This is a genomic window from Sphingobacterium allocomposti, assembly GCF_008124885.1.
GTDB lineage: Bacteria > Bacteroidota > Bacteroidia > Sphingobacteriales > Sphingobacteriaceae > Sphingobacterium > Sphingobacterium allocomposti.
The window spans coordinates 1-115,343 of record NZ_VNHX01000013.1; the positions used below are offsets into that span (position 1 = coordinate 1).

Here is a 115,343-nt window from a genome sequence, read left to right on the forward strand (position 1 = left end):
AAAACTAAATTTCAATATGACAAAGAACGAACGGACCTTAATGGGCCAAATTTATTTAATTTTTAAAACGTCCCGATTTTAATGGGACACTAATGCGCCCATGTAAAAAATAAATACCAGGTACAGATAAAGTAATTTCTATTCGAAAAAACGAAATTCCATTTTCCACGGTTACTATAATAATTAGATATTGTTAACGCTTAAATATGAAGTATCCTCTGCAGCGATGCACAGGATACTTCTCTTTTAGATTATACCCAGCCGCGCCGTCACCCTGAACTCAATACTTCCCTTCGGAAACAATTTCCATATACCGCCGTTATTAGACCAGTAAGTTCATATTACATTCATATTTAACACTGAAAAACTCCTCTGCAGGGATGCATGGGAGTTTTCTTTTTCACGCGTTCCATACGCAGACGATAGTTCTAAAAAAGCAGACTGTATATAGCCTGCTTTTGTTGATCAACTAAAACTAAATCCAGCTAGGTTAATAGCTATATAAATATATAGCCACTGATCTACATAAAAGCGAACCATCCGCCTCCTTTTTTAGAAATGTAGCCATATCACTACAAGAAAATGCCAGGTCCTTCTTCGCTCGTCGATCCAATGCTTCCCCGTTCGCCGGCTTTTTCCTTGTATTCGCCGAATATTTTCCGTGTCCGATCTAAACGCTGTTTTACAGCATTCGTTTCTACCATACCTTTGAATCATCAACAAAGCAAGTAAGAAAGAAAAACATAAAACTAAAAAGTTAAAAATCTAAAAAACAATTATAAAGATGAAAAAGACATTAACTACCCTCGCCGCTGCATTGATCATGATCACTTCGTTCAGTTCGTTCGCAGCAGGAAACGCCAATCCACTTAAGAACGTCGCGTCGGCCAAAGTTGTCACGGTTTATTTAGAGGCTATTACGTTAGGAAGCGTAGAGCTGAACAAATTCCTTTTCTCCGACGATTTTGAATACCGAAACACGGCGAACAACGACAGTTTCACGAAAAAGCAGTATACCGATTTTCTGAAGTCTCACAAAGGCGTAAAGTTCGACTGCGAAACGCGATATGAGATCCTCGATCAGACCGGTCAGACCTGCATAGCTAAAGCCACCATGACATTCAGCAACTTTACACGCGTCGATTATATCACATTAAATCAAAGTGCAGATGGCTGGAAAGTCAGCAAAGTGGTTACGACTTACCCCGATAAGATTGCACGTTAACGTATCCCAATTTTTGTTTCAATGTTCAGTTTAGTGAGCCCGCAGTGATGCGGGTTTCTTGTTGTTTGAACCCTGCCCGTCCGTAGCCTCATTGTCTATCCTTCGACAATGGAAGGAGTAGTCAGTATGGAGAAGTTAGAAATCAGAAATGAGAAGTTAGACATTAGATATTAGAAGTGAGTATTGAGTATCGTAGGCTTATTTTAGCTTATGGTTGTTGGCTAATAGTTTATAGCCATCTGCTATTAGCTTCTCACTTTACATCTCCACGACTTTACGATTTAACGGCTTTAGCTTATGGCTGTTGGCTTGTAGCCATCTGCCATTTGCTATCTGCTATTAGCTTGCAACTGCACCTCGCTATGCCTATCGCGAAGATATTCGACCCCGATGGGGTCGTGTAAATTCTTGCACGGTTTCTATAGGGATGTGACCTCTACGAGGTCAATCGTTGTGCTTAGACATAGCAACCTACAAATCCACGACTTTACGAATCCACGACTTTACGGCTTATAGCCATTTGCTATCTGCCATCTGCCATTAGCCATCTGCCATTAGCCATCTGCCATCTGCTATTAGCTTCTCACTTTACATCTTCACGACTTTACGATTTAACGGCTTTAGCTTATGGCTGTTGGCTTGTAGCCATCTGCCATTTGCTATCTGCTATTAGCTTGCAACTGCACCTTGCTATGCCTATCGCGAAGATATTCGACCCCGATGGGGTCGTGTAAATTCTTGCACGGTTTCTATAGGGATGTGACCTCTACGAGGTCAATCGTTGTGCTTAGCACCACAACCTACAAATCCACGACTTTACGAATCCACGACTTTACGGCTTATAGCTATCTGCTATCTGCCATTTGCTATCTGCTATCTGCCATCTGCTATCTGCCATCCGCTATTAGCTTCTCACTTTACATCTTCACGACTTTACGATTTAACGACTTTAGCTTATGGCTGTTGGCTTGTAGCCATTTGCCATCTGCTATTTGCCATCTGCTATCTGCCAATAGAACGCGATATTTATAACTTTTTTTGAACCAAAATGACAAGGGGCGTGTTCTACAATTGAACAGAAAAATCTCTTCAAAGTCTAAATGGTAAAAATCCTTCGACGCCTGTCGAAGGATTTTTACTTTTTTTGAACTTTATGTTCTGCGGATTGTTTAATAGATAGCAATTAAAAAAATCTCTCTACAAATGTGTACAAAATCCCCTGTCGTGAGACATGGGATTTATTTTTTCCGCCCACTCAGTTATTATCGGGATAGGTCGTTACTACCCTGCTGACCTTCCAGCCATCTTCATCCTGACGCAACGTGACAACGTCTACACGCGTAAAGTTTTCAAACTTCATGATCGCCTTCGCAATACAGGCCTGCCCACTCTGGTCTAAGATCTCGTACTTGGTTTCACAATCAAACTTTGCCCCTTCGCTCTGTTTCAAGAACCTCATGTACTGCTTCTTGTTAAAGCTGTCGTTGTTCGCTGAATTGGAGTACTCGAAATCGTCGGTGAAGATATACTTATTAAGCGACGGATTACCTAACGCCGCCGATTCCAGATAAACGGCGACGATGCTAGCGGAATCAAATTTCTTTAATGGGTTGGCGTTTCCGGCTGCAAAGGAGCTAAACGAAGCAATCATCATTAGTGCTGTTACGGCAGTAGTTATTATCTTTTTCATCTGTATAATTTTTTAAGTTTTTATTTTAATTTCTTATTTGATAGCTCAAAGGAAGGACAGGAACGGCGCTGCAGGAATAGCAATTAGACTGAATAGGGAAAATACTCGGCAAACGCCTAAAAAAAACCGGCGAACGTAAATGGCAGACAGGGGCCGCGCTGCGGCTCTCCCTCGCGCGGAGGCAGAGCGCCAACCGAAACCAGCCGCAGCGCTCCTCAGATTACCCCACCCCTTCCCCTACGGAGGCGAGGTCCATGTTCTTACAAAGCGCCCCAAAACAAAGAAGACGTCCTATAGACGCCTTCTTCCTAAACTAATTAAAAACTCCGGAAATCGAATCTTGACATAAGGACACCTATCGGCTTAAAAAGTTCATGTAAATATAAATTTTTCCAAGCCCTACACCGAAGACCGGAAATAGCGTTGGGTGCTCCAGCATCGGCGTAAAAAGTTAAAATCTGTTAATCTCTGTCACCCTCTACAACATCGGTATGCGAATTGCCGTTTTTATAGTGATTCATAATTTCATAGGTTAGTTAATTTGGTTAGTAAATAAGCTCCTGAAGTTCCCCGCTTCGGGAGCTTATTTTTTAAGCCGGCGGATATCGCCCGCAGCTGTGTGCTCCAATCCGACGCAAATGCCATTGAACTTTATTACTTCCTACGTTGTTGTATACTAGGAAATACTGTATAAAAGACCTACATGAAGAAAGTCTGGATCTGGATCATAGCCATCGTGGCCTTATTTATTATCGTCCTCGCCGGAGTAAGCGTCTATTACTCCCTGCACTATAAGCCCATATTGAAAAAAAAGCTGACGCAGTATGTTGCCGGATCATCAGATAGCCTCTATCGCCTATCCTATGACGATCTCCGTATCAATCTGCTGACAGGTACCGCGACCTTAGCGAATGCCAAGCTCGAATCCGACTCGCTGATTTACAAAAACCTTGTCCGCCGCCGCAAAGCGCCGAAGAGCCGCTTCGATATCGGCATAAGCGCCCTTACCTTCAATGGGTTTAGCTGGTGGGATTTTCTTATCAGACGTCAACTGCATATTAGCGAACTGCGGATCGACACGGCTCACATCCACCTCTTTACTTCGGCGATCACTCCGCGTGATACCGATCGCCAGCCGAAAACACTCTATCAAACAATAAAGGGCACATTCAAAGCTGTTCATGTAGAGCGGATCGACATGGTCGATGTAAACTTTCAATCATCAAAAACGCAGGACAACGGACAAAGGGAAAGTATTAAGATAAGGAATGTCCGTCTACGGGCCACGGATTTCCTTGTAAACGCCACAACCGAAAGCGACACCAACCGCACGTACTATGCAAAGGAGATCGATGTCCGGATTCCGAAATGGTACCACCAAATATCCGGCAGCGTGTATGCTGTCTCCTTCGATAATGTCCATGTCAACACGAAAGAGGAAACGGCTAGCCTCACCAACCTTAAAATTGCTCCGACAATTAGCAAACAGGCCTACTTTAAAAACGACAAGGAAAACAAGGCGCTCATCTTTCTACGTATGGACAGCGTTGCAGTGGGCGGTTTTAAGGCGCAGCAGCTCATCCGCCATAAACGACTGTACAGTAAAGAGATATATCTTAAGAAAGGAATAGCATCGTTCCACAAGGATAAAAGATTCCAAAAAGACAACGTATCCAAAATCGGGCAGGCGCCTCATCAGCAGATCATGAAAATGAGTCAGTCTATACTTTTTGACACCGTTTTCGTAAAAGGTGTAGACATCGTATACAACCAGTTCAGCGATAAGTACCTAAAAGAAGGCTCCATCGCGTTTAACAACGTAAGGGGCGAGATTACCAATGTCACGAATGATACAACGTGTCTCGTCAAAAACAGGTATATGCGTGCGGATTTAGACGCCGACCTGATGGGAACCGGCCTGTTGCAGGCCAGACTGTACTTCGACATGCTAAGTAAGACCGGACATCACGGTTACAAAGGCACGCTAGGCCCCATGGAAGCGCCAGCGTTCAATAGGATCCTAAGGCCGCTACTCAACATAGAAATCGGGAGCGGACACATCCGTAACATACGTTTCGACATGGAGGGGACGGATCACAAGAACTGGGGTACGTTCTATTTTGACTACGACAACCTAAAAGTGAACCTGTTTCATCCGCCCGCGGCCGGAAAAAACAGGAAAAAAAAGAAAATACTGACCTTCCTTGTAAATCAGGTGCTGGTTAACGACAGCAACCCCGATGCCAACGAAGTATACCATGTAGGTAAGGTGGACTACACCCGTGTGCCGGAATATTCCCACTTTAAGACAATATGGAAAAGCCTCTTCGAAGGCATCGCACAATGCGTTGGCCTCAATCCGAAGTACATACCGGACAGCGGCTAGCATCCACGTCTTCCGTCTTAAATGGTCCGGTTTTGTTAAAAAATGTTAACACAGCATCGACAGTGCAACATTTGCCACATGCACGTCGTTATATAGACAAATTCATAATTTCATAATTTAGGTTAATAATTGGTTAGTTTGAAAACTCCTAAAGCTCCCCGCTTTAGGAGTTTCTTCTTTAGCGGAACCGACTTTCACAATTTAAAAACTATCTGGAGTAAAGTTTGTTTCTTTATCGAACTACTTAATTGTCAACTATGAACCGTTCTCGTCGCGAATTCCTTCAGAAATTAACAATGTCTTCCATGGTGCTACCTATTGTTTCTACCTATACACCACAATGGTATGGGCCTTTGCATACTGACGTACAGGGGCCTGTCCTTCGCGTGGCCCTCATGGGGCTGGGCGGTTATGCCCAACGTGTTGCCGATGCCATGAAAGACTGCAAAAGAGCAAAAGTAACAGGCCTCGTCAGTGGTACGCCGGCCAAGCTGAAGGAATGGGGAAGTAAATACAACGTCCCCGAGCGGAACCGCTATAGCTATGAAACGTTCGACGACATCAAGAATAATCCGGACATTGATGCAGTGTACGTCATTACGCCTAACGCCTTACACCATGACAATGTCATCCGTGCCGCCCGAGCAGGTAAACATGTGATTTGCGAGAAGCCTATGGCCGTGAGCGTACAGGAGGGACAGGAAATGGTCGACGCCTGCGCAGCGGCCGGAGTGCAGCTGCTCATCGGATACCGTATGCGGTTCGAGCCCAATACGCTTGAAATCGTGAACAGGAGAAACGCCGGCGAATTCGGAAAGATAAACTTCTTTCAGGGACAGTGCGGATTTAAAATCGGCGATCCGAATCAATGGCGGCTTAATAAAGAGCTCGCTGGAGGGGGCGCATTGTTTGACATCGGCATCTACGCCATTAATGGCACCCGGTATATGGTCGGAGAAGAACCGGTATGGGTTACCGCACAGGAAACGAAAACAGATCCCACGAAATTTAAAGAAGGCGTCGACGAAACCATACAGTTCCAGCTGGGATTTGCGTCCGGAGCGGTAGCATCTTGCCTTTCAACCTACAACATGAACTACCTCGACCGCTTTTATTTAAATGGTGATAAAGGATTCGCGGAGCTGTGGCCCTCTACAGGATATGGCCCTATTAAGGGGAGGACGCACCAACAGCCGTTAAACCACCCACATATTGCGCACCAGACGATACAGATGGACGAGATGGCTGCAATCATCCTCGATGGAAAAAAACCGGTTCTCCCTGTCGACGGCACAACCGGACTGCAGGATCTGAAGATCATCGAAGCGATTTACCGCGCCTGCGCTACAGGCGCCCGGCAGGAGCTCAAACTGGTATAGGCCAGCCCTGGGCGACGCTCTCTCCTACCCATCATACAGGAGAACGGTCAACTCAGGTGATAGCCTTGATTTTTAAACTCCATCGAGCTGTAGTACGTATATTTTTGTTTGTCCAACGGGTAATCCCAGCAGCCCATTCGGTGGAATTTATCACCGCCGAAGCCTACCTTAAACCGATACAGCCCATATAGAGGGTGGGCAGGATCGGCATGTGGGGCGATGCCAAAGAAATCGTATTCCGTACACCCTTTTTCCCGCGCAAGCTGTATTGCCCGCCACTGCAGCGCATACGTCGCCATATAGTTTCTTTTCCGCGAAGCTGAAGCGCCGTACAGATACGTTGCGCGGCTGGCGGAGACAACTAAGAACATAGCGGCCAACGGTTCGTCGTCGACTTCCGCCACCAACAGATATACGTCTGCCGGCGACGAGGTATTATTAGCCTTCGCGGTCAGCACAATCCGGAAATAACTGATGTCGTGGAGAAAAAAGTTGTTGCGCGCCGCGGTCTGGCGATACAGCTCATACCATATAGCTAAGCTCTCGAGCCCCAAAGCACGTATGCTTACACCTTTACGCTTGGCAAGGTGTATATTATAACGCGTCTTTGCTTTCATGCCGGACAACAGACTATCTTCATCCCGCTTCAGGTCCATGAAAATAGTATTCGACGGGAGGATATCCGTGTTCGCTTTCCGTAAATTCCAATGTTCTGTATTGAAGTTAAACCGGATTTCCTGAATTTTCCTGTCCGGACCGCCGGTCCAATTACCGTGTATATCGTAACAATCTTCCTCCTTCGCCCAATGCGACTCCCAAGCCAGGTCGTACCGGATCATAATACAGTTTGCGGGCAGAAAAGGACGCAGGCTCTCCGACAACTGTTCTAAAAAATAACCTTGGTTTTCGGCGGATGGCTCCACCTCCGGCCCATATGGAACGTAAGCCAGACAGTGATCCCGATCCACCATCTGCAGGATGACCAGCAGATCGCCGACAAAATAGGTATGATCATCCGTCCCTGTAAATAAGTCGGACCGCTTAACCTTGAAATCAAAGGCTTTAGAGTCCATCCCCTGCATACTTTTAACGGCAGACCAGTACGCGGTCTGCTGGACAATAGATGTTTTGTAAATCTCTCTAACGTGCTTGTGTTCTACGTCTGCAATCATAACGAAATAAATGTGTTTTACTGGCGCCTGATATGTCTGCGCCGTTTGGACAAAGTGGCAAACTTAGCCAAAATATTCATCATAGCTACAGGCGTTTGTCAGCAGGATGTTATAAATCCCCTCCAGCAGTGTCGCGGAGCACCTTTGTAAAGTCGTCCGAATGTGGACAGAAGCTGTCCGTAACCGGACATAGAGGCATACGAATTAAAAACACAACACATTAATATACAGGATATTAAATAAATGGCAACACGGTTGATCAATAGCGGATATGCGTAAGAATATATCCGACAGAATTTACCGACGCCTTGCGGGTATTTACCGAGAAAACGGCGACATCCATCGAATTTATGTTCGGCTCAAAACAAGGGCACACTACCTTTGGATCAACAAATTACAATTAGAAAAGAAAAAAAGCCAACAGTAAAAACATAAAAGTCATGAAAAGAGTATTAACAACCCTCGCTGCAACCCTGATTTTAATCACATCATTCAGCTCGATGGCAGCAGAAAAAATGGATCCGCTAAAAGACTATTCATCGGTCAACATTGTCAACGCCTATCTCGAAGCGACAACATTAGGTAGTGTGGATATGAATAAATTCCTCTTCGCGGAAGATTTTGAATACCACAACACAGCCAGCAACCTTCGTTACGGTAAGAAAGCGTACACAAACTTCCTCAAACAGCACAAAGGCATTAAGTTCAATTGCGAGACCACCTACGAGATTCTCGACGAAAGCGGAGAGGCCTGTATCGCTAAGGCCATTATGAAGTTTTCGCATTTTACGCGCGTCGATTATATCACATTAAACCACAGTAAAGAGGGCTGGAAGGTCAGCAAGGTCGTCACCACCTACCCACCCCGCGTATAACAATTTTTAGATTTGAGTTTGTTTCAATGTTTAGTTTAGTCGAGGGGGCCACATATCGTGGCCCTTTTTTGCTGCCTTCGGCGGATTTGTAAAATGGTGAAGTCGTTGATTTGTGAAGATGTAAAGTGAGAAGCTAACGGCAGGTGGCGAATGGCAGATAGCAGATGGCGAATGGCAAATGGCAGATGGCAGATGGCTATAAGCTGTAAAGTCGTTGAGTTGCTGATTCGTAAAGTTAAGATCTAACACTTAACCCTTAACTCCTAATTTCTGACTTCTAACTTCTAAAATGTAAAGTCGTTGAGTTGCTGATTCGTAAAGTTAAGATCTAACACTTAACCCTTAACTCCTAGTTTCTGACTTCTAACTTCTCAGTTCTAACTTCTAAAATGTAAAGTTGTTGATTTGTAAGGTCGTGAAGTCGTGAAGATGTAAAGTGAGAGCTAATAGCGGATGGCAGATGGCAGATGGCGAATGGCGAATGGCGGATGGCGAATGGCAGATAGCGAATGGCAGATGGCAGATGGCGAATGGCAGATGGCGAATGGCAGATGGCAGATGGCAGATGACCGATAGCGAATGGCAGATGGCAGATGGCTATAAGCTGTAAAGTCGTTGAGTTGCTGATTCGTAAAGTTAAGATCTAACACTTAACCCTTAACTCCTAATTTCTGACTTCTAACTTCTCAGTTCTAACTTCTAAAATGTAAAGTTGTTGATTTGTAAGGTCGTGAAGTCGTGAAGAAGTAAAGTGAGAAGCTAATGGCAGATAGCAGATGGCGGATGGCAGATGGCGGATGGCTATAAGCTGTAAAGTCGTTGAGTTGCTGATTCGTAAAGTTAAGATCTAACACTTAACCCTTAACTCCTAATTTCTGACTTCTAACTTCTCAGTTCTAACTTCTAAAATGTAAAGTTGTTGATTTGTAAGGTCGTGAAGTCGTGAAGAAGTAAAGTGAGAAGCTAATGGCAGATAGCAGATGGCGGATGGCAGATGGCGGATGGCAGATGGCAGATGGCAGATGGCAGATGACCGATAGCGAATGGCAGATAGCAGATGGCAGATGGCAGATGGCAGATGACCGATAGCGAATGGCAGATAGCAGATGGCAGATGGCAGATGGCTATAAGCTATAAGCCAACACCCATAAGCTAAAATAAGCCTACGATACTCAATACTCACTTCTAATATCTAATGTCTCACGTCTAATGTCTAACTTCTTTATACCCAAGTAAACAAGGTCCTTCGGCGCGAACGAAACGAAGAAAATACAAACAAACTCCCCTCTAAGTGGGTTATCTCATACAAAAGAGATAATGAAAATGAAGAAACTGAAGATCCTAGCACTGTTAAGCTTAACAGTAAGTGTACTTGTCAGCTGTTTTCCGAAAGCCAGCCAAGTCATCCGATCCCTACCCGTAGAAAGCAAAGAGCAGATACTATCCCAGTATAGCAGCGAAGAAATCGCTGAAGGCAAGGTGCTATACACGAATCACTGCGGAACGTGCCACGACCTCAAGGAGCCGGAATCCCGTACTGCTGAACAGTGGAACCGCATTGTGAAACGCATGATTCCGCGGGCAAAGCTCAACGATCGTGACGGACAGCTGGTACGCGCCTATGTCATCGTAAACGCCAAATCTAGCTAAACCGCATCCTTTGTATTCGTATCGCATTCAGTATAGCCAACAACGCGACGCCGACGTCGGCAAACACGGCTTCCCACATCGTGGCTAGCCCTCCTGCGCCCAATAGCAGCACAGCTGCTTTGACCATAAACGCCAACATAATATTCTGCCAGACGATGCGCCGTGTTTGCCTGCCTATTTCTATAGCGGTTGCGATCCTCGACGGCTTATCATCCTGAATGACCACATCGGCTGTTTCAATGGTGGCGTCGCTTCCCAGACCGCCCATGGCGATACCCACATCACTAAGGGCGACCACCGGCGCATCGTTCACCCCGTCCCCGACAAAGGCGACACGCTCTCCGCGGTCTTTAATATCCCGCAATTTATCAACCTTATCTTCCGGAAGCAGGTCGCCAAAAGCACTATCTATTCCCAGTTTATCCGCGACATGCGCAACGACAGCTCCCTTGTCCCCACTCAACATGGTTGTTTTAACCCCAAGCTTATGCAGCCGGCGGATTGCCTGCACGCTGTCGTCTTTAATGCGATCGGCAATGGTAATATGTCCCATAAATTTACCACCCCACGCCACCGCTATCGTCGTAAGCCTCGTCTCTACCGAATCCAACGTATACGGAACCCCAAACTTGTCCAATAGCTTGAAGTTACCGACCAATAGGAGCTGGTCCTCGAAAGTAGCCTGAAGACCATAGCCAGCAACCTCCTCAACGTCACGCAGCTTAATATCGTTCTTAGGTACGCCTCCGTACGCACGTATGGCCGTCGCCACGGGGTGCGTGCTATGGCTCTCCAATACATTGACCATGTCCAACAATCGATCGGCGTCCACACCTTCCGCCCACCACACATCTTTCACCTCAAACACACCTTCCGTCATCGTTCCGGTTTTGTCCATCACGACGTGCCGGATGTTAGCCAATGCGTCCAGATAGTTGCTGCCCTTAAACAAAATTCCGTTCCGGCTGGCGGCGCCGATTCCTCCAAAGTAGCCCAGCGGGATAGAGATGACCAGCGCGCATGGACAGGAGATCACCAAAAAGACCAGCGCCCGATAGAGCCAGTCGCTGAAGCTATAGCTATCCACTATGAAATAAGGAAGCAGCCAGATGCTAATGGCAAGAAACACCACGATAGGCGTATATACCTTGGCAAATTTCCGTATGAACAGCTCGGTGGGCGCCTTCTGCGAAGTCGCCTGCTGCACCATTTCCAATATCCTGCTCAGCTTGCTGTCGCTGTACGCCGCCGTCACCTTCACCCGGCTCACCGACCGCAGGTTGATCATGCCCGCCAGCACGGATTCTCCTTTAGCCTTGCGATCCGGTACGCTCTCTCCGGTCAGCGCTGCCGTATCGAACGATGCATGTTCCGATATCAGTTCGCCGTCCAGTCCTAGTTTTTCCCCCGGCTTCAGCTGTATAATGTCGCCAATTTTAGCTTCCTCCGCTCGTATGGACGTTAATCTATCCCCGTCTACTACCGTTACCTCATCAGGCCGCTGGTCAAGCAATGCCTTGATATTACCTTTCGCGCGGGCTACCGCCAGCCCCTGAAAAGTTTCCCCAACGGCATAAAAGAGCATCACAGCCACTCCTTCGGGATATTCACCGATAGCAAAGGCTCCTATCGTGGCAATCCCCATTAAAAAGAATTCCGAAAAAACATCGCCCTTGCCGATGCTTATTCCAGCATCCCGGAGCACAGGCAGACCTACCGGTAGGTAAGCAAGTATGTACCATGCCAACCGGGTCCAGCCTACGAACCAAGGTTGTGGCACCCAGTTGTCGAAAGCCAGGCCGGATAGCAATAAAAGGAGCGAGAGAATAGCCGGAGCAAAAAGGCGGACCTGCTTCCATTGCCGCTGCGGCGGTTTGCCGTCCGTAGACGTAGAAGAGTGTTTCCCCGCAGGCGCGGGGGCAGAACAGCAACACCCAGCCTCCACATGTGGGTCTACCGAACGATGTCTATTTGAATGCACTTCCATAAATTTCCTTTCTTGCGTTGCCGCCTGTTCAGCCCCCCCCTGAACAGGCGGCACGCACTCTATCATAATGATAAAGATAGGCATCCCATCCGTGCAATACTATTGCAAACTTGTATTTCTGCTATAATGAGCCTTCTAGGCAGGGGCGAGCAGGACGAGTGTCCTTTTATAAACAACGCAGTTAAATTGCATATAAAAGCACCTAATCTACGTTCAGACAATTTTCACAGACTCCCCTTGCAAATAGCCGCACATCTTCGATCCTGACCGCCGTCTCCCAGTCGGGAGACAGTCTCACCTCCTGCCGGCAGGTTGTCTGCTTGCAGTGCCTACAGTAGAAGTGCAGATGCCAGTCCTTGTGCCTGTCAGAAGAACAGTCCTCGTCGCACAGCTTATACCGTGTGGTGTTGTTCTCCTGAATACTGTGCACTACCCCTTTCTCCTCGAATGTGCGTAACGTCCGGTAGATCGTTATCCGGTCCGCCGCCTGAAACGAATGCTCTATTTCCGAGAGAGAAAGGGCCACGTTCTGGTCCTGCAACACTTCGTATACCAATATCCGCATTGTGGTGGGCTTGACACCTTTGCCCATCAGTTTATCTTCGATATCCTTCTTCATGATCAATTACCTTTCACAACCTCATCGCCTTCCATCGACAACAATGAGGATAACGGCAGCCCCACGGCCGTCGCCGTGGCATCGTCGTCGTCTTATAAAGATAAACGTTTTCAGGAACCCGTTGTGCAACAAAGCCGCTATTTATTGTCCGAAAGCCTGAGGCTTCGACAAGCTCAGCCTGACAGGAGGGGTGTCCCCCCGAGCCCGTCGAAGAGCTCTTCGACAGGCTCCATACAGGCTCTGCCGAAATGCGCAGCGTCAAATGTGTTCCGACAGACGCAGCGTGACATTAAAGTCCATGTATCCAATAAAACACGAGGGATTTTCCCAAAAAAGATAGAGACGCTGTGTCGGCAATGCGTAATAAAAACAAGACGTCCTGGAACGGTTGCCCCAAGACGTCTACGATGGTTAAATCCCCGTTAATACCCGGGGTTCTGCTGTAAATTCGGGTTGACCGCTATCTGCTGGCTCGGGATAGGATAAACCAACGTCTTCGGGTCCGGATCGGCGGCCTTTTCCTGCCATGCTTCAAGGAATTTTCCGAAGCGGATAAGATCTTGCCGTCTCCATCCTTCCCAGTATAGTTCGCGGGCACGCTCGTCCAGCAGGCTTTCAAGTGTCAGCGCCGTAAACGCCCCCACTCCCCGGTTGGCTCGTATGCTGTTCACCAGGCGCAGCGCGTCTGCTGCCGCCCCCGTGCCTCCCCGTAAGATTGCTTCGGCCTGCATAAGCAATACGTCAGCGTATCGGAACACCACCCAATCGTTATTCCGCTGGCCGGTGACCGCATAGTCGAAGGCATACTTCAAAGGGCGGATGCCTGCCGTTTCGAGTGTTGTGCCCGACGTGCGTATGGTCACCTCGCGTGTAAAGGACAGCGGTGCCGTAGACGGGTTCCTCGCCATAAGCGGCCTGTTCGTGCTCCAGTTATACTGCTGTCCCGCAAAAAAGCCAACGTTCTGCCTGCGGAAATTTCTTGTCCTGTTGGAGGTGGTATCCGCCGGATATTCATAATAGATACCGCGGCGCTCGTCGTCCGCACTAAACTTGTCGTAATAGTCCGATAACGTACACCAGCCGTTCCACCCTCCCGGGTTCATGTTATAATGTGCGATCGTGTTCCACGTTCTGTCCACGTTTCCGCCTCGCTCGCCGTTTTTGTTGAAGAGCGTATAAATGTTTTCGGTCGATTTAGCATCGTTGTCCGGCGCAAAGTTATCGAAATACCGGCCTTCGGGCGAGATGCTGTATTTTCCGGACGCGGTGATTTCCTGGGCAAGGGCCACGACCCTGTTCATATCTTCCACGGGAAATGTCGGCGCCTGCCGGTTTAAGAAGGTCCCCCTGTTAAGGTAAACTTTCATCAGGAGGGCCCGTGCCGCATTTCGGTTCGCCACATACGCAGCCGTTGGCCCGTTCTCTGGCAAGCTCGCCATGATTTCGTTCAGTTCCTTAACGATATAGTCGATTGCCTGTTGGGGCTGCAGTACTTCCGGGGCAATCCGGAAGTCGTCTAACGACTCGCCCTCGCGGATCGGGACAACGCCATATAGATCCAACATGTCGAACATCGCCAACGCGCGGATAAACCGTGCTTCAGCAGCCTGCTGTGCCCCCGGACTATAGCGAAGTACATTTGTTGCGTTGTAGATCGCCGTACCTAGGCTCACAAACGTATTGTTCATATAGCCATTGTCGGCGTTCCAGGTATGGAGGTGAATAGCGCGGTGCATACCGTTATCGTCCCAGTCGCCGCCCCTGGTAGGAGCCATCGCGGCGTCCGTGGATACCTCCTGCATGACCCACCGCTGGTCCTGCTGATAGGGTGTGTTTAATGAATTGTATGCGGTGATAAGCAAGGCCGCCGGATCGACGTTCAAGCCGTCGCTTTCCTCAAGTTCTCCCCTGAACTCCTCCGTCAGCTTAGTGCAGGATGACGTGCCCATAGTAGCAACCCCTGCCAGTGCGATATATATCAAAGATCTCAGTTTCATCTGTCTATTTTTTTAGTATTATCCATTATATATTATATCTCCAGCTCCATTAAAGCGAGAAATTTACGCCCAGAAGAATGTTGCGTGATGGCGGATACGGCAGATACTCTATACCCAGCGACGGGATACCGTTCGTCGTACCATCCGTATTGACCTCCGGATCGAAACCGGTGTACTTCGTGATGATGAACAGGTTCTGTCCCGTAAGCGACACATTAAAGTTTCTGAACGTTTTGCCGATATCTCCCACAGCATAGCTCAGCGTAAGGTTAGCCATCTTGAGGTAGTCGCCCTTCTCCAAAAAACGGGTCGATGGCGCAGCCGAGTTGGCCGTAGACTCCTTGACAGAGGTGTCAAAGAACGCAGAACCTATATTCCGCGACGAAAGGTTACTCAACCCGAGTGCTGTGGCGGCCGTGTTATTAAATAAGTAATGTCCCAGAGCACCATTCATATTCGCTGCCAGCGAGAATTTCTTATAACTTACATTCGTGGATAGTCCCACTAACGTTTCCGGGTTAGGGCTGCCGGTGTAGAACTTGTTCACTGCAGGATCATTATCGCTGCTGATGCTGCCGTCCAATCCGCGGTACATGCTCATTCCGGTTTCCGGATCTATGCCTTCATACTGCGCCAGATACCATACGTTAAGCGGCTGTCCGTTTACCATACGTTGCCCAAGAACGCCCGAAAATCCCTGTCCCCGCAACGCGCCGGTCTCGTAGTAGCCTATCAGTCCGCTCACGCTGTTTTTCAAAAAAGTCGCATTTCCAGTGATGTCCCATGTCCAGTCTGTGCTGTTAATGATGGTACCGGTCAACGAGATTTCGACGCCTTTGTTCACAATTTCGCCATCTAGGTTGACCCATATACGTCCTGCAGGTGCAGGTTGGGCAAGCGTCTGCTCAAATAGTGCATCTGTTGTCCTTTTATTGAAGTAATCGATCGATCCGTAGAGACGGTTCTTCAAAAACGCAAAGTCGATTCCGGCGTTCAGCGTTGTTGCGGTCTCCCATCGGAGGTCAGGGTTACCGTAGTTAGCCTGGCTGATACTCTGATTACCGAAAACCAGCCTGTTCAGCGATGCACCCGACGGGAATTCCTGGTTTCCGGTCCTACCCCATCCCAACCGGATTTTAAGCTGGTCAAAAATACTGTTGGACTTCATGAATTCCTCTTCCGCCAAATTCCACGCCACGGCCAGCGAAGGGAACATGGCGTATTTGTTGTTGGAACCGAACTTCGTCGATCCGTCTCTCCGTATGGTTGCCGTCAACAGATATCTGTCGAGGTAATTGAAACCGCCCCGCAAAAAGAGCGATTGTAGCTGGTTGGTCGGACTTCTGTACGAAGATATCTCGCGGGTGGCAACGGGCGAGTACTGCAGGTAGTCAAAATAGTCAAGCCCCATGTACTTAAACCCGCCGCCGAACGAGATGTTGTTGTTATAGTTGTAGTCAAGGAACTCGTAACCGGCCACGGCGTTGATGTTCCAATCTTCATTAATCTGCTTATTGTAGGACAACATATGTGTCATCTGCAGGTTTGTTTCGCCATTGCTGGAAATGAAAGCCTGTTCGTTGTTCACGGCAGACGGGTCGATAAGTCCTGCCCTATACATTCCGGCGCGGTTACCGGTCTGGCGCATCGCGCTATAAATAAAACGATATTCCAGATCGTCTGTAATTTTATAATAAGGCGCCACATTTACCACAATTGTGTTTGTTGTCGCCTGATCCTTAAAAGCCTCCAGGCTGGTCAACGGGTTTCGTGTGGTCGTACTCACGAATGTGAGGTTGCCCTGTTCATCCCGCAGCGGACGTGTAGGATTCCATTGCAAAGCCTGAGAGATCACATTTCCTTCCGACCCGACCATGGCGTTGATTGGCGCGTAACGGTTGTCCAGCTGGGTAAGGAACAAGGAGAAATCCAATCCCAGACGGCGGTTTTCAAGGAAGCGGAAATTCCCCGTGAAGTTGCCTGTATATTTCTTGAGCTGCGATCCCCGTATAATACCGTTTTGATTGAGGTAGCCCCCCGACAAGCGATATCGTCCATGCTCGGTGCCCCCCGAAACGTCTCCGTAATAGTTCTGTGTCACAGCATGACGGGTGATGGCTTTAAAAGCGTCTTCGTTCCCGCCAAAATCGGCGTCATCCACCTCGGAAGGTGTATAGTAGTTGAGGGCTTCCCTAAACCGATCTGCGTTTAGGACCTTCGGGTACTCACGCATGCTGGAAATGCCCGAAGAAGCACCTATAGAGACCACCGGAGGGCCGGCCACCCCTTTTTTTGTGGTGATGATGACCACGCCGTTGGCTCCCCTTGACCCGTAGATTGCCGTGGCCGACGCATCTTTAAGAATATCCATGCTGGCGATATCGCTGGGGTTTAAATACGTTAGCGGGTTTCCTCTGTCCGATGAAAAGCCGCCGCGGCCTTCAGGCAGCGGGGAGTTGCCCGACATAGGCACACCGTCCAACACGAACAGTGGGTTATTGCTGGCACGGATCGATGAGTTTCCACGGATACGGACGGTGGCGGACCCACCGGGCTGACCGGTATTGTTCAGCACCATCACGCCCGGTGTTTTTCCCTGTATCAGCTGATCAGGACTCGTCATGATCCCACGGTTGAAATTAGCCTCCTGTATGGTAACCATGGCGCCGGTCAGATCTTTTTTCCGTGCAGTACCATAACCGATAACTACGACCTCATCCAGCCCCTGCTCGGCATTCGGCTGTAGCTGAACCGTGATATCCGTACCTACAATAGGCGCTTCCTTCATTGTATAGCCGATAAAAGAGACTTCCAACGTTTGTGCATTGTCAGCAACCTCCAGCGTGAAAACGCCGTCGTTGTCGGTTGTCGTGGCCAACGTCGTTCCCTTTACTTTTACCGTCGCACCAACAAGGGGCGCTCCGGCTTCGTCCAAAACCTTACCTGTCAACGTCCGCGTCTGGGCAAAAACCAGTTGGGACACAAGAAGGATCATAAGCGTCAAGACGCATCGTATACGTAAATTGTTTTCCATCTGTATAATTATAAAAGTGTTAAATCTTAATTGCATAGATGAGCTCGTCTCACCTGGTTTCTTTACTCATTCTCACGAGGTCTACATCGCCTCCTGTGTAAGGCCGTTTGGCCGTTTATACTGGGCTTTGTCCGTACAGGCTCGTTTTTAATCGTGATGAGGCCGTCGGATTTATGGTCAGGCATATGTATACGTCATGATGACGCAGGCACAGACCATGTTAGCTTAACGGCCGGGGACTGTGCCCGGTGCCCTATCTATTCCGCTGTTTAGGCACGTGCGCTACGTGAAGACGATCTGTGTCCGGCGTACACGCCGAAAGCGCCTAGGGAAAGGCCGCGGTGGTGGGTTCTTTTTCTCGATCATATGTATGTTTGTTTATGTTGGTTTTATCGCGTATATAAAATTCAGCAAATCTGCGGCTTAAAATCAGTCACAGCGTCTCAATCTTATATCATATTGTCTCAACGGAAACGTTTCCGGTTCCTCTTTTAGGACAAAATCATCGCATTGAAAAGTATAGCCCACATGAAAACGAAAATTATACCTGATTATCAACAGGGTACATCAAAACATAGCGATTTGGCATAGAAATAGCGGCAGTCATTTTGCTGTTGTCGACGGAGGCACGCGGCGAACTGCGTACCTGGCAAAACCGTCGTACACATAGCTAACCTAAGTAGACGCATGACCGGAACATCCCATAAATCGGGGCGTTCCCATGTCGATCTGAACTAAACATTATAAACGAAACAAACCTACGTGATGAGCTTAATTTTCACAAAATCGGATCTTGGATCCAACGGCCGGAAGGCATTACATGAGGAAGTGGCAAGCCAACCTCTGACAGCGGCTGGCGCACCGATTATTTTGTTGGTGGAAGATGACAAGGAGGCCCTGGCCTACCTTAACAAGGAGCTGAAAACCTGTTATACGATTCTCAGGGCCTCAAGCGATGCCGAAGCACGCGACATACTGGCCCAGAACGAAGTTCATTTGGTGCTTACCGAGATCCAGACATTATTGATTGACGGCATAAGCTTGTGCACCCATATTAAAACCACGTCCCGATACAGCCATATCCCCGTCGTTTTCCTCGCACAGCAGCAGCCTCTTGAAGTAAAAATACAAGGGTTAAACAGCGGTGCCGATGCATACATCGAAAAGCCCTTTACGGTGGAGTTTCTGCAGGCCCAGATGCAGAACGTGCTGCATAACCGCCAGATTGTTAAAAACTATTTCGCGAACGCCCGCCGGTCAGACATCGTTAGCACATCAGGTCCCGCGATCATGGACGGCTTTATCGACCGGCTTTACAACGTCATATACGATCATATTTCGGACATGGACCTTACGGTAAACGAGCTGGCCCGACTTATGCATATGAGCCGGCCCACTTTGTACCGCAAGGTAAAACAGCACACCGATCTCACGCCAAATGAAATGATTAACCTCTCTAAGTTGAAAAAGGCAGCCGAGCTGCTGGCGGAAAAGAAGTATACCGTTACGCAGGTTGCCTCCATGGTCGGATACACGGTACAATCTAATTTCTCAAGGGATTTTCATAAGCACTATGGGATACGTCCAAGCATGTATATCGTTGGCGCACAAAAACAACATGACGTAGCCTCCTGACCGCGGCTACCGGCCACCAAGGCGGCACAGCGCTCAGGTAGCGCTGCCCGAAGGCGTGGATCAGCTTTGTTGTTTAATCTCTCCGAGATGTATCACATCCCGTAAGTCGAATGGCGTTTCCTGGTAGACAAAATAGTTGAGCCAGTTGTTGAAGAGCAGGTTGGCGTGACCCGCCCAGCGCACCAAAGGGGCGTTCTGTGGGTTGTCCTGAGCGTAATAGTTCTGCGGCAACCCAATAGGCAGCCCCTTTTCCAGATCCCTCACGTACTCCTCATGCAGGGTCAGCGGAGCGTATTCCGAGTGTCCTGTCAGGTAGAATTCGCGTCCTCCGCGCGACGAAGCGATCGCTATGCCTGCATCGGCCGACTCTGAAAGGACGGCAATTTCAGCCCTGCCTTCGAGGTCTTCTTTCCGTATGGTCGTGTGCCTGCTATGGGGTATAAAAAATTCATCGTCAAAGCCACGGAAAAGCGGATGTCCCTTCTCGGTCGCCGTATGTTTGAACACGCCGAACAGTTTCTCGCCCAATGGCACCTTCTCGATCCCATAGAAGTGATATAGTGCTGCCTGCGATGCCCAGCAGATGTATAACGTGGATGTCACATGACGTTTCGCCCAATCAAATATGGTCGTGATTTCATCCCAGTAGGTGACTTCTTCAAACTTGATCATCTCGACCGGTGCGCCCGTAATGATCATGCCGTCATAATAATTGGCGCTGACCTCGCTAAACCCTTTGTAAAACATTTCGAGGTGTTCCTCAGGTGTGTTCTTGGGTGTGTGGGTGTCCAATCGCAGAAATTCGATTTCCACCTGCAGCGGGTTGTTGGAAAGCAGCCTGATAAAGTCGGTTTCCGTCGTAATCTTAATCGGCATCAGGTTAAGGATCAGCACGCGGAGCGGACGGATGTCCTGCGCATCAGCGCGCAGATCGTTCATCACAAAAATATTTTCCTTCTTCAGAAGCTCTATCGCTGGTAAGTTATTCGGTATCTTGACTGGCATACACGGTTCCCTCGTTCTTCAAATGTTTCAAAAACAAAAATAGAAAGAATTAACCGGACTTAAAAGGATATCGCCACACATCGCGTGGGTGAAAAAATATAATGCTGGCTGCTGACTTCTGCTTTCCCTGCAAAGACAGGGGCGGGACACAACGCACGTAAATACGCCGTCGTGTCCCGCCCTACCTAGAAACACTATTTTTAACCGAAGTCCGACACTTCTTAAGGCGCACAGAAATTAATAGCAACGCAGCTGATTTGGATTACGTTCTTTGTCAACCCTCTTCCTGAAAAGTCCTCGAATAGCCAGCTTTGTCTTTTTCTGTTAAACTTATCCATTTCTAAGCGCTCGGAGCCGAAAACCAGAATCGGATGCAGGTTTTTAAATTTCTATATCTCCCTCGACGCCGTCATAATCTGGTTTGCCCGTAATCATCGACTTCAGGCCTTTAAAAGCCGCAACAGGGGCGCTACTCTGGTTGTCCCAGTAATGCCCGTCCAATACCTCAACGCGTATCAAGACAATCTGCGGGTCTTCAGGCCCCTCAAACCATACCTCAAGGGCGGGACTCCACAGTTCCTGCACTTTTCCGCGGTCGTTCTGAATCTCGGCAATACCATATAAGTTCAAAAAACCGCTCCGCTGTCCACTTTGCAGCAAAAGATGCACAAATGGATTTTCAGCAATCTCATCATCCTTATACGTCCGTTCCGCCGTCATAAACCATAGATAACCGCTATCGTCGACCTGCAGGACTGTCATCGGCCGCACCGACATCGGCACGCCTGTACGTATGTCGGTGCAGAAAAAACACGTTTTCGCGTCGTCTACGATTTCTCTGATTTTTGCTAAGGCTTCTTTTCCTGAAAGATTCTGTTGATTATTTTGTTCCATCCTGTAATTTCTTGAATTTCCTTTGTAACTATTGACGATAACAGAACAACACTAGACGCAAAAAGGTTCAATGGACATTTCCATTGAACCTTTTTAGGCAGCAAAATAGCCTATCACTCCAGAGAAACATCTTCCAAAACGGCCTACAACGGCTGTTTGACGAGCGCCTCCCTTTTCGGCTTCGCCGGTGTCTTCAAAACTCCGAAGGGCCTCCCCTGTTGTTTCACCTTCTTATAGGAAAAAGCACAGACGGCGGCAATAACGATGCATAGCACGTCGATGAAAAAAATATCGAACGCTCCGGCCTTCCATGTTGTCCATAACCAAAGCCCTGAACCTACACCATTTGCAATGGGCACAGCGGCGTAGAGCACAACCGAAAGCAGAAGAACCTGCTTATTCATCGACACCAGATTCCGGAGCGCCATAAGGTAGACGCCGAGCACAAGCCAGCTATAGAAATAGACATCATAGATCACGGATTGGTTGACCTCCGGCAGCAGCTTCACCATAATAAAGGCAAAGGCCGTCACAGGCAACATACTTAAACAACCCGCAAGAAAGAAGTTCGCCGCCCAAAAGTTAAACTTACGCTTGTACGCCGGCACATTGTTCTTGTCGCGCGCTACGAGCCAGATCATGATGCCGGAAATAATCACCAGACAGCCCATCAGCCCCAGCACAAAAAAGACAATCTGGAGCGGCTTTCCGCCGAAGTCGCCAAAGTGCAGGTGATAAATAATGCTTTTCACGCCGTCGATATAGTTGCCGTCGGCCGTTGGCGACTTCAAAGAGAGCACCTTTCCCGTTGCAATCTCTTCGATTGCAAAGCCGGAACCCGCAAAGGCCACAGCAGCATCAGGTTTGGCTTCGATCCCAACCTGCATGCTCTTATCGTTATAATTGCGGATATAGATGCGGGATATCTTACTATCCTTCCATGTCTCCTGCCACCGCGCTACAAAAGCGTTCATGTCGAATTCTTCGGCCAAAGGCGTGTAGGTATATTCCACAGGCATGGTTCTGTTGTACTGAAGCTCTTCGTAAACCTTCTGCTGATCGCCATCATACAATAGTTTGCTAAAGGGCGCAATCAGCGCAAAGTTAACAATCAGCACCACCCCCGTCACAGCGAAAACAAACTGAAAGGGAAACCCAATAACACCCAAGGCCGTATGCATATCGGTCCATACCGTCTTCCACTTACTCCACGGTCTAAATAAAAAGAAGTTTGATTTGATCTTGTCCCAGTGCAGAAAGAGCCCCGTGATCAGGGCAAACAAAAATAAAAACGCAACGATGCCCGCCAGGAGGTAGCCAAAAGGCGTTCCTATATGGATCGGGATCTGGTTTAGCTGCGCGAGAAAATGCAAGCGGTACAGAAATTCGCCCATATCATATCCTTCAGCGTATGTAGTCGGCTTCTTGTCAGCAAAATAATACAAGAAGTAGGCGGAGTCTTCACCCGCTGCCCGGCGACCCCTTCCCCGCTGCACCGATCCACCAGCGGTGGGCTTGCTGACCGTGGTGTCCTGAGACGTACTCAAATTGACGTACGCCCCCTGTCCCTGCCGTAGGAAGTAGAAATCTATGTTGCGTCCCATGAGATTGTAGTTCCGCGACAGCGAATCCAACAGATGGTTATAATCGGCATCTACCTGCCCGCCGCTAACGGACTGCCCGCGTTGCCACGCGCTGATATCGTCCTTAAAAAACGAGAACGAACCCGCAAAAAATATCACAAACAACAAGGCGGCAGTGATAATACCGCTTATCGTATGCGTATGGAAATAAATGTTGTATTTTCTAGGATCCATACTCAAAAATGCTGTGTCAAGAAGTAAGGTAAAAGGAATACAAGTGTCAGCAAAGCATACGTCAACCATACCCGCCACACATTCCTGGCAACGAACGCCCAAAGCAGCAGAAATGCCCAGACAATATATCCAGTAATGAAGGCCGTTGCCACCACTTCATTTTTAGGAAGAAAAGTGGCCAGTGCCACATGGAAGCTGAGCATCACCGCGTATCCGCCCACGACGCCCGCAAGGATTTTGGCCAACCGCAGCCAGGGAGATTTCGTTAGGTATTTTTTATTCGCCGGCATATTAAAAGATCAATTCAAGACAAACACCAACCAAGTAAATAGTCAGGATTTCACGCACGCCAAAGTAACGAAACGGAAAAAAGACAACCGATAAGCTACCGGCCATCATCATCAGCACCACAGCCGAGAACAGACCGCTTCCTACGCCGAGCAGCGCCACGCTCAAAATTGTTCCCAGCAGGCATAGGCCTGCGGCGAGATACCGGCTTGGCAGCACATGCCCGTGCAACGTCTGCAAAAAGGCGGGCCGGTCTGCCCAAGCGATCCGTTTGGATGTATTCATCCAGCAGAAAAAACTTCCGAAAAAAAGAAGACAGATTGTACTAAACATATATTTCCTCCATAAATCGTCGAAAACGCTTAACAAATGCAGCAGCGAGAGCCTTTCGGCTCCGTTTTGCTGCTGCTACCTACAGAAATCTGTCCGGCACGAAATGGACGGGATCTCTATAGCGATTGCGATTACTTTACCGTGAAGCTTGTGGTAATCCCCTGCCATGTCGAGGTATATTCCTTTCCATGCCATGTACCGCTCACCTTTTCCATATGACTGTACTCAGCGACATACGTACCTGCCCAAAGTGCATCCACGATGATTTCGCCCTGCGCATTTGTCTTATACGTCTTTGACCAGCCGGAAGACGACATCACCAGCACATCCTGATCCGCCAGAGGCTGGCCGTCTTTCTTCAAAAACAGCGACACCTTTCCTCCCGTGCGATGCTTTTTGACCGGCGCCAGCAGCTGATAGGGAAGTTTCCCGGCACTAACGTCGGCCGCCGCGCCTACTTGTACGGCTATCTGCGAGGTAAACTCGTATCGCATCTGCCCGCCGAGATCCTTTGTCGGATGGCTGGTATACACGAGGTAGTTGCCGTCGGCCGTAGGCGTAAAGGACGCCTCAAAATGGTCGCCCTTATCGGTCAGCGACAGCTTCTCCACCGACTGATCAGGCTTCAGCAGAAACACTTCCAGACTCCGCAAGTCGGAATACCAGTCGGCGGTCTTTTCGATCTCGCCGGTCGCATACTCGCCATAATAGACACGGACCTGCTGTGCCTTGCCTTTGTTACCGGTTGCTACGCTCTCAAGCCAGATCGCATGGGCCTGAACGGTCTGTTGGCCACCCAGCAGCGCCGCCAAGAAAAATAATAAGTAATAGGTTGCTTTCATCTTTTGCTTCTGATTTTAATTTCCTGTATCATCCGTATCGATGCTATATCGATCAGCGAATGTACGATATTATTTAGAATTAGTATAATTAAACATCGCAAAAGTAAAAGGAAATTTGAGCGGGAAGTTTAGAATTTGGTATAATTACTTTTGAATTTGGGTCAATTCCGTCCAAGGGCAGGCGTTAAAAACCCGTTGCCGGCCGGCGGCAAGTGATTGATATAGGATGGTTCACAACGTATACAGGAAGAAGCACGGGTACCGTCATCATAACGGTACCCGTGTCCTGTGAAGGTAGAGACGGGATCAATCGACCCGTACAGAATGGGACTGTTTGACAACTTCCGGATCCTTCGGTAGGACGATCGTCAGCACGCCTTCTTCGAAGCTGGCGTGAATATTGTCCCGCAGCATCTGTTCGCGTAGCTGAAAAGAACGTTCAAAAGAGGAGGGAGCATATTCCTGAACAATATAGCTTTCCTCCTGCTCGTGTTCGGGTTGCCTGTATACGACCGACAGCACGTCATTGTCAACGGAAACCTGAAAATATTCTTTTTTCCTTCCCGCGGCATACAGCTTCAGCTCGTAGCAGGATTGGTGTTCGATAATATTCACCGGAACGGCGCTGTACCTATCGGCACCCCAGCCTTTCGCAAATGGCGCCCCTCCATCGAATAGCTGGCTGTGGAGCCGCTCTAACTTCGTCCGGAATCTGTCAGCACAGAACGGAGTGTCTGATTTATGCTGCCCTGTATATTGATTTTGTTTAAACATGTCGTAAAAATTAAATGGTTTCTAATAGATTGGAACAATTGCGGCTTGCGTCGGGTAGCGGGGCACGATTGGCTCGACCGCCGGAATACCGTGGGTAGACATGGGATGGCTTGGCCCTGCAGAAGGATTTACCCCCGTACGTAACATTCTCTTGCGGCGCATCCTCGACAGAACCCACGTACCGATGGCGGCCACCAAGGTACCGGCCACCAGCAGCTTGAAAATTATTCCGATAACGAAGCTTAGCAGCCCCGCGACGACGGTAAGCCCTACCAGACGCGGAAATATAAAGCGGATCTTATGTTTCATTTTTTTCTTGTGTTTTAAATGTGTTATTCACTTATTCTTTATTACTTAAAAGGCCTTTGCTCTGGTAGACGCATATCGCAGAAAAATACTTCACTTGGATAAAAAAATTGTAAAGGGGGTAAGCTGTGAAGGCGTATGTCGTGAAGTTATTAGCTAATGGCAAATGGCAGATGGCTATAAGCCGTTGATTTGTGAAGATGTAAAGTTGTGAAGGTCCGAACCTCCTACAATAAACCGCAAAAAAACGTTCATCGCGAGGAGGGACGACGAGGCGATCTAACCTTCTAACTCCATCTAACTCATCTCACTCTTCGACAATGTCAGGCTGAGCTCGTCGAAGCCCTCGTACGACGACGAAGCTATCTAACCCCTAATAGTAGCCGTAAAGTCGTTGATTCGTAAAGCCGTGAAGTTAATAGCTATCGGCAGATAGCAGATGGCAGATGGCTATAAGCCACTAGCCATATATCCTCACTACTCAAATCTCAAATCTCACTTCTAACTTCTAACACCTAATCCCTGAGCATCAAAAACGACATTTTTCATCAAACCGGCGCTTTAGCTCAGCCTTTAAACGCTCCCGTTCTTCCGGAGAAAGGCCTTCATCATGCGGGACGCCCTTTCTGAAGCCCCCTTTCGGTTTGCCGAATCCGCCAAACAAAATCTTACTCAGCACAAACAGCCCGAAAGCCTGCCAATACGAAATAGCCTTGAAGCCGAAGATATCAGGAACCAGCCAGTTCCATAGATATTGCACCAACGCCACCAAAAGAAATATACCCGCTAATACAGCGAAAAAAACAAAAGCGAATTTGCCTTTTTTCTTTCTTTTTGTTTGCCAATCCATTGTTCCCCCTTATCTCTTAATAGTTTAGTTCCTCATACAAACCGCGTAGCCGCTTCCGCAGATGTTTTATAGCATATCGTTTCCGGCTGATAATTGTCTTCAGCTTCTCCTGCGTCATATCCGCGATCTCCTGCAAGGTCTTATCCTCCAGCTCGTTCATGACAAAGACGCTGCGCTGGTTTTCCGGGAGCTCATCAAGCGCCTTCATGAGCTCATCCCAAAAGATGTCCTTAAACAGCTTCAACTCCGGATCATTGGCGTCGTCTGCCAGCAGCAACTGGCGGATCGGAAACGACTCCTCGTCGCCCTCCCCCAGCAGGTCGCCCAGAGGTTCATCCTTCCTCTTACGGTAGTTGTCCGTAATCCGGTTCCGCGTCACAGCATACAGCCATGCGCCGACATTTTCCAGATCATCAATATTAGTTAGACGACTGAGCTGGAACCATACATCCTGCATGATGTCCTCGGCATCCTCCGCTTTTTTGACCCTGCCCCTTATAAAACCCAGCAGCTGACTGCCATATGTTTTCACAAGGTCCGTAAAGGAGGTAGAATTTTTCTCAGTCATTTCATTACGATATACAACCACCATAGCAAGATTGACGGACGGCGCGCTGTTTTACCTTATCTAAAATACATTTTTTTTAAGCGATCTGTAGTGGACAGGACATTTTTCCTTTACGGAGACGCGAGACTAGTATTCCCACTAAGCAACACTTGCTGTTATTCGATATTAATGACGTCATTTCCAACGCATTTGATCACTAGGATTCCTTCATTAAATTCGATACTTTCAAAGTGAGTAGAACTGAATTCTAGCATCCTATCCATGAATTTGAAATCAAGGGTTAATACAGCCCCGACTTAGCAATTTTTTTTTCTTAAATATCCCATAGTGTATTTTGCAGCGGAATTATTGGTATACTTTGTGCTGCAATGGCAATCTTTTTGCAATAGTTTAAAAGACTGTCAAACTATATTACACTTTGGACAGTTTATTGCGGTTATGGTGGCCCGCCCACACCGACATAATCCGTCAGCAGTATATCCTCTTCATACTGTAAAGGTATTGACAGGTGTTTCATCGGCGCCGCAAAAACACCGTCCGCGCCACCGGCCTCCCTGCCTGCATACAGACTTCCATCGCCTCCTGTTTACAACGGTCGAAGTCAAAAGGGATTAACATGTCATTTGATATTCGAATGTGAAACTATTTATTCGTTTTATACAGTGACAGTTTAGGTTACACCCTCTCTTCTTTTTACAAACTTATAAAGCTCAAACCACAAAACCGAAGCCGCGGCCATAAGCAAACAAAGTCCCAATTCATGTATGTTAAGAGCGGTTACTTTGAAAAAAAGTGATACCGGATTTACATACAATATTACGAACAGCAATGTTAACACCAGAACCGAAATACCAACAAGTAGGGGATTTCGGTTTTTAAAGCTCTCTAATATGCTGTAAAAAAACGAGCGGTTAGCAAAACTCAGCAAGATATTGGCAAATATCAGGGTGCTGAACACCATTGCTCTTGTTTTTTCTTCGGTGCCCCCGTTTTGGACGGTATATTGATATACAAATAGGACTCCAATAGCAATCATTATCCCCTGAACGAGACTGATCCCCAGTTCACGCCAGCTTAGGAAAGTATTACTCATGGCTCTTGGGGGCTGGCTCATGGTGTTTTTCTCCATCGGTTCGTTTTCGTAAACGATGGAACAGGTAGGCCCCATCACGAGTTCCAGAAAGATAACATGCACGGGCGTAAATATATGGGGAAACACCCATCCTAAAAATAGCGGTAGGGAAACCGTCAGTATAATGGGTATATGGATAGAAATAATATATTGAATGGCTTTCTTGATGTTGGCATAAATCCTTCTTCCGGCTGCTATACCCACAATAAGTTTCTCCAGGTCGTCATTGGCAATGACCACCGCAGCCGCAGACTTGGCGATCTCTGTACCTTTGTTGCCCATTGCTACGCCGATGTGGGCCGCTTTCAAGGCGGGGCCGTCATTTACGCCATCTCCAAGCATGGCTACAACTTCTCCATTCTTCTTAAGGGCTTTAACGACCGCCAGCTTCGCCTCGGGGAACATCCTTGTAAACAGTGTTTTGGTTTCCGCAACCTGTATCAGCTCCTTTTCCGGATAGTTCATGATTTCACTGCCATTCACCGGGTCATCAACATTTATGATTCCGGCCTGTCGTGCGATTGCAGTTGTTGTATCTGCATTATCCCCTGTAATGACTTTGACCTTGATGCCTGCATCATAAATCCGCCGGAACACTTCCTGTATCCGTTTTTTAGGAGGGTCATAGAAAGCCGTCAGTCCTAAAAATTCAAACGCAAGATCCTGTTGTTTCCCGGGAAAGTCATTCCCCTCGAAATAGGATTTCGCTACACCCAATATACGGTAGCCTTTCTGGCCAAATTTTTTTACCACCTCCCGTATTTTGGCTTTTTCGGATTCAGGAAGCCGCGACACATGTAGAATAGCTTCGGGTGCCCCTTTGGCGGCAATGATTCTATCTTTCCTCTTGTTCTCAAAGACATGCGTCATCATAGGGGGCTTACCTTCGAGAGGATACTCATGAAACATGCGATATTCTTTTCTCTCATCTTTTTGCCGGGCCTGTTCATAAGTTTTATGCAGGGTTATTTCCATGGGGTCAAAAGGCACAGGCTCACTGCTCCACATCGCATAATCTATAAGCTCACTCAACTCTGCCGACTCAAAATCCCTTTCTTCATAAATCTTATCCGAATGGTAATCATACACATGTGCCAGGTTCATGGAATTTTCGGTAATCGTTCCGGTTTTATCGGTACAGATTAGCGTTGTGCTACCCAACGTCTCCACGATGCTGCTTCGTTTAATGATGATTCCTTCCCGCATCAGTTTCCACGCCCCCAAAGCCATAAAGGTGGTAAATGCCACCGGAATTTCCTCCGGTAACACCGACATTGCCAGTGTTAATCCGCTTAGCAGGCTTGCTACCCAATCGCCGGTTTTGACATAACTGAAAATACAAACCATCAGGAAAATGACAATGCCTATCGTAGCCATTCCTTTCACAAACTTTCTGACCTGGATCTGCAATGGAGAAAGCTCTTCCTCCATCGTGGCTATGGATTCGCCTATTTTACCGACTCGCGTCTCCTTGCCTATTTTCTCCACCTGAAAAACAGCTAATCCCGAAACGGCAACGGTACCGCTGTAAACGTGGTTGTCTTCCGAAGTACTGTCTTTAAAAACGGAATAACTTTCGCCCGTCAGCGAAGACTCATTAACGGAGAAGTCATTGCTGTGCACAATCCGCCCATCAGCATTAATGCTTTTGCCTTCCTCGGTAATACATAAATCGCCCACGACAATCTCATATGTAGGAATCTCTATAATCTTCGAGCTTCTGATTACCTTACTCAGAGGCTCGTTCAGCTTTTCAAGTTCTTTCAGGGCCTTTTTACTGCGGTTGTCCTGATAAAAAGAAATGGCGGTTACTGCGAGAATAGCCAAAAACATAAAAGAAGCCTCACCGTAATCGCCAACAATGACATAAATAAGTGAAATAATAAGAAGCAGTATCAGCATAGGCTCCTTTAAAATATCAACGACGAGACCCAGCCAGGTGTTTTTATCTGCACTTTCTAATCGGTTATATCCATATGTCTTCCGCGAAGCTATTACCTCATTTTCGGAGAGCCCATCAAGATGTTCAGGTATATTATATGACATACTAAAAACGATTCATTAAATTTAACAATTATTGATAGCATTATTTCAAAAAGAAATTAAAATAACAGTGCCACCACCTGTACGACGACAAAAAGGAAGAATAGTTTTATTCAGGCTGTCGCCGGTGTTTATGAATAACATGAATGGGAGGCGCAGCAGCAGCCCTATCGTTTCCGTCCGACGTGCAGAAGCGGGAAGCCAGCGGGGGCACATGTCGCTTCTAAATCAGTACGGCCCAACCGGTGAAAGATTGAGCCGCACTGTTTGTCCTCCGGAATAAAAGGAAATCTACCGAACTACGGAAGATTAATCTGCGCTTCGTGGCACATATTTTTTTTGGCCGCTGGGTAAACATTGCGGGCGGAACATGGTGTACCAAGGGGGAAAATGTAAAGGGGTCGCATCGCCGGCCACACCATCATAAACGGCGATGCAGTGATCCTTTTTTAATTTTCGGCAATCTCTTTTAGCGTATCCAAAGCCTGAGGATAGGTGTTTTGAAAATAGTCCAGATACTCTTCCGTCGTATCGAGATCTACCGTGACGGTTGTTATGCCATTGTTTTCCTGAAAGCTGTAATTTTCATGTCCCCCGGCCCATTGTTCCACCTGCTCTCCTGTCGTAACCTCTGTATCGCCGTCTAAAAAACCATAGTGTCGGATAGATACATGTTCCGCCGGCGTATGTTCTACGATCTCGGAAACCATTCCGCCTTTTTTGCCGTTTTCATCTACACCGATGAAGAGGATTTTGCTTCCTTTGTCCCAACTTCCTTCGTAGGTAGACGTAGGGTTAAATGTGGACGTCCAGCGCTCGTACGTCGTCTTATCGTTTAGGCCAAGCATGGCTTCATATACTTTTTGAGCCGGTGCCTTGATTTCTTTTGTGAATTGCAGCTTTTTCATTGGAATAATTATCTATGGGTGTTTAAATTTCAATTGTATACATGAGCTCGTGTGTCCTATCGATTTGTCCGTTTTGTTAAATCGTAAGCCCAGCAATGATGACCGAAGCATACTCATCTGTTATATACAAGTATAGCAAGATTTCCCCTGCTTAAAGTTGTCCTAGGACAAGAATATGGCCATTGTTTCTTTTTCACGTTCCGGCTCAGGAATGTGGGTTAATATCCGATCCCTGAACAATTCCTGTTGATGCAGTTTGCCCCGGCCGGCGGCGCGCCATCCTGTGCCCCCTTAAAAAAACAGGGATTATCGCGGCCACGGATGCGCTGATGGTCCGGCGCAGGAATCAATTAAAATAAGCTCTAAACTCCGACGGGCTCTGGTTGGTCTTTAACTTGAACAGTTTACTAAAAGACTGCGCATGTTCGAATCCAAGCTCGTAAGCGATTTCGCTGACAGATCGGTCCGTCGTCATTAATCGTTCTTTGGCATAATCGATCAGCTTGTTCTGTATGTGCTGCTGCGTTGTCTGCTGCGTATGGATCCGTAACAGAGACCCCAGATAATTGGGAGAGATATGCAACTGAGCAGCAATGTAGGAAACCGTCGGAATACCGTACTCCATCTGCTTACCGGTTTCGTAGTAGTCGGCAAGCAGTTTCTCGAACCGCTCTAACAGTTCGAAACTGGTCTTTTTTCGGGTCAGAAACTGACGCTCGTAAAATCGCCCGGCATAAATGAGCAACATCTCCAGCTGGGTTACAATGAGTTCCTGACTGAATTTGTCCATATTGGACTGGTATTCCTTTTCGATATTTTGAAGAATGTCGACGATGACACGCTCCTCTTTCTCCGAAAGGAACAACGCTTCGCGCACGGAATAGCCGAAAAAATCATATGACTTTATCTTCTTCGCGAGCGCTGTGTTCCAAAGAAAATCGGGATGAATAAGCAAGAGCCATCCGGAGGGCTCTACGACTGCGTCCCGGTTGACCTCCAACTTCAGAAACTGAAGCGGCGAAATGAATGTCAATAGCCCCGAATCAAAATCATATTCCTGCTGTCCATAGTTAAATTTGGCATTGACATTCCGCTTTAGCCCAATGGAGTAAAAGTTCTGTATCCATTTCAACTCACTGTCATTGACGGGATATCGCACCTTGCTGTAGTCGATAAGGCTAATCTGCGGGTGTTCGGCGGCGGGGAGGCCACAGAAGGCATGAAATTCTGCTATCGAATTGAATCTAAAAATATCTTTCATCCGTTTAAATCATCGATGCGTGTTAAATCTAAATGTACAGATGAGCTCGCAAACCGGTCTGTTTCTTATCGGTGATGAGGTTATCGGACTTTTAACAGCCTGGACCCTCCGGCACGCTGCGTAGAGGCTCTGTCGAAGTCCGGAATGACCTATCGGAGCTTTCGTATACTAAATGAACGCTATGACGCTCAACACGTAAAGTTAGTTCTTTTCCTTGTACAAAATCATGCCGGCATGATACAAAATGCCATCTCTAAACTCACCGTCCGCTGTAAATCCGGTATCGTCTGTATAGTAGATATGATTTGCAGTTACCCGATAACTGCCCCGGTACGCACTTCTCCTGCTCCCTCTAGCTTCGTCATAGCGGTTGCCCGGCAATAACTCATGGCGGATATAGCCGTCGGCCGTGACCCACATGCCGATATACTCTTTTGTTTTCTCTATTGTTGCTATTTCCATATTTGTTTTCAACGGTGGTAAATGTTCTTTATTTTTTCGAGAAGGGTTCTGACAGCTGCAAAGTAGCCATCCTGCCCGCACCACTATATACACGGCGCTTATCGTTTATGGTCGTCTAAAAGGAAGCGGTCCAAAAAGGAGACAAAACCTCGAATACGTTCAGCCATTTTTGGACAGCCCCCGGAGCGCTATTGATATTTAGTTGAAGTACCCAGCTTTTCGTGTTCGGCCATCGTCTGTTGGATCAGGCTGGTTTTCTGATTCGCGAGGGCGTAGGCATCTTCACCAAGGAAAAAGTGTACCGGAGGTGTCTCCAGTTTGCTCACTTCAATCAGCACTTCGGCCGCTTTTTCAGGATCATTGGGCTGGTTTCCGGCTATCTGCTCAAGGTGCGCCTGTTCAGACGCCCGTGCGCGCGTGTACGCTGCTATAGGGACAGCCGCGGTCTTGATAGCGTCTTTAGACAGAAAGTTCGTCCTAAAATATCCCGGATATACCACAGTGGCATACACTCCAAAATCGCTCATCTCTTCGGCAAGGCCCTCGGTAAATCCGGCCATGGCAAATTTGGTTGCGCAGTATATGCCGAACCCAGGGAATCCACCTGCATACCCGCCTATAGACGCGATATTGAGGATATGTCCCGATCGTTGCTGCCGCAGATGGGGAGCAGCGTTCCGGATTACATTCAGCGCCCCGAACACATTTACATTAAAGTTGTCTTTCACCTCCCTGTCGGTTAACTCTTCCACCGTACCGATCAAGCCGAATCCCGCGTTGTTTACCACGACGTCAATCCGCCCAAAGTGATTGACACACGCCGCAATTGCGTCACGGACATTTCCGTTGTCGGTTAAATCTACCGCAAGCGGAAGAAACGTGCCGGAGGGTGTTCCAACTTTCTCCACCAAAGACTGGAGATTCCGGGAGGTCGCGGCCACCTGATTGCCGTCAGCCAACAGCTTTCTGACCAGTGCGAGCCCCAAACCGTTCGAGGCTCCTGTTACAAACCAAACTTTCTTTGCTTCCATTGTTGTTGCTTTTGTGTTTAAATGATATTACAAAGGTGCATAGATAGCGGTGTTCGGATGTAGCCAAATCCACCGATGATGTAGCCGGATAGTGAATAGGCTTTTTTTATCGCAAACTCGTTTAACCATACCTCGAAGACTGCCCCGCGTCGGTCAGCGGTCTGTAGATCCGCGGAATGCTAGGGGCTACGCATAAATTCCGCCTTTACAGCTTAGCTTTTGACACCGTTTTCCTTAAACGGTGTCAAGGCTATATCCAGTCGTAAATTATTGTCTGAAAAAAACGGACGTACGAGATGTTGGAAAATTGTTCTGCAAAGATTTTTTTAGTATTTTTATTACGCTAATCAGTTATAGCAAACCGTACCAGACCACTTAGTCCACATTAATTGAAGTAGGGATGACTTTTCAATATTCCATCTGCGCGCCTCCTGAAAAGGAAATACAGATTGTTAGCGGCACATTCTCCGGGAAAGAGGTTGTCAGCATTGCACGTAATTACCCCTGGGTTGAGAGACTTCGCATGTTAGATAGCCTGAACGAGGAGGACATACATTTTGCGCCCTCATTAGATTTTAAGAACATCGAAAGCAACAAAAGCTTTTGCTTAACCGCTCATTTTGACGACAATAGAAACCTTGAATTTTCCTTATGGTACCAAAGACCCCAAAGGGTTAAACCGTTTTTAGGTCTTTTCGGGAAAAAGGAGAAAATGGTTGTTGATGATGTGTGGGCATTTACGTTAGAGGACGCCCTTAAGTATTTACAGCACTTCGTGGAGGGAGAATTTGAAATAATTGAATCGTTATACACCTAACAAGGCGGCGCCGACATGATAGATATTAGAAGTGAGATTTGAGAAGTGAGATTTGAGAAGTGAGATTTGAGAAGTGAGATTTGAGAAGTGAGATTTGAGAAGTGAGAAGTGAGAAGTGAGAAGTGAGAAGTGAGAAACTAGGAGTTAGAAGGTTAGATCGCTTCGTCGTGCCTCCCGGCACCCTATTCCAAGGCCCATGCGCGTTGGAAAGGACCGGCATCGGTTCGACTGCGTCAGCGGGCCGCCATAATAGATATTAGATGTGAGATTTGAGAAGTTAGAAGTGAGATTTTAGTAGTGCAGGCTTATGGCTGTTAGCCTATAGGTTAGCTGCCATCTGCCATCAGCTATTAACTTCACGACTTTACGAATCAACGACTTTACGAACAACGTTATTAGATTGCTTCGCCGTCATACGAGGGCTTCGACGAGCTCAGCCTGACATTAACGCACGGTTTCTATTGGGATATGACCTTTACGAGGTCAATCGTTGTGTTTGGACATCACACCTTACAAATCAACGACTTCACAAATCAACAACTTTACGGCTTTGCCGGCACCCTATTCCAAGGCCCATGCGCGTTGGAAAAGACCGGCATCGGTTCGACTGCGTCAGCGGGCCGCCATAATAGATATTAGAAGTGAGAAGTGAGAAGTTAGAAGTGAGAAGTGAGATTTTAGTAGTGCAGGCTTATGGCTGTTAGCCTATAGGTTAGCTGCCGTCTGCCATCAGCTATCTGCCATTAGCCATCAGATTGCTTCGTCGTCATACGAGGGCTTCGACGAGCTCAGCCTGACATTAACGCACGGTTTCTATTGGGATATGACCTTTACGAGGTCAATCGTTGTGTTTGGACATCACACCTTACAAATCAACGATTTTACGATTTAACGACTTTACGGCTTATAGCCATCTGCTATCTGCCATTTGCCATTAGCTATTAACTTCACGACTTTACGAATCAACGACTTTACGGCTACTATTAGGGGTTAGATAGCTTCGTCGTACCTCCTCGCGACTTCACAAATCAACGACTCTGCGGCTATTAGCTTATGGCTGCTGGCCTATAGCCATTAGCCATCTGCCATTAGCGATATGCCATGAGATCGCTTCGTTGTCGTACCTCCTCCTGCGATGACGGATTTTATGCTTTTTTACTTTTTTTCACACCATTACGTGCCAAAGGTGTTATTAGTATACAACAAAATAGGATGACTATGAAACGTAAAGCAACTGCCGTCTGGAAAGGCAGCATCAAAGAAGGTAGTGGGCACTTAACCTCACAAAGTACAGTGCTAAATGAAACACAGTATTCGTTCAACAGCCGATTTGAAGATGGGATAGGAACAAATCCCGAAGAGCTTCTTGCGGCGGCGCATGCCGGATGTTTCACGATGAAACTGAGCGCAGATCTCACAGAGGCGGGTTACGCCCCCGACAAACTGGAAACACAGTCTACCATCAGCTTCGAAAACGGAAAAATAAGCAAATCAGAACTGACTGTTGCAGCCGCCGTTCCTCATATTACCGACGAAGAATTTCAACAGATTGCGAAAGGCGCCAAAGAAAATTGCCCCGTAAGCGTGGCATTCAGCTTTGAGATTACCCTTCAGGCAACATTGGAATCATAAAGCCATCTGCGTATATCGGTTAGGCAAAAAAAAATTTATAAACAGCAAACTATTTCGATAACCTGTCTGTTATACTGATGAGATTTTGTTATCATAATCTAGGTTAAAATGGTTTTGGTTGAGTTCCGGAGTAGCTACTCCGGAACTTTTTTATCGGCTAACAGCTCGGTACATGAAACGATCCAAAGTCCCGATCAAACCGCACTCTACCATTTAAAAAGCCCATATTCCGTTTCCAGCGTTTCCGCATCCCGCCCTCCCCAGCCGCTTTCTCCCCCGGTTCTTTCGACCATAACCGTACATGCTTGACATAAATTTTACACAAAATAAACAGAAAATAAATTCAAAAGGCATTGACTTTATAACATTTATCTGTACCTTTGAATCATATTATTAACAATGCATCAGCAGAAACTAATAATGTAATTTGTTCAGTATAATATTTTCGGTAAACAACATTTCACAATAGCTTTACCTATTTATTACATAAAAACAAAAACTTGATGCTATGACACGTAAACAAAAAGTATGGATTTTCCTCGTCTCATCAACATTAGGCGTCAGTTTACAACTGTATGCTTATGGCATGGGACTTGACTCGTCAGAGCTAGCCGGCTTCGCTTTATTGTTCGGCTGTATACTGTCTTATGGATCTATAATATACGGTTTTGCCAAAGGCATAATCTGGGCTTCGGACGTGTACCGCCGGGCGAAAGCTGCGCGGGCGCAGGCTAAGTCGTACACTGAAAACAAGGCAGCCGAAAAAGGCGTCGCTCACAGCTTTTAACCTACTTTATTTGCCAGTTACCTTTCCATTTCGCCCAGTACCCTGATTTTTTTAACCGCCGCCCCTACCCTATTTTCCATTACACCTTCCGGATAATCATCGCGGAAGCACCACCTCCGCCGTTGCATATGGCTGCAAGACCGTAATGCCCGCCCTCCTGACGTAGCACACTTGTAAGCGTAACGAGAATTCTGGCTCCGGAACAGCCCAGCGGATGGCCGAGTGATACAGCACCGCCATACACGTTGACTTTGTCGTGCGGAAGCTTCAGGAGGTGTGTATTTACCAGAGCGACGACTGCGAACGCTTCATTAAACTCAAAAAAGTCGATTTCCGACAACGACAAGCCTGCTTTTGCCAGTACTTTTTCTGTTGCACGCGCCGGCGTGGTCGTAAACCACTCGGGCGCCTGTTCTGCGTCAGCAAAAGCGATAACCTCCGCAAGGGGCGTGAGTCCGAGGGCCCTTACTTTTTCTCCGCTGGCCATCAACAGGCAGGCAGCGCCATCGCTAAGTGTCGAGGAATTAGCGGCCGTAATGGTTCCCTCCGGCTTAAATGCGGGTTTAAGCTGGGGAACCTTCGCCGGATCGAGCAGAGAAAACTCTTCATCCTGCTGGACGGTATGTTCTCCTTTTTTACCGGTCACGGTTACCGGTACGACTTCTGCCCGGAACTTTCCTTTTGTCCACGCCTCCTGTGCACGGGTATAGGACGTCACCGCGTAAGCGTCTTGAGCCTGCCGGTTAATATGATAGTACGCAGCACATTGCTCGCCGAAACTCCCCATGGCTTCTCTGTTATAGGCGTCGCACAGGCCGTCATATTGCAGTCCGTCTACTAAGGACTGGTTTCCGTACTTCGTCCCCCATCGTACCGCCGGCGCATAGTACGGAACCTGGCTCATGTTCTCCATTCCCCCTGCAAGAACAACATCGGCATCACCGAGCAGAATGGCCTGCGCGCCAAGCGCCACAGCTTTCATCCCGCTGGCACACACTTTATTGATGGTCGTCGCCGGAACAGTATCGGGCAAGCCGGCATATGTACTAACCTGCCTGGCCGGTGCCTGCCCAACTCCCGCCTGCAAAACGCACCCCATCAGCAGTTCGTCGACCTCCGCCCCCGCGACACCTGACTGCCGGAGTGCCGCCCGTGCCGCCTGCGCGCCCAGCTGCGTCGCTGGAACGGTAGACAGCGCCCCACCGAAATTTCCTATTGGTGTACGTTGCGCCGCAACGATAAATACGCTTCTCTTCATGGTATTGTTTCTTCTTGTAGTCCTCATGGAAGGGGTGTTCCGCCTATGCGGGCAGATACCCGATATTTAAGTTTATACATCAAACTTACCATAAAATAACCACAGTTACAATATCCTCTTCCGGGATGCCGGGCACACCTCCCCGTACGTGAAAGCCTAAACTTTTCGCCGGAAAATCGCGGGTCAAACGTATCTTTTTTGTAAATTGCAATCATACATAGCGGTCGCACAAAGTGATCCGAAAGTTAACCAATAAACTTAAACATATGCATGCAACGCAACTTACGGCTGAGCACCATACATTCCGGGACACCCTTCGGACATTCATCCGGAGAGAAATACTTCCGCATATCGACACGTGGGAAGAGCGCAGGGAGATCGATCGGTCCATCTGGAAAAAGATGGGCGATATGGGATTTATGGGACTAAATTATCCGGCTGCGTATGGCGGCATGGAGCTGGACTTCTATTACTCGATGATTTTATGTGAAGAACTATCTTACTGCTACTCCGGCGGCTTTACGATATCGGCACTCGTGATTCAATATATGTCGGCTCCTTATCTTCTTAAATATGCGGGCGAAGCATTGAAGCAGCAGTATCTGCGGGGCGTCATTGCGGGCGATATGGTAAGTGCCGTGGCCATTACGGAACCTGGAGCCGGATCGGATGTGCAACACATCAAAACCACCGCACGGCGGGAGGGCGACTGGTATGTGGTCGATGGCTCGAAAACTTTTATTACGAATGGGTATTGCGGAGACTTCTTTATTACGGCCGTAAAGACCGGGCCCGACAAAGGCAGCAAAGGCATCAGCCTGCTGCTCGTCGATAGGCACGCTGCGGGCGTGCGTGCCCATAAAATAAAAAAAATGGGATGGCATGCCTCGGACACCGCGGAGCTTTCGTTTGATCAGGTAAAGGTCCCGGCGACCAACCTCATTGGTGAGGAAGGAGCCGGTTTTTCCTACCTTATGGATGGGCTGCAGCTGGAACGGCTTACCGCAGCCATCCATAGCCTTTCTACGGCAGATTGCGCCCTGAAATATACCCTCGATTATATCGGCCAGCGCGAGGCGTTCGGCAACAAGCTACAGGACTTCCAGGTAATCCGCCACCGGATTGCCCAGATGTTTGCCGACATTGCCACCACCAGAGCTTTCGTTTACGCCTGCTGCGACCTACATCAGCAGGGCGCCTACGCTGTGCAGGAATGTTCTATTGCCAAGCTGCAGGCCAGCGAACTTGCCATCCGCGTCGCCCATCAGTGCTTACAGCTTTTTGGTGGTTACGGCTTTACGGAAGATTATAAAATCGCCCGTCTCTATCGGGATGTGCGCGTTGGCAACATCATCGGCGGCACTTCGGAAATCATGCTCGAGATCATCGCAAAAACGGTTATCGACAAAGTAACCTATGAAGCAAAGAAAAAATAGCGTCACAGCGGTGATGCGTCCTGCTGACAAACCTAATCCATAGCTGATGAACCTCCTACTTAACAAAATGCCGCGATACTTTACCGTCACAAAAGACGTGACGGGCGTCGTATTTATTCAGCCGGATCCCGGCAGCCTCCCCCAGTACGACCAATATCTGGATTGCTTCGAGGAATTTTTTGATACGACAGTCGCCTTTTTACAGCAGCCGGATACTGCAGGCATCATTTATAGCCGGGTTCTCCCGACTGACATACCGTATGATACACTCATCGAGCTATCGGATAGTACCCCATCTTTCGGCGCGCGGCTAGAGGCGCTCCTATCCCGGATCCAATACGTGGCGAAGGCGCCAAAACCGCTTGTTGCGCTTATGGATGGCGTGAACCAGGGGGTTGTCCTGGCCACCGCCCTATGGGCGTCTATACGGATAGCTACGGACAGTGCCAGTTTCTGCTTTCCTGAATGCAGATACGGCCTTCTTCCGCCACTGGGGGCAGCAACGTTTACCTTCCGTCGGACCGGCGTCGCGAACGCGCTGCCGTGGTTGATCCAGGGAACAGCCATCCCCTCCGCCGTAGCTCTTAACGGTAGGCTGGTCGATCAGCTAGCCTCCGATATGACAGCAGCTTTAGCTGCAGCCAAGCGCTGGATCGGCAGCGAACAAACGGACTCCCGGAAGGCTCAGGGCATAGGCGGCGCGCAGGATGGTGCCTCTGAAATTGCGGACTGGGAAAAACGGGCCAACCTCCACATCCCTGGCATCAGCGCCTGTCTCCACATCGCAGAGGCACGGGAAGACGAGGTTACACAGCTCCTGGCTATGGAATATCAACACTATGCAGCTGTCCTTCAAGACAGCAGAACCCGCAGCATGGTACGTACATTATACCGCGGTGTACGGGAGGCACAACAGCCTTTACCGGAACAAACCCTGGATTTTGAGCTACAGAAGCTTGGCGTTGTGGGGGCAGGAATGATGGGCGCAGGAATCGCATTGGAAGCAGCCCGTGCCGGCGTGCAGGTGATACTTAAAGACGTCACCTATGAACAGGCAGTACGGGGGAAAGAATACGCGGAGAAGGTTACGGCGAAGCTGGTACAGCAGCAACGTCTCGACGAAAGCGCGCGGCAGTCTTTGCTGCAACGGATACAGCCGACAGCAGAAATATCCGATCTGGCAAAGTCTGACCTCATTATCGAAGCAGTGTTCGAAGATAAGGAGCTGAAAGCGAAGGTCACCGCGGAGGCTATGACTTATCTTGACGAAGACGGATTCTTTGCTTCCAACACCACATCGCTTCCGATCACCTCATTGGCCACTTCCATGTCCAGACCGGAACGTTTTATCGGCATGCACTTCTTCTCTCCTGTCGATCGTATGCCCCTCGTAGAGATTATCTGTGGTAAACAGACCAGCGGCGAGACACGGGCAAAGGCGCTTGCGGTCGTCAGAAAGTTGGGCAAAGTGCCTATCACCGTCCATGACAGTCCGGCATTTTTTACGTCGCGTATCTTTTTCAACTATCTGCTCGAGGCGATTACCATGCTCCTGGAAGGTATCCCGGCGTCTGTTATTGAAACAGAGGCGCGGACTTCGGGTTTCGCCGTGGGCCCACTCGCCGTTTTAGATGAAATTTCGTTGCCCCTGATGCTCCATGTATACGACCAGCTACCGCAGCTCCACGAAAGCCAGCGGCGCGCATATACCTACCTGACTAAGCTCGTCGGGGCCGGCCGCGAGGGGCGGAAGGCGGGAAAAGGGTTTTATACGTACGATATAAGGAGCGGCACGAAGTCGATCTGGGCTGACGATGAGGTAACGACGGGGAGGGAAGCGGCCGCGGGCAGCCATGTCGGCAGGCGGCTGCTGCATATCATGGCACTTGACAGTTTCCGGTGCCTTGACGAGGGCGTGCTGGAGCGTCCGATAGATGGTGACATTGGGTCTATCCTTGGCGTGGGCTATGCGCCGCAAACGGGCGGTGTCTTCGGTCATATCGACCAAATCGGTCTGCAAACATTTGTAGAGGAATGCCGGAGCTTCCGTCCGTCCGGTGAACAGTGGGATATCCCTCCTACGCTTGTCCGGCTTGCGGAAAAAAGATTTTCGTTCTACACCGGCTTCCGTAGCAATTGGCGCGTGTAATAGATATTGGAAGTTAGAAGTTAGAAGTGAAAAGGGGGAAGTGAGAAGTGAGAAGTGAAAAGGGGGAAGTGAGAAGTGAGAAGTGAGATTTGAGATCTGAGATCTGAGATTTGAGATTTGAGTAGTGAGGATATATGGCTAGTGGCTTATAGCCATCTGCCATTAGCCATCTGCCATTAGCCAGTAGCTATTAACTTGCAACTTCACCTCACTATGCCTGTCGCGAAGATATTCGACCCCTACAGGGTCGTGTAAATTAATGCACGGTTTCTATTGGGATATGACCTCTACGAGGTCAATCGTTGTGCTTAGACACCACAACCTACAAATCCACGACTTTACAAATCAACAACTTTACGGCTTTGCCGGCAGCCTATTCCACGACAGCCCTGTGTGTAGGAAAGGATCGGCATCGGTTCGACTGCGTCAGCGCACCGCCATACTAGATATTAGAAGTGAGATTTGAGAAGTGAGGATATATGGCTATTGGCTTATAGCCATCTGCCATCTGCCATTAGCCATATGCTATCTAGTTAAAAGAGCTAGGAAGATAGCTTATCGCCATCCGCCATTAGCTATCTGCTATCTGCCATCCGCCATTAGCCATCTACTATCTAGTTAGAAGAGTTAGGGAGATAGCTTACAGCCATCTGCCATTAGCCATATGCTATCTAGTTAAAAGAGCTAGGAAGATAGCTTGTAGCCATCTGCTATAAGCCATCTGCTATAAGCCATCTGCCATTAGCTATCTGCCATCTGCCATTAGCTATCTGCCATCCGCCATTAATAGTTTATTTTGCCATAAGGTCGACAAGGTCGACAACATCCATGTCCATAAATCGGTCGTATGCCAACGTAGCATCCAGAATTTCGCGCTGTTGTTTATCCGAAAAAATCCGGGCAACGTTGCGTCTATACTTATCTATCAACAAAGGAATGCCTTCTTCCCGACGACGGGGGTGGCCGATGGGATACGCTATGGCCACCTCCGGCAATACCGTACCATCTGCCAGTTCAACTGTCAGCGCATTGGCAATGGCGCGCTTTTCGGGGTCGTGGTAGTCTGCTGTGAACTGTGGATCCTCGACACAGCTTATCCTTTCGCGGAGCCCATCTATACGCGGGTCAGCTGCGACGTCGTCCTCATAATCCTCTGCCGTCAGACGGCCGAAAATCAGGGGAACGGCTACCATGTACTGGATGCAGTGGTCGCGGTCGGCCGGGTTATGCAGTGGCCCTTTTTTATCGATGATGCGAATGGCGGCCTCATGTGTGCGGATGGTGAGGCGCGCAATGTCTGCGGCCGTCTTTCCACGGGCATGCAGCTCGGCATGCAGCACCATAGCGGCTTCGGCGGCTGTCTGTGCATGAAATTCTGCCGGAAAACTAATCTTAAACAGAATATTTTCCATGACATACGAGCCGTAAGGCCGTTGGAACGTGAAAGGCCGCCCCTTGAACGAAACATCATAGAAGCCCCAGCCCGGGGCCGTTAAGGCTGACGGGTACCCCATCTCGCCCGTCTGTGCAATCAACGCCAAGCGCACGGCTCTGGAGGTGGCATCTCCTGCCGCCCACGACTTACGGCTTCCCGTATTGGGGCTATGTCTGTATGTGCGTAAGGCCTGCCCATCCACAAAGGCAAGCGACAACGCATTAATCAGTTCGTCGCGGCTAAGTCCGAGCAACTTGCCTGTTACTGCCGTCGACGCCACTTTGACCAATATGACGTGATCAAGGCCTACCCTATTGAACGAATTCTCCAGTGCCAAAACGCCCTGAATTTCGTGAGCCATGATCATAGCTTCCAGAACCGACTTTGCTTTCAAGGAACGGCCGCCTTTGGCTATCCGGTTACGGCTAAGCCAATCTGCCGTGGCCAGAATCGCGCCCATGTTGTCAGAAGGATGTCCCCATTCTGCCGCCAGCCACGTATCGTTGAAATCTAACCAACGCACCATTGTGCCTATATTAAACGCTGCCTGTACGGGATCCAGCTGGTAGTTTGTACCCGGCACTCTGGCTCCGTGTGGAACAGCCGTACCCGGAACAATCGGTCCGAGCAACTTTGTACAGGCGGGATAGGTCAGGGCCTCGAATCCGCAGCCCAACGTATCGAGGAAGCAGTGGTAGGCAGTTTTCCAGGCTATTTCGCTATTGATCTGATAATGTAAGACGTAATCGGCTATATCGGTCAGCACTCCGTCGGGCTGAGGACGTTCGTTTATTATTGTTGAAGACATGAGTCAGTTTTTAGTTGAGGTTTGTGAAATGGATTTTCTGGCTTAACGGTCCGCTAACGGAACAAACGGTCTGCTTTCGGGTCCTACGTAGTTGGCGCTGGGGCGGATTATTTTACCGTCCTGCCTTTGTTCAACTATATGGGCCGACCATCCCGTGATCCGCGATATGACGAACAGGGGCGTAAACATTTCGGTGGGTATACCCATCCGGTGGTAAGCTACCGCAGAGTACCAGTCTAAATTGGGAAACATTTTTTTCTCTTCCCAGAGAACGCTTTCCAGCCGCTCGGCGATGGAATATAGCGTCATGTCGCCCGCCTCTTCCGACAGTTCTCTGGCGATCTTTTTTATGACCTGATTGCGGGGATCTGCGATTGTATAAACGGGATGTCCAAAGCCTATCACCACTTCCTTTAGCGACAGGCGTCTACGGATATCTTCTTCTGCTTCGTCAGCATTAGCATAACGGCTTTGTATTTCGTAGGCCACCTCGTTAGCCCCGCCGTGCTTTGGCCCACGTAACGCGCCGATAGCGCCTGCAATACAAGAATACATATCAGAGCCGGTACCGGCTATTACGCGCGCCGTAAAGGTAGAGGCGTTGAACTCGTGCTCGGCGTATAAATTGAGCGACACCTCCATAGCGCGCACCCACGATGGCGGCGGCGGCGTGCCATGGAGCAGGTGCAGAAAATGCCCACCGATGGTTGCATCGTCCGTCTCGACGGAGATCTCGCGGCCGTGCTGGCTGAAGTGGTACCAATACAACAGCGCGGAAGCCATGGAGGCAAGCAGCCGGTTGGCGATGTCCCGAGCGCCTGCCAACGGATGGCTTTCTTTCTCGGGCTGTATACTTCCAAACACGGAAACGTAGGTGCGCAGCACGTCCATCGCATGCGTCGTTGTCGGCAACTGCTTTAACACTTTCTGGATTGCTATAGGCAGCCCCCGCTGGCTCGCCAACAGCGCCTGATAGCCCTGCAGCTGGGCGCGCGTGGGTAGATTCCCGTGGATCAGCAGGTAGGCCACCTCTTCAAAAGAAGCCTGATTCGCGAGATCCAGGATGTCGTAACCCCGGTAGTGTAAGTCGTTACCACTCCTGCCAACGGTGCTGAGCGCCGTATTCCCCGCGGGGACGCCCGAAAGGGCTACGCTCTTTTTCGGTCTGAAACCGTTCTCATTTGTTTCTTTCATTTGTTTTGGTATTAAACAGTTGATCTAAACGATTTTCATACGCGTAATAGTCGATACTCTTATAGAGCTCCTCGCGGGTTTGCATACTATCAACGACAGCACTTTGGCTACCATCGCTACGTATGTGCCGGTAAACGTTCTCGGCAGCTTTGTTGGCCGCGCGGAACGCCGACAGCGGATAGAGGGCGATGGATACGCCGGCAGCATGCAGTTCGCCGGTAGTAAAAAGCGGGGTCTGGCCAAACTCGGTGATATTGGCTAGTATGGGGAGGCCGGTGGCGTCGCTGAACCGCTTGTACTCTTCAAGGTGGCGGACAGCTTCGGCGAATATAAAATCAGCTCCCGCCTCTTTGTAGGCCACAGCGCGCTCCAATGTCCTGTCCATCCCTTCGGAAGCCAACGCGTCCGTACGTGCCCCGATAAGGAAATGATCGTCTGTGCGGGCGTCCACCGCCGCTTTCAGACGGTCTACCATTTCTTCCTTAGACACCAGCTCCTTGCCGGGGCGGTGTCCGCACCGTTTGGCTCCTACCTGATCTTCGATGTGTACGGCAGCCGCACCTGCCTTGGAGAGCGCCTGTATCGTACGGGCAACATTGAATGCAGACGGGCCGAAGCCTGTGTCAATATCCACCAGCAATGGCAAGGGGCATACGTTTGTGATGCGGTCTACATCAATGAGCACGTCCTGCAGGTTGGTGATACCGAGATCGGGAATACCCAAAGATCCGGCGGCAACACCGCCTCCCGAAAGGTAGATGGCACGAAATCCGGCTTGCTGCGCCAATAATGCGTGATTAGCGTTGATCGCACCTACAACCTGCAGCGGGGATTCATCCCTGATCGCTTCGCGGAAACGAAGTCCTGGAGAGTTTATCATACTTTATAATTGGATAACAAAATTGTTCAGCCGGCAGTCTTTGCGACAGCGGCCGTTTACCGCCAGTCTCGCATAGAAGGAACGGCTTTGCTTTAAAGATACAAATAAAACCGAAGGCGCACAACATTATCCGGCGCAGCGCTGCTTCGCGCTCAATCGCCGACCAGGTATCCATACGGTTTTAGCGGTTCGATATGATCGAACGCAACCTTACATATTCCCAAAATAGGAATAAACAAGATCATCCCTGCTATCCCCCACAGCATACCTCCCAATAGCAGCACCATAATTGTGAACAGAGGCCCCAGCCGCACTTTGCCCCCCGTGATCTTCGGTGTCAGTAGGTAGCTATCCAGCTGCTGTACGCCCGCAAAAAACAGCGCGACGATAACAGGGACCATTAAGCTGTCGCCCGTAATAAAGGTGTATAGCACCACGATGGCACCTCCGGCGACCGAACCGATATACGGAATCACATTAATCAGTGCCGCAAGAATCGCAAAAAACAGCGCATTTTCGACGCCGATAACAGTCAGCCCGACAAAGTAAACAACGGATAAAATGAGAACCACCAAGAAAATGCCGCCCACATATAAGCTGGCGACACGTGTAATTTTCTCGACGATAACTTCGGCCTGGGCCACTTCGGTGATCCCGGCATAACGGTTCACCAATTCGAGGATAAACGTCTTTATCCGTGTCCGGTAAATCAGCATGAGTATGGTATATACCGTAACGACCAACAGGTTTCCCAACGTCCCGACGACGGAAAACACGGCACCGCCCAGCCATCTACCGGCTATATTCGCCCAGGCGGAGACCTGCCCCTGCAGGTATTCCTGCTGCTGGCCGCGCGAGACGTGAAACCGGTCGGACACGAATCCGTGCGCCTGATCGACCATCTTACGTAAGCGGTCAGCGATGACATGTATATCCTGCCCTAATCCGATGAGCTCGTTGACCAGCACGGACAGCACGCCCAAAACGATAAGCAGCATACAGACGACGGTCCCGAACGCGGCCCAACCGCGTTTCCAGCGCCACGATTCGAGCTTTCTGCACACCGGAACGAGCAGCATAGCCAACAAAGCGCTGGTGGCTATCGGAATAAGAAACACCCGCCCATAATATAACATGGCGAATAACAGCGCCAGGAAAAGCAGCACCTGATTGAAGTTCTTTAGCGCCGAAAATTTGTTTATCTGCCTTTTCATGCAAGCAATCTATCTATAGCCTGAGCCAGCTTTCTATCACGGTCGGTGACCGTATTCCCCGCGTCGTGCGTTGTCAACCATATCTCGACTCTATTATACGTGTTGGTCCAGGTCGGATGGTGGCCGGCTGCCTCGGCCAACAGGGCGACGCGCGACATAAAGCCAAAAGCCTCCGAAAAATCATTAAACGTAAAGCGTCTATATAGTTTATTATCTGCTTCTTTCCACATGACTGTCCTTATTTTTTGAACGTATCGGATGCAATGGCACCACGAAATCTCTGTGAGAAAGACAAACTAAGCAGCTGATTTGTTTCGTAATTTTATGCACGGAACGTTACTTTTATGTAAAGTATAATTCGCTTGGCCGTTGTGCTTTATGGATAAAAATCGTTAGTATTGCCGTGCTGATCTTTCGACCGCGCTGGGGATGAAAGCCGGATCGAACCGGGACAACGTTTCGGTCGGGACGGGCCATCTCACAAACTTTCATGCGTTCAGGGCATTCGATTTCCGCATCGTTTTACATCCCGCGACACGTTTTAGAGGCTACAGCGTCGATGGACAGCTTGGGACATTCCTTATGGCATGAAAAGCAACATACGAAGCAGTTATGGATAAATTGTGCATTATAGCGCCCATTTATTGTGTGAAAGTCTGGGGTCTCGACGAGCCTGTGCGGGCCTGCCGAAGTACTCAGCCTGACATTAAGGACCTCGCATTTAAATAATGCGCAACGGATCATGTAGAATATAACCGCAAACAACGACGAAAAAATACCGTTGCACGGAAGATTGAACGTCAAATATCGTATACTATGAAAAACAAACCTTTGGGATTTGCTATTATCGGAACCGGATCTATTGCCGGCGTGCATGCCGGGGTGCTTTCGGCAATGGACGGTGTAAGGCTGGTTGGCGTCTTCAACCGTACGCACAAACGGGCAATTTCCTTTGCCGGGCAATTTCAGTGTAAGGCCTATGCGGATCTATCCGATCTGTTGGCTGAAGAGTCGCTCGACGCGGTATGTATCTGTTCGGCTTCCGGTGCGCATCTGGAACATGCGTTGGCATGTATTGAGGCAGGCAAACATTGCCTGATTGAAAAACCGCTGGAGGTCACTCCTGAGCGGTGCATCCGTCTTCTGGAAGCGGCCGACAGACGCGGCGTGAAAATAGGCACGGTCTTTCACTCGCGCTTTTACGAGGCGAGTCAGCTGCTTCGGCGCGCGGTAGCCGCCGGTAGGTTTGGGCAGCCTGTCCTCGGCAGCGCCTATGTCAAATGGAGCCGGGACGTAGCGTACTACACATCAGCAGATTGGCGGGGCACCTGGGCCTATGACGGTGGAGGCGTGTTAATGAACCAAGGTATACACGCTGTAGATTTGCTGCAATGGTACATGGGCCCAGTGTCAGCGGTGCATGCGAAGGTCGCCAACCGCAGACATACAGCGATCGAGGTGGAAGACACCATTGTCGTCAATGTCATATTCGAAAGCGGCGCACTTGGTAGCATCGAGTGCACTACGGCAGCCTTTCCGGGGAGTTCCAAACGGATTGAAGTGGTTGGCACGTCGGGTACGGCCGTGCTGGAAGAAGACCGGCTGACTGCCTGGCAATTTGCCGAAGAAGCGGCGGAAGATGAAGCCATCAGGCAGGCCTTCAGCGCTATGCGTACGCCGGGCGGCGCGGACAACCCGATGAACATCACACATACAGGACACCAGCTGCAGATCGCCGATTTTGCAGACGCTATCAGAACAGACCGTTCTCCACTGATCGATGGCCGGGAAGGCAGCAAATCGGTAGCTATTATTCATGCGATCTATGAAAGCGCGCGGACGGGTGAAACCGTATATCTGGAAAAAAACGATACATAAAAGACAGTAGGGTTGCATGCTTGTTCGAGAAACATAGCTGGAACCATCCCAACTCTGGTACAGTGTAGGGATGGTTCTTAATAAAGCGTAAGCCCGTTGACAATGATGCTTCGAGGTTTTATTCGCTACAGAGCGGCTCTACATAACTGTTTCTATTCTATATAGAGGACGAAAGAAAATCTAACTTTCGTCTTTTGGGCCCAATACAGTGTCCTCTTCAGGCACAACCAACGGCTTGACGTTCCTTTCTGCACCGGGATAGCCAATATTCTGGTTTATCCGTCCTTTGAGGTTAGTGTTGATCGCATTAGCCGGCACGGGCCACAATATGTGATGTACACTCACTTTATATTCGGCCCAAGCGTGTTTTACCCCCTTGTTATAAAAATTACTGCGTGAAACCACGCGATCATACCAGAAGTTAATACCTTCTTGTTTCACGTTGGCATTAGTTCCCCCCGGACCGCTGATCTGGTCGAGCTGATAGATGCGTCCGCCAAATATCTCGCACGGTCTTCCTGTGCGCGCATATGTATAGGCAATTCGCACGAGCTCTACATGCCTATTTTCCTCGTAGTATAATTCTCTTGCACGTTCGTCTAATATTTCGCCTATGTTGATGTGCGCTGCGGTCAAAGGCTCCGCTCCTGCGCGTGTACGTACCTCGTTCAGAGCCTCAGCAGCCAAACCCGGCTGATCTTTCCAATAGTAGCACTCGGCCAATAGCAGGTAAACCTCTGCCGAGCGATAGATGTACCATGGAGTCTCGCCTCCCGCCCAGGTCGTCTGTAATGGATCTGGGACGAAGACCTTGAAATGAGGCCACGAATACCACAGACGGATGGTGTCCTCGGGGCTCATGCTGGGGTTTTTAACAAGGTTTTTTCCGTACCAGGAATTTTTGCCTTTTAAACTTGGGTTATTATATTTTAAGTCCTCCATACGTTTCCAGCTATCTCTGTTATGCATTCCGCGGAGGTCGCGTCCCTCTTTGTCGGCCCGCCAGATCATGTTGCTGTAGTACCATGTCGGACGTAAGCGGCCGATACCCCGGCCATAGCTCTTGTTCAGATCGAGTGAAGGATCCGTTTCATCGGATGCAATAGCAACGCTGGTCCCCGTCGCGCCGTCGGGCGTACGTATACCGCCATTATTCCAAAACGGTACGGCGTTACGCATGGTCTGTATTCTGTCTGACCCTTCTGCCTCCGGGTACGCCACGACGTACATTAACCCTTCAGTATTGCTCATATCCAATTTAGCTTCTACACTGTGCAAATCGAACATGAGGTTGGTGTTTGGCTTGTTTCTGTTGGACGTAAAACGTGTTCGCATTAGGGGATGTTTTGCAACAATTTCCTTTCCCACGGTTATAGCACGATCGAAATCCGACAGCGCCATGGCGACCTTCATCAGCAGAACGCCGCACGCAGCTTTAGACGTACGCCCCCGATCGACGGACTCCGGAACCCACTGATATGCAAACTCGAGATCTTTTTTTAACCGCTCAAGGATACTCCAGCGATCGTAGGAATAGAAATCGTATTTAGGCTCATTGATCTCCCAATCCAGAAACGGTACATCTCCGAATTGATGAACAAGCTTGAAATAGCGATAAGCCCTTTGAAAATAAGCAGCGCCCAATATCGCATTCCGTTCCGCCTCATCTTTAAATGTGGCGTTATCAATACGGGCAATAATCAGGTTAGCATATTTGATACCTTTGTATCCCTCATACCAGTACCACCCGACGCGGGTGGTATTCTCGCTGTTTAAATTTGCGTCGGGAAGTAGGGCGATATCCATATTCATTTGAGGGCCGGCTTTGTCGGTTGTACCTTCTACCGCCACCTCTGACTGGATTATTTCCGTTAAAATGGGAGCACCGTCACCGAAAAATTCGTGTCTCATATTTCGCTCGCACGCAGTCAGCGCCGAGTACATGCCTTCTGCATTCGACAAAGCAACATCAGGTGCATAAAATGACAAGGGTTCAGGCTGCAACCAGTCTTTACCGCAACCCGCCGCTATTAATAGCGTGCCTATTCCTAAAACAATGTGATATATTAACGTGTTACTCGATTTCATATGCATAGGTATTAAAGTGAGAAATTAAGACTTAGATTATAGGTACGTGGCGTTGGACTACCGGCGGGATCGTTATCTCCATTGATTTTCCTTCCGGTCTCGGGATCACCGAAATTCCAGTGCGGAGCCCAAAAGACCGCGTTCCGAACAGCGGCAGACACACGTAAGCTACGCACTCTCAGCCGCTCCAGCAGCCTATTCGGTATCGCGTAGGAAAGGGTTACGTTTTCGAGACGCACAAAAGATTGATCTACGTAGTTATTTCCAATATTCTTGGATCCTATACGTGCATAGTTGTCAATAGGGTTGCTCTCTGTCCACCGATCCAGAACATAATCAGTAGCTCTATCAGGGAAGCTTGAGTTGTTGGCCGCCCTATTGAATGTTTCCGTCTGCCCCCAGTTGGAATAAATAAAGAACGATAAACTAAAATTTTGGTAGGTGAAATCATTGCGCCACGACCAGCGAAAACGCGGTGTTCGGTAACGTTGGAAAATACGATCTTCGTCCGACATGACGCCGTCCCCATTTTGATCTTTGTATTTGAAGTCGCCAGGCTGAAGGCCGAACTTGTCCGCTTCCGCTTCTTCATTGATTTGCCATACGCCAATGCGTTCATAGTCCCATATACGATCTGGATCTTGCCCGATAAACCATCTGTTTTTAATATCGTCAGCTTCGCGTTGTCCTATTACATTGCCGTGATCGTCGGTTATATCTACCATATCCCCATACAGGTGAACAATCTTTCGTCTATTTTGCATAAAGATAAACGACGTGTTCCAATTGAAGTTCTCCCTTCGTACGACATGGCCATTCAAGGTAAATTCAAAACCTGTGTTTTTAAGTTCGCCGAGGTTGGCGGCAACGCTATTAAAACCGATAATTTCAGGAAGTGCCCTATCTACTAGTAAGTCGTTAGTGGTAGCAGTGTAAACGTCAATGGCTCCACTTATTCTGTTTTGAAAGAGGCCGAAATCGATGCCTATATTATAGGATGACTTACTTTCCCATTTTAGGCCCAGATTAGCCATTCGATTAACGTACAGCTGGGAATATAGGTAAATATTTCCGCTTTGGTCGATATAGGGGTGCAAGCCCGATGTCATATCAGACAATGCCTCGTATTGACCGATGTCTCGATTGCCGTTTCGTCCCCAAGATAAGCGAAGTTTAGCGTGATCTAGCCAATTTTGGGTACCGGCCATAAACTCTTCTGAGGAAAAGTTCCATCCAAAAGCAAGGGCGGGGAAGGTGGCACGCGGATTTTGTGCTCCGAACGCAGAGTACCCATCTCGTCTAATGGAGGCCGTCAACATATATTTCTCACGGAATGAGTAAAATAAGCGGCCCATCAAAGCATCCCCTGTTCGGTAGGTATCGTTGCTTTCATTCAGTGGGACTGTACCGGCTTGTATGCGATGCCATCCTAACACATCGCTAGGGACGAAGTTGGAGCTTGTTGCTTTCGTTCGCCAGAATTGCCCTTTTTCAGCGTTTTGCAATAGTGTCACTTCCACTTGGTGACTGTCATCAAAGGTCTGCCGCCACCTTAAAACGTTATCAATTTGCCAGTTGTATGTACGTTCAAATGTCCGTTCCGCGCTCCCTCCTCGCGCCGCCCATTCAGGGTTCCTTGCCGAATCGTGGTTATAATATTCACGCCAAGCCAGCGAAGGTGTAAAGTTGGACTGAAACTCTATACCGAAGGGCAACGTCACGACGCCATAGAGCGTTGCATTGAGGGTGTTAGTGCGATCCACGCGGTCGCGATACAGGTTATCAAAGAATGGGTTCACTGGTGTAACATCTCCCGTGGGCAACCGCCGGTAAGGGCTGCTCAGATCGTCTATGTTGTTGGATCCGTATGGCGATATAATCGCGGATTGTCCCCAGTCTGCCTGTAAAAACCCTTCGTTCCGCGAAGCGAAATTCGTGTGCGTGCCCACTTTTAAGAAAGGGGTGATCGTGGTTTCCAGGTTTAAACGAGTACGGAAGTTCTTGAACCGATCACCAACAACAATGCCCTGTCGATCTACATGATTGAACGATAGGTAATAGTTCATATCTTCCTTTCTATTTGAAATACTCGCTGTATAATCCTACTGAAAGCCGCGCTGGAACACGAGATCTTGCCAATCGGTGATCTGGCCGGCGAGATAATTGTCAATCTCCGGTGTTTTCAGTTCCAGTCGTGATAGCCAGGTTCGTATAAGCTGTTCGTCGGTGACGGAGGTAACAAGCGTGTCGCGGTCGTAATTATACCAGTCCAGCGCGCTGACACCCGTCAACTTCCGCGGATCAACGAACATCTCTGGATATTGCTCATGGTAATCTTTGGTACGCCGGCCAACCTGGTAATCATATCGATAGGCCAAAAACTGCTCGCCAGACAACACTTTTGGGAACCGCGCATTTTCTACGAATCCTACGTTTGCGTTTACCGTAATCTGAGGCTTGCCTGTGCTCCCCTTTTTTGTTGTAATCAGAACAACGCCATTTGCTGCCTTAGCGCCGTAGACTGCTGTAGCACTCGCATCTTTTAAGATGTCGATCGATTGGATATCGTTAGGGTTAATATCGGCTAGCGTGCCGTCGAAAATGACGCCGTCTACGACATTCAAGGGACTGTTGCCCGCCTTCAGTGTACCACTCCCGCGCACGAGAAGCGTGGCGTCGCCCTTAGCTGACCGCCCCTGTCCTATTATCATTCCCGCAGCATTACCTCGCAGGAGATCCTGAATCGATCGCGGCGCCTCAGTCTCCAGTTTAGTTGCTTGTATAGAAGCCACTGCGCCGGTCAAGTCTTTACGCTTCGCTGTGCCATAACCGATGACGACAACTTCGTCAAGGTCTTCGCTAACTGCCGATAGCGTCACAGAAACTTCGTCTCTGTCTCCTACCTCGACGGTTTGTCCTACGTACCCTTTATAAGAGAAGGACAAAGTAACAGACGTCAGTTCTTGGGGGACCTGCAATACAAACCTTCCTTGGCTGTCAGTAGCACCGCCGATTTGAGTTCCCACCAAGATTACCGTTACGCCTTCGAGCGGCGTATTCTGTGCAGTGTGTACGTAGCCAGAGACGGTTCGATTGTTCTCCTGCGCTCGCGAGGGAAACAGTTGATGGACGAGCATCGACGTCCATAACAGGATGAATAGATTTCTGCTGCTTTTCATAAATAGATAGTTTATAATTAAATAATTTCAATAAGCAAGTCCTGCGTAAGCACGCGCCAATACTCTTCACAGTACAAAGCTGTATTGAGGTTTATAAGTTGTCCTTTTGGTTGCAATACAAGTATATTGATTATTCGGAGCGCCCGACAGGAATTCGAAAGGAATATTTACGAAAACGTTTTAGAAAGTTAATATGGCTTTTTCTAAACTTAGGCCCCTCCTATATTCCTAAATTTAGTGTGCTAACAAAAATTTGCACACCTTATCAGAATGGTGTAATTTGCGGAAAACGACAGAAAAATCGTGTAACTGACAAATGAATGGCACAGCAGAAAGACCTTAAAATAGCGATTCTTATCGATGCGGACAATGTATCGTCGAAGAAGATCGAAGAAATTATAAACGAAGTTAACCGATACGGCATCCCCACGATCAAGCGCATTTACGGCGACTGGACGAGGCCGTATGTGGAGAACTGGAAGAGCAGCCTGCTGACGCACGCCATCACGCCTATTCAGCAGTACAGCTACACCCAGGGCAAAAATTCGACAGACTCGGCGATGATCATTGATGCAATGGACATCCTGCATTCCGACCGTGTTGACGGCTTCTGTATCGTGTCCAGCGATAGCGACTTTACGCGGCTGGCGACGAGGCTTCGGGAGTCGGGCAAGCTCGTCATCGGCATTGGCGAACGCAAGACGCCAAAGCCTTTTATTGCTTCGTGCGATAAGTTTATATACGTTGAGATACTTGAAAAGATTGTTCCAGAGAAAAAAGTAGAGAAGAAAGCTGCAAACACCAACCACACTGCAAAAGCGCCGGTAACGGAGGAAACGCCTCCTAACCTGTTGGATGAGGATACGCTGCTGCTATTAAAGGACGCTGTCGACGATACGGCCGATGAAAGCGGCTGGGCCTTTCTCGGCGAAATAGGAAGTTTGATTATTAAACGCAAACCCGACTTTGACGCCAGAAACTATGGGTTCGAGAAGATATCCCACCTCTTTAAATCGAGAAAGGAAGACTTTGAAATCGACGAGCGCACAACGGAAAAGTCGAAAATCAAGCTGTATTATATCCGGAATATCATTAATAGGCCGCCGCATCCAGTATCATCGACGGTGAAATCAGTACCGGAAAAAAATGAATCGGTTATCGTCCCTTCTCCAGGCAATAAAATTACGGCAGACGACGTCAAAAAAAACCAGATCCGCATCACCAAGGATCTGAAGGCGCTCTTTCCTACAAAGACCAGAAAGGTGAAGGTTGTCATTAAAAATGAATATGAATGTCGCTTTTCTTTCCGCGAAAACCGCTCGCATGTGCTGAGCTTGGGAAAACAGGCTGCCGTGGAGCTCGGCTTGTCGGAGGGGGCCTCGTTTCAGCTAACAAAGGTCGATGAATTCCTGTACCGGATAGAAAAGATAAGGCCGTAAGAAATGCGAGGCGTCACAGGAGTCATATCAACAGGCTCCATCGCCGGAAGGCCGTCTGCGAGGTTTAAGGCATTCGCCGAGGTATTTACTGCGTTCGCCGATCATAAATAGGGTCCTGTCTAATTATCGTGTTTCGATATCGCGCCTCCACTTATCTTTGATCCGTACCCATTTAGTAGCTGGGTACTTGTTTCAATGTGGAGTATCGCCCGATACTCATGTTTAGTTAAGTCTATAGCCCGCATCCGCGGGCTTTTTTTTGACAATCCTGTGGTGAAAGCGGAAGTCGAAAGTTGCGATATGCAAGCAGCGAAGTGTCAGACGAAGTAGACGGGTTAACGCGGTTAAAAGTGTTTAATTATCTACGCAACAAGAAACCGTACAAGCTTATAACGCCCACGAATCACGATTGCGCACAAAACCACTTTTTTACTATCTTTACCTTTACAGTATATGGCATAGAAGATTATTTGGAATGTGCGCCATTTAGCCCATTTTTAGAACCAAAGTAACATAAGACATGGATCCACGGATAGAACAAGCACTTCATTTGTTTGATGCATACAATAAACAAGACCCACAGCTTTTCTTTTGGCAGGGGGCACACTACCCCCAGGAGTATTTCCTAGCCCAAAAACTGTACGAGTGGGTATTAAAATTAAATCCGGAAGCAGGCGACGCGCTGATTCTGGCTTCGAGAAGCCAACATATCGGACGATGGGAAATTCCGCGGGATAGCTTTCCGTTAGACAAAAGCGGCTACCTACTTTGGAGAAAGACGCTGGCCTCCCACCACGCAACAAAAGCTGGAGACATCTTGCGACATCTATCGTTTTCCGACGATCTTGTTGAGCGTGTTCAGGAGATAATTCTTAAGAAAAAAATTAAAGTAAACCCCGATGTCCAAACGATGGAAAACGCGCTATGCCTCGTCTTCCTGGAATACCAATACGAGGCATTCTTTCCCAAACACAGGGACAAGATTGTGCAAATCCTTCGAAAGTCACTGCTAAAAATGGATGGCGAGGGCCATCGGTTTGCGCTGACGTTGTCTTTTTCCGAGGAAGGATTCTCTTATATCCAGGACGCACTCTCGTTACTGGGTGAAAAAGCGGGCTAAGCAACAGAAGCAGGATTATGGAATCCCAAAACAACGTTCTATAGTTCGATGCACCTGCTGCCCCGAATAACAACGGGCAGCGACAGCTTAGGCCTCACTAAGGTGCCGAAAACTTAACATTGGATTAACTGCTCTTTACTATTTTTGCACTATGAAAGATCTGCGCTATACCCGTCCGATTGTTCTGAAAGATGTCCCTGACGATTCCCATAATTTTAAGCCACTTCCTGTACCGTCGGGCTCCTACCCTTACCGACTAGCTTTGCAGGAGGTGCTACAGACGCCACTCCACGCGTTGGCGCGCCGTATGAGTTTCCATATGGTGGGTGATACGGGTAGCGCCAGGCATTCCGATTTTCAGGCGGTGATCGCTACCGCTATGGTTCAGCAGACGGATGGCATTGAGAACAAGCCCTCCTTTCTGTACCATCTTGGCGATATTGTCTACAATCACGGTGAAGCCCATGAGTATCCAGCACAATTTCTAAAACATTACGAAGACTATCCGGCACCTATTTTTGCTATTGCGGGCAATCACGACGGTGATATCAACCCCCATACGGAGGTTCCTTACCAAAGTCTGGACGCTTTTATGGATGTATTCTGTGACACGCAGCGCCGGCCAATAGGCTTCGGGATGGGCAGTAAGAGGCTTAGCATGATCCAGCCCAATGTGTATTGGACATTAGAGACCCCTTTAGCACGCTTTATCGGGCTGTATGCAAACGTGACAAAACACGGCATTATAACGGAAGAACAGCGGCAGTGGTTTCTGTCGGAATTGACGCATGCAGAGGAGCACCGCGGAGAGCAGGCCATCATTGTATGCATTCACCATGCACCCTACTCAGCCGACACCAACCACGGTTCCAGCTTAGCGATGATCAGCTTTCTGGAAAGCGCCTTTGAGGCCACCGGGGTACGGCCTGATGCCGTGTTCAGCGGTCACGTACACAACTATCAGCGTTTTGAAAGGAAAGAGGAGGACGGCCATATAACGCCGTATATCGTTTCGGGAGCCGGCGGCTATGCAGACCTCCATACCATCGCCTGTACGGACAACCCGCGGGTAGGTAGTCTACCCGGCCGGGACGACATTGAGCTTGTTGCCTATTGCGACCGCCACTTTGGATTTCTGCATATGACGATTGAACGGGTAAAGGAGGAACTGCAGCTTGTGGGCAAATACTACTGTCTTCCCGAAGTTTTCACAAAGCCGGAACTGATGCAGGCTACATTATACGACCAGTTTACCATTCCACTGAAGCGTACGCGGCCGGCCTACAACAGGTTTGCGGAGTAATATTGTTCGTCTCCCCCCATCGGAATAAGTCGGGGGAAGGCAACGCAGTTCGGCGCAGCTTATCGGATTAGCTTCTTTGTCAAATCTACTTGGAACGGCCATCTTCTTCCTAAAACTCCTCCCCGTAGCCTGCCAGCACCTCGTCCTTTTCAGTCAGATCCGCCCCTTCGAAGCGTGCTGCCCCGAAGTAGGGATCGATCGCGGTTTTTAAACAGTTCCGGTAGGTATTCTTGAAAACCCGTACATTTTTTTGTAAGTTTGTGCTAACAATTTTAGCACAAACATGAAACGGTCCGGGACTGCTGATCTACCGCTGCACTATGGCAAGGTGCCCCCATGGTTATATGAGCGCATGACATTGTTGGGCGGATCGATTGTCGAGTGCATTTTGATGGACTACGGCAAGAAGGAGGTACTTCGCCGTCTAGCAGACCCGTTCTGGTTTCAGAGCTTCGGGGCTGTGCTGGGCATGGACTGGCATTCTTCAGGGATTACCACTTCGGTCATGGGAGCTTTAAAAAGAGCGATCAATCCGCACGCGGCAGCCCTTGGTATATATATTTGCGGAGGAAAGGGAAAATTCTCGCGTGATACGCCGGCGGAGTTATTACACATTGCCGATAAAACGGGTTTGGATGGGCATACACTGATACGCGCCAGCAAGCTCGCCGCCAAGGTAGACAATACCGCAATTCAGGATGGCTATCAGCTGTATCTTCACAACTTTGTTCTGTCTGATGACGGCGATTGGGCTGTCGTGCAACAAGGTATGCATGGACACGACGGTACGGCCCGGCGTTACCATTGGCTATCCGAAAGTATGACTTCTTTTATCGAAGAGCCGCACACGGGGATCAGCGGATTGTCCCAGGGACGCATTCTCAACCTGACGGCTTCTGAAGCGGCGGCAAACCGCGCCGGCATTCTCGACATAGCACGACAGGATCCGGCAGAGATCATAAAGGGCTTTACCCGGCTTATTATGCCGTCATATCATGATGTCCGTTCGTCGGATGTTGACTTAAAACGTCTGGGCGCGCTCCTATACGTTACGCGGGAGGCGCCTATCGACCGGTTCGAAGACCTGCTGCTGTTACGCGGAGTCGGCCCCCGCACGCTGCAGTCGCTGGCCCTGGTAAGCGAAGTCATACACGGGGCTCCGGCACGGTTTGCCGATCCGGCACGGTTTTCCTTTGCCCATGGGGGTAAAGACGGTCATCCCTTCCCTGTGCCTATCAACGTGTATGACCAGAGTATCGAGTTGCTAAAAAAGGGGATCGAGCAGTCCAAACTAGGAAACGCTGAAAAACGCAGAACGCTGAACAAGCTACATCAGACCGTATTACGGGCAGAACAGCACTTTACGCCGCAGTTTGACGTGCAGCAGGTTATCGAACAGGAAAGACGGGATTCCTGGAAATATGGAGGCAAAACAGTGATGGGCGACGCGAAGAAAGACCTTATTCCGATTAAATCCGGGACGCAATTGACACTGTTCTAATACGTGAAAAGGAACATGCAGTACGGCCTTCCATTTATACCGAATTTATTTTTAACCCCATGAATAACGAATTTGAAATTATCACCGTTTCTTCAGTCGACGATGACCTCTGTACGGGTTTAGCCCTGCTTACGATAAATGTTGTTAAGCAAGGCGCATCCGTCGGCTTTATGGATGATCTGACGATGGAACAGGCTCAAAATTTCTGGAAAAAGATATTCGGCCGCGTCGCACGCGACGAGGTCGTCCTGTTTGCTGCGAGACATGTACCATCCCGGCAGATTGTTGGAACGGTTCAACTGGCTGTTGACCTGCCGCCCAACCAACCGCACCGCGGAGATGTCGCCAAGATGCTTGTACATAGCGCATACAGGAGGCGAGGTATAGCTTCCCGGCTGCTCAGCACATTGGAAATCGAGGCCCGTGAACGAAGCCGGCATATCCTTGTTCTGGATACCGTGACAGAAAGCCCAGCTTACTATCTATATCTAAAGTACGGGTGGCAGGTTGTCGGCAATATTCCGGAGTATGCACTGTTCCCCAATGGACAGTACTGCAGCACAACCTATTTTTATAAAAAGCTAAATTGAGCTTGTGTAAACGAAAGCGCAGCGAGCGCGTTTTAACAAAAACAGCGCAGTTGCGAAGGTTACGCAGGATGTAACCTTGGCTCAACATGCAACATTCGGATTGTAAATTTAACTATCAAATGGCTTCTTTTTTCTCAGGTACAAGTGGCATTCTCCTGCCGTATAAAAACAAAACATTTTATCCGGTGGAGTGGCAAGCCAAAAGCCGGCTGGAGGTGTATGGTTTACTCCATAATTCGGTGGAGGTAAACAGCACTTTTTATAAAATCCCCCGCGTCCATACGATCGTCCGCTGGGCTACGGAAGTTCCCAGGGATTTTAGATTTACATTCAAACTGTGGAAAGGTATTACCCATAATAAATCGCTTCACTTTGATGAAGCGGATGTCCGGCTCTTTATGGAGACCATCAACGGGATAGACACGAACCGCGGATGTTTGCTCATCCAGCTACCGCCATCGACCGGCTTTGCGTGTGTCGCGCAGCTAGATCGACTATTGAGCTGCATCTCGGACCTGAACACCGCCGGCTGGCGCGTATGTGTGGAGTTCCGGAATAGGACGTGGCACCGTTCCGAATGCGTCGAACTACTGTCGGCATATGGAGCCAGTTTGGTTTTGCACGACAAGGGGGGCATGGGTGTGGACATAGATCAGGCTGCCGGAGATACTGTTTATCTGCGGTTTCACGGCCCTGATGGTAACTATCGAAGTAGTTATGACGAAGCTTTTTTAAAGGAATACAGCTTGTATATCGCCGGCTGGCTGGCAGAGGGCAAGGAGGTATATGTCTACTTCAACAACACCATTGGCGACGCATTGGCAAACTTAAATCTGCTCGTTGCGTATGTGGACGAAGAATGGCCGGCGGGCCGTGGTGGGGCGCCCACCGGCGCTATTTAAACAGCTCAATGATTTCTGTCTTTTTTACATTACCAAAATAGGCTGATAGGTCAATATTATCCAGCAGGGAGGCAAGGGTTGCTATATCATGCCGTTGCCCAAGCAGCTTTTCCTCCAGCTCTTCTATAGGGTGCGATGCAAAAAAGTCGCCGAAGATCTTAGCGTGCACGATGTAGCCATTGTGCACGTCGAGATGCAATTCAATAAATCCTGCCGGGATTTTGATTGCCTGCCGGAAATTATAGTTGGGTGAAAATCCGTAGTTCCATTCCCATGTGCTGTATTTTCGGATAACGAGCTCTTCCACAGCGCGCTTATCTTCCTCTGTGAACGTGTACATCTGTGCCGCCGGGTTGTTGGACAGCATTTCATCAAGAAGCAGCTGCTTAAAAGATGCTATTGTTGTACCTTCGGGAAAGTAGCTCACGAGATTGACCACGCGGGCCCGGTTAGACTTGACAGCCTTGTCTACGAATTTCAGTGGGTTGACTTTCAGCGCATCGGCTAGGACATCCATACGTGAATCGAACAAAATCGTTCCGTGTTGAACCATCTTGCCATTTTTTACAAACTTGGCGTTGCCACTGAACTTTTTGCCCTCCACGAGCAGGTCGTTTCTTCCCTCCAATCGTGCTCCTATACCCAATTTGTTCAATAGCCGGAGAACAGGTTCGGTAAAAGCAGAAAAGTCCATAAAGTCGTTTCCGCCTGATAAAGTGTGAAAAGAAAAGTTTAAATTTCCGAGATCATGGTATACCGAGCCTCCGCCCGAGAGCCTCCTGACGACCTTGATGTCATTCTCACGGACGTAGTCCAGATTGATTTCGGCCATTGTATTCTGGAACTTGCCGACGATGATGGAGGGGGCATTGATATATAACAGAAAGATATCTTCGCGTGGATATTTTTGCAATAGGTACTCCTCCGAAGCGATATTGAAATAAGCGTCATGATAAGGTGAATCGATAATAAGCATACCTGTTCTATGAAAGTGTTTTATAAAAATAGGAAGTTTTTGGCATTGTTTCCGTCCGACGGCAGCGAAGCCGATGCCAGCAGTTCGCCGTAGGTCTTTTTTTGGTTATCTTTATGAGGACCTCCATGTAAGTTCCTGCCTGCAGAGCGGTAATACGAAGCAGATGGAGCCTACCACCTGGGTACCAGCAACAAACTAAATGACTATGAAAGAGCAGCCATTTTCTTTTTCGGATAGGATCAAAAGCTTTACACATGCCTTCGCGGGTATGAAGATATTTTTCGTGGAGCATAACGCAAGGATACATGTGGCGGCCGCCGTGGTGGTGCTCGTCGCCGGCTTCGTCCTGGGACTTTCGGCCTATGAGTGGACGGCAATTGTGTTTGCCATTGGTTTGGTGCTGGTGTCCGAAATATGGAATACGGCCATCGAACATATGGCAGATTTCATGACACAGGAGTGCAATCCACGGATAAAAAGAATAAAAGATCTCGGAGCCGCCGGGGTACTTCTTTCTGCGTTATTTGCCGTTGCTGTGGGATTGATCGTCTTTTTGCCCAAGCTATCAGCTCTGTTGTTTCCCTAGTGCGTAACTTTACAATTAAATTACTATCGCTCCCCCATGTTGGCATTGCTATTGCAGGTATTTACACGATTTATAATTTTTAGGTTTAATAATGGTTAGTTTAATAGACTCCTGTAAGTTCCCGCTTCAGGAGTTTGTTTTTGGCTGGCGGTGTTGTCCGGATGATCCCGCCTAACCGTGGGGATAGCCGTCCCGGCTACCTGCGGACGGGGCCGTAACGGCCGCGGCGCAGCAGATAAAGAAATCCTTTCGGGCTCTCCGTGGTTCTTATAGAAAATAAGGTCGGCCATGAAAAAGAATGAAATGGAATTAGCAGACACAAAACAGACGGCACCTTCAGGGAGTTGCCTTGTCTCCGACACAATTCTGACCGGGGGAATGCCCGTCGGATACATGTTCCGGGAAAAACCGCATCATGAGTCCGACAGCGGCTGGCGCTTCTTTGCCAGTGCTTATGACGATCATCAGGAGCTCGTTCCGGTAGGCGACATCCGTGCCGTTGCAGACCTCGACAGTTCGGTTATTCCGTATCTGGACAATCCTATAGGCAGTGAATTCGAACGCGTCGATGGAACCGACAAATTCGTTTTTATAGAAGAGTAGATTGGACGGCATCGGTCAATATTACATCTTTCCTTGTTGTGCGGGCGGCATCCTTGTATTTTACATGAATAATTGATAAATTAGCGATAGCCGTCCGGAGGTGTGACGAACGGCGCTATTAGCAAGCCAATTCACATAACTATATATAATGAAAAGAATACTGACCATCGCCTTCATCGTTACTGCGATAACGCTACAAGCCCAACACAAGGAAACCCGTAAAATAGCTGCTCCGCGGGCCATTTCCGTGGCCACATCCATTGAAACCCGCTACGTTTACTCGAGCCGGAACGAGGTAGTTGTCGAGGTAGAGAACCCGGACCATTTGGCCAAACTACTGACGGTTGTCGAAAATGGCACCCTGAAGATACAATATAAGCAGAACAGCAACATCCGCACGAGGACGAATAGCAAAGTGACCGTGTACTCCACCGGTCAGTTGGCAGGCATCAATGTATCGTCGAGCGGCATGCTGCACCTGGAAGATGCCATGAAGCTTTCTCAGGTGAACATCACGGTATCGTCTTCCGGAAAACTCTTTGCCCAAGAAATCGCAGCACGCGAGGCGAGCGTCTCGGTTAGCTCGTCGGGGCGCGTCGAGGGACGCATTACGGCATCGCAGCTGAACATCACCGGTTCGAGCTCAGGAAAGCTTAAGCTGGGGGGCTCTGCGGAAACAGCGTCCATCCACCTTAGTTCTTCGTGCACCGCGGATCTGGACCGCATGACCATTAAATCGGCCTCGGTTCAGGCTAATTCGTCTGCCACGCTTGTGGCCAACGTGACCGATAATTTGGCAGGGAGCGTCTCTTCGTCTGGAAAAATTGCCCACGTCGGCAAGCCCAAACATATTCAGGTCAGCAAGTCGTCCGGTGGCCAGGTGATACAACGGTAATCTTCCGGGGCGGTCAACGATACTAGCACCAGAAAAAAAGCGGATGCCCTTTTTGAGGAGCATCCGCTTTTTATTAACGCCTTCTTTACCAACCGATCCCGTAGTCCTCGCCGTTATTGCTGCTCCCTCCCCACAATGTTCCGTGGCGCTCATCAAAGTAGATCGCATTAATCGGTCCGCTGGTCCTTTCGCCGAGCTGTACAGTATATCCCATAGACTTTAGTTTTTCGATGGTATCCACCGCCGTTTCCTTACTCAACAGCAGGCTGCCGCTACGCGGTTTCCGGTCGTCCGTTTTTGTTCCGCCCAATGAGAGCCAGAGCTGATTGCTATTTATGTTGGCGGCTTCACTCGCCTGCTGAGGCGTCATCCCGAACTCTACCATGTTAAGAAAAAATTGTAAAAGGTTTTGGTCCTGCGTATCTCCACCCTGCACGGCGAACGACAAAAAGGGCTTTCCATCCTTAAGGGCCAAAGCGGGAGTCAGTGTTACGCGGGGTCTTTTGCCGGGGGCTATCACGTTAAACGGGCTGATTAGGGAATCCAGCACGAAACTCTGTAGACGCTGGCTCATGCCGATGCCCGTGTTTCCTGCTATACATGCGGGTACCCATCCTCCGCTGGGTGTGATGGATACGACCCACCCTTCGGCATCCGCCGCTTCGACACTCGTCGTCCCGCGCAGCAGGCGGTCGACGTATACGCTGTCCACAGGCAGCGTGCTGCCCGCACCGGACGCGCTACCTACGGCAGCGGTTGGCGGCGTAGCATCATGCTTAGGCAGGAAGTCGCCTTTCTCCTCTTTTCCGGGCTGCACCAACTGCTTCCTTCTTTCCAACAGGGAAACGTATGGATTTTGCTTTCCCTCAAACGGATAAGGGTCTCCGGGCCCTATTGTTGGCTTATTTCTATGCGGATCGATCTCCTTTGACCGTTCTCTTCCATATTCTTCGCTAAGCAGCCCCTGGATCGGGGTCTTAGGCGTAAAATAGGGATCGCCATAGTAAAAATCGCGATCTGCGAACGATAGATTCATCGCCTGATACAGGGTATGTATGTAGGGTACGCTGTTGTATCCCATGCCACGCAGATCAAAATTTTTCAGAATCTGCAATGCCTGCAGCATCACCGGCCCCTGCGTCCACTCCTGCAATTTATACACATCGACGCCTTTGTATGTAATCTTTAATGGCTCTTCTTCCAGTGGTTTCCAGTTTGCCAGATCTTCCTTCGTAATCAATCCGCCCTGCTCTTTGCTGCCACGCACGAACTCATCGGCAATATCGCCCTTATAAAAGCGGTCGTAGGCTGCCATGATCGCTTCCTTTCTACCCTTTCCGGAGGCTAATGCTTCGCTTTCGGCTTCCACCATCTTACGCAATGTACGGAGCAGATCCTCCTGCACAAATATTTCGCCGGCATGGGGTGCCTCGCGGTCTTCGCCTTCGTGGATCAGGAATACTTTCTTACTATAAGGCCATTGTTTAATTCTGTCTTTGCCACGTTCGATGCTATTCGCGGTCTGTGCGTCTATAGGATATCCTGCGGCCATCTCCATTGCCGGAGCGAGCACCTCTGCCAGGCTCTTTGTGCCGTACGCTGCCAACATATGACAAAGACCTCCCGGTGTCCCGGGGGTGACGGCTGCCAGCGGCCCGTATTCGGGCGGAAAATCGTAACCTTTGGACTTAAAAAAATCTACTGTCGCCCCTGTCGGTGCTACGCCCAGCGCATTAATAGCGATTACCTTCTTTAGTTTAGGATGGTAGATCAATGCCTGCGTCTCACCGCCCCAACTCAGGACGTCCCACATCGTACACGTAGCGGCCAGCATGGCACAGGCGGCGTCGACTGCATTTCCTCCTTGCTGAAAAAGCTGAGCGCCCGCCGTGGCCGCAAGCGGTTTGCCCGTTATAGCCATCCAATGTTTACCGTGCAGCGGAGGCTTCTGCGTCCGTTGCGCATGGACTGGAGCACCAAAACATACAAAGACGGTCAGCCAGACGCAGACCCGGGAAAGAGAGATAAGAGCAGATTTCATTGTATACTGTTTTTATTTACGAAGACCGTCATGCGTCGTTTAGAAAGAGCTATCTGTACGGTGATAATCCTTTAACAACGCTATCGGGCTTACCAATATACCACTTTTGCCAAACTTAAAAAAGAATGTTACGCGCGGCGGCGCGGGTCCCGTGCGGCAAAGCTGTAGGAAGCATATCGGCGTCGTGACCTCATAGGTTATTTTAGGTTGCTCCTGCGCTGCCCTCTTCTCGAAAGGACAGGCCTTCCTCCGCCAATGCCGCTGCTAGGATAGGGATGGATGTCTTACCTATGCCATGTAACCCAAGAATCTCTTTCTCCGTGCACTGCGACAACGCTGATAAGCTGCCTAGGCCATGCGCGAGCAGCGCGTTCCGTGCCGGACTGCCTAAACGCGCCAGGAAACCCGTCGACGGCTTTCGGGCCGCTTCACATGTCGGACACGTCCGGCAGTCGCTGCGCTTATAATAAGTATGTCCGTGTGAACAGGTGTGTCTTTTTTTTTCTGCAGTCATTTATTTCCGTCTCTAGTGTTGATCGCTCTTCCCTCCGGCCCCTCTCCGGGTACAAAGATATGGATACGGCCACAGATTATTCTTTTCTTATGCCAGGTAAAAGCGACGTGATCGATGGCGCAGAAAAAAGGCACACAGGGTAGTACGAAATGTATAGCAACCTTTACGCGCTGTACAAATTTCCCTACACTTCACAACAGTTTATTTTTGTGCTAGGCCTGTTGGGGAAGATTTCCTGCCGATTTGGCCCAGGATGCGCAGTTTCCTTAAAAAAAAGCCAGCCACTAGCTTTAAATTAAAAAAAAGCAGTATTTATTATCATTATTTTGACTTTAATTTATTTTATATCTATATTAGGGCACACAACGAGAATAAACCTAAGAGATTCACGTTAGTTTGACTGGGGAAGCTTGCCGGAAATAAGAAGAATATGTGGGGTTGGTTGGTTATTTTGGAAGCAGCCAGGTTCGAAAACAAGAATTTGTGAATCATGGCATAGAATTAGTATAGAAACTATCAATCTTAAATTTAAATATAATGAACAAAGCAGACTTGATCAAGCATATTGCCAGCGAGGCTGGAATTACGCAGTCACAAGCAGAGAAAGCAGTTAACAGTTTTACAGGTGCGGTATCATCTTCTTTATCTAAGGGAGAAACCGTTACGTTAATCGGTTTCGGGACCTTCGGTATTTCTGAGCGTGCAGCACGTAACGGAAGGAACCCACAGACGGGTGCTACTATAAAAATTGCAGCCAAGAAGCTTCCGAAGTTCACGGCCGGAAAAGCCTTAAAAGAGGCTGTTGACGCTCCGAAAAAAGGAAAGAAAAAATAACAGTTCTAAACGATACAACGCAGAAAGCGTTAAATCGGCGTCATTGCGAACCTGACGAACTATCCGTTCGTCTACTTGCTCGCAATGACGTTTTTTTATCCCAAGGATGTTAGTCGGCTGCCTATTCGGGTTAGTTTAGCGCTAACTCCCGAAACCTACGCTAAGACATGCCCTTGCGCGTTCACAGGAATCGTGCCCTGTTCTACGGAATCACTAGATCTACAACTACCGGAAAATGGTCGGAAGGTAATCGGACAACATACTCTTTAAAAGAAAGTTCTTTGGGAAAATCGCCTTTTTTTATTTCTCTGCCGTTCGCTTGGGGACTCCTGTACGAGTCGGTTAACAACGCATATTTTTTCACCTCCACCGGCGTGGATACGAACACATGGTCGATCCGGCTTTCGGTATACAGGTTTGTATCGAACGCATTAAATGTGCCGTTCCAGGCATATCGGAATGCCGCAGCAGCGTAGCTGTCTTTCACTACGCCGGAGCTGGATAGAATGCGATACATCGCTGTGTTTTGATCGACGTTAAAATCTCCGGTTAATATGGCGGTTCCGTCCCCTACTCGTTTTTTTATTTCGGTTAACACCAACTCACAGCTTTTTTCCCGGGCTATCATTCCCACATGGTCCAGGTGCAAGTTGAAAAACCAGAGCTGCTTTCCGCTATTTTTATCGCGCAGCGAGACCCAGGTGCAGATACGCGGCAAGGCAGCGTCCCACCCTTTCGAAGGCCGGTCCGGCGTTTCGGATAGCCAGAACACCCCCTCTCCCAATTTTGCAAACCGCTCTCTTTTATAAAATATGGGAGCATATTCCCCTTTTGTCCGGCCATCGTCGCGGCCGACACCCACATAATCGTAAGCCGTCAATGCCTGCTGCAGGTCTTCCAGCTGATTGTGCAGCACCTCCTGTGCGCCGAAAATATCGAGATCAGCGTATTGGATGATAGAAGCGACGACCGGAAAACGCGACGGCCATCCGTTTCCGTTCTTTCTGTCGCCTTCGTTGTCGTACCGGATATTGTAGCTCCCCACTTTTAGTGCGGTGCCGACTGCCTGCTGTCCATAGGCGATGCTGCCGGCTATAAAGAGACATACAATGAGCCATAGTTTGTTTCTGTTCATAACCTTATCTTTTTATTGATTCATTTCGTTGGTGTTTAGCGGATCGGAAAACGAATACGGAACATCTTGCGGACCGATACCGCGCTTGTAGTTTGGCTGTGCGTCCATATAGAAACGGATGTTCCCCCCTTCTTTCAGCTGCTGAATGGGAAGATAATTCGCATGGTACCTTTTTTTATTCCAGCGCACGTCGCGGATATAGTAGTTTTCCTCTCCTGTATTTTCGGAGGTGAGGGTTAGCGTTTTGCCGTTTTCGAAAAAGATTGTTGCTTTTTTAAACTGGGGCGAGCCAATAATGTATTCGCCCGATCCCGGGGCTACGGGATAGAATCCCAATGACGAAAATACGTACCATGCCGATGTCTGCCCGTTGTCTTCATCGCCGCAATAACCGTCGGGCGTCGCCGAATACAGCTTGTCCATAATCTGCCTCACCCAATATTGCGTCTTCCATGGCTGACCTGCATAGTTATATAGATAGGGCATATGTTGAATCGGCTGATTTCCATGGGCATATTGGCCCATGTCCATGACCTGCATTTCCCGCATCTCGTGAATCATACTTCGGCTTTTCATTCCTTCGGTACTCGGTATAACGAAAACCGTATCCAGCATCTGAACAAATCTATCCTTTCCACCCATCAGGTTAATCAACCCTTGCGGATCATGAAAAACGCAAAAGCTCCAATGCCAGGCGTTACCTTCTGTGTATTCGCGTGTCCAGCCGCTGGGGTCAAAGGGTTCGATAAACTTTCCGGATTTGTCCCGCGCCCGCATCAGGGCCGTCTGGTTGTCATACAGGCGCTGATAGTTTAGTGCGCGCTTGGCATAGGGCTCCAACTCGGATTCCGGCTTTCCCAACGCCTGACCAAACCGGTATATGCACCAGTCGGCGTATGCGTATTCGAGGGTACGGGCAACATTCTGGTTGATATCTTCCCCAAAAGGAATATATCCAAGCTGATTATACCAGTTGAATCCGGCGCGCCCCGTCGACGAATTCGTGGGATGCACGTGATTTGCCCCATGCAGAACGGCCTCCCAGAGTATGTCGGCATCATACCCTTTTAACCCTTGGAGATAAGCATCCGCCACGACCGAGGCAGAGTTGTTCCCAATCATGGATGCCCGATGTCCGGGGCTTGCCCATTCCGGCAAAAATCCGCTTTCCTTATACGCATTGACGAGCCCCTCCTGCATTTTTTCGTTCATGGAAGGATAGATAAAGTTCAATAGCGGAAAGAGACTTCTAAAGGTGTCCCAGAAACCCGTGTCAGTAAACAGGTAGCCCGGCAGCACCTCCCCGTTATAGGGGCTGTAGTGTACACGCCGTCCTTCGGCATCGATCTCAGAAAGATCCCGCGGAAAGAGCGTCGCCCGATAGAGGCAGGAGTAAAAAGTCTTCAACTTTTCCGTGCGGTCGTCTTCGATCTTGATCTTTCCAAGGACCTCGTTCCACTCGGCTCTCCCCTCGGCTTTTATTTGCTCAAATTCCTTTCCCTTTACTTCTTTTAAATTCCGCTCGGCCTGTTCAAGGCTAATAAACGATGAGGCCACCCTAACATGAACCTGCTCACCTCTTTTTGTAGAAAAGCCAACAATAGCGCCACTATGGTCGGCCTCAACCTCCGACGTGCGCTCCAGGAATTTTCCATCTCCCACCACCGTATTGAATGTAAATGGCTTATCAAATTCAATAACAAAGTAATTCTTAAAATTATCGGGCACGCCACCGCTGTTTTTGGTCGAATACCCGACGATCTTGTTCTCGGCAGGGATCACCTTGACAAAGGACCCCTTGTCAAAAGCATCAATAACAACAAATGCACTATCACTATGGGGGAAAGTCAGCCTGAATATGGCGGCGCGGGATGTCGGGCTTAACTCCGCCCGAACGTCGTAGTCTGCAAGATATACACTATAATAGTAGGGACTAGCCTCCTCGGCCTTATGAGAAAACCAGCTGGCCCGTTTTTCCTGGTCAAAATAGGGTGTTCCCGTCAACGGCATCAGGGCAAACTGTCCATAGTCATTATTCCAGGGGCTGGGCTGATGCGTCTGTTTGAATCCTTTGATCTTGTCTGCCGTATAGGTGTAAATCCACCCATCGCCCATGTTTCCTGTCTGTGGTGTCCAGAAGTTCATTCCCCACGGCCGGGCTATTGCCGGATAGGTGTTACCATGGGATAGTTCATATTTCGACAGGGTGCCGACCAGCGGATCCACCAGATCAACAGGATCTTTTTGTTGTGCGTAACTTAGGTTTACCCCCGTCAATAGGCAATACAGAAGGGCGACCAGGTATAGGTTTCTCGTCGTATACATAACTTGTTACAATTAATTTTTTACATTCATAAAGGTTGCTTAAACGGTTTAGAATAAGCAAAAAGCAATTAAAGGTACAATATATCCGGCAGGAGACCCACCGTGGGAACGAATAAGATTGTAAAAAAATCAATACGTTTTTCCGTACGTCCTATTGTCTAACGGTACTTTCCGCCTTATTAGGTCAAAAAACAAACTATTCGCGTAACGCTTTTCTTGAACATTTTCTTGGTTCGCTTTTTTTTTGTTATTTAGATTATATTTAAATAATTGATCAGACCATTATTTCGGGCAAACAGTTTGCGAAACCATTCAAGGGAAAAAGGGATGAAGGAAAACAGTACGCAACCGCTCGCAGAGCAGTCGTTTCATAAAGGTTTAGGGGCCGTTGCCAGCAGATGTATCCTGATGGCGGAAGACATGGAGATCCGTGAATATCAGGTGTATTATACGGCAGACCAAACCGTGCGCTTTCGGCATGAAGGCGGCCGTAAAATAGAAGTAATCCTTTTTTTTCAGCCTTTGTCCGTCCCAGGCACTGTCCAACAGCGGAAGTTTATCTATCTGGGAAACCGTCTATATGTATATTATCAAGCGATGGATTCCGATGTGGAGTTACATTTTAAGAAAGACGTGACGTATCAATACATCCGTATTTTGCTGGACAAGGATACAATAAACCATGTGCCCCCATCTGCTGCTATCGCGACAGGATTTGTAGATGCGATCCATGGTGGCTACTCCGCGATGCTGGCTGAACAGGGGATAGAGCTTGCTCCGGCGATGAAGGAGGTGATACAATATATACAGGGTTTTTCGGCTATATCGATTAGCGCTTACTTTTATATAAAAAGTCAGGTATATCTCTTGATGGGGCTTATTTTTGAGAATGTGGCTGCTAGGAAGCACGAAGAGACGGCCGCCGACTACCCCCTTAAGACGGGGGATCTCCAAAAGCTCCACAGCGTGAAGGCTTTTATCACGGCTAATGCCGAACGGTTTTATACGATCGAACAGCTGGCGAAAGAATTTTCAATGAACGCATCCAAGCTGAAAAAGGGTTTCAAACGTCTGTTCGGCATGGGTGTATTTGAGTATACGGCACGGGTACGTATGAACACAGCCCTTGAGCTGATCCAGAACACCGGATTATCTTTCAAGGAGATCGCTTTTCAAGTGGGATATTCTGCGCCCTCGTCGTTTACCGTGGCCTTCAAACGGCAGTTTGGAAAGGCGCCCCGCTACTTTAGACCGACTTCCTAAAACGGCTCCGCATAGAAGACGAAAAAGCCTGCCTTCATCAGATGAAGGCAGGCTTTATTGGGGACGCGGGAATCGCAGGACTAATGTAGATGTTTGCTGAAAAAGCCCATCATTGCCTTATAAAACTCGATCTGATTTTCCTCTTTACCAAATCCATGCCCTTCATCGTATTTTACCATGTAAGGGACGTCCACACCTTTTTCCCGGAGTGCCTTCACGATCTGGTCTGCTTCGGAAATCTTAACCCGTGGGTCGTTTGCCCCCTGAACAACAAACAGAGGAGCTTTGATCTTGTCGATATGGAACAATGGGGAAACTTCTTTGGCAATATTGGCTTCTTCCTCATTATCCAGGTCGTACCAGATTTCATACAACATGTCTTTGTAAGGCTTCCAATATTCAGGGATAGAACTCATTAACGTGAAGATATTCGAAACGCCGACGTAGTCGACACCCGCTTTATAAAGGTCGGGCGTCTTTGTCAGTCCGCGAAGTACAGCGTATCCGCCATGGCTCGCACCGTAAATGGCAATATTATCTTTATCCGCCCACCCTTGCTCGATAGCGTATTGGATACCGTCCTCTACGTCGTCCATAGCTTTGCGTCCGATCTGCTTAAGTCCGGCGCGGAGGAATTCTTTGCCGTATCCTCCGGAGATCCGGAAGTTCACCTGTAGGGTTGCGTAGCCGCGGCTGGCGAACAGCTGTGTTTCGGGGTTGAAGCCCCAGCTGTCGCGTATTCCCTGCGGCCCGCCGTGAGGATTGACAATAAGCGGTACCTTTTTACCTTCCAGCGCTTCCTTGGGCAGCGTAATATAACCGTGAACGGTCAGTCCATCCCGGGATTTGAAGGTAATCGGCCGCATTTCCGCCATATCTTCTTCTTTTAACTGCGGCATCAGGTCTACTAACAGGGTGGTCTTACCGGTCTTGGTATCGTAATGATAGTAACGTCCATACAGTTTATCGCTCTGCACGACGACCAGCAATTGGTCTTCGTTGTCGGTTTTTCCGGCAATCGCAAACTCATAGCCTTTAAATTTCTTATCGAGGTCCGCGTATATCTTTTTAAATGTCTGGCTGACAGGCTGGACGACCACCTTTTCGCCTTCATATCCGACGAAATCTACCTCCCAGTTTCTTTTGCGGGAAAGCGAAATCAGATTAGCGTCATAGTCCTTGTTTGCATAAATTTCCTTCAGAACCTTCTTGGCTTTTAGGTCGTAGAGAACGATTCTTGTTTTATCCGAATCAAGATTCGTCAATACATAGGCCTCGTCCGGATTTTCTGATGCGTAATTGAAAGATACGACGCCAAAAGTTTCGTCCCATTTTGTCGTATGAAGAAGTTCAAACTCTTTCGCTCCTTGAGGCTTGTAAAAAAACTGCGCATTAACACCGTTTAGCATTTTGGCGTAACCGCGCAAATTGCCGTCCTTGTCGAATTCATAGCCGACAATGGCATTAGCCGGATCGTCGTTCGTAAACAGCTTTTCCATGGCTCCGGTATGAATATTGACTTTATATGGCTCGAAAACCTGCTTATTGTCTTTATTCATCTGGATAATAATATAATCTTTTTGCTCTTTCAGCATGTTTAAGATCGATGCCTGGACGCCTTCGAAAGGTGTAAGATCAATATTGTTGCTACCATCCAGATTAATCGCATAGAGGTGGTAGTTCTCATTTCCGCCCTGATCCATGACATAAACCAGCCGTTCGTCGTTGATCCAGCCCATGCCGCGGATAAGCTCGTCTTTTTCCTCGATCGCCCGCACAACTTTACCTGTAGCCACTTCTTTTACCATTACGTGCCGCTTGTTTTTATCATCTTTCTCCCGATAGGAAATGTACTTGCCGTTGGGCGACAGCTGAAAGCCCGAAGTTTTAGGTTTGGCGAAGTAATCCTCGACGCTATAGGTATAGTTTCCGGCATCCAGCGCTATCAGAGATGCAATCTGCTCTTTAGTTGACACAAGGGTAGTATCTCCGGGTTTGGTCACAGTCGTTTTTTCCAGCACTAAAGGAAATTCCTGTCCGGCCTGACTGTAAGTGCCGGTAATTTTATTCTCAGCAAGTGTACCGGTGTATTTAATTCCCGCTTGATCAATTGTCAACGTGAGCGTGTTATCTTCGAAAGCAACCTGTGAAACAGGAATTCCGGCCGCACCCTGTAGAGGTACGTCCATAGTGGCCTGGAGAGCATCTTCGCTACCGGTCACATGAAAGATAATTTCTATGGAGGTGCCCTGAACATCTAACGTTCCTTTCCAGTCACCCTTGATTTGCGCAATTGTACTCTTCATCCCCAAAAGTACAAATACGATAGAAAATAAAATTTGTTTCATATTTAGTTTTTTGTTTCTCTATTGGTAGAATAAATATCACATTTGTTACAACAAAAGGGAAAAGTTTTTTTAAAATGTCGGTTAGTACCCGATCTGGCATCGCTACCGGGGTCCTCATCCGAAATCGGGCGGAGTGACTGCTTCCTCTTCTTTGCGGCCTTTGAGGCGGATGCTTTAAACGTGAATCTGATCGTGGTACCCACGCACGTTACTGTTGGTTCCCGGCCGGTTTTTTACGGCCTTCGCGTTTCACGGATTTTTTACGTTTATTCCACCATAGTATGTATCCCGTTATGGGGAGACTTGCACAGAAAAGAGAGATGACGCAGGCGAGTATTTTCGTGCCTAGTTCACCGATACTTCCGGTATGGAGATCGAAATTTAACGAACCGGCCTTCTCTCCTCCGGTCAGCCGGCCGCTATCTATCACCTGCTCGACGCGCCCGGTGCTACGATCAACGTAATACCACTTAAACGTTCCGCTCCGTTTTTCCTCCATACGCACCTGCACATCGATAAGAGGGCTTTCAGGGCCACGGAGGCGGACCGACATGATGCCTGCATCGGGATGTTTACACAGAAGATAATGCAGCGTATTGTCCATCGTATCATCGAAAAGCAATGGCACCTGTCGGCCTTGGACCTGTCGGTCCGACGTATCTCGGACCGTACCTGGGGCTACGAGGTTAAAGAAGCCGACGTATACCTTTTTGAAACCCGGAAAGCTATAGACGAGGCCTGTAACTCCAAGAACCAGAGCGACAAAGAAGCTGTAGAATCCGAGGACATTATGTAGATCGTAGTTCAGCCGCTTCCACTTTGCTTTGGTATCTATCCACAAACTTCTTTTCAGCGTCTTCCGCTTTCTGTTTTTAGGCCACCACAGGACTATCCCTGTCAGGAGCAGTATTACAAATACGGCGGTGCTATAGCCGACGGCCGCGTGTCCGTACGTCTTTCCGAGCAACAGGTTCATGTGAAGCTGTAATACCAGCTGGAAGAACTCGGTTCTGGAATCTTCAAGCGCGGCCAGCTTGCCCGTATACGGGTCAAGAAATACACGTTTATAGTACCTATAATAATTCCAATGTCCAACGGCGGCTTCGTCCGTCGCCATGGCACGGAAGATCCATGTGCGGTTTCGGGCCGGGTATATGTCTACGCGCGAGACGCGCTCTCCCTGCGGTAGATATGATTCTGCCGACCGGATCAGCTCCGTTAGAGGCTTTGGCTGCTGCCCACCGCCAACCTGGTTCAGGAAATATTTTTCCGGATAAAATAACAGTTTCAGTTCGTCGTGGAAGCAATAAATGGCTCCGCTCAAGCTCACGAGAAACACGACGGTTCCTGTAACGATGCCGAGCCATTTATGCAGCCAGAGAAGTCCCTTTCGAATCACGTTTAAAATCTGTAGTTGATATTAAGAGACATGTTCGCTCCCTCTCCTTTTACATAGTTCGCATCGGTTGCGGACGACTGGCTGTACAACGTATAATAGTCCATATTAAAGACATTTGCTATCCCCAGCCCTAACGACCACTGTCTCGTTAGCTTGTACCCTGCGTTGAAATGAAAGAGGTCGATAGCTGTTACAGGGCCTTCGTTTCCGAGGTATACACCGTTTTGGTTCGGCTCGAACCGATCCCTTTTGCCTGTGTGCACCCAGGAAAGCTGTAAATCGAGCGCGCGATTCGGTGTATAATTGATGTAAGCAGTGGCCTTGCGCGGCATAATGCGGCTTCCGCCGAGGTAAACCTTCGTTCCGTCATCCTGTTTGGCTTTGCCTTCTACGAACGAATATGTTCCGCCTAACGTCCATTGCGCCGACAGCCTCGTATCCACCGCAAATTCATATCCATAAACCCGTTCCGGGGCGCGCTCGGGGAAAAAGTATCCCCGTTCATCGGCCTTGAGATTTACACCCAGCTTGGAAGTACTGATAAAGTATGCGGCGGAAAAATTAAAAATACCAATATGGCTGGAGAACCCCGCCTCGTAGTTGTTTGTGACAATCGGATCTGTCTGTATGTTCTTCAGGTCGCTATCGGTGGCTGCACGGACGATCCGGCCGAGCTCATTGATTGTAAATCCCTGCGAGAAACTGATGAACGGATTAAAAAATCCATATTTATTATAGCGTAGTCCTGCATTAAACGTGGTGCCTCTGTAAGGAATGATTCCTCCCTGTACGGCGATGCTACCCTCACTTCCGGGCCCTGTCGGCAACGTGGTAAAGTCTTTGATCTCTACCGAGGCATCTTCGTAGCGCACCCCTCCTTTAAAGATGAGGTTTTCCAGCACATTCACGGTAAGCTGCGCAAAAGGTGCATAATTGAACATGTTCATCTTGGGGACAAACACGCGGCCGTCTGTGAGGTCCTGATAGGTGACATCGTTTAAAAGATCAAGACCATAGGTTACCTCTGCCTGTAATCTCCCAACATGAAATGGGGTATTTAAGTCAGCGCGGAATCCCTTTTTTGACGAGTTGATCTGCGACTGTCCGGGGCCGTACCATGAGTTTGCCCTTTCCACGTAGCGGTTCATGGAGCGAAACGTATTATAAAACGCGGAGAGGTGAAGCGATGTATGTCCAAATACGCCATCGCGGGAATACATGAGCATAGCGTTGTGGTTATAGCGTGTCCCGGTGTTGGCGCCGGGATCTTTTCCCGGAATGCCGATCGTTGGCGTTTCTCCATACTTCCCGTTTTGGCTAATGTAACGCGCATGCTGTAAGCTATTAAAAAAATTGTAGACGAGGGAAAGGTTCGAACGGTCGTCAATATCATATCCTAGTTTTAAGAAGGCGTTGTATTGGTTGTTGTTGGACAAGCCGTCGGTCTGTCCGACGGGCACGCCATCTCCGTCGCGCTGAAGTCCTGTATAGTCAAAAGCACCGCTGGCGGTGTAGCTGAATTTGTTTTTCCGTCCATACAATGTTTGTACAAACCGATATCCTCCCGTCTCGCTTGCGTGATAAGGATTTAATGTACCACGAATGGTTGTGCTTCCGCCAAGTACGGGAGCGCCGGGGTTGTTCTTCTTCGTTATGTAATTAATTATTCCTCCTGCAGATCCGTTACCGTAAATGGAGGTGGCTCCTTTAATCACCTCAACGCGTTCGATAACACCCGGATCGATAGAACGGATATCGCGCGCCCCGTTCATGAGCGGCGTGGATTGAGGAATACCGTCGATAAGGACTAAAACGGCACGTCCTCTGAGTGTCTGTCCCGAGTTTGTTCCCTTGGGCGTTGCGACCCCCAGCCCCGGTATGGTGTTTCCCAAAACGCTTGCAATATTGGTGCTGATCTGGCTTTGCGCTTCAATTTCTTTTGCGGTCAGTATAGATATAGAAGATGGTATTGTGGAGATACTTTCAGGCTTACGGCCCGCTGTGACCACGACTTCATCGAGGTTTCGCTGATCGCCCATACGAAGTTCAAGAGGGGCATTTAATGTGTCTACGGCGACGCGGTGGACTCTGTCGGGGAGCCCCGAGTACGATACCCGAACCTGGAACACCTTGGTGGCAGGTCTGGCGAAACGTATCCTCCCGTAATTGTCCGTTAAGCCCTGATGTTTACCATCAATCCATACGTTCGCGTTTTCGAGCGCTTCGTGCTGCGCATTCCGTACGGACAGCTGAACCTCCTGCGCTACGACCATCACGTTTGAAGTGACCAATAACGCGAGAAGCCACGTTTTCCTTGACTGCTTGTTTCTAAATACCATCTTTTCTTATTTAGACTTGTTAAAAATTGAGCCAAATATAGAAAAGATTTTGAAATGTGTTACACCATCTTTTAAAATTATCTTTTTAAAAGATGGTGTATATTATTGAGCGGTATTTTGTATGGATATGACAATAGCCGCAGACGGCCTCGACCGTGCCTACAGCTCGTGAGGCCGCACGTACTAGCTACCTGCTTTCGGTTTGGCTGCGTTAGGAGATCGCTTTTTATTTCTGTTGTTGGAAGGTCTCTTCCTTTTATTGCTGCCTGTTTTGGGGGCGTAGAGCGGTCCTTCGCGGAACCCTTCAGGCAGGGGCAATTTGCGCACCTCATTCTCAATCAGCCGTTCAATGCGGGCGAACTTATTCTGGTCTTTATCGTTGATAAAGGTTATCGCAGTTCCGGTTGTCGCGGCTCTCGCCGTCCGTCCGATCCGGTGAACATAATCTTCAGGATCTGGCGGTACGTCATAATTTACCACGAGACTGATCCCAACGATGTCTATTCCGCGGGAAATTACATCGGTACCAACAAGTACTCCTACCCGTCGAGCCTTAAAACGGTTCATAATATCTTCGCGCTGTGCCTGTTCCAGATCTGAATGAAATCCTTCTGCTGCGACGCCCATCTTTACGAGTTCCTTGGTCAGCCGCTTGACAATTTCCTTCTTCGACGCAAAAATAATGGTGCTTTCGAAAGAGGGATCGCTCAGAATGTGCTTTATCAGGTCGATCTTTTGTTCATCAAATACCAGATATGCCTGTTGATCTATTCCTTCGGACGGCTTTGAAATCGCTACATTTATCTCAGCTGGATTAACCAGAATTTTCTTTGCCAAGGTTCTGATCTTTGTAGGCATTGTCGCGGAAAACAGGAGGCTTTGCCGTTGCTTCGGCAGGTAGCTGATGATCCGCATCAGATCATCGTGAAAGCCCATGTCCAACATCCGGTCGGCCTCATCGAGTACCAAGGTTTCGAGATCGCTGAAATCAAAATTGCCCGATGACATATGGGCTATCAGACGTCCCGGAGTAGCTACGATAATATTCACCCCTTCACGGATAGCGCGTTTTTGCTGTTCATAACCTATGCCATCGCCACCGCCATATACACAGATGGATGTCGCTCCTGTGAAGTAGCCAAAACCCATGATCTGCTGATCGATCTGTAAAGCGAGTTCCCTCGTTGGAACGAGGATAAGACTATTTACACGTTCTTTAGGATTGTTGGCGATCCTATTTAAGATAGGCAATAAATAAGATGCTGTCTTGCCCGTACCCGTCTGTGCGCAGGCAATAAGATCTTTTCGCTGTAATATCACGGGTATCGCCTGCTCCTGTATCGGTGTGGCGTTTTCAAATCCCATGCTGTCAAGTCCCTCTTCTAATGTTGAAGAGAAACCAAATTCTGTAAATTTCAATTTCCTCCTATTCGTTTTTTTTTTCTGAAAGGTCAGGGCATCCATCAGCGTCGATCTATTCTCAAAGACAGATGGTCCCGGACGTGGTTTCAAAGATCATTAAACCTCCTGATAGTTCGCAAATTAACGACATCATGAAAGTTTTTTCTAAAATAGCGCAATATTCGAACATTCACAACTAAATCGCGAACAATCGCTCTTCCTGCTCGAATCTACATTTCGGAAAACGTTGACCGTATAGACACGTTCCCTCTATAAATAAAAGTGCTATGAACGAACACATCATCCGTTTTTCCGAAGCCATGCCGGTATGGGTATGGAACCTGCTTATCATCATAGGCTCGTTTTTACTGGGAATTCTCATCAAAGCTGTTACTGTGCCTTTTGTCCGCAAGCAAGCCATTGCCCAATCTTCGTACTCACTATTCCGGTCTTTCATCCGGCATTTTAATAAAATTATTAGCGTGTTTATTCCGCTCCTTGTTTTTAACAGCCTTTTGCCCTTCACCCGTTTCAACGAAGCAACTTTCCGGCTGGTCAGCAAGACAACGGAAATTCTGCTCGCCGGCTGTTTTGCTGTCATTATTATCCGTTCCATCCGTGTCTTCGAGGATTACTTATACTATCGCTTTGATGTAAATAAAGAAAACAACCTGCGGGAGCGGAAAGTGCGCACACAGATCGTGTTTATCCGAAAGTTATTAATTACGATCATCGTCATCGTCACCCTCGCCATTATTCTCCTTAGCTTCGAAAATATGCGTAAAATCGGAGCGGGATTACTGACCGGTGTCGGTGTCGGCGGGATAATCATAGGCTTTGCGGCACAGAAATCGCTTGGCAACTTACTGGCCGGGTTCCAGATAGCATTCACCCAGCCCATCCGGATGGATGATGTCCTTGTTGTCGAGGGGGAATGGGGAAAAGTAGAAGAGATTAACCTGACCTATGTGGTCGTCAACATATGGGATAAGCGCCGCCTTGTCCTTCCTATCAACTATTTCATTGAAAAACCCTTTCAAAACTGGACGCGGACGACAGCGGAAATTCTCGGCACCGTCTTCATCTACGCCGATTTCACGATTCCTGTTCAGGCGCTGAGACAGCAGTTTATGCGTTTACTCGAGGGGCACCGGCTTTGGGACGGCAAAGTGGCGGTTATGCAGGTGACGGATCTTAAGGAACAAAGCATGGAAATCCGCTGTCTGATGAGCTGCCGGAATTCGGGGGACGCATTTGATCTGCGCTGCTATATCCGCGAACAGATGATCGAGTATATCCGGACGGCCTTTCCGGAGAGCCTTTCACAGACGCGGGTGATACTCAAACCCGAGGGTACGGCGTGCCACAGCCGTAATGCCGCGCCGCCTACCCGATAAAAACAATCCCCGCGGAAAGCTTTCCACGGGGATTGAAACACTATACACGTTATCCAGGGATATTATCAGCCCGAAAAAGTATAAAAACTAAAGCTATTTTTCCTCTTTTTTAGCATCACGCTCCTCTACCCATTTGGTAAAAAGCGGTTTTTGCTCTTCGGTCAACTGTTCAGCGATTTTGGCGTCGGCGGTAGCTTTTAAGCTTTTAGCCTGCTCTTTAGCAACATCGGGCGTAATGGTCGTGTCCGATTTCAGCGCCCATTTTGCTTTTTTATGCTCTAGCACAATATCGTAAATTGCCGTTTGCTGTGCATCTGTTAGCGACAGGCGCTCCTTTAATGTCTCTACCGTCGTTTTGGCTTTCTGCTCTGGGGTACCTTCCTGTGCGAAGGTCAACGTTAATGCGAATAACAAACTCAACCCCGTTAAAATTAACTTTTTCATTGTCCAAACATTTTAGTGAATCAATATATTTCTATCCTTACTTTGTCTATTCAACAAAACCATTATTCAAAAAGTTCACCAAACGTATCAGATTTGTTACCGTTTAACATCCTTTAACACAACCTTATTGTACCACGGCAAATCGGTAGCTGGCAGTTTCGGCCAAGCTGTATCTGCCTCTCCGATCGGCGGGGCGCCAATAGCTTTTTAAATCGCATTGCCCGCTAACCAAGTGTTAAAAAGCCTTAACGCTTCGGCCCGGCTAGCTTTTTTTTATATTTTAACAGAAAAACGTTATGATAGGCATAGACGATCTAAATGTACGGGAGCAGATCATCCCTCTTTTCGACTTTACACGCAATCATTTTTCGAGAGAATTACTGAATAGCTGGTTTGAAAACCAACTGGTATCTCAGCAGGACATAGAGGAACGGCAGCGTATCCTTAAAGTCTTTGTCGCAAACATTGCTTCTCTTCAGGACTTCTCGTATTCTGCTGCCGATTTCCATGGAGCGCATAGCATCATGACTGATCCCGATCTTCGTGCCTACGGCTACCGGGAAATCTTGAAGTATTATCGTTCATCATCACATCGCCACCAGATTATAGGAGATTTCATGCATATTTCCACTTTTTTCCAGGAGTGGAGCCGTAAAAGCATTCAACAGCTGGACACCTCTCGCTTTCCTTCTTTTTATCAAAGCGAACTACACTTCATACGTGGGTTTCTGGAAGAACTTGAGCTGCAGGCTCCGATCCGGTGTATCCAGCGCCAGAAATTCGGTTTAAAACAGGTGGTAGCTTTAACCAAGTTTATTATAGAGAAGCAACGGAGAGGCCACATTATCCGATTTTTCGAATCAGTACAACGTTTCGAGGTTTACATTTCAGTCGCCCGTGCCATACATAAACATGGCTTCGTTTTCCCTTGCATGGGAGGGACGCAGCTCGACCTGCGACAGGCTTTCCATCCGGCTTTGGACGTGCCCGTCCGGAACAATATTGTCGCTTCAAACAACGTCTGCCTGCTGACAGGCCCCAATATGTCCGGAAAATCAACGCTATTGAAGACTTTGAGCATTTGCGTATACTTAGCGCACCTGGGGCTCGCCGTACCCGCCGAACAGGCGTCGATACCTTTCTTTGAACACATCTCGGTGATGGTCAATCATAACGACGATCTGGCAAGCGGATACAGCCATTTCATGATGGAAATCAAGCGCGTGAAAGAGGTGTTAGTCCGTACTCGGCGCGGAGAAACCTGCTTTGCCGTCTTCGACGAGCTCTTTAAAGGCACTAATATCGACGACGCAATGGAGATCAGCAAGCTCACAATAGAGGGACTGATGCAGTTCTCATCCTGCTTATTTTTTATTTCCACGCATCTGCACGAGTTAAAAAAAGCCCACGTCATCGAACGCGGGCTGGTTGATACATTGTATTTAGACTGCAGCACGGAAACCGGTAAGCCGTGTTTTACATACCAGGTCAAGCAGGGATGGTCCGACATCAAGATTGGCCGGATCCTGTTTCAGCTGGAAGGTTTGGAAGACCTCTTACGTAAGTCGTCAGGCCAAAGTTTATGACGCTAGGGCAACACCTCGATTTCGAATATTTTGTCCCAGTTTTTTCCGGTCACGAAAAAAGTCTTTGTCTTGTTGTTATACGCTATACCGTTCAGCACGTCGAGATCAATATGCGGAGTCACCTTCTCCCGTAGGGCCGCAAGATCGATTAAGGCTTCGACCGCACCATTTTCCGGATTAATTATACCGATAAGGTCTTCTCCATAAAAATTGGCGTAGATCTTCCCATCTACCCACTCCAGTTCGTTGACCGCTTTTACGATGCTCTTACTTGTCGCTACCGAAAAGTAATCTATCTTAGAGAAATTTTTCGGGTTCAGAATATAAATACGTTCGGACCCGTCCGACATGTACAGCCGTTCTCCGTCGTTTGTCAGCCCCCAGCCCTCCATGTACTGGAAGTACGGAAGCGTTTCGACCTTTTCAAGCGTATGAACATTGTAGACATACGCTTCATTGTTTCTATATGTCAGCTGGTAGAGCTTATCGTTAAGCACGGTGGCGCCCTCACCGAAAATCGCATCGTCCAATTCTACTTTCCGGACAATTTCTCCCGTGACCGGCTTTACAATCCGTACGCTCGACTTCCCCTTATTGCCAGATGGCCCCTCTCCGTTTCCCGTACTTTCGATCAGATAATCTCCATAAAATTCCAGTCCCTGTGTATAAGCTTTGATATCGTGTGGATAGGTGTTGACTAAACGGTAATGGCGGAGCTTCGGTTCCGATGCGGGCAGAAAATCCACACGCACTGCTGTTTCCTGTTCCACGCCATTACTGTAAACAATCGCCTTAATAACCTGTATCCCGAACTTTCCGTCGGACAAAGCATAACGCACGCTGTCATTCCCCTCCGCCTTAGCCTCCCGAGCCTCATTTACATAATAGATTACCGAATCAATGGTTTGGTTAGGATCCTCCTGGATACGCAGTATCAGCTCCTCTCCCGGAACGTAACGCTGCTTAAAATCTTTTGAGTCGATGGCGAATATATGCATTTCCTCCTTGTCAGAGGTATCTTCGTTTTTTGCATCTTCTCTACATCCGGCCATACAAAGAATCCATAATAACGGCGCCATAAAACCAACGCTCTTCCAGCTTGTCACTTTCATATGTATTTATTTATTCCTGTGTGATTCGATTGAAAATTTCACTACGTACTTATCACTAAACTGATGAGACCCGCGGGCAGCATCGCTTAGGTGTTTCACCCCGGCAAGTATACCAATATATCGCGACTTCTTCATGCTTCATGCACCGGGAAATGAAAAAGCTCCTGTCGCCCCCGTCAGGTTGTGGTAACAATTCTGCGGATGCGTTTCCAAACGACGCCAATACAGCCCGAGCAACCGAATCTTTTTTACTTTTTCAACAAAAAAAGAAAATAAAAAAAACATCCATACGTTTTTACTGTTAAGAGATAAATAGGAAGAGAACGTTTTTATGGTATTTTTTTTCAAGACATTGTCTAGTATTTTGAAAAGAGCATATATTCCTGGGCCCCCTTTTGCCGTTTTTGTATCGGGCTGGTCGGCGGCGGCCGGTCTCGCGATGTAAGTGTCTTCGCACGCAAGCTGTGGTAATACACTATCCAGCCAGTACGTAGCCTCCTCGGGGTTTCTACAAGAAGAAAATGCTCAAAAAAGCAATTTCTTAATTTCAATTTTAATTGACGGAAATAGTAGAAGAATTAAATATGGTTCTAAAGCCGTACTTTCCGGCTAAATGCCTAGTTTTTAGTTATCCGCCATCAAAAAAAATACAACAAGTTCTTGATATTTCCAATCTAAATAAGCAATTTTACCAGCTGAACACTATACAAAAAAAGAAGGTATTATCTACCATGGCACGAAAAAAAAATGAAGTACTAGAACAACCTGAAAATGCTCCGGTAAAAAAACCGAGAAAAGTAGTATCAGGCCCCATCAGGGACAAAGAAAAGACGAAGCGCAGGCTAGTCGCTACAGTAGGTAAAGTATTACAGAAATACACCTACTCGGGCTTAACGATCACGAATATTGCAAAAGAGTCCGGACTGAACCCTAAGCTCATCTATCTGTATTTTGGCAGTTTAGATGGCCTTATCGAACAGTATATACTAGAAAAAGACTTCTGGTCCGCAAAATCGAAAACCCAATTAACCGAATTGTTAGAAAACCCGGAGAAACTTGGTGCCGCGGAAACCAACGAAGTATTTCAGGTTCAGTTTGACTCTTTCCTAAAAGATAAATCAATTCAGCGCATCATCCACTGGGAGATGGGTATGAAAAGCAAGTTGCTCAGGAAAGTAGCGGACGACCGGGAGGAGGTGGGCGACCATCTGCTGAAATATCTCGACCCGAAATTTGAAGACACGGATGTGGACATCCGCGCTACACTCGCCATTATTCTGGGTGGAATTTACTATCTGACCCTCCATGCAAAAAATAACGGCAGCACGGTCAGTGGAATCGATATTAACGAAGACGAAGGACGGGAACGCATAGAGAAAACCATTGAGCGCCTTATCCTCCGTGATTTTGAAGATGCGGAAAACCAAAAGAAAAAACGCGCGGCGAAAAAGAAATAATGCCATAAAATCGAGAAAGAGGTCGCTTCGGAACACGGTGCGGCCTCTTTCCGTATCTGTCATACTCTCCAATTAGGCTATACGCCCTTACTCTCATTGCCGTAGGCAAGTGTCAATCCATTGTCAAACCGACACCTATTAACGCAACTTAATTGCATATAAGAACTACATTTATTTACTTTGCCCTAGAATTCAAATATATGGAACACAACCAGCTATTCGACGCGATCATTATCGGTGGGAGTTATTCCGGAATGTCTGCTGCGCTGTCCCTGGGACGTTCGCTGCGGAAGACCTTGATTATCGATGACGGAAAACCCTGTAATAGATCAACACCTCATTCACACAATTTCCTGACACGCGACGGCGCTACACCCGGTTATATCGCAGAAGTGGCCCGCGAACAGCTCGGCGCCTACCCCACGGTTTCATGGCTTAATCAACGTGCCATGCACGCAAAAAGGGATCACGATATGTTTGTGGTTGAAACCGGCGATAACAAAATTTGGCACTCAAAGCGACTGATTCTAGCTGCAGGCATAAAAGATTTACTCCCCGGCACACCCGGCTTCGTCGATTCCTGGGGAATCAGCGTCATCCATTGCCCTTATTGCCATGGCTACGAATTCCGGGAAAAACGGACAGGAATATGGGCAGACGCCGAGCGCACATTGCATCTAGCCCCTTTAGTCCGTAATCTAACTGCCGACGTCTGCGTATTCACGGATGGAAAAACGGTCTTCGACGGTGAGCAGCGGAACAAGCTTCGCCAACTGGGTATCAGAATTCTAGAGCAGGAAATAGGATCGTTAGAACATGAAAATGGGCGTCTAAAACACATTGTACTGAAAGATGGTCAAAGCGTTCCGCTCGATACCCTCTATGCCGCTATTCCTTTTGAACATCACACCGCAATACACAGAGAACTTGGATGCGTAGAAACAGCGCAGGGATACATTCAGGTCGACGCCTTTCAGAAGACGACCGTTCCCGGGGTATTCGCGTGCGGAGACAACAGCAGCGGCATGCGCTCGGTGGCCAACGCTGTCCTCACGGGGAGTGTTACAGGTGCCATGGTGAATAAAGAACTGGCAGACGAAGGTCTGTTCGCTGCCATGCCGTAAAAACGAGCTGCTGCACCCGAACATTGGGATGTCCGGTGAAAATTGTATTTTTAGCACATGAGTATATTAAATCAGAAATTTGAAACGGCTCACGGAACAGCCCCGTTTTCCCAGATAAAAGCGTCGGATTTTCTGCCGGCTTTCGATATCGCCATTGAAAAAACAAAGAAAGAAATTCATGCTATCCGTACGGACAGTGTGCCTCCGACGTTTGAAAATACCGTGGAGGCAATGGCTTACTCGGGCATGGAGCTCGACCGTATTTCGAATATATTCTTCAACCTGCACGCTGCCGAGACGAACGACGAGTTAGAGAAAATCGCGCAGGAAGTTGCCCCGAGACTGTCGGAGCTGGCCAACGATATAAACCTCGACACAGCGCTCTTCGGCCGTGTTAAAACCGTTTTTGAGCAAAGAGAATCGCTGGTATTAACTACAGAGCAGCGGACGCTGCTGGAAAAGTCCTACCGCAATTTTGTCAGGAACGGCGCACTCCTGCGTGAGACGGAAAAGGAAACCTTACGAAAAATAGATGCGGAGCTCGCCGTATTAAAACTGCAGTTCGGAGAAAATGTCCTTGCCGAAACCAATGCCTACGAATTGCATATCACAGATGAAAAGGATCTTGCAGGCCTTCCCGCGGGTGCCGTTGAAGCGGCACGCAGCCTTGCTGCATCTTCCGGAAAATCGGGGTGGATATTTACGCTCGACTACCCAAGCTACATCCCCTTTGTGACCTATGCAGATAGCCGCCGCCTCCGCCGGGAGATTACCCTTGCAGCTGGGCGTAAGGCATTTCAGGATAACGGTTATAACAACGAGAAGAACATCCTCAGGATTGTGCAGCTGCGCTTTCAACGGGCCCGGCTACTGGGCTACGAAAGTCATGCGCACTTTATTTTGGAGGAACGTATGGCACAGAGCCCCGCAAAGGTGACAGCTTTCCTTGCGGATCTTCTTCAAAAAGCTAAGCCTGCAGCGGAGCGGGAATTTGAAGAATTGGCCAACTTTGCAAAAAGGTTGCACCATATTGACCGGTTAGAAAAATGGGACGGCCCTTATTATAGCGAAAAGCTTAAACAGGAAAAATTCGACATAGACGACGAAGTGCTGAAGCCTTATTTTGAACTAAACCGTGTGCTGAACGGTGCCTTTCAGATTGCCAAGAAACTTTATGACCTGCACTTCACGGAAGTATACCATATTGACAAGTACCATGGCGACGTTCGTACGTTTGAGGTCCACGGGGCAGCGGGAGATCTGGTGGCCATCTTTTATGCCGACTTTTTCCCCCGGAAGGGAAAACGGAATGGTGCATGGATGACATCCTTCAAACCTCAATATCGGAAAGACGGCATTAACGAGCGCCCCCATGTCTCCATCGTCTGTAACTTTACGTCGCCTACGGCCACGAAACCCTCCCTACTGTCTTTTAACGAGGTAACGACACTATTTCACGAGTTTGGTCACGCTTTGCATGGCATGTTGGCCAACACGGTCTACCCCACACTATCCGGCACCTCCGTGTTCTGGGATTTTGTCGAACTTCCAAGTCAGATCATGGAAAACTGGTGCTACGAAAAGGAGGCGCTCGGGCTTTTTGCGAGGCATTATGAGACGGACGAGGTCATACCAATGGATTTGATCGACAAAATCAAAGCTTCGGCGTCTTTTCTGGAGGGGATGGCTACGTGCCGCCAGCTGGGATTCGGCATGCTGGATATGGGATGGCATGGACAGGACCCGTCGGACATCTCGAGCGTGAAGTTGTTTGAAACGTCCTGCTTAGCTGCAACGCAGCTTTATCCGGATGTGGCGGAAAATGCCGTCAGCCCATCCTTTTCGCATATATTCAACGGGGGTTATTCGTCGGGATATTATAGCTATAAATGGGCTGAGGTACTGGACGCCGATGCGTTTGCCTTCTTTCAGGAGAAAGGAATTTTCGACAGGGAAGTAGCCAGCAGCTTTATGGCCAACATCCTCTCAAAGGGCGGCACGGAGCACCCGATGACCCTTTACAAGCGCTTCCGTGGGCAGGAACCTCAGGTCGATTCGCTGCTAAAAAGAGCCGGATTATTGAAATAACGTTAAGCGCAGTAAAATGTAGCGTTGCACTTTTTAGGAAAATACTATTTAAATTTAGGTAGGTAATCAACACATCTTAATTAAAAAGTTATGAGCAAGCTAGAAGAAAAAATCGCAGCTTACACAGCTGAGGCCAAGAAATTAAACCTTTCCGTCGATGAAGCGTTGATCGCTTCCGTTACAAAAGGCCTCGGACCGTCTATTTTCAATGCCGATGCGGAGACCATCGCCGCTTCCGACAAAGCCGAGCTGGCGAGGCTGAAAACCAACTTCCTAATCAAGAAGCTAGGGCTGGAGGATAGTCCTGAGTTGGATCAGGCAATAGATGACGTTATTGAACAGGTAGGGAAATCGAACAGGAACAAGTACCGCGCAATTGTATATGCACTTCTTGTCAAAAAGTTCAAAAAAGAAAGTGTCTATGCATAAAATTCCCGGGGCGCATCCCCGGAAGCTACGGTGAATGTCGATTGATCAATCAACATTCGCCGTATAAAAGAAAGATGCCCCGACGTTTATCACGTTGGGGCATCTTTCTTTATCATCTGCTGGAAAACCGGCTACTACTTTAGGTTATCTCTGTAAACCTTTGCTTTTTTCACTTCGGTCTGAATGTCTTTTCTGGAAGCGTCATACGTCAACACTTTTTCATAATCTGAAACCGCTTTATTATACGCGTCAGCAGCTTTAGTCTTATCGTAATTCGCTGCGCCAGCCGTCCCAGTTAATATTCCCAGATCTCGGTAAGCTATCGCTCTGTTCTGGTACAACTTAGCGTCGTTGGCTGAGATAGCGATCGCTTTGCTATAATCCTCGATCGCGGTCTTTAGCAGCTGCTCTTTCGCGGCGTTGCTTATTTTGCTATTACTTGCCACGGCGAGGTTGTTGCTTGCTTTAGCTTTGTAGTAATATGCCGAGGTATGTTTTGGATCCAAAGCAACAACTTTTTTAAATGTCTCGATCGCTTTGGTGTAATCGCCATTATGGAACTGCGAATAACCCAACAGGTACTGTACATCCGGGTCGTTAGCCTCCGCCGGCAGCGCTTTCTGCAAATGTGTCGCAGCCGCCTTAAAATCGCCGTCTAACAGAGCTTTCTGCCCTAAACGGACATTCGGATTGCTATGCTGGCTTTGCTCCTGCGCCTGCGCAGTCCACGTAAAGAAGGTAAAAACCGCCGAAGCGAAACCTAACTTAACTATCCTCCACTGGTTACTCAAAAATCTACGTTTCATATGTATATAATTATTCATTTCTGTTTACATCCACTTGTATTCATGAATGCTTCGCATTTTGCCTTTTAATTGTCATTTGGAATGCCCGGATCAGCGTTGTATGGCGGCAGTCAGGACATATACTATAAATAACTTTATAACGATCATATATGTATTCACTGGATAACAACGCCTAGGCTCCCGGTTTCATATGCCCTTTTTACTTCCATCCATTTTCTGTAATGAACACACTATTCATTGGATATAAATCTCCGCTAAATAGTTTAACGGCACAATTAGAAGTTATTAACATTTCCACATTTTTAAACAAAATGATTTTAACTAACTTTGCCTATATTAACTACGATCGAAGCATTCTTATCATAAATGATACCAATTTTTAAAGTTGGCATCCCTCTTGCAACTATATAGGGAGATAAATCATTCACATACAAACGATCTAAAAATCTGACATATTGTCGGATGAACACATATATATATGAATAAAAACGACACATTTGATATCAACCAAGTACTTTCTGTCATAAATGAGGATACAGAATTTTTTCCGTTAATGAGTTCGCAGGACGAGGAAGAAATGAGCAAAGCTGCTATTCCTGATATGCTTCCCATCCTCCCTTTACGCAATACCGTTCTCTTTCCGGGTGTGGTTATACCGATCACGGTGGGGCGTGATAAATCCATCAAACTGGTCAAGGAAGCGTATAGAGGCGATCGTACCATTGGCGTTGTATCCCAAAAAGATATGAATATCGAGGAACCTACGCTCGATCAGCTGCACAAAATTGGTACGGTTGCGAATATCATAAAGATATTGCAGATGCCCGATGGCAATACAACGGTTATCATCCAAGGTAAGCAGCGTTTTAAGATTACGGAACTCGTTAGCAGCGAACCGTATCTAAAAGCGAAAGTGGAACGCGTTCCGGAAGATAGACCAAAAGTATCAAGCAGGGAGTTTAAGGCATTGATTTCTTCTATTAAGGAGCTTGCCCTGCAGATTATACAGCTATCTCCGAATCTGCCGAGCGAAGCGGGCCTTGCTATCAAAAATATTGAAAGCCCAACCTTCCTGGTCAATTTCATATCATCGAACATGTCTTTGGAGACGGAGCAAAAGCAGAGTCTTCTGGAGACTAAAGATTTTGTTAAACGTGCCAAATTGTTGCTCGAACATCTGACCACTGAGATTCAGATGCTGGAACTCAAGAACCAGATACAAAACAAGGTACGCATCGATCTGGACAAACAGCAACGGGACTATTTTTTGAGCCAACAATTGAAGACCATCCAAGAAGAGCTTGGAGGAAATACGCCTGATCTGGAAATGGAAGAGCTCGAAAAAAGGGCCCGCGCGAAAAAGTGGCCAGCTGAGGTGCAGAAACATTTCGACAAGGAGCTCGAGAAACTCGGACGTATTAATCCGGCGGCGGCAGACTACTCCGTACAGATCAATTACCTCGAACTGCTTCTTGACTTGCCGTGGGGTGAGTTCACAAAGGACAACTTTGATCTCAACCGAGCCGTCAAGGTATTGGACCGCGACCACTATGGCTTAGAAAAGGTCAAACAGCGGATTATCGAATACCTGGCCGTCTTAAAGCTAAAGAATGACATGAAAGCTCCGATCCTCTGTCTCGTAGGTCCTCCGGGGGTTGGAAAAACATCACTGGGCAAGTCTATCGCCAGGGCACTTGGACGTAAGTATACCCGCATGGCGCTTGGCGGCGTGCGCGACGAAGCCGAAATCCGGGGTCATCGCAAAACCTACATCGGCGCCATGCCCGGCCGTATCATACAGTCATTGAAAAAGGCCGGCGCCTCCAATCCTGTCTTTGTGTTAGATGAGATTGACAAGCTCGGTGCAGATTTTAAAGGCGATCCCTCGTCAGCCCTATTGGAGGTGTTGGACCCAGAACAAAACACACACTTCTACGATCACTATGTCGAAATGGAATATGACCTCTCAAAGGTGATGTTTATTGCTACGGCAAACTCGCTAAGCGGTATCCAACCGGCCCTGCTGGACCGGATGGAGATCATTGAGGTCAATGGATATACGATAGAAGAAAAGATCGAGATTGCTAAAAAGCACTTGCTTCCGAAACAGATCGAGGTGCATGGATTAACCCGCAAAGATATATCGCTGACCAACAAGGTTATCGAGAAGATTATCGAAGAATATACCAGAGAATCTGGCGTCCGTGGACTAGAAAAGAAAATCGGCTCTATTGTCCGTGGCGTTGCAACACGGATTGTTATGGAGAAGGCGTATGCGCCGAAGGTTACAGCCGCTTTGGCCGAAGAGATATTGGGCGCACCTATCTTTGATAAGGACTTATACGAAGACAACGAAGTTGCCGGTGTCGTTACCGGACTCGCATGGACTTCCGTCGGCGGCGATATCCTATTTATTGAGTCGAGCCTCAGCCCCGGCAAGGGCAAGCTGAGTCTTACGGGTAATCTCGGAGATGTAATGAAAGAGTCGGCAGCACTTGCGATGGCGTATTTACGTTCGCACGCCGCTGACTTCGGTATCGACTACAAAGTTTTCGATAAATGGGACGTTAACATACACGTTCCTGCCGGAGCCACGCCAAAAGACGGACCTTCAGCGGGTATAACGATGTTGACAGCCCTCACCTCGCTCTTCACCCAGCGCAAGGTAAAAGAAAAACTGGCGATGACGGGCGAAATCACGCTCCGCGGCCGCGTCCTGCCCGTCGGCGGAATTAAAGAAAAGATACTAGCGGCAAAACGTGCCAATATTAAGGAAATTATCCTCTGTAAGGCCAACGAGAAAGATATTCTGGAAATTAAAGAAGATTATATCAAAGACCTGAAATTTCATTATGTGACCCAGATGTCGGACGTTATTGAGCTGGCTCTGTTAAAACAAAAGGTCAGAAATCCGAAAGACTTAAGTATAACAATCGATTAGAAAGGTGGAGCTGGTCTCCACCTTTTTTGTTCTACGCAGGGCACACACACCAAAGCGGGTCCTTGGTTTTGGGCATTGCCTCAAAAAGGTTAACTTTGCGGCTTTAAACTTCGGCTCCCGCCACGACAGAACAAAGAAATGATTGATGGTCTAGTTCGGAGAATACTGCTTTCTCCGGTTCTTATCTATATGTTACGCTGCCTTGCCGGCTTTTTTATCGGCTACGTGCTGTACAGCAGGTTTATCCACTTTGAGCTCTTTTGGGCACTATTATCCATTATATTGGTCATCTCGCCTGAAGAAAACGATTCAAAGCGTCTATCTGTCGAACGCTTTAAATCGAATTTCGTCGGCTCATTCGTGGCGCTGTTATGCATTATCGTTAACGGGAATTCACTTTACATGATTGTTATAGGAATTATACTGACGATATTAATCTGTCGGCTGTTCCATATCATGAATATGGCGAGGGTGGCTATAGTGGCTTTGCTGGTTATCATGATCCAGCCCCATAGCGAGGCGCTTTCCTACACCCCAATCCTCCGGTTTCTTTCTGTCAGTGCCGGCTGTCTCATCGGCCTTACCATTGTGATTGCTTCCTCTTATGCCATCCGATTCGTCCGGCGGCGGTATGATAGCTCAGTCCGCTAGTCTGGAGCCAGGCTATCAAAGGTTGCTTTCTATAGCCCCCACTTCCTCCCGATACAATTCTAAAGGCTTATCCAATAGTACGGCTATCGCTGTCATCTGCCGATCCAGACGCTCTTTAGGGATATCGATATAGACAATGCCCGGAACCTGACTCCAGTATAACTTGTTAAATACTTGATGTCCGATCATAGATCCTTCGCCCACAATGCGGATTCGGGCGATCGTATTTTTGAGACCTTTGATAGCTATGGGTCCTGTCGGTGTTCCATCGACAAAAAGGTATAGGGTTTGCCTATCCTTGGACAGTGCGGAGAAGCCATTATAATGGCCGGTGGGAAGTCCCTTGTTGGCAAAAGCAAGCACTTCAGCATGTTTACTTAGCCACTGTCCGACCTGGTTAGAGAACGATATTGTGCTATCTATCCATTCTCCATCTTCGGTTATCTTGTTCTGAAAAAGGTTTGCGCCGGAATCGGTCCAGCGTACTATCTGCCGGATGGTTTCGCGGGCATCTTTACCGCCGCTCAGTGACGCCAATGAAGGTTGCGTTTCCACCGCGGCCAGCTCAAAGCGCGGCTGCTGGTCGAAATCGATCGCCACCACGGACGCTACACTATCCAGCTTGCCCTTCGGCAGCTGTACCCTCGCGGCATACCCGTCATAGACGAAGTTGAGGCTTCCCGCTTCACCAACCAGCCTGACATCTTTGGGCTTGGTATGCATCCCTCCTATTATAATATCCTTCTGCAAGGCGTCGATATACACATACATGGTCTTGCCATCTTTTGAGAAGGCATTTTTTTCCCGAACAAACCGGGCGTCCAGTCCTGCGCGCGTACCGTATACAGCTTCCTTGTGTTTCGCTGTCCAACGCTTCAGTTCTTTCAAAATAGCTACCTGCTCAGCCGGAATACTTCCATCGGCCCGAGGGCCAATATCCAATAGCAGGTTTCCGCCCATAGCTATACAGTCTATCAATGTCCGCACGATCATATTTGGCGTTTTGTAGTTCGTATCGAAAGGCTGGAATCCCCACGAATCGTTCATCGTATAACACAGTTCCCAATATCTGCTCTTCGGGCGCACCACCGGCACGCCTTGCTCCGGCGTTTCGTAATCGCCGTGGTGGTTAAGTCTTGAGTTGACGATGATGTCTGGATTGTATTTTCTTAATAGGGACAGGGTTTTTGGAGCCTGCCATTCTTCAGAGGTGTGTTCCCAGTCGCCGTCAAACCATAATAAGTCCGGTCGGTATTGTTGGGACAGCTCGTCCAGCTGTTGCTGGTAGTAAGCCACATATTTCGACCACCGCGCGGGGTCGGCTTCGATTGCATATCTTTTTTTTATCCGCGTATGGACATCATAATACGGATGGCTCCAGTCGGGTAGGGAAAAATATATTCCCGTCTTCAGTCCTGATTTCTTCAATGCGCTTATCAGCGGCGTGAGCACATCCTTTCTGACGGCCGCATGTCTTGCCGTCGTCAGAGCGTCGGCGGCTTTGGAGTCCCACAACGCTACTCCGTCGTGATGTTTTGCGGTGACCACAGCGTAGCGGGCTCCCGATTCTTCGATCAGCTTGATCCATTCTTCCGGCTTATAGGCTGACGCCGTGAATCCTTCAAGCTGCTTCATATAGTTTGGATGACTTATATAATTATTGAAAAAGGCCCAGGACTCGGAAATTCCCTGCACCGAGTAGATACCCCAATGAATAAAGATGCCTAGTTTTGCATCATCAAACCACTCCATTTTATTGTGTCTATCCGCCTTTTCCTGTGCACCGCCATGCGACACGGCAGACAGCAGCAGCAAAGCGACAATCATCTTCTTTTTAAATCTCATTGTCCAATTTTAATTCGGCATTGAAGATAAAAATAAAAAAGCCATCGAACCTATGATATCGTAATAAAAGTGCGCATTTCCTTTTTTTTGATGGCTACATGCGGCCATGGGCGGCACAGATTTCGTTTTGCGTAAAATCTTAACTAAGTTTGAGGCGATGATTGAACTTTATACAGATGGTGCTTCCAGCGGTAACCCCGGCCCGGGGGGATACGGTACGATATTAAGGACAATATACCAAGGCAGCAACCCCGAATTTCAAGGAAAACTCATTGAAAAAGAGTTTTCGGGCGGGTTTCGAAAGACAACAAATAACCGCATGGAGCTCATGGCGGTCATCGTGGGACTAGAAGCGTTGAAAAACCCAAACCAGCAGGTCACTATCTATTCCGACTCTAAGTACGTTATCGATGCTATCGATAAGCGTTGGGTTTACGGTTGGATGCAGAAAGGATTCCAAGGTAAGAAAAACAAAGATCTCTGGCTACGTTTGATGAATCTCTATAAGAACCATCAGATAAAACTCGTGTGGGTGAAGGGTCACGCGGGCCATCCGCTAAACGAGCGCTGCGACCAGCTAGCTGTGAAAGCAGCCAAAGACAAGGCGCATTGGCAAATAGATTCAGTTTTTGAGCTAGAGGAACAAAAAGGCGTATAAAGCTCGGGCCGCTGCTTTCCTATGGACACTAAACATAAAGCCATTCTATTGGGCATCGCGTCGGCCCTGTTTTTCGCAGCCACCTTTGTCCTCAATCGTTCCATGTCGCTGGAGGGCGGATCTTGGATCTGGAGTGCGTCCCTCCGGTATTTCTGGATGGCCTTACTCCTATTTCCCCTGCTGCTTGCCCGCGGAGAACTTCGTGCACTCCTTCGCGAGATGAGTAAGAATAAACTTGCTTGGCTGGGATGGAGCACAATCGGGTTCGGTATTTTTTATGGCGGCCTGACCTATGCTTCGTCGTTCACTCCAGGCTGGCTGGTGGCGGGGACGTGGCAACTGACCATCATAGCCGGCTTAGGCCTGTCCCCGCTTCTTAATCGGTCCGACAGGTCCGTTTCCCGTAATACTATTCTTTTTTCCCTGATCATTGTATTGGGTGTCTTTATCTTACAGATACCTCTGGCGAAGTCGGTTTCTACGGACGACCTGCTGAAAAGCGTTCTCCCCGTATTGGTCGCAGCGGTGGCTTATCCTTTGGGCAATAGGAAGATGATGCAGATAACAGAAGGAAGGCTAACAGCTACGCAGCGACTTCTAGGCATGACTTTGGCCAGCCTGCCGTGCTGGATAGCATTAGCTGTTGTCGAAGGCTGTTACAACGGATTACCCGATGGAAACCAGCTTTTGCAGACCTTTATGGTTGCCGTAACTTCCGGCGTTATCGCTACCAGCTTATTTTTCCGGGCCACCGACCTGGTTCGCGAAGATGAAAGAGGTTTAGCCGCCGTGGAGGCGACACAATCAACAGAAGTAGCTTTTGCGTTGGCCGGTGAAGTGCTTTTTCTCCACGCACCTTTCCCCGGCGCGCTATCTCTCCTCGGCATAGCCGTCATTAGCATCGGTATGGTACTGCATAGCACTGGTCGGGCTGGAACTAAACGCAGCGATGATTAGTTTGCCCCGTAACTCGCTTTTACCGTTATGTTCGCTGTCTTGCTACGCGAGGAGGTATTAAATGCCCCGCCGTAGGAATATTCTTCATTATCGTTCTGGCCGGTTATCTGAAAGATTCCCAGATCGGCCTTAATAAGGTCACCTAAGGAAGATCCAGCCTCCTCCGCTATGTTCGCCGCACGCTGCTTAGCGTTCTGTGAGGCCTGCGAAATGAGCTCCAGTTTAAGGTCTTCCAATTTTGAGTAATAGTAGTTCGGGGAGTTGGAACTCAGCTCAAGCCCCTGCGAGATGAGCGCAGAAATTTCCCGCGACGCATTGTCCACTTTATCAAGATCCTTCGACTCCACGCTCACGTTCTGGGAGAGATTGTAGCCAGCAAACGTGTTGTAGGTATTTCCGTTTCCATCGTTATGATAGGTGAATTCACGGTTAATGTTCACCGCATTGAATAAGATCTCTTTTGGATTAATCCCCTGGCTTACCAGAAACTGCCGCACTAGCTCACGGTCGTGCTTCAACTGCTCCGAAGCCGTACTCAGGTCCATGGATTTTCGGCTGTAAGACGCTGACCACTTCACAATATCCGATTCGAAATCTTTTTTAGCATTTCCGGTGACATTGATTGTGTTGTTCATCCGATATTTAAATTTGTAAGCATTTCCGAGAACCAGAGCGAAAAGGACTACGGACAGGCCGGCGATGATGGTAGCAACAAGGCTATTCGATTTCATATTTCCAAAATTTAGTTTTCTTCTTGACGTCACTGGTGATCCGGAGTACGCCTCCTACTCCTAACCGCTTCACAATTTTATCCTTCGCCTTCACCATTTAACAACTTTACCCTTCACAGCTTCGCAGTTTTATCTGTATCTATGTAAAAAAGTTAAAACATCCTGCTTAATTTACGCATTTTTTGTTTCTTTAAGCTGAAAAATAAGTTTTAATTCACAATATGCGAAAAAAAATAGCCGTCCTCGGCATTTCCTTAACGCTCGCCTCCGGAGCAATTGCGCAAAAACGGCCACTAGACCATACGGTCTACGACAGTTGGAAAAGCGTCAGCCAGATAGAAGTCAGCAAAAGCGGACAATTCATTCACTACCAGATTGTGCCCCAGGAGGGCGATGCGCTCTTTCAGCTGAGAAGCAGCAACAATGACTTGCTATTCTCGGTGCCCCGCGCCAGTGGGGCTAAACTGACGCAGGGCGAATCATTTTTAATTGCTTCTATCAAGCCCATGTTTGAAGAGACCAGACAGGCCAAGATCAAAAAAAAGAAGGCCGACGACATGCCCAAAGATTCGTTGCTAATCATCGACCTACAACGTAAGGACATATGGAAAGCTCCCAATGTCAAGTCCTTCAAACTTGCCCATCTTAAAAACGACTACGTCGCATACCTAACCGAAGAAAAAAGGTCGGTCAGCGTGACCACTGCCGATACCACTTCTTCTGCCTCCAAGGCCAAGCCAGCTAAGGAACAAAACGTGGCCATCCTTCATTTAAAAAATCTCCTTACAGGTGATACGACAAACTTCTGGAAGGTTGATCAGTATGCTTGGAGCCCGAATGAGCAGCAGTTAGTGTTTACAAAAAAAAGCGACCCAAAAGATTCGTTGTCCACGGACGCCGGCGTATACATCTACGATGTCACCAACAAGAAATTGAAGAAAATAAGCCACGGTCGGGGTAACTACAAAGAACTGCGTTTCGACGACCAGGGCACGCAAATTGCTTTTTTGGCAGATAAATCTCCTGAAAAGGCACTCGTCAAAGATTTTAAGCTATATTATTATACGCCTCAGCTGGATACGGCCCGTATTGTCGTAAGCCAACAGAGCGCGGGTATGCCGGCGCAGTGGCATGTCAGCGGCGATGCAACACTAACCTTTAGCGCAGACGGCCATAAGCTTTTCTTTGGACTGGCACCGATTCCGGCAGTAAAAGATACCACGCTGGTTGAGTTCGAACATGCACAGGTGGATATCTGGCATTGGAAAGACGATTACCTGCAGCCACAACAGTTGGTCAATCTGAAAAGAGACCTGTCCAGAAATTTCCTTGCAGTGGTCTATCCCAAAGACGGCGGCCGGATTGTCCCGCTTGTTGATGACACGTTTAATAGGACAAGCACCAGTGACGACGCAAATAGCGAATGGATACTGGCGACGACAGATTTCGGCAAACGCATAGAATCGCAATGGGAAGGAAGAACGTTGTCGGATGTTTACATCGTCTCGTCGCGCTCCGGTGCGCGAAGACTCGTGAAGGCCAACCTCAACGGATACGCATTGCTATCCCCCACCGGAGCGTTTGTTATCTACTTCGATAGGGACCTTGCAAATTGGTACAGCTATGAGGTTACCACCGGAAAGACTGTCTTGTTAAACGACGGCGTACCGGTAAGTTTTGTGGACGAAGAGAACGACTCTCCCAACCTGCCGGGTCCCTATGGTGTGGCGGGCTGGTCGGCAGAGGGCAAACATATATTCCTCTATGATCGGTATGATATCTGGAAATTTGAGCTAAACGGCCGAAGCAAACAGCTGCTCACAAACGGAGAAGGACGCGCAACGCGCACAACGTTCCGCTATATCGATCTTGCCCGCAAGGATCACCCCCGCTACCAATCGACATTAATCGGGGACAAACAGCCCATCTTCCTGACCGGCTTTAACGAAGTTACAAAGGAAAACGGGGTATTTACGGCACATCCCTCAAAGGCAAGAAAGCCGGAGGAGGTCTTCGTGGGCGGGTTCACTTATCGGTCGTTTAAAGCCTCTGATGATCTGCAGACGATAGTTTATACGAAAGAGAATTATACGCATTCTCCGGATGTTTACGCTTCCAAGCGATTCAAGCAGGAGATCAGGCTAACAGATATCAATCCGCAGCAGCATTCGTACAACTGGGGCACGGCAGAGCTGGTTAGGTGGACTACACCGTCTGGATTCGAGGCTGAGGGTATTTTATACAAGCCGGAAAATTTTGATCCCGATAAGAAGTATCCTATTATTGCTTATTTCTATGAAAAGCTCAGCGATGGGCTGTACACCTATCAGGCGCCGGCTCCTACTCCATCACGGCTAAATATTCCATACTTTGTCAGCAACGAGTATCTGGTATTTGCTCCCGATATACGTTATGAAATCGGCTATCCGGGAAAGTCTGCCGAAGAATATGTCAACTCGGGCATGCGTTATCTGGCTCAAAACAGCTGGGTAGACTCCACGAAAATGGGAATTCAGGGACAAAGCTGGGGAGGCTATCAGGTGGCGCATTTAATAACGCGGACAAATATGTACGCCGCGGCTTGGGCCGGCGCGCCGGTGGTTAACATGACTTCAGCATACGGCGGTATACGTTGGCAGACGGGACTGTCCCGACAGTTTCAGTATGAACATACGCAGTCCCGTATAGGAAAGACGCTCTGGGAAGACCGGAATTTATATATTGAGAACTCGCCGCTGTTCTTTCTGGATCGCGTGACTACACCGGTAGCTATTATGCATAACGACAACGACGGCGCGGTTCCTTGGTATCAGGGTATAGAAATGTTTACCGCGTTAAGAAGGCTGCAAAAACCGGTCTGGATGCTCAACTATAATGGCGATGAACATAACCTGATGAAAAGACAAAACAGAAAGGATATTCAAATCCGGGAGGCACAGTTCTTCGACCACTTCTTAAAAGGCAAACCCGCGCCACAGTGGATAAAAACCGGTGTCCCCGCAACGAAAAAAGGCATAGACTGGGGGCTACAATAAAAACCAAAGTAAAAAACAAACTGAAAATGCGACTTTGTTACAAAACACGGTCGCATTTTCTATTATATCACAAAAAAAACATATTAATTTTATATTTTTTTCATTTACGCTATTTGTTTTTTAAAAATAAACGTACATTTACAACGCAAAACAACCAAGAACTGTATAAAAACAATAAAACTATTAAATAGAAAATGTCAAGCCTAAGATTTAAAGCAGCAGAGTCAGCCGTTTCTCGACCTCTTGATGATGTTAAAAAAGTAGAATCTTTAAAAGCTACCAGTATCTACGGAAAGAACGTATTTACAGTAGCCAAAATGAAGGATTACCTATCGAAAACCACATACAAGGAATTGATAGAGTTTATCGAGGAAGGCTCCCAGATCTCCAGAGATATCGCCGACCATATCGCACAGGCCATGAAAACCTGGGCTATCGAAAATGGGGCGACACACTACACCCACTGGTTTCAGCCACTAACAGGAACAACGGCAGAGAAACATGACGCTTTCTTCGAGCCTGACAGCAATGGCGAAGCCATCGAGAAATTCACCGGCGACGCGCTTGCACAGCAAGAACCTGATGCTTCGTCCTTTCCCAACGGGGGAATCCGCAATACATTCGAAGCACGCGGATATACGGCCTGGGATCCATCTTCTCCGGCGTTTATTTTCGAAACTGTCGCCGGAAAGACTCTGTGTATCCCTACTGTATTTGTATCATACACAGGAGAGTCTCTTGACTATAAAGCACCATTGTTGAAGGCTATCGCTGCGATCGATAAAGCGGCGACAGATGTGGTTCATTATTTTGACAAGTCCGTAACGAAAGTAAATGCTTCTTTAGGTATTGAGCAAGAGTATTTTCTGGTCGATCTTTCTTTATTTCATGCGCGCCCAGATCTGCAGCTTACCGGTCGGACCCTTTTTGGACACATGGCTGCGAAAGGGCAGCAGTTGGAAGACCACTATTTCGGAGCCATTCCCGAGCGTGTTCTTGCGTACATGGTTGATCTTGAAAACGAAGCGTTAAAACTTGGTATACCATTAAAAACGCGTCACAACGAGGTGGCCCCTTCACAGTTCGAGTGTGCTCCGATGTATGAAGAAATCAACTTGGCTATCGACCATAACCAGCTGTTGATGAACTTGATGGAACAAGTAGCTATCCGTCACAATTTCAAAGTATTGTTGCATGAGAAGCCGTATAGCGGCGTTAACGGTTCCGGTAAGCACAACAACTGGTCGTTAATTACCAACACAGGCATCAACTTATTATCTCCGGGCAAAACGCCTAAAAATAACCTGATGTTCCTGACATTCTTCGTAAATACCATCAAAGCTGTTTATGAGAACGCCGACTTACTCCGTGCATCTATCGCGAGCCACAGTAACGACCACCGTCTTGGAGCGAACGAAGCACCTCCGGCAATCATTTCCATTTTCCTAGGCTCCCAGCTGGATGAGATTCTAGAAGAAGTGGAGTCGGCACGTGTTGCAAAGAAAGTGAAGAACGAAACGAATTTATGGCACGGTATTCCTAAAATTCCAGAGTTGAAGCTCGATAACACCGACCGTAACCGTACTTCTCCTTTTGCCTTCACAGGTAATAAATTTGAATTCCGTGCCGTGGGATCTTCGGCAAATGCGGCCCTTCCAATGACTATATTGAATGCTATTGTAGCGGCACAGTTGATCGAATTCAAAAATGAAGTTGACAAACAGATCAAAAAAGGAACTAAAAAGGATCTGGCATTATTGAACGTTGTCCGCAAGTACATCAAAGAATCTAAAGCAATCCGCTTCGAAGGAAACGGTTACAGCGAGGAATGGGCAGCAGAAGCGGAAGCCCGTGGCTTGTCGAACATCAAGTCGACACCAAAAGCACTTGATGTATACGTGAAAGAAGAGAGCTTGGAGTTGTTCGAAAAGCTAGGCATCTATTCTAAACGCGAGTCGGAAGCCCGCCACGAAATTCTATTAGAAAACTTCTATAAAAAACTGCAGATCGAAGCCCGCGTTATCGGCGAGGTTGTAACCAGCCAGATTGCACCGGCCTGTTTCGTTTATCAAAACGAACTTATCGAAAACGTGAAAGGACTTAAAGATCTTGGGCTACCTAAAGAGGCGTATAGCTCACAGCTGAATTTAGTGGAGCGTATCTCTAAGCATACAAACCTTATTTTGGAAAAAGCAGAAGAAATGCGCCAAGCTCGTAAAGAAGCGAACAACATTGAAGATGTACGTGAAAGAGCAATTGCCTATGACGAAGTGGTAAAACCATACTTTGATGAGATCCGCTATCATGTGAATAAGCTGGAGAAAATCGTGGATGACAACAGATGGCCTTTACCAAAGTTACGTGAGTTATTGTTCTTACGCTAAGATTAGACGACTACTAACCACCTATTAATAAGTCGGCGCCCAACTTTTTTTGTTGGGCGCCTTTTTTTTCCGCACGCTGCGTATATTGTTACAGGTTGAAGCACAAAAAATAACGGTTCCTATCCCGAGGCTGTCTATTCCTGCCGGGAATATCCATAAATCATCGACTTCCGGTGGAACTAACTATCTTTGTCTTTTCCTGTTCTTTTCAAGATCATGACAGCTTCGTATTGTCCGGTATCATAGTGGGGCGGATCAATAGCGAGCTTGGTCGGAAAAGGCTTATTTTTGTCGAAAAAATAAATTTTCGTCACGCTACCATAGTCGTTCGTCGGAAACATGTCCGCACACACTTCGTATTTCGCGTTCGCCATGTCGCCAACTGTAACGGCATATACGCGGATGATGCCGCCCTTATTCTGCTCGTTACGTACGAAAGCTACCTCTTTAAAATCTCCGGGAAGGTCCTCAATGGAGGGTTGGCTGAACGCCTCCCAAATGCCGTAGCCGAGCAAGACAATCAGTCCCGCGGCTATCCACCATAACTTTTTATTTCGTTGCATCTACACGTTTATGGTTACTCCTAACAACTTATAAAATTCCTTCAGAATCGCCTGATGACCGGGCCACGCCGGCGAAGTTACGAGGTTTCCATCAACCACAGCCTGATCTGCGGGCACGTTTTTCCATGTGCCTCCCGCTAGCTCAATATCAGGGCCGACAGCAACATATGCAGTCAATGTACGTCCTTGGAGAACCCGCGCTGTCGTCAGTACCTGTATACCGTGGCAAATGGCAGCCACGGGCTTATTTGCCTCAAAAAAGTGCTTTGTGATTTCGATAACCCGATCGTTTAACCGGATGTACTCGGCCGAACGGCCGCCGGCAATGTACAGGCCGTCATAATCCGTCGGATTCACAGCATCAAAATCCTTGTTAATTGCAAAATTATGCCCCCGCAGTTCTTTATAAGTCTGGTCACCGGTAAAGTCGTGAACAGCGGTAGGCACCACATCGCCGCTTTTCCTATCAGGTGCGATAGCATCAACGTCAATACCGACGGCTCCCATAGCTTGAAAAGGAACCATTGCTTCGTAATCTTCTACGTAGTCTCCGACTAGTAATAATACTTTCTTTGCCATATGATTTCTGTTTAGTGTATTAAAGTCCTTCTGCCATCCGTTCTTTCAAGACCCGCTTTGTTTTCCGGACCTTTGCTTCCAGCTGGCTTCTTAGCAGCATATTGGTAACGCCTTTCCCTTCCTCAAAGTTTTGATAAAACTCAGGCAGGCTAAAAGTCTCTAGTATTTCGGCACCGTCGAAAGGCAAGCGCGCCGTCGCTATATCGAGCACACTTTGGCCGCCACGCCGGCCAGGGCTTGTCGCCATAATAAATACAGGCTTTCCGTTATAGATCTTCCTCCCCGGAATCCGCGACACCCAGTCGATTAGACTTTTATACGCCGCGGTATGGTTGCCGTTGTTCTCCGCAAATGAAATCAGTATAAAATCGGCAGCATCAATTTTATCAGCGAACGCATAGGCTAGAGCCGGTATCCCTTCTTCTTTTTCGAGGTCTACCGAAAAAATGGGCATCGCATAATCATTGAGGTCCAGAATCTCGACCGTGTCGTCGGCTTCCTTATAATATTTACTGACGCTTGTTACAAATTTTCTGTTAATCGACTGACGGCTGTTACTCCCTGCAAATGCTAGTATGTTCATAAGTAAATAATTATTCAGTCCTGTTTGCTTTCAGTGGCATTCATGAACTCACTTCGTTCGTATGCTTGTCTCTGCGAGTACATGCATATTTCATACTTGATGTATCCGTTTCTTAAAGCGTGGGGCATAGCTGTTTTCCAGCCCTCCCTCCCGGCCAGCGTTCGGCCAAGGGCTGAGTCCGCTTACGCCGCCCAGCGCAGTTCATACATCTAAATTTACTGTAAATAAAATTCAGGCGGAAAAAAATGTGTGATTTTCGTGTAAGATCTATTCGTCTTCCTCTTATTTAACGCTCAACGGCGTGCTGGGCGATGAACTCGGAGGGGGATTCTTTCATGATACTTCGAAAAACCCGATTGAAATGCACCGCGGTATTGAAGCCACACTGGTAAGCCGCTTCCGAAATACTCTCTACCCGTTTGTTAACAAGAAGCTGACAGGCCTTCTCAATACGTATTTCATTCAAAAAGGAGACAAACGTTTTCTTGGTATGTTTTTTAAAGAATTTACAGAAAGCTGTCGGTGTCATGTGGATAAGGGAAGACACCTCCTCCACCGTAACATTGCGTTTAAAATTATCGATTGCGTACTTGATTACCGTGTTTATACGTTGTCCGTCGGAGTCATGAAACTCTATTTTATGCAATCCGGAATAGAGGGAGATCAATTGCTTTTCACGGTAGCGGAGGTAATCAAATATCTCTAAAATCTTTATCAGCTTATGGGGGCCCTCATCCCGATGTAGGCTCGAAAAAGCGTCGCGGATCGCTATGGCAAACTCGGCCGGTAAGAGTTTGCTGGCAGGAATGTGATAAAACAAGCTACGGATCGCCTGCAACTCCGCCATCTCAAAAAAGGGAGCCAGCCTCTCCAGCGAGAAAAAAAGATGAACAATATGTATCGACTGTTCTTCCTCAGCATTTTCTCCCTTGAAAAATAGGTGTGGGTCGTTCGGTTTGATTAGAAAGATCTCATTCTCCAAACACGGTCGGATCAGGTTTCCGATCATAAAGGAACCATTGCCTTTCAGCAGATAGCTCAGCTGAAACTCGCGATGCCGATGGTAATAGCCATAAAACTCGGGGCCGATATCTTCCATCACATAAAAGGCGCCGTCGCCGTGCGCCGGAACCGTAAACTCGATGGGCCTGCGGTAATCGTGGTTCTTCATAAGAAGTGGTATTATAAAAAGCGAAAAGATGGCACCATCCGAAAAATCTTATGCTGCCATCTTTTCTATTTACAACAGCGCCCTAGGGCATCTGCTATCTTTATCCCAAAAACGGATAGCGATAATCCGTATCAGGATGGAAAGTTTCCTTGATTGTACGAGGCGAAACCCAGCGCAACAAGTTAATCATGGAGCCAGCCTTATCGTTGGTACCTGACCCGCGGGCGCCGCCAAATGGCTGTTGTCCTACCACTGCTCCGGTACATTTGTCATTGATATAGAAGTTTCCTGCTGCGTTGCGAAGTGCATGTGTAGCTTCGTTGATCGCATAGCGATCCTGCGCGATAATAGAGCCTGTCAGCGCGTAGATCGAAGTCTGATCTACCAATGTCAATGTCTCGGCCCAATTTTCGTCTTCGTACACAAAAACCGTCAATACCGGACCAAATAGCTCTTCGGTTAACGTTTCGTAATCCGGAGTCTTGGCCACGATAACGGTAGGGTGAATAAAATACCCTTTCGACTTATCATATGTCCCTCCGATAACGACTTCGGCGTCGGCACTATTCTTTGCGCGCTCGATATAGGATGTTATTTTATCAAAGGCTTTTTCGTCGATAACGGCATTGATAAAATTGCCGAAATCTTCCGTCCCTCCGATCTTGAACGACGCAATATCGGTCTCCATGCGTGTCCGCAAGTCGTTCCACAACGATTTAGGAATATAAGCCCGGGAAGCAGCGGAACATTTCTGACCTTGATATTCGAAAGCACCGCGCACCAGGGCGGTATTTAATACCGCGACATCCGCAGTGGGGTGTGCAAGTATGAAGTCTTTTCCTCCGGTCTCTCCCACGATCCGGGGATATGTTTTATATCGGTGAATATTCTCCCCAATGGTTTTCCAAATATCCTGGAATACGCCTGTGGATCCCGTAAAGTGAATACCAGCAAAATCAGGATGTTTAAAAATCACATCTCCCGCTTCAGGGCCTGACACATACACCAAATTGATTACACCGTCCGGCAGGCCAGCTTCCTTAAACACCTTCATCAAAACATTTGCCGAATAGATCTGTGTATTAGAGGGCTTCCAAACGACCACATTACCCATCATTGCTACACACGACGGCAGGTTTCCGGCAATTGCCGTAAAGTTGAAAGGCGTCAGGGCAAAGACAAATCCCTCTAAGGGACGCTGTTCTACCCTATTCCACACGCCCTTGCTGTTGGCCGGCGGCTGCTGTGCGTAAATCTCCGTCATATACGCTACATTAAAGCGCAAAAAATCGGTGAACTCACATGCTGAGTCGATCTCCGCCTGATATGGGTTCTTTGACTGCCCCAACATGGTGGCAGCGTTCAGTTGGTAACGGTACTTCGTGGACGCCAATTCCGCTGCTTTTAGGAATACGGCCGCCCGCTGCTCCCACGGCAGACTTTCCCAGTCCGCTTTTGCCGCCAACGCTGCTTCAATAGCCTTCTCGACATGCGCCTTATCACCCTGGTGGTAATACCCTAACACATGTTGGTGATCATGCGGTGGCGTAATTTTAACTTTCTTATCTGTACGAATCTCTTCGCCTCCAATATACATAGGGATGTCCGCTTCCTGTGCTCTCGCATCTTGAATAGCGGCTTCCAGCAATGCTCTTTCTTTCGTTCCCGGAGCGTACGAGTAAACCGGCTCATTGCTCGGTGCGGGAACATTAAAAAATCCTTTTAACATAACACTTGTTGTTTAATTACAATGATAAAGTTATCCATTCCCGGACGAATATCGTTTACAGATTATAGCAGACCATAAACAAATATTGCCTGAAATAATAGATAATAATCTAAATATAGGCAAATATACGTTATTTACCGGTAGCAATCAACCGCAGTAATCCGATAAGACTATCCGCTGCTGCGCTCAATGAGCACCATCAACAGGACGCTCAGCAGCAGACGCTCTTCCTCGCCGCCTTGCTCGGCCAGTCGATGAACGGTAAATCTACGTCCAAAAAAAGAGGGTTCTTTCCGGATCTCATACTGTTCGACTCCGCGCAGATCCTTCAAAAGATAAGAAGGGTTGAACATATAGCCTGACAAAGCACCGATGATCGGGATCTCGCCGAAAAGGCCGTCCCACATCTTTGTCCATGGATTTTTCTCTGTAATAGTATAGTCATGCTCACCGGAGGAATTTAAAAGGTAAAACGTCGATCGCCACAGGGACCTTAGTGACTTCCGCCTTACTTTGCCTATCACGCGGCCAGTATTGTCTGCGATGGTAAACGTCTGCCGGAAATCAATCAACTTATTGGATACGAGCTCATACAATACCTCGGAACTGGACGAGTCCCGGTACACCCTTACCGTATCTCTAAAGGTGAATATTTTCTCCCGGACATAGAATAGACTGTTGCCCAAGGCGTCGGTTGCCTCAAAATCGTTAGCGATTGTTCCGATCTTAAACTTAAATTGGAGCGGGTAAACCAGTGGGGTAAAAAGCGACCTTTCCATCCTATCATAATTTAGCAGCATTAAACTTACACAAAATGTTTTACATGCAAAAACACCTTGAATAATACTGGGTGTTATAATGCCCCGGTGGAGCAACAGGCAGCGCTTAGCGTTGGTCAGACTACGGCAGTACCGTGTGTCAGGCTTGATCGGGTGACTCCCGACTGAAAAGGGTTAATATTTGATCTTGAGTCTTTCGAACACTTTGGACCATAACCAAATCGGCCCGATGGTTATTAAGCGCCAAACCTCCTGAAATGACATCTGATGCCCCTTTCTAGCCTGGAAGAAAAGGCCGATAGCACCCACAAGTGTCAGACAGAGGGCCACCGACCACACTGCAGGTCCCCCGCCCCGTTCGAGGTACTCCAACTGTACAATCAAGAAACTCATTATACCTATGCTGAACAACATGGCGTAGGACAAGGTCGGTGCCAACCGCAGGTAAAGGTAGATCACAACGGCGATGTAAAACGAACCCCAATTTAAAAAATTCTGCATATTCATTCGCTCCAGGAGTGCCAGCTTCGGAAAGGGTATCATCCAGACCAGCGCCAGCACACCGAAGAACAGCAAAGCCAAAAAAACACTATAAACAATCCTATCTCCCGGAATAATCCGCTGATCTAACTCGTAGAAATACCGGTCTACAGGTCTTTCAAACGTCGGTTTTATCAACTTCTTATTTTTCTTTTTCATATGCATTCAATTTTCTCCCCTTACGCATACGCATATATTGTTTGACGTTTCCGCCCACATACATGTGTATTTGACGCCGCAAAGTTACATATTATCCGCGGCAGGTGCGGTGCCCCCGGCCAGAAAAAGCGTTATCGATATATCGGGCTTAAAAAGACCGTCTACAGACGCTTCTGCGACGATTTTTTATTCATCCAATAAAAGACCACCGGGATAACCGTGAAACTGAGAATTAAACAGATTATCAGCCCCCCAACAATCATGATCGCCAGCGGCTTTTGGATTTCGGATCCCATCCCTGTCGACATCGCTGCCGGCAGCAGGCCCATGGATCCCATAAGCGCAATCATAACGACCGGTCGTATCCTGCTCTTCACGCCGGTCTGTATGGCATCCAGCAAAGGCATCTTTTGCCTCATATTATCCCTAATAACGCCTATTAATACGATTCCGTCTATGGTTGCAACGCCAAACAGGATAATGAATCCGATACCGGCAGAGATTCCGAAGATCGTTCCTGTTGCCCATAGGGATATAAAACCACCGATAAAGGCGAAAGCCAAGGTTAGGGAAGATATGAGTGTGTCTTTTAAGTTGCCGAAATTAAAATACAGCAGCAGCAATATCAACGCCAGACTGATGGGGACTACGAGTGCAAGTTGCTTTGCGGCACGCTCTTTACTTTCGAACTCGCCGGCCCACTCCATGTGATTTTCCTGAGGCAGTTTTACTTCGCGGGCGACGGTTTCCTTAGCTTCGGCGATGGTACTACCTAAGTCCCGGCCTTCGATGCTGAAACCCACCCCGATATATCGGCTGTTTCCTTCCCGGTAAATGAAGGCAGGTCCTGTCTGGTACGCTATCGTTGCTATTTCCTGCAGTGGTATACGCTGCCCATTACTTGTTGGGATCAGAATGTTCTTAATCTTTTCGGGTGTGTCGCGGTAAGCTTCACTGAAACGTAGAACCACGTCAAACTGCCGATCTCCCTCATAAAACTTCGTAGCGGCCTGGCCGCCGATAGTCATGGCGATCACGGCCTGTACATCTGCAGTAAAGACGCCATATTTAGCCATTTTTGAGTCGTGTAGCTGTATACGCAGCTCGGGAAGACCGATATTTTTGTATACGTTGATGTCTTTTATTCCATCGACTTTTTCGATAGCCGTGGCCACACGGTTGGCATAATTCTCCAGATCATAAAGGTCGTCTCCAAAGATTTTGATAACCAACGAACTCTTCACGCCGGCAACATATTCTTCGACGTTGTCCTGTATAGGCTGGCTAAACCCAAAATTTATACCGGGATAGTGATTCAGCTGCTCCCGCAGTTCCTGTATGATGTCGTCTTTACTCACCTTACGCTTCCATTCACTTTGATCCTTCAGCTGTACGTTAAACTCTATGTTAAAGAAACCTGTCGGGTCTGTTCCGTCGTTCGGACGCCCTGTCTGCGTAAATATAAAATCGATCTCTTCACAGCTCTTCACCATGATCTGCTTCATCTCCTGGGTCAGCCGCGTTGACTCCTCGAGATTCACGCTGTTGGGCAAGGTCGCCCTGATATAAATGGCACCTTCGTTGAGCTTGGGTAAAAATTCGGAGCCGTAATGCAAAAACTTCAGCATACATCCCCCCAGAATTACGATAAAGATCGCGACAGTCGTCTTCTTGTAGGAAAAGGCTTTATCAAAAAGCGCGTAGATGCTCCGTTGGAAAAAGCGTGTTACCCAGTTTTCCTTTTCGTCCATACCTTTTGTGAACAGAAGCTTACACATCGCCGGAACGTATGTCAGGCTGAGAATGAGCGATCCGAGCAGCGCATATCCCAACGTGAAGGCCAGCGGCGAGAACATCTTTCCTTCCACCTTCTGAAATGAAAATATAGGCAATAAGGCCACGATCAGGATAATTAGCGCGAAGAATATATACGACGCCACACTTCCGGCACTCTTCTTGATGACACCCAGTTTACTCATCTTGGCGAACCGCTCAGGTCCCACACGATGAGATAGGGTGGCCATTGCCACGAATACGGTTTCTACAATAACGAGCGTGCCTTCCAGCAGCAGACCAAAATCCAGTGACCCCATGGAAATCAGATTGGCCGGAAGCCCTTGTATCTTCAGCATAATGATGGCAAACAGGAAGGACAGCGGAATCACCGAAGCAACAATAAATGTTGATTTCCAATTATATAAAAAGATAAAAACAATCAGTGAAACCAGTAGAATACCTTCGATTAAGTTCCGGGAAACGGTCCGAACGGTATTATCTACCAGCTTGGTTCGGTCTACAATACTTTCAATCTTCACGCCATCCGGTAGCGTTCTGCTATTTAATTCCTCGATTTTATCTTTCAACCGTTCGATGACGGCCGAAGGATTCTCGCCGCGCAGCATGATTACGATACCTTCGACAACGTCATCCGCTTCGTTAAAACCTACCTGGCCGAGTCTCGGTTTGTTCGATACGACGACATCGGCGACATTTTTAATCAAAACCGGTGTCGAGCCTTCCAGCTTTATGGTGATATTACCAATATCTTCCAATTTATCCAGCAGGCCTACCCCCCGCACAACGTAGGCCTGGTCGCCCTGTTGGATAACATCGCCGCCCACGTTGATATTCGATTTGGACACCGCTTCGTACACGTCCAGCGGAGACAGGTCATAATTCTTAAGTTCAGTGGGGTGAATACGGATCTCATAGATCTTCTCTTCACCGCCAAAACTTACGACGTCCGCTACGCCGGGCACCCCAAGCAGTTCCCGCTCAATAACCCAATCCTGAATAGCTGTAACTTCTTTCAGGGGCAGGTCGCTACGGATTATGTATCTAAAGATCTCACCCGTAGCGCCCGATGGGGGCTCGATGGAAGCTTCGGCGCCTTCCGGCAGATCTACCCCCGCCAACTTGTTGGACACATATTGCTGTGCATAGAAATCGTCGACATCGTCTTCAAACTGCACCGTTACAACAGAAAGTCCAAACAGGGAGATCGAACGGACGTTACTTTTTCTAGGAATGCTGTTCACCTCTTTCGAAATAGGCAGGGTAACAAGCTTTTCCATTTCCTCGGCACTACGTCCGGGCCACTGGGTAATGATGCGGGCCCGCGTATTTGTAACATCGGGAAAGGCTTCGATAGCTGTATGCCGCAGGGCGTAGATCCCGCCGAACAGCAATATCATCACTGCGAACAATACGACTGTGGTATTACGTAATGAAAACGTAACAATCTTTTGTACTAGTTTTTTCATGTTTCCCCCTTTTACCTCGGCTGGCTCAGCTGTTCAAAAATCAACAATGCGTTAGAGCCTATAACGCGTTCGCCCTCCGCGAGCCTTTCCGCTATAAAAGTATATTCTTCATTGGCAGCCACAGGCTTAATGCGCCGCACGTCCAGATTGCAATCGTCCTTATACACTACGATGTATTCTTTGTTGTTGCTAAACACCTTGGCCCTATTTGGAATCGCAAAAGCGGATCCTGAGTCGTTCTTCATATTAATAATGATATCCGCGCTCAGGCCCGGCATCAGATTCAGGTGCTGGTTGGATAAAACAACGCGGGCCTTCAGCACATGTTCGTTATCGTCGAAAACGTTGTATATTTTGTCGATTTTCCCCTGATAAAACTGATCGGGATATGCTATGGTGCGCACTTTAACTTCGTCTCCAACCTTGATGAAGCGTAGATTGCTGGCATATATGTTAACCATCACCCATACCTCTTTTAAGTTGGAAACCGAAAAAAGAGGATCACTATCCGGCGTTATCGTCTGTCCTACACTAACCGATTTTTGGATAATATATCCGTTCTTGGGCGCCAGAATCTGGAAAGCTCCTCCACCGACAGCCCTATATAGCTGTAAACTTTCGTTGACGCGGTCTAGTTCAATCCGTGCACTTTCCAGCTCATGCTCAGCTGCAAGGACTTCGGGCGCTGCTACGAGGCCGTCTGCAGCCATCTCTTTCTTGCTATTTATCTGCTTTTCCAGCAGGCCGATCTGATTCTCCTGATAACGCTTTTGTTGGTGGAGTTCCTGGATCTGTGCCGACTTTATCGTGGCCAGCACCTGTCCTTTCCGCACATAATCGCCGAGTTCGAACTGCACACTCTCGACCACGCCGTCCAGCAGCGTACGAAAAGCCACCATATCGTTCTCGTTATACTCTATCTTACCCGACAGTGTCAACTGCTCGCTGATGGGCTGTTCGGTCACATCAATAATTTCTGTCGATTGCTTTAACTGATCGTTTATACAAAATCCTTGCTCTATTTCGGTTTGAGCCTGCTCCTGTGCAGCTTTCGGACCGCAACTGAAAAGTAAACTTGTCCCTGTTACAGATAGCAAAACACCGATTCTTATTTTCATATCTCAATAATTAATAAATCATTCCTGTTGTTCGTGATGGCAAGCATCGCCGATGAGCGCCAAATTAGGCCTCCGCGTGAGCGCTTTCCCCGTTCTCACCCACCGCACCGATCGGCTTCATAACGCCTGTCGGCACGCTGTCCAAGACATCTCCTCTAATCAGAAATCGCTGCCCACCAAGTATTGTAGTTCTTCCAACGTGGTGTTGTAGTTTTCCCAGACATCTAAGAAGGCCCCATGTGCCTCCCGTGCTGCCTGAACGAAGTCTATGAATTCCATGAGCGTGATCTGCTGCCCCTGCAAATGTTTACGGTATCGGTCGACCATGGCCTGCTGTTCGTGGATAGCATCAGCCGACCAATCCTGCAGCATACGTTCATATCTTAACAGCTGATCTCTGCGCTTGCGCACGGCCGACTCTAGCTCCCATTGCAAGGAGGCCTGTTGGGCGCGTTGCAGCTCGACAGACTGTTTTGCCGCTTGAATGTTGCCCTTGTTTCTGTTGAACAGCGGCAGATCCATACTTACGCCGAGACCTACGAAGTCCTGCATGATATTTCCGCCACGGTCATAGCCAACCTGCAGCGTTAGATCGGGCTTACGGTTAGCTTTTTCGAGCCGAAGCTCAGCTTCCGCCTGCTCCACTGCCGTCAGCTGCCGCTTCAAGCCAATATTTTGGGATAACGCCAAGGATACGACGTCGGCAGGAAGTCGGGCGAGACGGCTTTCGAAGGTATTTCCATCTTGCAGCTGGTCCACGGTAATATCGTCAAGCTGCGTTA

Annotated in this window: 92 protein-coding genes (1 of these 92 running past the window's edge); 37 read left to right on the top strand and 55 right to left on the bottom strand. The window is 48.2% G+C overall.

The window, feature by feature from the left end:
• Positions 1-572: 572 nt before the first annotated feature.
• On the bottom strand, positions 573-704 hold the full coding sequence (locus BC792_RS18710) for a hypothetical protein (RefSeq protein WP_262713440.1): 132 nt from the start codon (positions 702-704) through the stop codon (positions 573-575).
• An 80-nt stretch (positions 705-784) separates the two neighbouring features.
• On the opposite strand from BC792_RS18710, the gene BC792_RS10475 reads away from it, so the two are divergent.
• Positions 785-1,225, top strand: coding sequence for a nuclear transport factor 2 family protein (locus BC792_RS10475; protein ID WP_148908959.1), 441 nt, complete (start codon positions 785-787; stop codon positions 1,223-1,225).
• 1,255 nt (positions 1,226-2,480) lie between these two features.
• Here BC792_RS10475 and BC792_RS10480 read toward each other — a convergent pair.
• Complete coding sequence (locus BC792_RS10480; protein ID WP_148908960.1) at positions 2,481-2,915, bottom strand: nuclear transport factor 2 family protein; 435 nt, start codon at positions 2,913-2,915, stop codon at positions 2,481-2,483.
• A gap of 703 nt (positions 2,916-3,618) precedes the next feature.
• Here BC792_RS10480 and BC792_RS10485 point away from each other — a divergent pair.
• Together BC792_RS10485 and BC792_RS10490 are read left to right on the top strand one after the other, a co-directional pair.
• A complete protein-coding gene (locus tag BC792_RS10485) occupies positions 3,619-5,301 on the top strand; it encodes a hypothetical protein (protein ID WP_148908961.1) in 1,683 nt (560 codons plus the stop codon).
• A gap of 257 nt (positions 5,302-5,558) precedes the next feature.
• Positions 5,559-6,680, top strand: a complete 1,122-nt coding sequence (locus BC792_RS10490) for a Gfo/Idh/MocA family protein (RefSeq protein WP_148908962.1) — start codon at positions 5,559-5,561, stop codon at positions 6,678-6,680.
• A 47-nt stretch (positions 6,681-6,727) separates the two neighbouring features.
• On the opposite strand, the gene BC792_RS10495 is transcribed toward BC792_RS10490, so the two are convergent.
• Complete coding sequence (locus tag BC792_RS10495) at positions 6,728-7,852, bottom strand: lipid II:glycine glycyltransferase FemX (protein ID WP_148908963.1); 1,125 nt, start codon at positions 7,850-7,852, stop codon at positions 6,728-6,730.
• A gap of 440 nt (positions 7,853-8,292) precedes the next feature.
• On the opposite strand from BC792_RS10495, the gene BC792_RS10500 reads away from it, so the two are divergent.
• The 4 genes from BC792_RS10500 (at position 8,293) to BC792_RS10505 (ending at position 10,377) form a co-directional block, all read left to right on the top strand.
• A complete protein-coding gene (locus BC792_RS10500) occupies positions 8,293-8,727 on the top strand; it encodes a hypothetical protein (protein ID WP_148908964.1) in 435 nt (144 codons plus the stop codon).
• Positions 8,728-9,187: 460 nt separating this feature from the next.
• Positions 9,188-9,337, top strand: coding sequence for a hypothetical protein (locus tag BC792_RS18350; protein WP_170250010.1), 150 nt, complete (start codon positions 9,188-9,190; stop codon positions 9,335-9,337).
• 356 nt (positions 9,338-9,693) lie between these two features.
• Positions 9,694-9,816, top strand: a complete 123-nt coding sequence (locus BC792_RS18715) for a hypothetical protein (RefSeq protein WP_262713441.1) — start codon at positions 9,694-9,696, stop codon at positions 9,814-9,816.
• 228 nt (positions 9,817-10,044) lie between these two features.
• Positions 10,045-10,377: a cytochrome c gene (locus tag BC792_RS10505; protein ID WP_211357521.1), complete on the top strand. Its 333-nt coding sequence runs from the start codon at positions 10,045-10,047 to the stop codon at positions 10,375-10,377.
• On the opposite strand, the gene BC792_RS10510 is transcribed toward BC792_RS10505, so the two are convergent.
• The 4 genes from BC792_RS10510 to BC792_RS10525 form a co-directional block, all read right to left on the bottom strand.
• Positions 10,370-12,430 carry a heavy metal translocating P-type ATPase gene (locus BC792_RS10510; RefSeq protein ID WP_246154992.1) on the bottom strand — a complete coding sequence of 687 codons (2,061 nt, stop codon included), beginning with the start codon at positions 12,428-12,430 and terminating at the stop codon, positions 10,370-10,372. The genes BC792_RS10505 and BC792_RS10510 overlap by 8 nt on opposite strands.
• Before the next feature lie 136 nt (positions 12,431-12,566).
• Positions 12,567-12,983: a Fur family transcriptional regulator gene (locus BC792_RS10515; RefSeq protein ID WP_148908966.1), complete on the bottom strand. Its 417-nt coding sequence runs from the start codon at positions 12,981-12,983 to the stop codon at positions 12,567-12,569.
• A 422-nt stretch (positions 12,984-13,405) separates the two neighbouring features.
• Positions 13,406-14,980, bottom strand: coding sequence for a RagB/SusD family nutrient uptake outer membrane protein (locus BC792_RS10520; protein WP_148908967.1), 1,575 nt, complete (start codon positions 14,978-14,980; stop codon positions 13,406-13,408).
• 49 nt (positions 14,981-15,029) lie between these two features.
• Complete coding sequence (locus tag BC792_RS10525) at positions 15,030-18,014, bottom strand: SusC/RagA family TonB-linked outer membrane protein (protein WP_148908968.1); 2,985 nt, start codon at positions 18,012-18,014, stop codon at positions 15,030-15,032.
• A 765-nt stretch (positions 18,015-18,779) separates the two neighbouring features.
• On the opposite strand from BC792_RS10525, the gene BC792_RS10530 reads away from it, so the two are divergent.
• On the top strand, positions 18,780-19,649 hold the full coding sequence (locus tag BC792_RS10530; protein WP_148908969.1) for a helix-turn-helix domain-containing protein: 870 nt from the start codon (positions 18,780-18,782) through the stop codon (positions 19,647-19,649).
• Between the two features lie 60 nt (positions 19,650-19,709).
• On the opposite strand, the gene metA is transcribed toward BC792_RS10530, so the two are convergent.
• The 15 genes from metA to BC792_RS10605 form a co-directional block, all read right to left on the bottom strand.
• Positions 19,710-20,654 carry a homoserine O-acetyltransferase MetA gene (metA, locus tag BC792_RS10535; RefSeq protein ID WP_148908970.1) on the bottom strand — a complete coding sequence of 315 codons (945 nt, stop codon included), beginning with the start codon at positions 20,652-20,654 and terminating at the stop codon, positions 19,710-19,712.
• 381 nt (positions 20,655-21,035) lie between these two features.
• Positions 21,036-21,548: a pyridoxamine 5'-phosphate oxidase family protein gene (locus BC792_RS10540; protein WP_148908971.1), complete on the bottom strand. Its 513-nt coding sequence runs from the start codon at positions 21,546-21,548 to the stop codon at positions 21,036-21,038.
• Positions 21,549-21,691: 143 nt separating this feature from the next.
• Complete coding sequence (locus tag BC792_RS10545; RefSeq protein WP_148908972.1) at positions 21,692-23,365, bottom strand: PepSY-associated TM helix domain-containing protein; 1,674 nt, start codon at positions 23,363-23,365, stop codon at positions 21,692-21,694.
• A 2-nt stretch (positions 23,366-23,367) separates the two neighbouring features.
• Positions 23,368-23,655 (bottom strand): hypothetical protein, encoded by a 288-nt coding sequence (locus BC792_RS10550; RefSeq protein ID WP_148908973.1) that lies wholly within the window; start codon positions 23,653-23,655, stop codon positions 23,368-23,370.
• A 1-nt stretch (position 23,656) separates the two neighbouring features.
• On the bottom strand, positions 23,657-23,938 hold the full coding sequence (locus tag BC792_RS10555; protein ID WP_211357522.1) for a hypothetical protein: 282 nt from the start codon (positions 23,936-23,938) through the stop codon (positions 23,657-23,659).
• A 179-nt stretch (positions 23,939-24,117) separates the two neighbouring features.
• Complete coding sequence (locus BC792_RS10560; RefSeq protein WP_148908975.1) at positions 24,118-24,828, bottom strand: DUF4198 domain-containing protein; 711 nt, start codon at positions 24,826-24,828, stop codon at positions 24,118-24,120.
• A gap of 306 nt (positions 24,829-25,134) precedes the next feature.
• Positions 25,135-25,602, bottom strand: a complete 468-nt coding sequence (locus tag BC792_RS10565; RefSeq protein ID WP_148908976.1) for an Hsp20/alpha crystallin family protein — start codon at positions 25,600-25,602, stop codon at positions 25,135-25,137.
• Between the two features lie 21 nt (positions 25,603-25,623).
• Positions 25,624-25,911 carry a hypothetical protein gene (locus tag BC792_RS10570; RefSeq protein WP_148908977.1) on the bottom strand — a complete coding sequence of 96 codons (288 nt, stop codon included), beginning with the start codon at positions 25,909-25,911 and terminating at the stop codon, positions 25,624-25,626.
• 526 nt (positions 25,912-26,437) lie between these two features.
• On the bottom strand, positions 26,438-26,758 hold the full coding sequence (locus BC792_RS10575; RefSeq protein ID WP_148908978.1) for a hypothetical protein: 321 nt from the start codon (positions 26,756-26,758) through the stop codon (positions 26,438-26,440).
• A gap of 16 nt (positions 26,759-26,774) precedes the next feature.
• On the bottom strand, positions 26,775-27,326 hold the full coding sequence (locus tag BC792_RS10580) for an RNA polymerase sigma factor (RefSeq protein WP_211357523.1): 552 nt from the start codon (positions 27,324-27,326) through the stop codon (positions 26,775-26,777).
• A gap of 670 nt (positions 27,327-27,996) precedes the next feature.
• A complete protein-coding gene (locus tag BC792_RS10585) occupies positions 27,997-30,504 on the bottom strand; it encodes a cation-translocating P-type ATPase (RefSeq protein WP_148908980.1) in 2,508 nt (835 codons plus the stop codon).
• 446 nt (positions 30,505-30,950) lie between these two features.
• Positions 30,951-31,409, bottom strand: coding sequence for an SRPBCC family protein (locus BC792_RS10590; RefSeq protein WP_148908981.1), 459 nt, complete (start codon positions 31,407-31,409; stop codon positions 30,951-30,953).
• Positions 31,410-31,755: 346 nt separating this feature from the next.
• Positions 31,756-32,670 carry a helix-turn-helix domain-containing protein gene (locus BC792_RS10595; protein ID WP_148908982.1) on the bottom strand — a complete coding sequence of 305 codons (915 nt, stop codon included), beginning with the start codon at positions 32,668-32,670 and terminating at the stop codon, positions 31,756-31,758.
• 201 nt (positions 32,671-32,871) lie between these two features.
• Positions 32,872-33,132 (bottom strand): Atu4866 domain-containing protein, encoded by a 261-nt coding sequence (locus tag BC792_RS10600; RefSeq protein WP_148908983.1) that lies wholly within the window; start codon positions 33,130-33,132, stop codon positions 32,872-32,874.
• Between the two features lie 188 nt (positions 33,133-33,320).
• The gene (locus BC792_RS10605) at positions 33,321-34,163 is read right to left on the bottom strand and encodes an SDR family oxidoreductase (RefSeq protein ID WP_148908984.1); all 843 of its coding nucleotides are present in this window, start codon (positions 34,161-34,163) and stop codon (positions 33,321-33,323) included.
• 400 nt (positions 34,164-34,563) lie between these two features.
• On the opposite strand from BC792_RS10605, the gene BC792_RS10610 reads away from it, so the two are divergent.
• From BC792_RS10610 to BC792_RS10620, 3 genes are all read left to right on the top strand, one after another.
• Positions 34,564-34,980, top strand: a complete 417-nt coding sequence (locus BC792_RS10610; protein ID WP_148908985.1) for a hypothetical protein — start codon at positions 34,564-34,566, stop codon at positions 34,978-34,980.
• A gap of 1,218 nt (positions 34,981-36,198) precedes the next feature.
• Entirely contained in the window at positions 36,199-36,612 is a 414-nt protein-coding gene (locus tag BC792_RS10615; protein ID WP_148908986.1) for an OsmC family protein, read from the top strand.
• 508 nt (positions 36,613-37,120) lie between these two features.
• Complete coding sequence (locus tag BC792_RS10620) at positions 37,121-37,399, top strand: hypothetical protein (RefSeq protein WP_148908987.1); 279 nt, start codon at positions 37,121-37,123, stop codon at positions 37,397-37,399.
• Between the two features lie 79 nt (positions 37,400-37,478).
• On the opposite strand, the gene BC792_RS10625 is transcribed toward BC792_RS10620, so the two are convergent.
• A complete protein-coding gene (locus tag BC792_RS10625) occupies positions 37,479-38,657 on the bottom strand; it encodes a thiolase family protein (RefSeq protein WP_148908988.1) in 1,179 nt (392 codons plus the stop codon).
• A gap of 266 nt (positions 38,658-38,923) precedes the next feature.
• On the opposite strand from BC792_RS10625, the gene BC792_RS10630 reads away from it, so the two are divergent.
• Both BC792_RS10630 and BC792_RS10635 read left to right on the top strand, forming a co-directional pair.
• Positions 38,924-40,093, top strand: coding sequence for an acyl-CoA dehydrogenase family protein (locus BC792_RS10630; protein WP_148908989.1), 1,170 nt, complete (start codon positions 38,924-38,926; stop codon positions 40,091-40,093).
• A gap of 46 nt (positions 40,094-40,139) precedes the next feature.
• Entirely contained in the window at positions 40,140-42,242 is a 2,103-nt protein-coding gene (locus BC792_RS10635; protein WP_148908990.1) for a 3-hydroxyacyl-CoA dehydrogenase NAD-binding domain-containing protein, read from the top strand.
• Positions 42,243-43,033: 791 nt separating this feature from the next.
• Here BC792_RS10635 and BC792_RS10640 read toward each other — a convergent pair.
• The 5 genes from BC792_RS10640 to BC792_RS10660 form a co-directional block, all read right to left on the bottom strand.
• The gene (locus tag BC792_RS10640) at positions 43,034-44,485 is read right to left on the bottom strand and encodes a bifunctional 2-methylcitrate dehydratase/aconitate hydratase (protein ID WP_148908991.1); all 1,452 of its coding nucleotides are present in this window, start codon (positions 44,483-44,485) and stop codon (positions 43,034-43,036) included.
• Positions 44,486-44,527: 42 nt separating this feature from the next.
• On the bottom strand, positions 44,528-45,679 hold the full coding sequence (gene prpC, locus BC792_RS10645; protein WP_148908992.1) for a bifunctional 2-methylcitrate synthase/citrate synthase: 1,152 nt from the start codon (positions 45,677-45,679) through the stop codon (positions 44,528-44,530).
• Positions 45,663-46,559, bottom strand: a complete 897-nt coding sequence (prpB, locus tag BC792_RS10650) for a methylisocitrate lyase (protein ID WP_148908993.1) — start codon at positions 46,557-46,559, stop codon at positions 45,663-45,665. The genes prpC and prpB overlap by 17 nt, the downstream gene beginning before the upstream one ends.
• 152 nt (positions 46,560-46,711) lie before the next feature.
• Positions 46,712-47,773, bottom strand: coding sequence for an AI-2E family transporter (locus tag BC792_RS10655; protein WP_148908994.1), 1,062 nt, complete (start codon positions 47,771-47,773; stop codon positions 46,712-46,714).
• On the bottom strand, positions 47,770-48,003 hold the full coding sequence (locus BC792_RS10660) for a 4a-hydroxytetrahydrobiopterin dehydratase (protein ID WP_148908995.1): 234 nt from the start codon (positions 48,001-48,003) through the stop codon (positions 47,770-47,772). Before BC792_RS10660 ends, BC792_RS10655 begins: the two co-directional genes overlap by 4 nt.
• 586 nt (positions 48,004-48,589) lie before the next feature.
• Between BC792_RS10660 and BC792_RS10665 the strand changes: the two genes are divergently transcribed.
• Positions 48,590-49,651, top strand: coding sequence for a Gfo/Idh/MocA family protein (locus BC792_RS10665; RefSeq protein WP_148908996.1), 1,062 nt, complete (start codon positions 48,590-48,592; stop codon positions 49,649-49,651).
• Between the two features lie 180 nt (positions 49,652-49,831).
• On the opposite strand, the gene BC792_RS10670 is transcribed toward BC792_RS10665, so the two are convergent.
• The 3 genes from BC792_RS10670 to BC792_RS18515 are packed head-to-tail and all read right to left on the bottom strand — an operon-like array spanning position 49,832 to position 54,918.
• Positions 49,832-51,739 (bottom strand): RagB/SusD family nutrient uptake outer membrane protein, encoded by a 1,908-nt coding sequence (locus tag BC792_RS10670; protein ID WP_148908997.1) that lies wholly within the window; start codon positions 51,737-51,739, stop codon positions 49,832-49,834.
• 11 nt (positions 51,740-51,750) lie between these two features.
• Positions 51,751-53,826 carry a SusC/RagA family TonB-linked outer membrane protein gene (locus tag BC792_RS18510; protein WP_262713445.1) on the bottom strand — a complete coding sequence of 692 codons (2,076 nt, stop codon included), beginning with the start codon at positions 53,824-53,826 and terminating at the stop codon, positions 51,751-51,753.
• A 15-nt stretch (positions 53,827-53,841) separates the two neighbouring features.
• Positions 53,842-54,918, bottom strand: a complete 1,077-nt coding sequence (locus tag BC792_RS18515) for a TonB-dependent receptor plug domain-containing protein (protein ID WP_211357525.1) — start codon at positions 54,916-54,918, stop codon at positions 53,842-53,844.
• Between the two features lie 320 nt (positions 54,919-55,238).
• Between BC792_RS18515 and BC792_RS10680 the strand changes: the two genes are divergently transcribed.
• From BC792_RS10680 to BC792_RS10705, 6 genes are all read left to right on the top strand, one after another.
• Positions 55,239-56,357 carry an NYN domain-containing protein gene (locus BC792_RS10680; RefSeq protein WP_148908998.1) on the top strand — a complete coding sequence of 373 codons (1,119 nt, stop codon included), beginning with the start codon at positions 55,239-55,241 and terminating at the stop codon, positions 56,355-56,357.
• A gap of 520 nt (positions 56,358-56,877) precedes the next feature.
• Entirely contained in the window at positions 56,878-57,477 is a 600-nt protein-coding gene (locus tag BC792_RS10685; protein ID WP_148908999.1) for a DUF4202 domain-containing protein, read from the top strand.
• A 151-nt stretch (positions 57,478-57,628) separates the two neighbouring features.
• Positions 57,629-58,780: a metallophosphoesterase family protein gene (locus BC792_RS10690; protein ID WP_148909000.1), complete on the top strand. Its 1,152-nt coding sequence runs from the start codon at positions 57,629-57,631 to the stop codon at positions 58,778-58,780.
• A gap of 283 nt (positions 58,781-59,063) precedes the next feature.
• On the top strand, positions 59,064-60,281 hold the full coding sequence (locus BC792_RS10695) for a DUF763 domain-containing protein (protein WP_148909001.1): 1,218 nt from the start codon (positions 59,064-59,066) through the stop codon (positions 60,279-60,281).
• A gap of 59 nt (positions 60,282-60,340) precedes the next feature.
• Positions 60,341-60,871, top strand: coding sequence for a GNAT family N-acetyltransferase (locus tag BC792_RS10700; RefSeq protein WP_148909002.1), 531 nt, complete (start codon positions 60,341-60,343; stop codon positions 60,869-60,871).
• An 86-nt stretch (positions 60,872-60,957) separates the two neighbouring features.
• On the top strand, positions 60,958-61,773 hold the full coding sequence (locus tag BC792_RS10705; RefSeq protein ID WP_246154995.1) for a DUF72 domain-containing protein: 816 nt from the start codon (positions 60,958-60,960) through the stop codon (positions 61,771-61,773).
• Here the strand turns inward: BC792_RS10705 and lplA are convergent.
• Positions 61,766-62,749: a lipoate--protein ligase gene (gene lplA, locus BC792_RS10710; protein ID WP_148909003.1), complete on the bottom strand. Its 984-nt coding sequence runs from the start codon at positions 62,747-62,749 to the stop codon at positions 61,766-61,768. The two genes, BC792_RS10705 and lplA, sit on opposite strands and share 8 nt — an antisense overlap.
• 205 nt (positions 62,750-62,954) lie before the next feature.
• Here lplA and BC792_RS10715 point away from each other — a divergent pair, with 205 nt between their 5' ends.
• The 3 genes from BC792_RS10715 to BC792_RS10725 all read left to right on the top strand — a co-directional run bounded on the left by BC792_RS10715 (position 62,955) and on the right by BC792_RS10725 (position 64,833).
• Entirely contained in the window at positions 62,955-63,335 is a 381-nt protein-coding gene (locus BC792_RS10715) for a diacylglycerol kinase family protein (protein ID WP_148909004.1), read from the top strand.
• Positions 63,336-63,623: 288 nt separating this feature from the next.
• Positions 63,624-63,938 carry a DUF2185 domain-containing protein gene (locus tag BC792_RS10720; protein WP_148909005.1) on the top strand — a complete coding sequence of 105 codons (315 nt, stop codon included), beginning with the start codon at positions 63,624-63,626 and terminating at the stop codon, positions 63,936-63,938.
• A gap of 148 nt (positions 63,939-64,086) precedes the next feature.
• The gene (locus BC792_RS10725; protein WP_148909006.1) at positions 64,087-64,833 is read left to right on the top strand and encodes a GIN domain-containing protein; all 747 of its coding nucleotides are present in this window, start codon (positions 64,087-64,089) and stop codon (positions 64,831-64,833) included.
• A gap of 85 nt (positions 64,834-64,918) precedes the next feature.
• Here the strand turns inward: BC792_RS10725 and BC792_RS10730 are convergent, their stop codons facing one another.
• Together BC792_RS10730 and BC792_RS10735 are read right to left on the bottom strand one after the other, a co-directional pair.
• Entirely contained in the window at positions 64,919-66,874 is a 1,956-nt protein-coding gene (locus BC792_RS10730; protein WP_246154997.1) for a gamma-glutamyltransferase family protein, read from the bottom strand.
• A 202-nt stretch (positions 66,875-67,076) separates the two neighbouring features.
• Positions 67,077-67,388 (bottom strand): helix-hairpin-helix domain-containing protein, encoded by a 312-nt coding sequence (locus BC792_RS10735; protein ID WP_148909007.1) that lies wholly within the window; start codon positions 67,386-67,388, stop codon positions 67,077-67,079.
• Positions 67,389-67,925: 537 nt separating this feature from the next.
• On the opposite strand from BC792_RS10735, the gene BC792_RS10740 reads away from it, so the two are divergent.
• Positions 67,926-68,222: an HU family DNA-binding protein gene (locus BC792_RS10740; RefSeq protein ID WP_148909008.1), complete on the top strand. Its 297-nt coding sequence runs from the start codon at positions 67,926-67,928 to the stop codon at positions 68,220-68,222.
• Positions 68,223-68,424: 202 nt separating this feature from the next.
• Here BC792_RS10740 and BC792_RS10745 read toward each other — a convergent pair whose 3' ends face one another.
• Positions 68,425-69,357 (bottom strand): endonuclease/exonuclease/phosphatase family protein, encoded by a 933-nt coding sequence (locus BC792_RS10745; protein WP_148909009.1) that lies wholly within the window; start codon positions 69,355-69,357, stop codon positions 68,425-68,427.
• A gap of 12 nt (positions 69,358-69,369) precedes the next feature.
• Positions 69,370-71,682 carry a GH92 family glycosyl hydrolase gene (locus BC792_RS10750; RefSeq protein ID WP_148909010.1) on the bottom strand — a complete coding sequence of 771 codons (2,313 nt, stop codon included), beginning with the start codon at positions 71,680-71,682 and terminating at the stop codon, positions 69,370-69,372.
• A gap of 327 nt (positions 71,683-72,009) precedes the next feature.
• Between BC792_RS10750 and BC792_RS10755 the strand changes: the two genes are divergently transcribed.
• Positions 72,010-72,945 (top strand): AraC family transcriptional regulator, encoded by a 936-nt coding sequence (locus BC792_RS10755; RefSeq protein ID WP_148909011.1) that lies wholly within the window; start codon positions 72,010-72,012, stop codon positions 72,943-72,945.
• 80 nt (positions 72,946-73,025) lie between these two features.
• Here BC792_RS10755 and BC792_RS10760 read toward each other — a convergent pair whose 3' ends face one another.
• From BC792_RS10760 to BC792_RS10775, 4 genes are all read right to left on the bottom strand, one after another.
• Positions 73,026-75,293, bottom strand: coding sequence for an alpha/beta hydrolase family protein (locus tag BC792_RS10760; RefSeq protein WP_211357526.1), 2,268 nt, complete (start codon positions 75,291-75,293; stop codon positions 73,026-73,028).
• Positions 75,294-75,501: 208 nt separating this feature from the next.
• Positions 75,502-76,692 carry a PepSY-associated TM helix domain-containing protein gene (locus BC792_RS10765; protein WP_148909012.1) on the bottom strand — a complete coding sequence of 397 codons (1,191 nt, stop codon included), beginning with the start codon at positions 76,690-76,692 and terminating at the stop codon, positions 75,502-75,504.
• 2 nt (positions 76,693-76,694) lie between these two features.
• A complete protein-coding gene (locus tag BC792_RS10770; protein ID WP_148909013.1) occupies positions 76,695-79,031 on the bottom strand; it encodes a TonB-dependent receptor in 2,337 nt (778 codons plus the stop codon).
• 183 nt (positions 79,032-79,214) lie between these two features.
• The gene (locus BC792_RS10775) at positions 79,215-80,450 is read right to left on the bottom strand and encodes a DEAD/DEAH box helicase (RefSeq protein WP_148909014.1); all 1,236 of its coding nucleotides are present in this window, start codon (positions 80,448-80,450) and stop codon (positions 79,215-79,217) included.
• A 269-nt stretch (positions 80,451-80,719) separates the two neighbouring features.
• Between BC792_RS10775 and BC792_RS10780 the strand changes: the two genes are divergently transcribed.
• Complete coding sequence (locus tag BC792_RS10780; RefSeq protein ID WP_148909015.1) at positions 80,720-81,829, top strand: mechanosensitive ion channel family protein; 1,110 nt, start codon at positions 80,720-80,722, stop codon at positions 81,827-81,829.
• A gap of 93 nt (positions 81,830-81,922) precedes the next feature.
• Here the strand turns inward: BC792_RS10780 and BC792_RS10785 are convergent, their stop codons facing one another.
• Entirely contained in the window at positions 81,923-82,273 is a 351-nt protein-coding gene (locus BC792_RS10785) for a hypothetical protein (RefSeq protein WP_148909016.1), read from the bottom strand.
• A gap of 296 nt (positions 82,274-82,569) precedes the next feature.
• On the opposite strand from BC792_RS10785, the gene BC792_RS10790 reads away from it, so the two are divergent.
• Positions 82,570-83,859: a MutS-related protein gene (locus tag BC792_RS10790; protein ID WP_148909017.1), complete on the top strand. Its 1,290-nt coding sequence runs from the start codon at positions 82,570-82,572 to the stop codon at positions 83,857-83,859.
• Between the two features lie 2 nt (positions 83,860-83,861).
• Here BC792_RS10790 and BC792_RS10795 read toward each other — a convergent pair whose 3' ends face one another.
• Positions 83,862-84,971, bottom strand: a complete 1,110-nt coding sequence (locus BC792_RS10795) for a glutaminyl-peptide cyclotransferase (protein WP_148909018.1) — start codon at positions 84,969-84,971, stop codon at positions 83,862-83,864.
• A 731-nt stretch (positions 84,972-85,702) separates the two neighbouring features.
• Here BC792_RS10795 and BC792_RS10800 point away from each other — a divergent pair.
• The 4 genes from BC792_RS10800 to BC792_RS10815 all read left to right on the top strand — a co-directional run bounded on the left by BC792_RS10800 (position 85,703) and on the right by BC792_RS10815 (position 90,069).
• Positions 85,703-86,428 carry a TetR/AcrR family transcriptional regulator gene (locus tag BC792_RS10800; RefSeq protein WP_148909019.1) on the top strand — a complete coding sequence of 242 codons (726 nt, stop codon included), beginning with the start codon at positions 85,703-85,705 and terminating at the stop codon, positions 86,426-86,428.
• Between the two features lie 200 nt (positions 86,429-86,628).
• Positions 86,629-87,552, top strand: a complete 924-nt coding sequence (locus tag BC792_RS10805; RefSeq protein WP_148909020.1) for an NAD(P)/FAD-dependent oxidoreductase — start codon at positions 86,629-86,631, stop codon at positions 87,550-87,552.
• A gap of 57 nt (positions 87,553-87,609) precedes the next feature.
• Complete coding sequence (locus tag BC792_RS10810) at positions 87,610-89,640, top strand: M3 family metallopeptidase (protein WP_148909021.1); 2,031 nt, start codon at positions 87,610-87,612, stop codon at positions 89,638-89,640.
• A gap of 90 nt (positions 89,641-89,730) precedes the next feature.
• Positions 89,731-90,069: a DUF2853 family protein gene (locus BC792_RS10815; RefSeq protein ID WP_148909022.1), complete on the top strand. Its 339-nt coding sequence runs from the start codon at positions 89,731-89,733 to the stop codon at positions 90,067-90,069.
• 134 nt (positions 90,070-90,203) lie between these two features.
• Here BC792_RS10815 and BC792_RS10820 read toward each other — a convergent pair whose 3' ends face one another.
• On the bottom strand, positions 90,204-90,875 hold the full coding sequence (locus BC792_RS10820) for a tetratricopeptide repeat protein (protein ID WP_148909023.1): 672 nt from the start codon (positions 90,873-90,875) through the stop codon (positions 90,204-90,206).
• 478 nt (positions 90,876-91,353) lie between these two features.
• Between BC792_RS10820 and lon the strand changes: the two genes are divergently transcribed.
• Together lon and BC792_RS10830 are read left to right on the top strand one after the other, a co-directional pair.
• A complete protein-coding gene (lon, locus tag BC792_RS10825; protein ID WP_148909024.1) occupies positions 91,354-93,816 on the top strand; it encodes an endopeptidase La in 2,463 nt (820 codons plus the stop codon).
• A 138-nt stretch (positions 93,817-93,954) separates the two neighbouring features.
• Positions 93,955-94,467, top strand: coding sequence for an FUSC family protein (locus BC792_RS10830; RefSeq protein ID WP_148909025.1), 513 nt, complete (start codon positions 93,955-93,957; stop codon positions 94,465-94,467).
• Positions 94,468-94,482: 15 nt separating this feature from the next.
• Here the strand turns inward: BC792_RS10830 and BC792_RS10835 are convergent, their stop codons facing one another.
• Positions 94,483-96,312: an alpha-L-fucosidase gene (locus BC792_RS10835; RefSeq protein ID WP_148909026.1), complete on the bottom strand. Its 1,830-nt coding sequence runs from the start codon at positions 96,310-96,312 to the stop codon at positions 94,483-94,485.
• 157 nt (positions 96,313-96,469) lie between these two features.
• On the opposite strand from BC792_RS10835, the gene rnhA reads away from it, so the two are divergent.
• Entirely contained in the window at positions 96,470-96,970 is a 501-nt protein-coding gene (gene rnhA, locus BC792_RS10840) for a ribonuclease HI (protein ID WP_148909027.1), read from the top strand.
• 21 nt (positions 96,971-96,991) lie between these two features.
• The gene (locus BC792_RS10845) at positions 96,992-97,927 is read left to right on the top strand and encodes a DMT family transporter (protein WP_148909028.1); all 936 of its coding nucleotides are present in this window, start codon (positions 96,992-96,994) and stop codon (positions 97,925-97,927) included.
• Here the strand turns inward: BC792_RS10845 and BC792_RS10850 are convergent.
• Positions 97,924-98,658 carry an SIMPL domain-containing protein gene (locus BC792_RS10850; protein ID WP_148909029.1) on the bottom strand — a complete coding sequence of 245 codons (735 nt, stop codon included), beginning with the start codon at positions 98,656-98,658 and terminating at the stop codon, positions 97,924-97,926. The genes BC792_RS10845 and BC792_RS10850 overlap by 4 nt on opposite strands.
• A 221-nt stretch (positions 98,659-98,879) precedes the next feature.
• Here BC792_RS10850 and BC792_RS10855 point away from each other — a divergent pair, with 221 nt between their 5' ends.
• Complete coding sequence (locus BC792_RS10855) at positions 98,880-101,693, top strand: S9 family peptidase (protein ID WP_148909030.1); 2,814 nt, start codon at positions 98,880-98,882, stop codon at positions 101,691-101,693.
• Positions 101,694-101,887: 194 nt separating this feature from the next.
• On the top strand, positions 101,888-104,077 hold the full coding sequence (locus BC792_RS10860) for a glutamine synthetase III family protein (protein WP_148909031.1): 2,190 nt from the start codon (positions 101,888-101,890) through the stop codon (positions 104,075-104,077).
• 179 nt (positions 104,078-104,256) lie between these two features.
• Here BC792_RS10860 and BC792_RS10865 read toward each other — a convergent pair whose 3' ends face one another.
• From BC792_RS10865 to BC792_RS10910, 10 genes are all read right to left on the bottom strand, one after another.
• Positions 104,257-104,640: a hypothetical protein gene (locus tag BC792_RS10865; protein WP_148909032.1), complete on the bottom strand. Its 384-nt coding sequence runs from the start codon at positions 104,638-104,640 to the stop codon at positions 104,257-104,259.
• The gene (locus tag BC792_RS10870; protein ID WP_148909033.1) at positions 104,641-105,219 is read right to left on the bottom strand and encodes a DJ-1/PfpI family protein; all 579 of its coding nucleotides are present in this window, start codon (positions 105,217-105,219) and stop codon (positions 104,641-104,643) included.
• Positions 105,220-105,238: 19 nt separating this feature from the next.
• The gene (locus BC792_RS10875; protein ID WP_148909034.1) at positions 105,239-105,802 is read right to left on the bottom strand and encodes an NADPH-dependent FMN reductase; all 564 of its coding nucleotides are present in this window, start codon (positions 105,800-105,802) and stop codon (positions 105,239-105,241) included.
• Between the two features lie 286 nt (positions 105,803-106,088).
• Positions 106,089-106,973, bottom strand: coding sequence for an AraC family transcriptional regulator (locus tag BC792_RS10880; protein ID WP_148909035.1), 885 nt, complete (start codon positions 106,971-106,973; stop codon positions 106,089-106,091).
• Positions 106,974-107,073: 100 nt separating this feature from the next.
• Complete coding sequence (pruA, locus tag BC792_RS10885) at positions 107,074-108,702, bottom strand: L-glutamate gamma-semialdehyde dehydrogenase (RefSeq protein ID WP_148909036.1); 1,629 nt, start codon at positions 108,700-108,702, stop codon at positions 107,074-107,076.
• Positions 108,703-108,872: 170 nt separating this feature from the next.
• Positions 108,873-109,481, bottom strand: a complete 609-nt coding sequence (locus BC792_RS10890; protein ID WP_148909037.1) for an LURP-one-related/scramblase family protein — start codon at positions 109,479-109,481, stop codon at positions 108,873-108,875.
• 174 nt (positions 109,482-109,655) lie between these two features.
• The gene (locus BC792_RS10895) at positions 109,656-110,180 is read right to left on the bottom strand and encodes a DUF962 domain-containing protein (protein ID WP_246155000.1); all 525 of its coding nucleotides are present in this window, start codon (positions 110,178-110,180) and stop codon (positions 109,656-109,658) included.
• A gap of 161 nt (positions 110,181-110,341) precedes the next feature.
• A complete protein-coding gene (locus BC792_RS10900; RefSeq protein WP_148909039.1) occupies positions 110,342-113,443 on the bottom strand; it encodes an efflux RND transporter permease subunit in 3,102 nt (1,033 codons plus the stop codon).
• Between the two features lie 11 nt (positions 113,444-113,454).
• On the bottom strand, positions 113,455-114,561 hold the full coding sequence (locus BC792_RS10905) for an efflux RND transporter periplasmic adaptor subunit (protein WP_148909040.1): 1,107 nt from the start codon (positions 114,559-114,561) through the stop codon (positions 113,455-113,457).
• A gap of 159 nt (positions 114,562-114,720) precedes the next feature.
• On the bottom strand, positions 114,721-115,343 hold the 3' portion of the coding sequence (locus BC792_RS10910; protein ID WP_148909041.1) for a TolC family protein. 634 nt of this gene lie beyond the right edge of the window; 623 of the gene's 1,257 nt are visible here — the last part of the coding sequence; the start codon falls outside the window, past its right edge — the gene reads right to left on this strand; its stop codon occupies positions 114,721-114,723.

Excerpts from the sequence above, each read along its gene's own strand:
- BC792_RS18710 (WP_262713440.1), bottom strand. The coding sequence starts at position 704 with ATGGTAGAAACGAATGCTGTAAAACAGCGTTTAGATCGGACACGGAAA.
- BC792_RS10475 (WP_148908959.1), top strand. The coding sequence starts at position 785 with ATGAAAAAGACATTAACTACCCTCGCCGCTGCATTGATCATGATCACT.
- BC792_RS10480 (WP_148908960.1), bottom strand. The coding sequence starts at position 2,915 with ATGAAAAAGATAATAACTACTGCCGTAACAGCACTAATGATGATTGCT.
- BC792_RS10485 (WP_148908961.1), top strand. The coding sequence starts at position 3,619 with ATGAAGAAAGTCTGGATCTGGATCATAGCCATCGTGGCCTTATTTATT.
- BC792_RS10490 (WP_148908962.1), top strand. The coding sequence starts at position 5,559 with ATGAACCGTTCTCGTCGCGAATTCCTTCAGAAATTAACAATGTCTTCC.
- BC792_RS10495 (WP_148908963.1), bottom strand. The coding sequence starts at position 7,852 with ATGATTGCAGACGTAGAACACAAGCACGTTAGAGAGATTTACAAAACA.
- BC792_RS10500 (WP_148908964.1), top strand. The coding sequence starts at position 8,293 with ATGAAAAGAGTATTAACAACCCTCGCTGCAACCCTGATTTTAATCACA.
- BC792_RS18350 (WP_170250010.1), top strand. The coding sequence starts at position 9,188 with ATGGCAGATGGCGAATGGCGAATGGCGGATGGCGAATGGCAGATAGCG.
- BC792_RS18715 (WP_262713441.1), top strand. The coding sequence starts at position 9,694 with ATGGCAGATAGCAGATGGCGGATGGCAGATGGCGGATGGCAGATGGCA.
- BC792_RS10505 (WP_211357521.1), top strand. The coding sequence starts at position 10,045 with ATGAAAATGAAGAAACTGAAGATCCTAGCACTGTTAAGCTTAACAGTA.
- BC792_RS10510 (WP_246154992.1), bottom strand. The coding sequence starts at position 12,430 with ATGATAGAGTGCGTGCCGCCTGTTCAGGGGGGGGCTGAACAGGCGGCA.
- BC792_RS10515 (WP_148908966.1), bottom strand. The coding sequence starts at position 12,983 with ATGAAGAAGGATATCGAAGATAAACTGATGGGCAAAGGTGTCAAGCCC.
- BC792_RS10520 (WP_148908967.1), bottom strand. The coding sequence starts at position 14,980 with ATGAAACTGAGATCTTTGATATATATCGCACTGGCAGGGGTTGCTACT.
- BC792_RS10525 (WP_148908968.1), bottom strand. The coding sequence starts at position 18,014 with ATGGAAAACAATTTACGTATACGATGCGTCTTGACGCTTATGATCCTT.
- BC792_RS10530 (WP_148908969.1), top strand. The coding sequence starts at position 18,780 with ATGAGCTTAATTTTCACAAAATCGGATCTTGGATCCAACGGCCGGAAG.
- metA (WP_148908970.1), bottom strand. The coding sequence starts at position 20,654 with ATGCCAGTCAAGATACCGAATAACTTACCAGCGATAGAGCTTCTGAAG.
- BC792_RS10540 (WP_148908971.1), bottom strand. The coding sequence starts at position 21,548 with ATGGAACAAAATAATCAACAGAATCTTTCAGGAAAAGAAGCCTTAGCA.
- BC792_RS10545 (WP_148908972.1), bottom strand. The coding sequence starts at position 23,365 with ATGGATCCTAGAAAATACAACATTTATTTCCATACGCATACGATAAGC.
- BC792_RS10550 (WP_148908973.1), bottom strand. The coding sequence starts at position 23,655 with ATGCCGGCGAATAAAAAATACCTAACGAAATCTCCCTGGCTGCGGTTG.
- BC792_RS10555 (WP_211357522.1), bottom strand. The coding sequence starts at position 23,938 with ATGAATACATCCAAACGGATCGCTTGGGCAGACCGGCCCGCCTTTTTG.
- BC792_RS10560 (WP_148908975.1), bottom strand. The coding sequence starts at position 24,828 with ATGAAAGCAACCTATTACTTATTATTTTTCTTGGCGGCGCTGCTGGGT.
- BC792_RS10565 (WP_148908976.1), bottom strand. The coding sequence starts at position 25,602 with ATGTTTAAACAAAATCAATATACAGGGCAGCATAAATCAGACACTCCG.
- BC792_RS10570 (WP_148908977.1), bottom strand. The coding sequence starts at position 25,911 with ATGAAACATAAGATCCGCTTTATATTTCCGCGTCTGGTAGGGCTTACC.
- BC792_RS10575 (WP_148908978.1), bottom strand. The coding sequence starts at position 26,758 with ATGGATTGGCAAACAAAAAGAAAGAAAAAAGGCAAATTCGCTTTTGTT.
- BC792_RS10580 (WP_211357523.1), bottom strand. The coding sequence starts at position 27,326 with ATGACTGAGAAAAATTCTACCTCCTTTACGGACCTTGTGAAAACATAT.
- BC792_RS10585 (WP_148908980.1), bottom strand. The coding sequence starts at position 30,504 with ATGTCATATAATATACCTGAACATCTTGATGGGCTCTCCGAAAATGAG.
- BC792_RS10590 (WP_148908981.1), bottom strand. The coding sequence starts at position 31,409 with ATGAAAAAGCTGCAATTCACAAAAGAAATCAAGGCACCGGCTCAAAAA.
- BC792_RS10595 (WP_148908982.1), bottom strand. The coding sequence starts at position 32,670 with ATGAAAGATATTTTTAGATTCAATTCGATAGCAGAATTTCATGCCTTC.
- BC792_RS10600 (WP_148908983.1), bottom strand. The coding sequence starts at position 33,132 with ATGGAAATAGCAACAATAGAGAAAACAAAAGAGTATATCGGCATGTGG.
- BC792_RS10605 (WP_148908984.1), bottom strand. The coding sequence starts at position 34,163 with ATGGAAGCAAAGAAAGTTTGGTTTGTAACAGGAGCCTCGAACGGTTTG.
- BC792_RS10610 (WP_148908985.1), top strand. The coding sequence starts at position 34,564 with ATGACTTTTCAATATTCCATCTGCGCGCCTCCTGAAAAGGAAATACAG.
- BC792_RS10615 (WP_148908986.1), top strand. The coding sequence starts at position 36,199 with ATGAAACGTAAAGCAACTGCCGTCTGGAAAGGCAGCATCAAAGAAGGT.
- BC792_RS10620 (WP_148908987.1), top strand. The coding sequence starts at position 37,121 with ATGACACGTAAACAAAAAGTATGGATTTTCCTCGTCTCATCAACATTA.
- BC792_RS10625 (WP_148908988.1), bottom strand. The coding sequence starts at position 38,657 with ATGAAGAGAAGCGTATTTATCGTTGCGGCGCAACGTACACCAATAGGA.
- BC792_RS10630 (WP_148908989.1), top strand. The coding sequence starts at position 38,924 with ATGCATGCAACGCAACTTACGGCTGAGCACCATACATTCCGGGACACC.
- BC792_RS10635 (WP_148908990.1), top strand. The coding sequence starts at position 40,140 with ATGAACCTCCTACTTAACAAAATGCCGCGATACTTTACCGTCACAAAA.
- BC792_RS10640 (WP_148908991.1), bottom strand. The coding sequence starts at position 44,485 with ATGTCTTCAACAATAATAAACGAACGTCCTCAGCCCGACGGAGTGCTG.
- prpC (WP_148908992.1), bottom strand. The coding sequence starts at position 45,679 with ATGAAAGAAACAAATGAGAACGGTTTCAGACCGAAAAAGAGCGTAGCC.
- prpB (WP_148908993.1), bottom strand. The coding sequence starts at position 46,559 with ATGATAAACTCTCCAGGACTTCGTTTCCGCGAAGCGATCAGGGATGAA.
- BC792_RS10655 (WP_148908994.1), bottom strand. The coding sequence starts at position 47,773 with ATGAAAAGGCAGATAAACAAATTTTCGGCGCTAAAGAACTTCAATCAG.
- BC792_RS10660 (WP_148908995.1), bottom strand. The coding sequence starts at position 48,003 with ATGTGGAAAGAAGCAGATAATAAACTATATAGACGCTTTACGTTTAAT.
- BC792_RS10665 (WP_148908996.1), top strand. The coding sequence starts at position 48,590 with ATGAAAAACAAACCTTTGGGATTTGCTATTATCGGAACCGGATCTATT.
- BC792_RS10670 (WP_148908997.1), bottom strand. The coding sequence starts at position 51,739 with ATGAAATCGAGTAACACGTTAATATATCACATTGTTTTAGGAATAGGC.
- BC792_RS18515 (WP_211357525.1), bottom strand. The coding sequence starts at position 54,918 with ATGAAAAGCAGCAGAAATCTATTCATCCTGTTATGGACGTCGATGCTC.
- BC792_RS10680 (WP_148908998.1), top strand. The coding sequence starts at position 55,239 with ATGGCACAGCAGAAAGACCTTAAAATAGCGATTCTTATCGATGCGGAC.
- BC792_RS10685 (WP_148908999.1), top strand. The coding sequence starts at position 56,878 with ATGGATCCACGGATAGAACAAGCACTTCATTTGTTTGATGCATACAAT.
- BC792_RS10690 (WP_148909000.1), top strand. The coding sequence starts at position 57,629 with ATGAAAGATCTGCGCTATACCCGTCCGATTGTTCTGAAAGATGTCCCT.
- BC792_RS10695 (WP_148909001.1), top strand. The coding sequence starts at position 59,064 with ATGAAACGGTCCGGGACTGCTGATCTACCGCTGCACTATGGCAAGGTG.
- BC792_RS10700 (WP_148909002.1), top strand. The coding sequence starts at position 60,341 with ATGAATAACGAATTTGAAATTATCACCGTTTCTTCAGTCGACGATGAC.
- BC792_RS10705 (WP_246154995.1), top strand. The coding sequence starts at position 60,958 with ATGCAACATTCGGATTGTAAATTTAACTATCAAATGGCTTCTTTTTTC.
- lplA (WP_148909003.1), bottom strand. The coding sequence starts at position 62,749 with ATGCTTATTATCGATTCACCTTATCATGACGCTTATTTCAATATCGCT.
- BC792_RS10715 (WP_148909004.1), top strand. The coding sequence starts at position 62,955 with ATGAAAGAGCAGCCATTTTCTTTTTCGGATAGGATCAAAAGCTTTACA.
- BC792_RS10720 (WP_148909005.1), top strand. The coding sequence starts at position 63,624 with ATGAAAAAGAATGAAATGGAATTAGCAGACACAAAACAGACGGCACCT.
- BC792_RS10725 (WP_148909006.1), top strand. The coding sequence starts at position 64,087 with ATGAAAAGAATACTGACCATCGCCTTCATCGTTACTGCGATAACGCTA.
- BC792_RS10730 (WP_246154997.1), bottom strand. The coding sequence starts at position 66,874 with ATGAAATCTGCTCTTATCTCTCTTTCCCGGGTCTGCGTCTGGCTGACC.
- BC792_RS10735 (WP_148909007.1), bottom strand. The coding sequence starts at position 67,388 with ATGACTGCAGAAAAAAAAAGACACACCTGTTCACACGGACATACTTAT.
- BC792_RS10740 (WP_148909008.1), top strand. The coding sequence starts at position 67,926 with ATGAACAAAGCAGACTTGATCAAGCATATTGCCAGCGAGGCTGGAATT.
- BC792_RS10745 (WP_148909009.1), bottom strand. The coding sequence starts at position 69,357 with ATGAACAGAAACAAACTATGGCTCATTGTATGTCTCTTTATAGCCGGC.
- BC792_RS10750 (WP_148909010.1), bottom strand. The coding sequence starts at position 71,682 with ATGTATACGACGAGAAACCTATACCTGGTCGCCCTTCTGTATTGCCTA.
- BC792_RS10755 (WP_148909011.1), top strand. The coding sequence starts at position 72,010 with ATGAAGGAAAACAGTACGCAACCGCTCGCAGAGCAGTCGTTTCATAAA.
- BC792_RS10760 (WP_211357526.1), bottom strand. The coding sequence starts at position 75,293 with ATGAAACAAATTTTATTTTCTATCGTATTTGTACTTTTGGGGATGAAG.
- BC792_RS10770 (WP_148909013.1), bottom strand. The coding sequence starts at position 79,031 with ATGGTATTTAGAAACAAGCAGTCAAGGAAAACGTGGCTTCTCGCGTTA.
- BC792_RS10780 (WP_148909015.1), top strand. The coding sequence starts at position 80,720 with ATGAACGAACACATCATCCGTTTTTCCGAAGCCATGCCGGTATGGGTA.
- BC792_RS10785 (WP_148909016.1), bottom strand. The coding sequence starts at position 82,273 with ATGAAAAAGTTAATTTTAACGGGGTTGAGTTTGTTATTCGCATTAACG.
- BC792_RS10790 (WP_148909017.1), top strand. The coding sequence starts at position 82,570 with ATGATAGGCATAGACGATCTAAATGTACGGGAGCAGATCATCCCTCTT.
- BC792_RS10795 (WP_148909018.1), bottom strand. The coding sequence starts at position 84,971 with ATGAAAGTGACAAGCTGGAAGAGCGTTGGTTTTATGGCGCCGTTATTA.
- BC792_RS10800 (WP_148909019.1), top strand. The coding sequence starts at position 85,703 with ATGGCACGAAAAAAAAATGAAGTACTAGAACAACCTGAAAATGCTCCG.
- BC792_RS10805 (WP_148909020.1), top strand. The coding sequence starts at position 86,629 with ATGGAACACAACCAGCTATTCGACGCGATCATTATCGGTGGGAGTTAT.
- BC792_RS10810 (WP_148909021.1), top strand. The coding sequence starts at position 87,610 with ATGAGTATATTAAATCAGAAATTTGAAACGGCTCACGGAACAGCCCCG.
- BC792_RS10815 (WP_148909022.1), top strand. The coding sequence starts at position 89,731 with ATGAGCAAGCTAGAAGAAAAAATCGCAGCTTACACAGCTGAGGCCAAG.
- BC792_RS10820 (WP_148909023.1), bottom strand. The coding sequence starts at position 90,875 with ATGAAACGTAGATTTTTGAGTAACCAGTGGAGGATAGTTAAGTTAGGT.
- lon (WP_148909024.1), top strand. The coding sequence starts at position 91,354 with ATGAATAAAAACGACACATTTGATATCAACCAAGTACTTTCTGTCATA.
- BC792_RS10830 (WP_148909025.1), top strand. The coding sequence starts at position 93,955 with ATGATTGATGGTCTAGTTCGGAGAATACTGCTTTCTCCGGTTCTTATC.
- BC792_RS10835 (WP_148909026.1), bottom strand. The coding sequence starts at position 96,312 with ATGAGATTTAAAAAGAAGATGATTGTCGCTTTGCTGCTGCTGTCTGCC.
- rnhA (WP_148909027.1), top strand. The coding sequence starts at position 96,470 with ATGATTGAACTTTATACAGATGGTGCTTCCAGCGGTAACCCCGGCCCG.
- BC792_RS10845 (WP_148909028.1), top strand. The coding sequence starts at position 96,992 with ATGGACACTAAACATAAAGCCATTCTATTGGGCATCGCGTCGGCCCTG.
- BC792_RS10850 (WP_148909029.1), bottom strand. The coding sequence starts at position 98,658 with ATGAAATCGAATAGCCTTGTTGCTACCATCATCGCCGGCCTGTCCGTA.
- BC792_RS10855 (WP_148909030.1), top strand. The coding sequence starts at position 98,880 with ATGCGAAAAAAAATAGCCGTCCTCGGCATTTCCTTAACGCTCGCCTCC.
- BC792_RS10860 (WP_148909031.1), top strand. The coding sequence starts at position 101,888 with ATGTCAAGCCTAAGATTTAAAGCAGCAGAGTCAGCCGTTTCTCGACCT.
- BC792_RS10865 (WP_148909032.1), bottom strand. The coding sequence starts at position 104,640 with ATGCAACGAAATAAAAAGTTATGGTGGATAGCCGCGGGACTGATTGTC.
- BC792_RS10870 (WP_148909033.1), bottom strand. The coding sequence starts at position 105,219 with ATGGCAAAGAAAGTATTATTACTAGTCGGAGACTACGTAGAAGATTAC.
- BC792_RS10875 (WP_148909034.1), bottom strand. The coding sequence starts at position 105,802 with ATGAACATACTAGCATTTGCAGGGAGTAACAGCCGTCAGTCGATTAAC.
- BC792_RS10880 (WP_148909035.1), bottom strand. The coding sequence starts at position 106,973 with ATGAAGAACCACGATTACCGCAGGCCCATCGAGTTTACGGTTCCGGCG.
- pruA (WP_148909036.1), bottom strand. The coding sequence starts at position 108,702 with ATGTTAAAAGGATTTTTTAATGTTCCCGCACCGAGCAATGAGCCGGTT.
- BC792_RS10890 (WP_148909037.1), bottom strand. The coding sequence starts at position 109,481 with ATGGAAAGGTCGCTTTTTACCCCACTGGTTTACCCGCTCCAATTTAAG.
- BC792_RS10895 (WP_246155000.1), bottom strand. The coding sequence starts at position 110,180 with ATGAAAAAGAAAAATAAGAAGTTGATAAAACCGACGTTTGAAAGACCT.
- BC792_RS10900 (WP_148909039.1), bottom strand. The coding sequence starts at position 113,443 with ATGAAAAAACTAGTACAAAAGATTGTTACGTTTTCATTACGTAATACC.
- BC792_RS10905 (WP_148909040.1), bottom strand. The coding sequence starts at position 114,561 with ATGAAAATAAGAATCGGTGTTTTGCTATCTGTAACAGGGACAAGTTTA.